91 protein-coding genes, 2 tRNA genes, 1 rRNA gene and 1 pseudogene are annotated in these 104,317 nt (G+C 69.0%); 80 read left to right on the forward strand and 15 right to left on the reverse strand.

The window, feature by feature from the left end; translation table 11 throughout:
• The 7 genes from rrf to mnhG all read left to right on the forward strand — a co-directional run.
• A 5S ribosomal RNA gene (gene rrf, locus AC0KXF_RS12915) occupies nt 1–70 on the forward strand; the annotation flags it as partial.
• A 154-nt stretch (nt 71–224) separates the two neighbouring features.
• Complete coding sequence (locus AC0KXF_RS12920; protein ID WP_473109569.1) at nt 225–3,119, forward strand: Na+/H+ antiporter subunit A; 2,895 nt, start codon at nt 225–227, stop codon at nt 3,117–3,119.
• Nucleotides 3,116–3,664 carry a Na(+)/H(+) antiporter subunit C gene (locus AC0KXF_RS12925; protein ID WP_473109570.1) on the forward strand — a complete coding sequence of 183 codons (549 nt, stop codon included), beginning with the start codon at nt 3,116–3,118 and terminating at the stop codon, nt 3,662–3,664. The genes AC0KXF_RS12920 and AC0KXF_RS12925 overlap by 4 nt, the downstream gene beginning before the upstream one ends.
• Nucleotides 3,661–5,319, forward strand: coding sequence for a Na+/H+ antiporter subunit D (locus tag AC0KXF_RS12930; protein ID WP_473109571.1), 1,659 nt, complete (start codon nt 3,661–3,663; stop codon nt 5,317–5,319). Before AC0KXF_RS12925 ends, AC0KXF_RS12930 begins: the two co-directional genes overlap by 4 nt.
• On the forward strand, nt 5,316–5,882 hold the full coding sequence (locus AC0KXF_RS12935) for a Na+/H+ antiporter subunit E (protein WP_223043684.1): 567 nt from the start codon (nt 5,316–5,318) through the stop codon (nt 5,880–5,882). The genes AC0KXF_RS12930 and AC0KXF_RS12935 overlap by 4 nt, the downstream gene beginning before the upstream one ends.
• Before the next feature lie 8 nt (nt 5,883–5,890).
• Nucleotides 5,891–6,193: an MrpF/PhaF family protein gene (locus AC0KXF_RS12940; protein ID WP_473109572.1), complete on the forward strand. Its 303-nt coding sequence runs from the start codon at nt 5,891–5,893 to the stop codon at nt 6,191–6,193.
• The gene (mnhG, locus tag AC0KXF_RS12945) at nt 6,186–6,572 is read left to right on the forward strand and encodes a monovalent cation/H(+) antiporter subunit G (RefSeq protein WP_473109573.1); all 387 of its coding nucleotides are present in this window, start codon (nt 6,186–6,188) and stop codon (nt 6,570–6,572) included. Before AC0KXF_RS12940 ends, mnhG begins: the two co-directional genes overlap by 8 nt.
• Nucleotides 6,573–6,598: 26 nt before the next feature.
• On the opposite strand, the gene aceB is transcribed toward mnhG, so the two are convergent.
• Nucleotides 6,599–8,251, reverse strand: a complete 1,653-nt coding sequence (gene aceB, locus AC0KXF_RS12950; RefSeq protein ID WP_473109574.1) for a malate synthase A — start codon at nt 8,249–8,251, stop codon at nt 6,599–6,601.
• A gap of 151 nt (nt 8,252–8,402) precedes the next feature.
• On the opposite strand from aceB, the gene AC0KXF_RS12955 reads away from it, so the two are divergent.
• The 4 genes from AC0KXF_RS12955 (at nt 8,403) to AC0KXF_RS12970 (ending at nt 11,935) form a co-directional block, all read left to right on the forward strand.
• Nucleotides 8,403–9,902, forward strand: coding sequence for a helix-turn-helix domain-containing protein (locus AC0KXF_RS12955; protein ID WP_473109575.1), 1,500 nt, complete (start codon nt 8,403–8,405; stop codon nt 9,900–9,902).
• 101 nt (nt 9,903–10,003) lie between these two features.
• The gene (locus AC0KXF_RS12960) at nt 10,004–10,468 is read left to right on the forward strand and encodes an FHA domain-containing protein (RefSeq protein WP_473109576.1); all 465 of its coding nucleotides are present in this window, start codon (nt 10,004–10,006) and stop codon (nt 10,466–10,468) included.
• A gap of 1 nt (nt 10,469) precedes the next feature.
• On the forward strand, nt 10,470–11,150 hold the full coding sequence (gene ftsR / locus AC0KXF_RS12965; RefSeq protein WP_473109577.1) for a transcriptional regulator FtsR: 681 nt from the start codon (nt 10,470–10,472) through the stop codon (nt 11,148–11,150).
• A 155-nt stretch (nt 11,151–11,305) separates the two neighbouring features.
• The gene (locus AC0KXF_RS12970) at nt 11,306–11,935 is read left to right on the forward strand and encodes a MerR family transcriptional regulator (RefSeq protein ID WP_473109578.1); all 630 of its coding nucleotides are present in this window, start codon (nt 11,306–11,308) and stop codon (nt 11,933–11,935) included.
• 93 nt (nt 11,936–12,028) lie between these two features.
• Here the strand turns inward: AC0KXF_RS12970 and AC0KXF_RS12975 are convergent, their stop codons facing one another.
• Nucleotides 12,029–12,874, reverse strand: a complete 846-nt coding sequence (locus AC0KXF_RS12975; protein WP_223043691.1) for a ParA family protein — start codon at nt 12,872–12,874, stop codon at nt 12,029–12,031.
• Between the two features lie 211 nt (nt 12,875–13,085).
• Here AC0KXF_RS12975 and AC0KXF_RS12980 point away from each other — a divergent pair, with 211 nt between their 5' ends.
• Entirely contained in the window at nt 13,086–16,484 is a 3,399-nt protein-coding gene (locus AC0KXF_RS12980; RefSeq protein ID WP_473109579.1) for a pyruvate carboxylase, read from the forward strand.
• A gap of 99 nt (nt 16,485–16,583) precedes the next feature.
• Nucleotides 16,584–17,075, forward strand: coding sequence for a peptide deformylase (gene def, locus AC0KXF_RS12985; protein ID WP_473109580.1), 492 nt, complete (start codon nt 16,584–16,586; stop codon nt 17,073–17,075).
• Between the two features lie 8 nt (nt 17,076–17,083).
• Here def and AC0KXF_RS12990 read toward each other — a convergent pair whose 3' ends face one another.
• Nucleotides 17,084–18,934, reverse strand: a complete 1,851-nt coding sequence (locus AC0KXF_RS12990) for an AMP-dependent synthetase/ligase (RefSeq protein WP_473109581.1) — start codon at nt 18,932–18,934, stop codon at nt 17,084–17,086.
• Nucleotides 18,935–19,050: 116 nt separating this feature from the next.
• Between AC0KXF_RS12990 and AC0KXF_RS12995 the strand changes: the two genes are divergently transcribed.
• Together AC0KXF_RS12995 and AC0KXF_RS13000 are read left to right on the forward strand one after the other, a co-directional pair.
• On the forward strand, nt 19,051–19,722 hold the full coding sequence (locus tag AC0KXF_RS12995; protein WP_473109582.1) for a lysophospholipid acyltransferase family protein: 672 nt from the start codon (nt 19,051–19,053) through the stop codon (nt 19,720–19,722).
• A 95-nt stretch (nt 19,723–19,817) separates the two neighbouring features.
• Entirely contained in the window at nt 19,818–21,179 is a 1,362-nt protein-coding gene (locus tag AC0KXF_RS13000; protein WP_473109583.1) for a class II 3-deoxy-7-phosphoheptulonate synthase, read from the forward strand.
• A gap of 55 nt (nt 21,180–21,234) precedes the next feature.
• On the opposite strand, the gene pknB is transcribed toward AC0KXF_RS13000, so the two are convergent.
• Nucleotides 21,235–23,142, reverse strand: coding sequence for a Stk1 family PASTA domain-containing Ser/Thr kinase (gene pknB / locus AC0KXF_RS13005; RefSeq protein ID WP_473109643.1), 1,908 nt, complete (start codon nt 23,140–23,142; stop codon nt 21,235–21,237).
• Between the two features lie 130 nt (nt 23,143–23,272).
• Here pknB and AC0KXF_RS13010 point away from each other — a divergent pair, with 130 nt between their 5' ends.
• On the forward strand, nt 23,273–23,620 hold the full coding sequence (locus AC0KXF_RS13010) for an Rv2175c family DNA-binding protein (RefSeq protein ID WP_473109584.1): 348 nt from the start codon (nt 23,273–23,275) through the stop codon (nt 23,618–23,620).
• A gap of 163 nt (nt 23,621–23,783) precedes the next feature.
• On the opposite strand, the gene AC0KXF_RS13015 is transcribed toward AC0KXF_RS13010, so the two are convergent.
• Nucleotides 23,784–24,884, reverse strand: a complete 1,101-nt coding sequence (locus tag AC0KXF_RS13015; RefSeq protein ID WP_473109585.1) for a polyprenyl synthetase family protein — start codon at nt 24,882–24,884, stop codon at nt 23,784–23,786.
• A gap of 72 nt (nt 24,885–24,956) precedes the next feature.
• Here AC0KXF_RS13015 and AC0KXF_RS13020 point away from each other — a divergent pair, with 72 nt between their 5' ends.
• The 21 genes from AC0KXF_RS13020 (at nt 24,957) to AC0KXF_RS13120 (ending at nt 47,782) form a co-directional block, all read left to right on the forward strand.
• Complete coding sequence (locus tag AC0KXF_RS13020; RefSeq protein WP_473109586.1) at nt 24,957–25,346, forward strand: DUF3040 domain-containing protein; 390 nt, start codon at nt 24,957–24,959, stop codon at nt 25,344–25,346.
• A 592-nt stretch (nt 25,347–25,938) separates the two neighbouring features.
• Nucleotides 25,939–26,370, forward strand: a complete 432-nt coding sequence (mraZ, locus tag AC0KXF_RS13025) for a division/cell wall cluster transcriptional repressor MraZ (protein WP_223043699.1) — start codon at nt 25,939–25,941, stop codon at nt 26,368–26,370.
• 12 nt (nt 26,371–26,382) lie between these two features.
• Nucleotides 26,383–27,378 carry a 16S rRNA (cytosine(1402)-N(4))-methyltransferase RsmH gene (gene rsmH / locus AC0KXF_RS13030; protein WP_473109587.1) on the forward strand — a complete coding sequence of 332 codons (996 nt, stop codon included), beginning with the start codon at nt 26,383–26,385 and terminating at the stop codon, nt 27,376–27,378.
• Complete coding sequence (gene ftsL, locus AC0KXF_RS13035) at nt 27,375–27,968, forward strand: cell division protein FtsL (RefSeq protein ID WP_473109588.1); 594 nt, start codon at nt 27,375–27,377, stop codon at nt 27,966–27,968. The genes rsmH and ftsL overlap by 4 nt, the downstream gene beginning before the upstream one ends.
• A 109-nt stretch (nt 27,969–28,077) precedes the next feature.
• Entirely contained in the window at nt 28,078–29,874 is a 1,797-nt protein-coding gene (locus tag AC0KXF_RS13040) for a peptidoglycan D,D-transpeptidase FtsI family protein (RefSeq protein ID WP_473109589.1), read from the forward strand.
• 24 nt (nt 29,875–29,898) lie between these two features.
• Nucleotides 29,899–31,476: a Mur ligase family protein gene (locus AC0KXF_RS13045; RefSeq protein WP_473109590.1), complete on the forward strand. Its 1,578-nt coding sequence runs from the start codon at nt 29,899–29,901 to the stop codon at nt 31,474–31,476.
• On the forward strand, nt 31,473–32,924 hold the full coding sequence (locus AC0KXF_RS13050) for a UDP-N-acetylmuramoyl-tripeptide--D-alanyl-D-alanine ligase (protein ID WP_473109591.1): 1,452 nt from the start codon (nt 31,473–31,475) through the stop codon (nt 32,922–32,924). Before AC0KXF_RS13045 ends, AC0KXF_RS13050 begins: the two co-directional genes overlap by 4 nt.
• Nucleotides 32,921–34,003 carry a phospho-N-acetylmuramoyl-pentapeptide-transferase gene (gene mraY / locus AC0KXF_RS13055; RefSeq protein ID WP_473109592.1) on the forward strand — a complete coding sequence of 361 codons (1,083 nt, stop codon included), beginning with the start codon at nt 32,921–32,923 and terminating at the stop codon, nt 34,001–34,003. Before AC0KXF_RS13050 ends, mraY begins: the two co-directional genes overlap by 4 nt.
• Nucleotides 34,004–34,014: 11 nt before the next feature.
• Nucleotides 34,015–35,565, forward strand: coding sequence for a UDP-N-acetylmuramoyl-L-alanine--D-glutamate ligase (gene murD / locus AC0KXF_RS13060; RefSeq protein ID WP_473109593.1), 1,551 nt, complete (start codon nt 34,015–34,017; stop codon nt 35,563–35,565).
• A gap of 5 nt (nt 35,566–35,570) precedes the next feature.
• Nucleotides 35,571–36,794 carry a putative lipid II flippase FtsW gene (gene ftsW / locus AC0KXF_RS13065; protein ID WP_473109594.1) on the forward strand — a complete coding sequence of 408 codons (1,224 nt, stop codon included), beginning with the start codon at nt 35,571–35,573 and terminating at the stop codon, nt 36,792–36,794.
• On the forward strand, nt 36,791–37,867 hold the full coding sequence (locus tag AC0KXF_RS13070; RefSeq protein WP_473109595.1) for a UDP-N-acetylglucosamine--N-acetylmuramyl-(pentapeptide) pyrophosphoryl-undecaprenol N-acetylglucosamine transferase: 1,077 nt from the start codon (nt 36,791–36,793) through the stop codon (nt 37,865–37,867). The genes ftsW and AC0KXF_RS13070 overlap by 4 nt, the downstream gene beginning before the upstream one ends.
• 504 nt (nt 37,868–38,371) lie before the next feature.
• Entirely contained in the window at nt 38,372–39,604 is a 1,233-nt protein-coding gene (locus AC0KXF_RS13075) for an MFS transporter (protein WP_473109596.1), read from the forward strand.
• 232 nt (nt 39,605–39,836) lie between these two features.
• A complete protein-coding gene (gene murC, locus AC0KXF_RS13080) occupies nt 39,837–41,288 on the forward strand; it encodes a UDP-N-acetylmuramate--L-alanine ligase (RefSeq protein ID WP_473109597.1) in 1,452 nt (483 codons plus the stop codon).
• A gap of 33 nt (nt 41,289–41,321) precedes the next feature.
• Nucleotides 41,322–42,515, forward strand: a complete 1,194-nt coding sequence (locus tag AC0KXF_RS13085; protein WP_473109598.1) for a cell division protein FtsQ/DivIB — start codon at nt 41,322–41,324, stop codon at nt 42,513–42,515.
• Nucleotides 42,516–42,702: 187 nt separating this feature from the next.
• A complete protein-coding gene (gene ftsZ, locus AC0KXF_RS13090) occupies nt 42,703–43,950 on the forward strand; it encodes a cell division protein FtsZ (protein ID WP_223043711.1) in 1,248 nt (415 codons plus the stop codon).
• 5 nt (nt 43,951–43,955) lie between these two features.
• Nucleotides 43,956–44,663 carry a YggS family pyridoxal phosphate-dependent enzyme gene (locus tag AC0KXF_RS13095; RefSeq protein ID WP_473109599.1) on the forward strand — a complete coding sequence of 236 codons (708 nt, stop codon included), beginning with the start codon at nt 43,956–43,958 and terminating at the stop codon, nt 44,661–44,663.
• A gap of 32 nt (nt 44,664–44,695) precedes the next feature.
• The gene (locus tag AC0KXF_RS13100; protein ID WP_223043713.1) at nt 44,696–45,208 is read left to right on the forward strand and encodes a cell division protein SepF; all 513 of its coding nucleotides are present in this window, start codon (nt 44,696–44,698) and stop codon (nt 45,206–45,208) included.
• Nucleotides 45,209–45,211: 3 nt separating this feature from the next.
• Nucleotides 45,212–45,505, forward strand: coding sequence for a YggT family protein (locus tag AC0KXF_RS13105; protein WP_223043714.1), 294 nt, complete (start codon nt 45,212–45,214; stop codon nt 45,503–45,505).
• 102 nt (nt 45,506–45,607) lie between these two features.
• Nucleotides 45,608–46,294 (forward strand): DivIVA domain-containing protein, encoded by a 687-nt coding sequence (locus AC0KXF_RS13110; protein ID WP_473109600.1) that lies wholly within the window; start codon nt 45,608–45,610, stop codon nt 46,292–46,294.
• 8 nt (nt 46,295–46,302) lie between these two features.
• Nucleotides 46,303–46,878 carry a signal peptidase II gene (gene lspA / locus AC0KXF_RS13115; protein WP_473109601.1) on the forward strand — a complete coding sequence of 192 codons (576 nt, stop codon included), beginning with the start codon at nt 46,303–46,305 and terminating at the stop codon, nt 46,876–46,878.
• A complete protein-coding gene (locus AC0KXF_RS13120; protein WP_473109602.1) occupies nt 46,865–47,782 on the forward strand; it encodes an RluA family pseudouridine synthase in 918 nt (305 codons plus the stop codon). The genes lspA and AC0KXF_RS13120 overlap by 14 nt, the downstream gene beginning before the upstream one ends.
• Before the next feature lie 17 nt (nt 47,783–47,799).
• Here AC0KXF_RS13120 and AC0KXF_RS13125 read toward each other — a convergent pair whose 3' ends face one another.
• Nucleotides 47,800–49,383, reverse strand: a complete 1,584-nt coding sequence (locus AC0KXF_RS13125; protein WP_473109603.1) for a glycosyltransferase family 2 protein — start codon at nt 49,381–49,383, stop codon at nt 47,800–47,802.
• A 208-nt stretch (nt 49,384–49,591) separates the two neighbouring features.
• On the opposite strand from AC0KXF_RS13125, the gene AC0KXF_RS13130 reads away from it, so the two are divergent.
• The 4 genes from AC0KXF_RS13130 (at nt 49,592) to msrA (ending at nt 55,669) form a co-directional block, all read left to right on the forward strand.
• A complete protein-coding gene (locus AC0KXF_RS13130; protein ID WP_473109604.1) occupies nt 49,592–50,641 on the forward strand; it encodes an acyltransferase in 1,050 nt (349 codons plus the stop codon).
• A gap of 115 nt (nt 50,642–50,756) precedes the next feature.
• Nucleotides 50,757–54,266: a DNA polymerase III subunit alpha gene (gene dnaE / locus AC0KXF_RS13135; protein WP_473109644.1), complete on the forward strand. Its 3,510-nt coding sequence runs from the start codon at nt 50,757–50,759 to the stop codon at nt 54,264–54,266.
• Nucleotides 54,267–54,296: 30 nt separating this feature from the next.
• Nucleotides 54,297–55,145, forward strand: coding sequence for an ammonia-dependent NAD(+) synthetase (gene nadE, locus AC0KXF_RS13140; RefSeq protein ID WP_473109605.1), 849 nt, complete (start codon nt 54,297–54,299; stop codon nt 55,143–55,145).
• Nucleotides 55,142–55,669 (forward strand): peptide-methionine (S)-S-oxide reductase MsrA, encoded by a 528-nt coding sequence (gene msrA / locus AC0KXF_RS13145; protein WP_223043721.1) that lies wholly within the window; start codon nt 55,142–55,144, stop codon nt 55,667–55,669. The genes nadE and msrA overlap by 4 nt, the downstream gene beginning before the upstream one ends.
• Before the next feature lie 69 nt (nt 55,670–55,738).
• Here msrA and ssb read toward each other — a convergent pair whose 3' ends face one another.
• Nucleotides 55,739–56,308, reverse strand: a complete 570-nt coding sequence (ssb, locus tag AC0KXF_RS13150) for a single-stranded DNA-binding protein (protein WP_223043722.1) — start codon at nt 56,306–56,308, stop codon at nt 55,739–55,741.
• A gap of 319 nt (nt 56,309–56,627) precedes the next feature.
• On the opposite strand from ssb, the gene AC0KXF_RS13155 reads away from it, so the two are divergent.
• The 3 genes from AC0KXF_RS13155 to AC0KXF_RS13165 all read left to right on the forward strand — a co-directional run bounded on the left by AC0KXF_RS13155 (nt 56,628) and on the right by AC0KXF_RS13165 (nt 59,507).
• Nucleotides 56,628–57,116 (forward strand): DUF6993 domain-containing protein, encoded by a 489-nt coding sequence (locus AC0KXF_RS13155; protein ID WP_473109606.1) that lies wholly within the window; start codon nt 56,628–56,630, stop codon nt 57,114–57,116.
• 156 nt (nt 57,117–57,272) lie between these two features.
• The gene (gene ettA, locus AC0KXF_RS13160; protein ID WP_473109607.1) at nt 57,273–58,952 is read left to right on the forward strand and encodes an energy-dependent translational throttle protein EttA; all 1,680 of its coding nucleotides are present in this window, start codon (nt 57,273–57,275) and stop codon (nt 58,950–58,952) included.
• A gap of 87 nt (nt 58,953–59,039) precedes the next feature.
• Nucleotides 59,040–59,507 carry an acyl-CoA thioesterase gene (locus AC0KXF_RS13165; RefSeq protein WP_473109608.1) on the forward strand — a complete coding sequence of 156 codons (468 nt, stop codon included), beginning with the start codon at nt 59,040–59,042 and terminating at the stop codon, nt 59,505–59,507.
• Between the two features lie 20 nt (nt 59,508–59,527).
• Here AC0KXF_RS13165 and AC0KXF_RS13170 read toward each other — a convergent pair whose 3' ends face one another.
• Nucleotides 59,528–60,397, reverse strand: a complete 870-nt coding sequence (locus AC0KXF_RS13170) for an acyl-CoA thioesterase (RefSeq protein WP_473109609.1) — start codon at nt 60,395–60,397, stop codon at nt 59,528–59,530.
• Between the two features lie 67 nt (nt 60,398–60,464).
• On the opposite strand from AC0KXF_RS13170, the gene AC0KXF_RS13175 reads away from it, so the two are divergent.
• From AC0KXF_RS13175 to AC0KXF_RS13205, 7 genes and pseudogenes are all read left to right on the forward strand, one after another.
• On the forward strand, nt 60,465–61,112 hold the full coding sequence (locus AC0KXF_RS13175; protein ID WP_473109610.1) for a DUF8185 domain-containing protein: 648 nt from the start codon (nt 60,465–60,467) through the stop codon (nt 61,110–61,112).
• An 88-nt stretch (nt 61,113–61,200) separates the two neighbouring features.
• Nucleotides 61,201–61,449: pseudogene (gene rpoZ, locus AC0KXF_RS13180) on the forward strand (DNA-directed RNA polymerase subunit omega); the annotation flags it as partial.
• A 274-nt stretch (nt 61,450–61,723) separates the two neighbouring features.
• On the forward strand, nt 61,724–62,923 hold the full coding sequence (gene metK, locus AC0KXF_RS13185) for a methionine adenosyltransferase (RefSeq protein WP_473109611.1): 1,200 nt from the start codon (nt 61,724–61,726) through the stop codon (nt 62,921–62,923).
• Nucleotides 62,924–62,929: 6 nt separating this feature from the next.
• Nucleotides 62,930–65,131, forward strand: a complete 2,202-nt coding sequence (locus AC0KXF_RS13190; RefSeq protein ID WP_473109612.1) for a primosomal protein N' family DNA-binding protein — start codon at nt 62,930–62,932, stop codon at nt 65,129–65,131.
• 230 nt (nt 65,132–65,361) lie between these two features.
• Nucleotides 65,362–66,276 carry a methionyl-tRNA formyltransferase gene (locus AC0KXF_RS13195; RefSeq protein WP_473109613.1) on the forward strand — a complete coding sequence of 305 codons (915 nt, stop codon included), beginning with the start codon at nt 65,362–65,364 and terminating at the stop codon, nt 66,274–66,276.
• Nucleotides 66,273–67,781, forward strand: coding sequence for an RsmB/NOP family class I SAM-dependent RNA methyltransferase (locus AC0KXF_RS13200; protein ID WP_473109614.1), 1,509 nt, complete (start codon nt 66,273–66,275; stop codon nt 67,779–67,781). Before AC0KXF_RS13195 ends, AC0KXF_RS13200 begins: the two co-directional genes overlap by 4 nt.
• A 69-nt stretch (nt 67,782–67,850) precedes the next feature.
• A complete protein-coding gene (locus AC0KXF_RS13205; RefSeq protein WP_473109615.1) occupies nt 67,851–69,257 on the forward strand; it encodes an MFS transporter in 1,407 nt (468 codons plus the stop codon).
• 77 nt (nt 69,258–69,334) lie between these two features.
• On the opposite strand, the gene AC0KXF_RS13210 is transcribed toward AC0KXF_RS13205, so the two are convergent.
• From AC0KXF_RS13210 to AC0KXF_RS13225, 4 genes are all read right to left on the reverse strand, one after another.
• The gene (locus AC0KXF_RS13210; RefSeq protein WP_473109616.1) at nt 69,335–70,213 is read right to left on the reverse strand and encodes a DNA-3-methyladenine glycosylase family protein; all 879 of its coding nucleotides are present in this window, start codon (nt 70,211–70,213) and stop codon (nt 69,335–69,337) included.
• Nucleotides 70,210–70,839 (reverse strand): DNA-3-methyladenine glycosylase I, encoded by a 630-nt coding sequence (locus tag AC0KXF_RS13215; protein ID WP_473109617.1) that lies wholly within the window; start codon nt 70,837–70,839, stop codon nt 70,210–70,212. Before AC0KXF_RS13215 ends, AC0KXF_RS13210 begins: the two co-directional genes overlap by 4 nt.
• Before the next feature lie 46 nt (nt 70,840–70,885).
• On the reverse strand, nt 70,886–71,557 hold the full coding sequence (locus AC0KXF_RS13220) for an alpha-ketoglutarate-dependent dioxygenase AlkB family protein (protein WP_473109618.1): 672 nt from the start codon (nt 71,555–71,557) through the stop codon (nt 70,886–70,888).
• Nucleotides 71,558–71,781: 224 nt separating this feature from the next.
• Nucleotides 71,782–73,431: a hypothetical protein gene (locus AC0KXF_RS13225; RefSeq protein ID WP_473109619.1), complete on the reverse strand. Its 1,650-nt coding sequence runs from the start codon at nt 73,429–73,431 to the stop codon at nt 71,782–71,784.
• A gap of 58 nt (nt 73,432–73,489) precedes the next feature.
• On the opposite strand from AC0KXF_RS13225, the gene rpe reads away from it, so the two are divergent.
• From rpe to AC0KXF_RS13300, 15 genes are all read left to right on the forward strand, one after another.
• The gene (gene rpe, locus AC0KXF_RS13230; RefSeq protein WP_473109620.1) at nt 73,490–74,152 is read left to right on the forward strand and encodes a ribulose-phosphate 3-epimerase; all 663 of its coding nucleotides are present in this window, start codon (nt 73,490–73,492) and stop codon (nt 74,150–74,152) included.
• Nucleotides 74,153–74,173: 21 nt separating this feature from the next.
• Nucleotides 74,174–74,437 carry a phosphoribosyl-ATP diphosphatase gene (locus AC0KXF_RS13235; protein WP_473109621.1) on the forward strand — a complete coding sequence of 88 codons (264 nt, stop codon included), beginning with the start codon at nt 74,174–74,176 and terminating at the stop codon, nt 74,435–74,437.
• Between the two features lie 94 nt (nt 74,438–74,531).
• A complete protein-coding gene (gene hisG, locus AC0KXF_RS13240; RefSeq protein ID WP_473109622.1) occupies nt 74,532–75,374 on the forward strand; it encodes an ATP phosphoribosyltransferase in 843 nt (280 codons plus the stop codon).
• 8 nt (nt 75,375–75,382) lie between these two features.
• Entirely contained in the window at nt 75,383–76,162 is a 780-nt protein-coding gene (gene hisF, locus AC0KXF_RS13245; protein WP_473109623.1) for an imidazole glycerol phosphate synthase subunit HisF, read from the forward strand.
• Nucleotides 76,159–76,539 (forward strand): phosphoribosyl-AMP cyclohydrolase, encoded by a 381-nt coding sequence (gene hisI, locus AC0KXF_RS13250; protein ID WP_223043742.1) that lies wholly within the window; start codon nt 76,159–76,161, stop codon nt 76,537–76,539. Before hisF ends, hisI begins: the two co-directional genes overlap by 4 nt.
• Nucleotides 76,536–78,140 carry an anthranilate synthase component I gene (locus AC0KXF_RS13255; RefSeq protein ID WP_473109624.1) on the forward strand — a complete coding sequence of 535 codons (1,605 nt, stop codon included), beginning with the start codon at nt 76,536–76,538 and terminating at the stop codon, nt 78,138–78,140. Before hisI ends, AC0KXF_RS13255 begins: the two co-directional genes overlap by 4 nt.
• Nucleotides 78,130–78,702: a Trp biosynthesis-associated membrane protein gene (locus tag AC0KXF_RS13260; protein ID WP_473109625.1), complete on the forward strand. Its 573-nt coding sequence runs from the start codon at nt 78,130–78,132 to the stop codon at nt 78,700–78,702. Before AC0KXF_RS13255 ends, AC0KXF_RS13260 begins: the two co-directional genes overlap by 11 nt.
• A gap of 444 nt (nt 78,703–79,146) precedes the next feature.
• The gene (locus tag AC0KXF_RS13265; RefSeq protein ID WP_223043745.1) at nt 79,147–79,380 is read left to right on the forward strand and encodes an HGxxPAAW family protein; all 234 of its coding nucleotides are present in this window, start codon (nt 79,147–79,149) and stop codon (nt 79,378–79,380) included.
• Between the two features lies 1 nt (nt 79,381).
• Entirely contained in the window at nt 79,382–80,152 is a 771-nt protein-coding gene (gene trpC / locus AC0KXF_RS13270; RefSeq protein WP_473109626.1) for an indole-3-glycerol phosphate synthase TrpC, read from the forward strand.
• A 71-nt stretch (nt 80,153–80,223) separates the two neighbouring features.
• Nucleotides 80,224–81,462 carry a tryptophan synthase subunit beta gene (gene trpB, locus AC0KXF_RS13275; protein ID WP_473109627.1) on the forward strand — a complete coding sequence of 413 codons (1,239 nt, stop codon included), beginning with the start codon at nt 80,224–80,226 and terminating at the stop codon, nt 81,460–81,462.
• A complete protein-coding gene (trpA, locus tag AC0KXF_RS13280; protein ID WP_473109628.1) occupies nt 81,459–82,253 on the forward strand; it encodes a tryptophan synthase subunit alpha in 795 nt (264 codons plus the stop codon). Before trpB ends, trpA begins: the two co-directional genes overlap by 4 nt.
• Nucleotides 82,254–82,325: 72 nt before the next feature.
• Nucleotides 82,326–83,321, forward strand: coding sequence for a prolipoprotein diacylglyceryl transferase (gene lgt, locus AC0KXF_RS13285; protein WP_473109629.1), 996 nt, complete (start codon nt 82,326–82,328; stop codon nt 83,319–83,321).
• Between the two features lie 32 nt (nt 83,322–83,353).
• Nucleotides 83,354–84,823: a pyruvate kinase gene (pyk, locus tag AC0KXF_RS13290; RefSeq protein ID WP_473109630.1), complete on the forward strand. Its 1,470-nt coding sequence runs from the start codon at nt 83,354–83,356 to the stop codon at nt 84,821–84,823.
• Between the two features lie 26 nt (nt 84,824–84,849).
• A tRNA-Leu gene (locus tag AC0KXF_RS13295) sits at nt 84,850–84,931 on the forward strand.
• A 79-nt stretch (nt 84,932–85,010) separates the two neighbouring features.
• Complete coding sequence (locus tag AC0KXF_RS13300) at nt 85,011–85,613, forward strand: ANTAR domain-containing response regulator (protein WP_024355737.1); 603 nt, start codon at nt 85,011–85,013, stop codon at nt 85,611–85,613.
• Between the two features lie 94 nt (nt 85,614–85,707).
• On the opposite strand, the gene AC0KXF_RS13305 is transcribed toward AC0KXF_RS13300, so the two are convergent.
• Complete coding sequence (locus AC0KXF_RS13305) at nt 85,708–86,148, reverse strand: hotdog fold thioesterase (RefSeq protein ID WP_473109631.1); 441 nt, start codon at nt 86,146–86,148, stop codon at nt 85,708–85,710.
• A gap of 71 nt (nt 86,149–86,219) precedes the next feature.
• On the opposite strand from AC0KXF_RS13305, the gene polA reads away from it, so the two are divergent.
• Together polA and rpsA are read left to right on the forward strand one after the other, a co-directional pair.
• Nucleotides 86,220–88,838: a DNA polymerase I gene (polA, locus tag AC0KXF_RS13310; protein ID WP_473109645.1), complete on the forward strand. Its 2,619-nt coding sequence runs from the start codon at nt 86,220–86,222 to the stop codon at nt 88,836–88,838.
• A gap of 1,466 nt (nt 88,839–90,304) precedes the next feature.
• On the forward strand, nt 90,305–91,753 hold the full coding sequence (gene rpsA / locus AC0KXF_RS13315) for a 30S ribosomal protein S1 (protein ID WP_473109632.1): 1,449 nt from the start codon (nt 90,305–90,307) through the stop codon (nt 91,751–91,753).
• A 173-nt stretch (nt 91,754–91,926) separates the two neighbouring features.
• Here rpsA and AC0KXF_RS13320 read toward each other — a convergent pair whose 3' ends face one another.
• On the reverse strand, nt 91,927–92,550 hold the full coding sequence (locus tag AC0KXF_RS13320; RefSeq protein WP_473109633.1) for a DUF4126 domain-containing protein: 624 nt from the start codon (nt 92,548–92,550) through the stop codon (nt 91,927–91,929).
• Between the two features lie 50 nt (nt 92,551–92,600).
• On the opposite strand from AC0KXF_RS13320, the gene coaE reads away from it, so the two are divergent.
• On the forward strand, nt 92,601–93,209 hold the full coding sequence (coaE, locus tag AC0KXF_RS13325) for a dephospho-CoA kinase (RefSeq protein WP_473109634.1): 609 nt from the start codon (nt 92,601–92,603) through the stop codon (nt 93,207–93,209).
• 91 nt (nt 93,210–93,300) lie between these two features.
• Here the strand turns inward: coaE and AC0KXF_RS13330 are convergent, their stop codons facing one another.
• Complete coding sequence (locus AC0KXF_RS13330; protein WP_473109635.1) at nt 93,301–93,912, reverse strand: vitamin K epoxide reductase family protein; 612 nt, start codon at nt 93,910–93,912, stop codon at nt 93,301–93,303.
• Nucleotides 93,913–94,194: 282 nt separating this feature from the next.
• Here AC0KXF_RS13330 and AC0KXF_RS13335 point away from each other — a divergent pair, with 282 nt between their 5' ends.
• The 11 genes from AC0KXF_RS13335 to AC0KXF_RS13385 all read left to right on the forward strand — a co-directional run bounded on the left by AC0KXF_RS13335 (nt 94,195) and on the right by AC0KXF_RS13385 (nt 104,246).
• The gene (locus AC0KXF_RS13335) at nt 94,195–96,621 is read left to right on the forward strand and encodes an Rne/Rng family ribonuclease (RefSeq protein WP_473109636.1); all 2,427 of its coding nucleotides are present in this window, start codon (nt 94,195–94,197) and stop codon (nt 96,619–96,621) included.
• Nucleotides 96,622–96,768: 147 nt separating this feature from the next.
• The gene (gene rplU, locus AC0KXF_RS13340; protein ID WP_473109637.1) at nt 96,769–97,077 is read left to right on the forward strand and encodes a 50S ribosomal protein L21; all 309 of its coding nucleotides are present in this window, start codon (nt 96,769–96,771) and stop codon (nt 97,075–97,077) included.
• Nucleotides 97,078–97,105: 28 nt separating this feature from the next.
• Nucleotides 97,106–97,360: a 50S ribosomal protein L27 gene (gene rpmA / locus AC0KXF_RS13345; protein WP_223043759.1), complete on the forward strand. Its 255-nt coding sequence runs from the start codon at nt 97,106–97,108 to the stop codon at nt 97,358–97,360.
• Nucleotides 97,361–97,429: 69 nt separating this feature from the next.
• Nucleotides 97,430–98,935, forward strand: coding sequence for a GTPase ObgE (obgE, locus tag AC0KXF_RS13350; protein ID WP_473109638.1), 1,506 nt, complete (start codon nt 97,430–97,432; stop codon nt 98,933–98,935).
• Nucleotides 98,917–99,738: a glutamate 5-kinase gene (gene proB / locus AC0KXF_RS13355; protein ID WP_473109639.1), complete on the forward strand. Its 822-nt coding sequence runs from the start codon at nt 98,917–98,919 to the stop codon at nt 99,736–99,738. The genes obgE and proB overlap by 19 nt, the downstream gene beginning before the upstream one ends.
• A 4-nt stretch (nt 99,739–99,742) precedes the next feature.
• Nucleotides 99,743–100,996 (forward strand): glutamate-5-semialdehyde dehydrogenase, encoded by a 1,254-nt coding sequence (locus AC0KXF_RS13360; protein ID WP_473109640.1) that lies wholly within the window; start codon nt 99,743–99,745, stop codon nt 100,994–100,996.
• Nucleotides 100,997–101,054: 58 nt separating this feature from the next.
• Nucleotides 101,055–101,267, forward strand: a complete 213-nt coding sequence (locus AC0KXF_RS13365; protein ID WP_223043762.1) for a hypothetical protein — start codon at nt 101,055–101,057, stop codon at nt 101,265–101,267.
• Nucleotides 101,268–101,279: 12 nt separating this feature from the next.
• Nucleotides 101,280–101,882: a nicotinate-nucleotide adenylyltransferase gene (nadD, locus tag AC0KXF_RS13370; protein WP_255572684.1), complete on the forward strand. Its 603-nt coding sequence runs from the start codon at nt 101,280–101,282 to the stop codon at nt 101,880–101,882.
• A complete protein-coding gene (locus AC0KXF_RS13375; protein WP_473109641.1) occupies nt 101,875–103,587 on the forward strand; it encodes a hypothetical protein in 1,713 nt (570 codons plus the stop codon). The genes nadD and AC0KXF_RS13375 overlap by 8 nt, the downstream gene beginning before the upstream one ends.
• Before the next feature lie 77 nt (nt 103,588–103,664).
• Nucleotides 103,665–104,072 carry a ribosome silencing factor gene (gene rsfS / locus AC0KXF_RS13380; protein ID WP_473109642.1) on the forward strand — a complete coding sequence of 136 codons (408 nt, stop codon included), beginning with the start codon at nt 103,665–103,667 and terminating at the stop codon, nt 104,070–104,072.
• A gap of 101 nt (nt 104,073–104,173) precedes the next feature.
• Nucleotides 104,174–104,246, forward strand: a tRNA-Ala gene (locus AC0KXF_RS13385).
• The last annotated feature ends 71 nt before the right edge of the window (nt 104,247–104,317 follow it).

Consider the following 104,317-nt stretch of genomic DNA (forward strand, 5'->3'; position numbering starts at 1 on the left):
GGAAGCTAAGACTGACAGCGCCAATGGTACTGCGAGGGGGACCTCGTGGGAGAGTAGGACACCGCCGGACACCCATTCAGGAAAGCCCTGATGCACCCGCCACCGCCGGCGCGCGCATCGGGGCTTTCCCCATACCCGCACTCGTGAGAAGTCCAGGTCGGCGGCACGGTTTCCGATAGGATTGAAGTCGAGGGACGACCGGACACAAGGGAAGCAGGCCGCCTATGGGAGCGATGACGGGCATACTGCTCATCCTCGCTCTCAGTGCAATCGTCGCCCACCCCGTGGTCCGGCGTTTCGGACGGCGCTCCTTCATCGCGCTCGCCGTGCTCGTCGCCGCCACATTCGTGGTTCTCCTGTCGATGGCGCAGCCGGTGTTCGCCGGCCCACCGCTCGTGGAGACGATCCAGTGGGTGCCTCAGCTCGACCTGAACGTCACCCTGCGCCTCGACTCAGTCTCAGCGCTCTTCGCGCTCCTCGTGACCGGCGCCGGCGCCCTGGTACTGCTCTACTGCGCGAACTACTTCGAGGATGGCGAGCAGGGGCTCGCAAGGTTCGCCGCCGTATTCATGGGTTTCGCCACGTCGATGCTGGGCCTCGTACTCGCCGACGACATCTACCTGCTCTTCATCTTCTGGGAGGGCACCACGGTGTTCTCCTTCCTGCTGATCGGTCACGCCACCAGACTGCGCACCGCCAACGCCGCATCGCTGCAGGCACTCATGGTCACGACTCTCGGCGGTCTCGCGATGCTCGTCGGCTTCGTACTGCTGGCTCAGCAGGCGGGCACGTCCCTGCTGTCCGAGATCGTCGCTGACCCGCCCAAGGGCCCGGTCGCGACCGTCGCTGTCTATCTGCTGCTCGTCGGGGCACTCTCGAAGTCGGCCATATTCCCGTTCCATTTCTGGCTTCCGGGTGCCATGGCAGCCCCCACTCCGGTGAGCGCCTACCTGCACGCCGCGGCGATGGTGAAAGCCGGTATCTACCTCATCGCCCGTATCGGGCCCGGTTTCAGCGAGGTGCCCGGATACCGGGAGACACTCGTGATCCTCGGTGCGATCACGATGTTGAACGGCGGCATCCGTGCTCTCAAGCAGTTCGACATCAAGCTGATCGTGGCCCACGGCACGGTCAGCCAGCTCGGCATGCTCGTCATGGTCTTTGGCGTCGGTGATCCCCGCGCCGCCTACGCGGGCTTCGCGCTGCTGTTCGCCCACGCGCTCTCGAAGGCGCCGCTGTTCCTGGCCGTGGGGATCATCGATCACTCGACGGGCACCCGAGACCTTCGCAAGCTCTGCGGGCTCGGACGACGGATGCCTCTGCTCACCGTGCTCACGGTTGCCGCAGCGGCGTCCATGGCCGGCGCGCCGCCGTTCATCGGATTCGTGGCGAAGGAGTCGGCGCTCACCGAGATGCTGCGCATCGGCGAGACCGAGCCCCTGGCCTATGTCGCGTTCACCGTGCTGGCCGTGGGCAGCGTGCTCACCGTCGCCTACATGGGGCGTTTCCTCTGGGGCGCATTCGCCGACAAGGCGAACACCAGCGAGTGCTCCATCGTGCACCGGCCCGCACGGATCCTCTTCGTCGCCCCCGGCGCTTTTGCGCTTCTGACGCTCATCGGCGGACTGCTCGCGTCTCAGATCGATCCGCTGCTGCAAGCGGCCGTACCGCACGCATCCGAGCATCCCGAGCACCTCGCTCTGTGGCACGGCTTCACGTTGCCGCTGGCGGTATCCGCCGCTGTGCTGCTGCTCGGTGTCGGACTCGCGCTGCTGCTCTCTCGCACCACGACCGTGATCCCGGCGCTGCCCGAGCGATTCTCCGCCTCGCACGCCTACTGGGTCGTCACGCATTGGCTCGACACCCTCGCCGTGCGCCTGACCGCGATCACGCAGCGAGGCTCGCTTCCCTTCTATCTCTCAGTGATCCTCATCGTGCTGGTCGGCGCCCTCGGCGGCACCCTGCTCGCCACGGGGCAGTGGCCGACCGAGCTCGAGTTCGCGAGCTCGCCCGTTCAGCTCCCGATCGCGATCATCATGATCGCGGCCGCGATCTTCTCGTTGCGCGCCCGCACCCGTTTCCAGTCCGTGGTGCTCGTGGGCGTCACCGGCTACGGCATGGCCGCGATCTTCGCGATGCACGGCGCACCGGATCTGGCGCTGACGCAGGCGCTCGTCGAGACCGTCACGCTCATCGCATTCGTACTGGTGATCCGTCGTCTTTCGCAGCGCATGGGTTCGGCGCCCAGCCGCATGGTGCGGTGGGTCCGCGTGGCCATCGGCCTCTCGGTCGGTCTCGTGTTCGGCGCGCTCGCGATCGTGGCGCTCGGATCCCGGATCGACGAGCCCATCTCCCTGGAGATTCCTGGACTCGCGGCTGCCGGCGGGCACGGCTACAACTCCGTGAACGTGATGCTCGTGGACATCCGCGGGTGGGACACGATGGGGGAGCTGTCGGTGATCCTCGCGGCAGCGACCGGAGTCGCCTCGCTCGTCTTCCTCCGTACGCGCGCCGACCTGCGCCCCAAGCTCACGCGCCGCGCTGCCCGCTCGCAGGCGCAGGCGCACCTCATGCACGTGGCCGATCCCGATCATCCGGCGCGCCGGATCGCCTGGCTGCTCGCGGGCCGCCACCTCGACCCGGCCCATCGCTCGATCCTGCTCGAGGTCGTGGTCAGGCTCGTCTTCCACGGCCTCATCATCCTCTCGATCTATCTACTGCTGGCGGGGCACAACGGCCCGGGCGGCGGGTTCGCCGGCGGGCTCGTCGCGGGCCTCGCACTGGTGGCACGGTATCTCGCGGGCGGCCGCTACGAACTCGGTGCGACGGTGCCGCTCGACGCGGGGCGGATCCTCGGAACGGGCCTCGCGCTCGCGGTCTCGATGGCGCTGCTGCCGATGTTCTTCGGCCAGTCGGCCCTCGCCTCGGCCTGGATCGATCTCGATCTGGGGCCGTTCGGCACCGTGCCGCTCGTGACCTCGACGCTCTTCGACATCGGCGTCTATCTGGTGGTGTTCGGCCTGATCCTCGATGTGCTCCGCAGTCTCGGAGCCGAGATCGACGAGCATGAGGAGGCCGATTCGGCAGCGTTCGAGGAAGAGGAGGTGAACTCGCGATGACCATGCCGCTCGTACTGGTCGCCGTGATGGTCGTGCTCTACGCCTGCGGCGTGTACCTCATGCTCGACCGCACGCTCACGCGTCTGCTGCTCGGGTTCCTGCTGGTGGGGAATGCCACCAACCTGCTCATCTTCCTGATGTCCGGATCCTTCGGCACCGCCCCTATCGGCGACGGACCCGCCGAGGAGATGAGCGATCCACTGCCTCAGGCCTTCATCCTCACCGCGATCGTGATCACCTTCGGTGTGAGCGCCTTCCTGCTCGCACTCATCTACCGGTCGTGGCGTCTGGCCCATGACATGGACGACCGCGTGCAGGACGACGAGGCCGATATCGAGCTCGCGACCACCGAGGCGCTCACCACCGAGGAGGTCACGGACGAGGATCTCGCCGAGACGCCCGAGTTCTCCGATGACGGAGACCAGGGCGATGACGGCGAAGAGGACGACGGCTCGTCGAGCGCCGACCGGGGGCCCGCGACCGGCGCCGCGTCGGCGACCGCGCCCGATCCCGCATCGAATAGGCAGAGGGAGGACCGACGATGACCGTGCTCGTCCCCCTCGTGGTGCTCGTACCGCTCGCCAGCGCGGCCTTCGCCCTCGCCGTCCCCGGCCACCGCAAGCTGCAGCAGGGCATCACGCTGCTCGCGCTGACAGCCGTGCTCGTGCTGAGCGGTACGCTCATGTGGCTCGTGGACGCGCACGGCGCTCTCGTCATGGAGGTGGGCGGCTGGGCCGCTCCATTCGGCATCGCGCTGGTCGTCGACCGGGTCTCGGCACTGATGCTCGTGGTGTCGGCGGTCGTGCTGCTCGGGGTGTTCGTGTTCTCGATCGGGCAGGGCCTCGCTGACGGCGACGAGGATACGCCGGTCTCGATCTACTATCCGACCTACCTCGTGCTGGGCGCCGGCGTGTTCAACGCATTCATCGCGGGCGACCTCTTCAACCTGTACGTGGGATTCGAGATCCTGCTGGTCGCGAGCTACGTGCTCATCACGCTCGGCGGCACGCAGCAGCGGATCCGCGCCGGCGTCACCTATGTGATCGTGTCGCTCGTGTCGTCGGTGCTGTTCCTCGCCGCGATCGCACTGATCTACGGAGCCACCGGCACCGTCAACATGGCGCAGCTCACGGTGCGCATCGCCGAACTGCCGAGCGAGATGCAGTTGCTGCTCAATCTCGCACTGCTCATCGCGTTCGGGATCAAGGCGGCCGTCTTCCCACTCTCCTTCTGGCTGCCCGACTCGTACCCGACGGCTCCCGCGCCTGTCACCGCGGTGTTCGCCGGCCTGCTCACCAAGGTCGGCGTGTACGCCATCATCCGGAGCCAGACCCTGCTCTTCCCGCAATCGAGCGTCGACACGGTGCTGATGGTGGTGGCGGGGCTCACGCTGCTCGTGGGCATCCTGGGCGCGATGTCGCAGCTCGACATCAAACGAACGCTCTCGTTCACGCTCATCAGCCACATCGGCTACATGATCTTCGGCATCGGCATGGCGAACGCAGCCGGGTTCGCCGCGACCATCTATTACATCGCGCACCACATCATCGTGCAGACGACACTGTTCCTCGCCGTCGGGTTGATCGAGCGGCAGGGCGGCACGACCTCGCTCGCCGGACTCGGCGGCATGCTGCGCGCCGCGCCGGTGATCGCCGTGCTGTTCTTCGTCCCCATGCTCAACCTGGGCGGTATCCCGCCCTTCTCGGGGTTCATCGGCAAGCTCGGCCTCTTCACCGTCGCGGCAGAGCTCGGCACGCCCGAGGCGTACTGGCTGATGGGGATCGGCGCGCTCGTCTCGCTCCTCACGCTCTACGCGCTGGCGCGCGCGTGGGTGCTGGCTTTCTGGCGCCCCAAGAAGCGCGCCGAGGCCGAGGCTCGAAGCATGAAGGCGCCGACGACCGAGGCGGTGCTGCTGCTCGAGCGCGAGGAGGCGCTGCTCGAGCGCCTGCAGGATGCGCCGGGCGCGACGCCGAATCAGGAGCGGAAGGACATCCCGCGACTCATGTTCGCCGCGACCGGCGGCATGGTCGCCGTGAGTATCGCGCTCACGGTCTTCGCCGGCCCGCTGTACGCCTACGCGGATCGAGCGGGGCGCGACATGGCGCTGCCCGGCGAGATGGTCGAGCTCGTGCTCGGCGACACCCCCGGCGCGCTCGGCGGCGGGAGCGGTGACACGCGACCCGACGGGGAGGGACGATGAGCGAGACCGGATTCTCGACTCCCCGGGCCGCGCGCCGCGCCGAGTGGGGCGTGCGGCTCCACGAGCTGCCCCTGCTGCTCGGGCTCGTGCTGCTGTGGATGATGCTCTGGCAGGAGGTCTCGCTGCTATCGGCGGTGAGCGGCGTGGTGGTCGCCATCGTCGTGATGCGCGTCTTCTACCTGCCGCCCGTCGAGCTCGCCGGCCGTTTCAACCTCTGGTACGCCCTGCGATACCTCGGGTACTTCCTGTGGCATCTGGCGCTCGCGTCCTGGCAGGTGGCCTGGCTCGCGGTGCGGCCGGGTCCGCCGCCGCCGTGCTCGATCATCGCGGTTCGCCTGCGCACGAGGTCCGACTTCATCCTGACGATGGTGGGACTGACGACGTCGCTGATCCCCGGCTCGCTGGTGGCGGAGGTCGATCGCTTCCGCTCGGTGCTCTATCTGCACGTGCTCAACACGCCCACCCAGAAGGAGATCGCCGCGATGCGCCGCGAGGCCCGTCGTATCGAGCGGCTGCTCGTGCTGACGCTCGGTTCCCGGGAAGAGATGGAGGCGATCAGATGAGTGCCACGATGTCCATCCTCATCCTCGCGGCAGGTGCCGGCCTCACCTTCACGGCCCTCGCGGCGATCATCCGCATCGTCCGGGGCCCCACGATCCTCGACCGCATGGTGGCCTCCGACGTGCTGCTGACCACACTCATGCTGGCGGTCGGCACCGACATGGTGGTGCGCGGTCACACCGATACGATTCCGCTCATGACCGTGATCGCGGCGACGGCGACCTTCGCCACCATCGTCGTGGCGCGGTACGTGAAGCGCAGGGCCGAGTCGTCGGACGGCCCGAAGTCGTCGAAGGGGGCGGGCCATGTCTGATCTCGAGCTGCTCGAGCGGATCATGGACATCGCGGCTGTGGTGTGCGTTCTGCTCTCAGCGGCGCTCACGGTCGCGGCCGGCATCGGCCTGCTGCGCTTCCCTGACGCGCTCAGCCGTCTGCACGCCGCGACCAAGCCGCAGATCTTCGGCCTGCTGCTCGTCATCGCGGCCATCGCGCTCGACCAGCGCTCCGTCGCCACGCTGCTGGCGCTGATCCCGGTCTTCGTGTTCCAGTCGCTCACGGCGCCGGTGGCTGCGCACATGGTCGGCCGAGCTGCCTACCGCACCGGTCAGCTCGACGACGAAACGCTCGTGATCGACGAGCTCGGCCCGGCCATCGATCAGGCGGCGAAACGCGAGGAGACCCCGGGCCGATAGCCCGGGGCCTCCTCGCGTCCGGTCGATCAGGCGTCGACGAGGAAGCGGCTGTAGGCCGGAACGGTGAGGAACGTGGGGAAGTCGTCGCCCAGCGCCACATCGGCGAACAGCCCCGCGGCGTCGTCGTAGCGGTCGCCCTCGAAGCGGTCGAAGCCCGCGACGGCCTCGCGCACGAGCTCGGCCACCCATTCCTTGGTGATGCGGGTGCCCTCAGCCGTCGACTGATCCTGGTGGATCCACTGCCAGATCTGCGAGCGGCTGATCTCGGCGGTCGCCGCGTCCTCCATGAGGTTGTCGATCGCGACGGCCCCGAGACCGCGCAGCCACGCTTCGATGTAGCGGATGCCGATCGAGACGTTGTCGCGCACGCCCGCCTCGGTGATGTCCCGGCCGATGTGCACGTCGAGCAGCTGCGCCGCGGTCACCTCCACGTCGTCGCGCAGGCGGTCGACCTGGTTGGGGCGGTCGCCGAGCACGGCGTCGAACTCGGCCTGTGCGACCGGGATCAGGTCGGGGTGGGCGACCCAGGTGCCGTCGAAGCCGTCGGTCGCCTCGCGGTGCTTGTCGGCGCGCACCTTCTCCTCGGCGCGACGGGTGACCTCGGGATCGCGACGGTTCGGGATGAACGCGCTCATGCCTCCGATCGCGTGGGCGCCGCGCTTGTGGCAGGTCTTCACGAGCAGCTCGGTGTAGGCGCGCATGAACGGGACGGTCATGGTGACCTCGCTGCGGTCCGGCAGCACGAAGCGGGCGCCGCGGCCGCGGTAGTTCTTGATGATCGAGAAGATGTAATCCCACCGCCCGGCGTTGAGCCCGGCGATGTGATCCCGCATCACGTACAGGATCTCCTCCATCTCGAAGGCCGCTGGCAGCGTCTCGATGAGCACGGTCGCGCGGATCGTGCCGTGATCGAGCCCGAGCGCCTGCTCGGTGTAGGCGAAGATGTCGTCCCAGAGCTTCGCCTCCTCGCTCGATTCGAGCTTCGCGATGTAGAAGTAGGGGCCGCGCCCACGGGCGACGAGCTCGCGAGCGTTGTGGAAGGCGTAGAGGCCGAAGTCGACGAGGCTGCCCGACGCCGCTCCCGACTGGCCCTGCGCATCCACGAATCGCATGTGCTTCTCGACGAGGTGCCAGCCGCGCGGGCGCATCACGATCGTGGGGGTGCGCTCGGCGGTGACGCGGTACTCCTTGCCCTCGGGGCTCGTGAACTCGAGCTGCCCCCGGATGGCGTCGTAGAGCGACAGCTGCCCGCCGATGACGTTCCTCCAGGTGGGGCTCGTGGCGTCCTCCTGATCTGCGAGCCAGACACGGGCTCCGGAGTTCATGGCGTTGATCGTCATCTTCGGGTCGGTGGGACCGGTGATCTCGACGCGGCGGTCCTCCAGTCCCGGGCCGGCTCCCGCGACGCTCCAGCTCGGGTCCTCGCGAATCGCTCGGGTGTCCTCGCGGAACTTCGGATCGCGGCCGTTGCCGATCTCGTAGCGGCGGCGCTGGCGGTCCGCGAGACGCTCATGACGGGTGCTCGCGAAGCGGTGATGCAGATCGGTGACGAACTGCAGCGCCTCCGCGGTGAGGATCTCGTCGCTGCGATCGAACGGCCGGCCGGTGACCTCGATGCGCGGGCCGGCTGCGGAGGGTGCGGTGGACTGCTGCTGAGGGGCCGTCTGCGTAGTGGTCATGATCGGATCCTTCACTGTTCGTCGGGTGCCTGAGAAATGCGGTGTAGTTCCATCTTGAGGGGCGGATCAGGAGGCGGATCGGTGATTCATGGTGTGAAGATCTCCGATTCTTCTGCTTGTCGGAAAAATATCCGTCTGGCACCATGGAGCCATGACGCTTCTCGACAGTGTTGCCTCGCTCCGCAGTGCGGGGACGCCCCGCGACCCCGCTGTGCCCGAATCCGACGAGGGCGGCGATGCCCTCACGCTGGGTCGCCGCATCCGTGAGCGCCGCATGCAACTCGGACTTACCCTTGAGCAGCTCGCCTCCGCGGTCGATCGGGCGCCCTCGCAGCTCTCGGCGATCGAGAACGGCAAGCGGGAGCCCCGCCTGCCGCTGCTGCGCGCGCTCGCCGCCGAACTCGGCTCGACGGTCGACGAGCTTCTCGTGGACGAGGCCCCGAGCGAACGAGCCGCGCTCGAGATCGCGGTCGAGCGGGCGCAGCGCGGTGCGGTCTTCCAGTCGCTCGGGCTGCAGCCGATCCGCGTCTCCAAGGCGACGAGCGACGAGACGCTGAAGGCGATCCTCGGCCTGCATCAGGAGGTGGAGCGGCTCAACCGCGAGCGAGCCGCGACTCCCGAGGAGGCCAGGCGGGCGAATACCGAGCTGCGCGCCCAGATGCGCGTCGCCGGCAATTACTTCCCCGACCTCGAGCGCGCGGCGAGACAACTGCTCGACAGCGTCGGGTACGGGGGAGGACCCGTGTCGCAGCAGACCATCTCCATCGTCGCGGAGAAACTCGGCTTCAGTCTCCACTACGTCTCGGATATGCCGCACTCGACGAGATCCGTGATCGATCGTCGCAACGGACGCATCTATCTGAGCAACAATCTTCCCTCGCGCGATGCTCGAGCCCCGATCCTGCGCGCCCTCGCCAGCCTCGTGTGCGGGCATGAGGAGCCCCGCAGCTACGGGGACTTCCTGCGTCAGCGGGTCGAGGCGAACTATCTCGCGGGCGCCGTGCTGCTGCCCGAGGAGGCGACCGTCGAGCTGCTCGCGGAGGCGAAGCGGCAGCGGCAGATCTCGATGGAGGATCTGCGCGACGCGTTCGGCGTCTCGTACGAGATGGCGGCGCACCGCTTCACCAATCTGGCGACCGAGCGGCTCGGCCTGCAGGTGCACTTCATGAAGGCGCACGAGTCGGGCACCCTCATCAAGGCGTACGAGAACGACGGGGTGCGGTTCCCCTCCGACGCGCTCGGCAACCTCGAAGGGGCGACGGTCTGCCGCAACTGGACCGCTCGTACGATCTTCGGGCAGCCCGACCGGTTCAACCCCTGGTATCAGTACACCGACATGGCCTCGGGTGGCACCTACTGGTGCACCTCGCGCGTGGAGAAGGCGAAGGAGGGCTGGTACTCGGTGAGCGTGGGGGTGCGGTTCGAGGACGTGAAGTGGTTCCGCGGGCGGGAGACCCAGCATCGTTCGCAGTCGTTCTGCCCGGATGAGCGATGCTGCAGGCGAGCCTCCAGCGAGCTCACCCGGAAGTGGGAGGCCGCCGCGTGGCCGGAGGCCGCGACGCCCACCAGCCTGCTCGCCGCGCTGCCCGTTGGCACCTTCCCGGGCGTCGACAACAACGAAGTGTACGAGTTTCTTGAGTCCCACGAGTGAATAGGGACGGCCGGGGTGCGCGGGCGCCCGGGGCTGCGATAGCGTAGTAGGAGCAGGTCGAACGACCAGGCGTCGTTACGAGAACAAGAAATGGGTGAGACATGACTACCGAGAATCATGCCCGTCGCGCCGACCACACCGAGGCGCGCGCCACCCAGCAGTTCCGCGAGGATCTGGGGGCGATGATCCGCGCTCGGGCGACCGACCTCACGATCGACGAGCGTGAGGCTGTCGAGGCGCTGCCGTCGGGCGCGGCCCTGCTCGTCGTGCGTCGCGGGCCGGATCTCGGCGCCCGCTTCCTGCTCGACCAGGACGTCACGGTCGCCGGTCGTCACCCCGCGGTCGATATCTTCCTCGACGATGTGACGGTGTCCCGTCGGCACGCGGAGTTCCGCCGCAACGGGACTCGCTTCTCGGTCGTGGACCTGGGCTCGCTGAACGGGACGTTCTGCGACGGCGTGCGCATCGACGGCGAGGTGCCGCTCGAGGACGGCGCAGAGGTGCAGGTCGGCAAGTTCCGCTTCACGTTCTTCGCCTCGCGCTTCGATTTGGGCGAGGGCGCCTGATATGGCGGCCGCCGCGTCGGTCCCATCGCAGGCGGGCAGCCTTCTCAGCATCGGGCAGGTGCTCGCGCGCCTGCAAGACGATTTCTCCGATCTCACACCCTCGAAGCTGCGCTTCCTCGAGGAGCAGGGGCTCGTGAGGCCCGAGCGCACGAAGTCGGGCTATCGCAAGTTCTCCCAGCAGCACATCGAGCGGCTGCGTCTGATCCTCACTCTGCAGCGCGATCACTACCTGCCGCTGAAGGTGATCGCCGAGGTGCTCGACGAGATCGACGCGGGCCGGGACCCGATCATTCCGGGGGCTTCCCCGCGGAGCGCCTCGATGATCCTGGCCCCCCAGCGGGTGCTCAGCAGCGAGGAGTTGCGTCGTGCCACCGGGGCGAGCGCCCGGTTCCTGGGCGAGGCGATCGCGGCGGGTCTGCTGCCGGCGGCCGAGGTGTTCCCGCACGACGCGGTCGCGCAGCTGTCGGCCCTGCTGAAACTGGCGGAGCGCGGGATCACCCCGCGGCATCTGCGTTCGCTGCGGGTGTCTGCCGAGCGCGAGGCGGAGCTGATCGCGCGCGCGGTGTCGACGCGCGGCGTGAAGAGCGGCACTCCGCTCGGTACCGAGGACTCGCTGGAACTGGCGGGGTACCTCGACACGGTGCGCTCCGGCGTGTTGCGCCGACGTTTCGGCAGCGCCTGAACGGCCCGAGATCGGCGTGATTTCAACCTTCAAGTTCTAGTAGAGGTCGACACTCCCAAATTGACCTGCGGCGGTCGTTGCACGCCGCCTGCCATCTGGGTACCGTTATGGGAGTTCGGTGCCCGCGCCGTTCGATCCGTGAAGAAAGGAAGACGATGGAGAACACTCAGCAGCCGTCTGGCGAGACGGCTTCTCCGTCGTCGGAGGCCGCGCCCGATGGAGCGGCTTCGACGCCCATCCGCGGTGCGGAACCCCTCACGATCGACCCCGAGCTCCTCTTCGACGACGGGCTGCCGAAGCCCAATCAGGAGGGCGGTTTCAAAGGCGCCACGGCGGCCCGCGCTGCGGGCATCACCTATCGTCAGCTCGACTACTGGGCACGCACGGGCCTCGTCGAGCCCACGGTCCGCGGTGCGAAGGGATCCGGATCGCAGCGCCTCTACGGCTTCCGCGACATCCTCGTGCTCAAGCTCGTGAAGCGACTGCTCGACACGGGCATCTCCCTGCAGCAGATCCGCACGGCCGTCGCGCAACTCCATGAGGCGGGGGTGCACGACCTTTCGCGTACCACGCTCATGAGCGATGGAGCCAGTGTCTACCTGTGCACCTCGAACGACGAGGTCATCGACCTCGTCAGCCGCGGACAGGGCGTCTTCGGCATCGCAGTCGGCAAGGTGCTGCGCGAGGTCGAGACCTCGCTCGTCGACATGGACGAGCACCGCGAGCAGGCCGAGAGCGTCGACGAACTCGCGGCGCGCCGCCAGGTTCGCAAGAAGATCTCCTAAGCGTCTGCGCCTCCCGCGCGGAAGCACGCAAAAAAGCCCGGCTCGTGAGCCGGGCTTTTCCTGTGTGCGAGAGTATCGGGGTGACGTGGGGACTCAGTCCTCGACGACGGTAGCGGTGCGCCCGGGCTTCGACCTCGTCTCGCGTGCCGCGTCCATGCCCGCAGAGCGGAGCACCCGATCCAGCACCAGATCGAAGTTGCCGGCCATCTCCTGCGAGGCCTCGCCCGGCCACATGTGCACGGGCTTCGCCGCGCCCTGCGCCTGCTGCAGCGAGGGGCGCTCGGGCAGCTGCGGATTGAGCACGAGGGGGCCGAACATCTCGCGCAGCTCGCGGATGCGGAACTGGTGCTCCATCGACTGTGGCTGTGTGCGATTGATCAGGATGCCGAGGGGCTGCAGGCGGGGGCTCACCCCGCGACGGATCTCCTCGATCGCGCGGAGCGCGCGGTCGGTTGCGGCGACGGCGAAGAGGCTGGGCTCGGCGACGACGAGCACCCGGTCGCTCGCGGCCCACGCGGTGCGCGTGAGGGCGTTCAGCGAGGGCGCGCAGTCGATGAGCACCAGATCGTACTCGGACTCGACGACCGCGAGGGCCTCCTCCAGCTTCCAGATGTCGCGCGTCGACGGGTGGGGGCCGTCGAAATTGATGGCCGACGGGCTGCCGACGAGCAGGTCGATCGACCCGCCCTCGTGGTACTCGTTCCAGCCGCTGTGGGCGATGGCCGAGCGCACCGTCTTCTCCTTCGGGCTCTCGAGCACATCGGCCACGGTCGCGTACCCGTCGGGGTTCACCGCGAGGCCCGTCGACACATCGGACTGGGGGTCGAAGTCGACGACGAGCGTGCGCAGGCCCCGGGAGAAAGCGGCCGAGGCGAGGCCGAGCGTCACGGTGGTCTTGCCGACGCCACCCTTGAGGGAACTCACACTCAATACATGCACGTGGCAAGTTTAGACGATCCCCCACTGTGATCGACCAGAGTATGCGTGAGGCGAACAGAAGATCGGGCCGTTTTTCACCCTCGAGTCGGAGTCGTCGGGCGACGCGAGCACGCGAGTAGGGCAGAGCGTGCGCGAGCGTGTATCTTGATATCGAACGATCCATCGGTCTGGGCAGCCGGCGAACGTACTGATACAGAGGAGTATTTTCTGCATGTTCAAAAAGGTTCTGGTTGCCAATCGTGGTGAGATCGCGATCCGCGCGTTCCGCGCCGCTCACGAGCTCGGCGCTTCCACGGTCGCAGTGTTTCCGTACGAGGATCGCAACTCGCTGCACCGTCTGAAGGCCGATGAGGCGTACCTGATCGGCGAGGTCGGACACCCGGTGCGCGCGTACCTCGACATCGACGAGATCGTGCGGGTGGCGCAGGAGTCGGGCGCCGACGCGATCTACCCGGGGTACGGGTTCCTGTCCGAGAACCCCGGGCTGGCGGCCGCGGCCGAGGCGGCGGGGATCCGATTCATCGGACCCGGCAGGCAGGCGCTGGAAATGGCGGGCAACAAGGTCGCGGCGAAGGAGCACGCCATCGCCGCGGGGGTGCCCGTGCTGCAGTCGACGCCCCCGTCCACGGACATCGAGGCGCTGATCGCGGGCGCTCGCGAGATCGGGTTCCCGGTGTTCGCGAAGGCCGTCGCGGGCGGCGGCGGACGCGGCATGCGGCGCGTGGAGCGCGAGGAGGATCTCCGTGACGCGCTCGAGTCGGCGATGCGAGAGGCCGAGAGCGCGTTCGGCGACCCGACCATGTTCATCGAGCAGGCCGTGCTGCGCCCGCGCCACATCGAGGTGCAGGTGCTGGCCGACAAGAACGGCGAGACGGTCCACCTGTACGAGCGCGACTGCTCGGTGCAGCGCCGCCACCAGAAGGTCGTCGAGATCGCCCCGGCTCCGAACCTGGATCCCGCGATCCGCGACGAGCTGACGCGCGACGCGATCGCGTTCGCGAAGTCGATCGGCTACGAGAACGCGGGCACGGTCGAGTTCCTGCTCGACACCGAGGGCGAGCGCGCCGGCAAGCACGTGTTCATCGAGATGAACCCGCGCATCCAGGTCGAGCACACCGTCACCGAGGAGGTGACCGACGTCGATCTCGTGCGCGCCCAGATGCGGATCGCGGCGGGTGAGACCCTCGCAGACCTCGACCTGCTCCAGGACGACATCCAGCTGCGCGGCGCGGCGCTGCAGTGCCGCATCACCACGGAGGATCCGGCCAACGGCTTCCGTCCCGATCTCGGCCGCATCACGGCGTACCGTTCCCCGGGCGGCGGCGGCGTGCGCCTCGACGGCGGCACCATCAACGCGGGCGCTCAGATCAGCCCCCACTTCGATTCCATGCTCGCCAAGCTCACCTGCCGCGGGCGCAGCTTCGAAGACGCGGTGGTACGCGCTCGCCGGGCACTCGCGGAGTTCCGGATCCGCGGCGTCGCGACGAACATCCCGTTCCTGCAGGCGGTGCTCGCCGATCCCGCCTTCCAGGCCGGCGACATCGCGACCTCGTTCATCGAGGAGCGCCCCGAGCTGCTCGACATGAACAAGCCCAAGGACCGCGCCACCCGCCTGCTGCAGCACGTCGCCAACGTGACCGTCAATCAGCCGAACGGGCCGCGTCCCGGCGCATTCGATCCCGCTTCGAAGCTCCCCGCGGCGGATCTCTCCGCCCCGGCCCCGGCCGGGTGCCGCCAGCGGCTGCTCGAGCTCGGCCCCGAGGGGTACGCGAAGAGTCTGCGCGAGCAGACCGCGCTGGCGGTCACGGAGACCACCTTCCGAGACGCCCATCAGTCGCTGCTGGCGACCCGTGTGCGCACCAGGGACCTCGCGCGGATCGCGCCGTACGTGGCACGGCTCACCCCGCAGCTGTGGTCGGTTGAGGCCTGGGGCGGCGCCACCTACGACGTGGCGCTTCGCTTCCTGGGCGAAGACCCGTGGGAGCGGCTTGCGGCCCTGCGCGAGGCGCTGCCGAACGTGCCGATCCAGATGCTGCTCCGCGGCCAGAACACCGTGGGCTACACTCCTTACCCGGCGCAGGTCGCGCAGGCGTTCGTGCGCGAGGCAGCCGAGACCGGGGTCGACGTGTTCCGCATCTTCGACGCCCTCAACGACGTGAATCAGATGCGCGTCGCGATCGACGCCGTGCGCGAGACCGGCAGCGCCGTCGCCGAGGTCTCGATGGCCTACACCGGCAATCTGCTGGATCCCGCCGAGAACAAGTACACCCTCGATTACTACCTGCGTCTGGCCGACGAGATCGTGGGAGCGGGTGCCCACGTGCTCGCCATCAAGGACATGGCGGGCCTGCTGCGGCCCGCGGCGGCGGCGAAGCTCGTCGCCGCGCTGCGGGAGCGCTTCGACCTGCCCGTGCACCTGCACACGCACGATACCCCGGGCGGCCAGCTCGCCACGCTGCTCGCGGCCTCGGAGGCGGGGGTCGACGCGGTCGATGCCGCTTCGGCGCCGATGTCGGGCACTACCAGCCAGCCGTCGCTCTCGGCCCTCGTCGCAGCCCTCGCGAACACGGAGCGCGACACGGGTCTCGACCCGGCGGCGGTGTTCGAGCTCGAGCCCTACTGGGATGCGGTGCGCAGCCTCTACAAACCGTTCGAGTCCGGCCTGCCCTCGCCCACCGGGCGCGTGTACACCCACGAGATCCCCGGCGGGCAGCTCTCGAACCTGCGCCAGCAGGCGATCGCCCTGGGGCTCGCCGAGAACTTCGAGAAGATCGAGGACATGTACGCGGCGGCAGACCGCATCCTCGGCCGTATCCCGAAGGTGACCCCGTCCTCCAAGGTGGTGGGCGATCTGGCGCTGCACCTGGCCGCCGTCGATGCCGACCCCCGCGACTTCGAGGAGAATCCGGGCAACTACGACGTGCCCGACTCCGTGGTGGGCTTCCTCGCCGGCGAGCTGGGGGAGATCCCCGGCGGCTGGCCCGAGCCGTTCCGCTCCAAGGTGCTCGCCGGTCGCCGCGTCGATATCGGGGCGGCGCCGATCACCGACGAGGACCAGGCGCTGCTCTCGGGTGCAAGCGACGAGCGCCGGTCGGCGCTCAACCGGCTGCTGTTCCCGGCGCCGACGCGTCAGTACGAGGCCGCGCGCGAGCAGTTCGGCGATCTGTCGGTGCTCGATACACCCGAGTACCTCTACGGTCTCGAAGCCGGGGAGGAGCGAGCGATCGACCTCGCTCGAGGAGTGCGTCTCTACGTCGGGCTCGAAGCGATCGGCGAGGCAGACGACAAGGGCGTCCGCACCGTCATGGTGCGCGTGAACGGACAACTGCGCCAGGTGTTCGTCAAGGACGAGAGCGTGGCCGTCGACGTCCCCGTGACGGAGAAGGCCGACCGCACCGTGCCCGGTCACGTCGCGGCCCCGTTCTCGGGCACCGTCACCGTCAAGGTCGCGCCGGGCGACACGGTCGAGGTCGGGCAGCCCGTCGCGACCATCGAGGCGATGAAGATGGAGGCGGCCATCACGGCCCCCGTCGCGGGAACCGTCGAGCGCATCGTCTTCAACGGCACCCGAGGTCTCGAAGCCGGCGACCTCATCGTCGTGATCGGCTAGCGCGGCGACCGATCGTCGGCCTGGAGTCCGCCCCGCGCGCCCGTCGAGCGGTGGGCGTGCTCCAGGCCGACGAAGGCGATTCCGCTAAGCTGAATCACTATGGCGATTCGAGAGATCCGACTGTTCGGCGACCCCGTGCTGCGCACCGTGTGCGATCCCATCACGGAGATCGACAGCGGGGTGAGGCAGCTCGTCGCTGATCTCTGCGAGACCGTCGACATGGACGGGCGCGCGGGCCTCGCCGCCACTCAGATCGGCCACACGCAGCGCGCGTTCAGTCTGAATATCGAGGGACGCATCAGCTACGTGCTCAACCCCGAGATCGTCGAACTCGACGGAGACCCGGTGCCGACGGGCGAGGGCTGCCTCTCGGTGCCCGATCTGTGGTTCGAGGTCATGCGGTACCCGCGGGCCACCGTCCGGGGCATGGACCTCGAGGGCCGCGAACTCGTCATCTCGGGGGAGGGGCTGCTCGCGCAGGCCCTGCAGCACGAGTGCGACCACCTCGACGGCAAGCTCTACATCAACCGTCTCGATCGCGAAGCGCGCGGCGAGGCGATGCGTCAGATCCGCCAGTCCGCCTGGTTCTAGGGCGGGCGCTACTTGCCGAGGCTGACCGCCTCGGTCTGCGGGTTGTCGCCGTAGAGCTTCGCGATCTCGCTCGCGAAGTCGCGCAGGATGTTGTCGCGCTTGATGCTCATCTTCGGGGTCAGGTGCCCGTTCGCCTCGACGAACTCGGTGGGCAGGATCACGAACTTGCGGATCGACTCGGCGCGCGAGACGTGCTGGTTGCCCTGATCGATGGCGCTCTGCACTTCGGCGAGCACCTTGGGGTGCCTGGCCGCCTCCTCCAGCGTCATGTTCGGGTCCTCGCCGTTGTTGTTCAGCCACGCGGGAAGCATCTCGGGGTCGAGGGTGACGAGTGCGGAGATGAACGGCTTCTGGTCGCCGACGACCACGACCTGACCGATGATGGTGTTCGAGCGGATCGGATCCTCGAGCGCCGCGGGCGCCACGTTCTTGCCGCCCGCGGTGACGATGATCTCCTTCTTGCGCCCGGTGATCGAGAGGTACCCGTCGGAGTCGAGCGAACCGAGATCGCCCGTGCGGAAGAAGCCGTCGTCCGTGAACGCCGCGCGGGTCGCCTCGGGGTTGTTCCAGTACTCCTTGAACACGTCGATGCCCTTGACCTCGATCTCGCCGTCGTCGGCGATGCGCACGGTGTGCCCGGGCAGTGCCGGGCCGACCGTGCCGATCTTGAACTTGTCGGGCAGATTGACGGTGACCGGGGCCGTGGTCTCGGTCAGGCCGTAGCCCTCGAGGATCTTGACCCCGAGGCTGCGGTAGAAGTGGCCGAGGTAGTGGCTGAGCGGCGCCGAGCCCGAGATCGCATAACTGACGCGACCGCCGAGCCGCTCGCGCAGCTTGGCGTAGACGAGCTTGTCGAACAGCTTGAACTTGAGTCCCAGCACGAAGGGGACCTTGCCCGCGTCGAGGGCTTCGGAGTGCTCGACCGCGACCTTGGCCGCGGCCCGGAAGATCTTGCCCTTGCCCTCCGCCTCGGTCTTCTGCTCGGCGGAGTTGTAGACCTTCTCGAAGACGCGCGGGACGGCGAGGAGGAAGGAGGGCTTGAACGAGCCGAGTGCCGGCAGCAGCTGGGTGGTATCGGCCTGGTGGCCCACCCTGACGCCCGCGTGCACGGCGAGCACCGAGATGAACCGGGCGAAGACGTGCGCGAGGGTGACGAAGAGCAGTGTCGAGGAGCCGGGCTGCTGCACGACCTCGGAGAGCGCGGCCGCCGAGTTGCGCGAGAGGTCCACGAAGTTCGAGTGGGTGAGAACGCAGCCCTTGGGGCGCCCGGTCGAGCCGGAGGTGTAGATCAGCGTCGCGATATCCGCGCCGACGGCGAGGTTGCGCCGACGCTCGATCTCGGCATCCTCGACCGAGAGCCCGCTCTTCCGGAGCGCCTCGAGCGCGCCCTCGTCGAAGCGCCAGTGCAGATCCACGCCCGGCGTCTCGCTCGCGATCTCCTCGAACCGCTCGGCGAGATCGGTAGTGGCGGTCATCATCGCGCGAGCCCCCGAATCCTCGAGGATCCAGTGGATCTGCAGCGGAGACGAGGTCTCGTAGATCGGCACCATGATCGCGCCGCAGTAGTGGATCGCGAAATCGACGAGCGACCACTCGTAGCTGGTCTTGCACATGAAGGCGATGCGGTCGCCGGGTTCGATGCCCGCGGCGACGAAGCCCTTCGCGAGGGCGACGACCTCGGCTCGGAACTCGCGAGCGGTGATGTCTCGCCAGCCCTCGCCCTGCGGTACGGCGAAGATCGCGCGGTCGGGCGTCGCGTCCACGCGCTGTTCGAGCAGATCGGTGATGTTGTCATCCGGAACCGGCGGGATGAGGATCGGTGTCTCGGACTGATTCACGGCAGCTCCCTTGATACTCATGCATCGGCCTCTGCGGTGCGGTCGTTCCGCACCTGCTTGCATTTCACCCTATATGCATACCCACGCGCGGCTCCGGCTCGGCTATTGTGTTCGAAGTCGAGAGAAAGCTGCGGGTAGTGCTGTATTGGATCTTTAAACACCTGATCATCGGGCCGTTCCTGAAAACTCTGTACCGTCCGTGGGTGGAGGGTGCCGAGAATATTCCGGCCTCCGGGCCCGTAATTATTGTGGGAAACCACCTCTCGGTGATCGATTCCTTCTTCATGCCGCTCATGATCGACCGGCGTGTGTACTTCCTCGCGAAGAGCGACTACTTCACGGGGAAGGGGATCAAAGGCTGGTTGGTGAAGAACTTCATGCTGGGCGTGGGGCAGCTCCCCATCGACCGCTCGGGCGGCAAGGCATCCGAGGCCTCGCTCAACACGGGGCTCGCGGTGCTGGATCGCGGAAACGTGCTCGGCATCTACCCGGAGGGCACTCGCAGCCCCGATGCGAGGCTGTACCGCGGACGCACGGGCGTGGCTCGCCTCGTGCTCGAATCGGGCGCTCTTGTGGTGCCCGCCGTGATGATCGACACCGAGAAGGCGATGCCGATCGGCGCCAAGTTCCCGAAGATCCGCCGCATCGGCACCGTGATCGGCAAGCCTCTCGACTTCAGCCGCTTCTCGGGCATGAGCGCCGACCGCTTCGTGCTGCGCAGCGTCACCGATGAGATCATGCTCGAGATTCAGCGACTCAGCGGCCAGCAGTACGTCGACGTGTACGCCTCCAGCGTACGCAACCGCTGAGAGGCGCGAACCACCGCTCGTCGCTAGTAAGCTGGGGTGGTTGCAGCGAGGTCGCTGCGGCGCCAGCATACCCAATTATCGACAAGGGACTGAAGATGACGAGCCAGAACACCGATACTGCTGCCCGCGCGTTCGCGGAGCTCGACGCGTATCGCGCGCTCGAGGCGAAGCAGCAGCCCACCTGGCCCGATCCCGCGGCCGTGCAGACGGCGTCAGCGGACCTCGCCTCCCAGCCCCCGCTCGTCTTCGCGGGCGAGGCCGACCAGCTGCGCGAGCGTCTCGCGTCGGCGGCGCGCGGCGAGGCCTTCCTGCTGCAGGGCGGCGATTGCGCCGAGACCTTCGCGGCGGCGACCGCCGATAAGATCCGAGATCGGGTCAAGACGCTGCTGCAGATGGCCGTCGTGCTCACCTACGGCGCCTCGATGCCGGTCATCAAGGTCGGTCGTATGGCCGGCCAGTTCGCGAAGCCGCGCTCGAGCGACACCGAGACCCGCGACGGTGTCACGCTGCCCGCCTTCCGCGGAGACCTCGTCAACGGCTACGATTTCACCCCCGAGTCGCGCACCGCAGACCCCTCGCGGCTCGTGCGGGGCTACCACGTCTCGGCCTCGACCCTCAACCTGATCCGCGCGTTCACGCAGGGCGGCTTCGCCGACCTGCGCCAGGTGCACGCCTGGAATCAGGGCTTCGTGTCGAACCCGGCCAACCAGCGCTACGAGTCGCTGGCCGCCGAGATCGACCGCGCCGTTCGCTTCATGGACGCCTGCGGCGTCGATCACAGCGAGCTCAAGCAGACCGAGTTCTACGTGAGCCATGAGGCGCTGCTGCTCGACTACGAGCGCCCCCTGACCCGTATCGACTCGCGCACGGGCGAGCTCTACGACACGTCGGGGCACATGCTCTGGATCGGCGAGCGCACCCGCGAGCTCGACGGTGCGCACGTCGAGTTCCTGTCGCACGTGAGAAACCCGATCGGCGTCAAGCTCGGCCCGACGGCGACGGTCGACGACGCGCTGCGGCTCATCGACAAGCTCGATCCCGAGCGCGAGCCCGGGCGCCTCACCTTCATCACCCGCATGGGAGCCGGAAAGATCCGCGACGTGCTGCCCGGACTGCTCGCGGGCGTGCGCGATGCGGGCGCGACCCCGCTCTGGGTCACCGACCCGATGCACGGCAACGGCATCACCTCGTCGACCGGTTACAAGACCCGCCGCTTCGACGATGTGATGGACGAGCTGCGCGGCTTCTTCGAGGCGCACCGCGAGATCGGAACGTTCCCCGGGGGTATCCACGTGGAGCTCACCGGTGATGACGTGACCGAGTGCCTCGGGGGCTCCGAGAACATCGACGAGGAGGCGCTGGCGACCCGCTACGAGTCGGTCTGCGATCCGCGCCTGAACCACATGCAGTCGCTCGAGCTGGCCTTCCAGGTGGCCGAGGAGCTGAAGCGGCTCTAGGCGGTCTGCTCCCGGTCATTCTGAGCGCAGAATGACCGGGAGGGAGGCCCTCCGCTCAGAGCGAGATCGTGCTCTTGACCCGGATCTCGGTTCCTGCCGGTACGCGCTCGCCCGCTGCGGGGTCGGTGCCCGTGGCCTTCGCGAAGCTGCGCAGGGCGTCGGGCACGAGCGTGGTGGGGGAGAACCCCGCTGCGGACAGCGTGTCCATGGCCTCCTGCAGTCCCATGTCGGCGACGCTGGGCACCTCGAACAGCTCCGGGCCGAGCGACACGTTCAGGCCCACCGCATCGCCGGGCCTCACCGGATCGGTCGAGAGCAGCAGGCCGATGACCTGGCCCTCCGGAACATCGGCGTTGTGCTCCTCGGTGCCGAGCGCGGCGTCGACGCGGAGATCGCTGGATTCCAGTGCGCGCGTGGCCTCGTCGACGGTGAGGCCGGCCACGTCCGGAACGGCGCCGGCGGACACGACGAGATCGATCCGCCCCTGCTCGGCATAGGTGTCGCCGAGAGGCTCCCCGTCCTGACCGAGCGCCGCGAGCACCGTGCCCGCCTCCGAATCGGCGAAGCGCCGCTCGAGCACCTCGCCGAAGGTGAACCCCTCTGACCGGATCTCGCGCTCGGCCTCCTGCTGCGACAGACCCACGATGGTCGGCACCGGCAGCTGCCTGGGGCCGCTCGACTGGCAGAGGCGCACGGTGCTGCCGCGGTCGAGGCGCGATCCGGACTCCGGATCGGTGCTCACGGCGAGACCCACCGGCACCTCGAGGCTCGGGCACGCGGCCACCTCGACGAGCAGTGAGCGATCCTCGAGGGATGCCTGCGCCGCGGCCATCTCCTGGCCCGCCACATCGGGCACCGTGACCCGGGATCCGGGCCCCTGTCCGAACCACCAGCCGGTACCGCCGGCGAGTGCGATGAGCAGCACGAGCAGCACCGCGGTCAGACGGCCCTTGCGACCGCGCTTTCTCGCGGCGGCGGCCGCGCGGTCGAGCGGCGACGCGGGGGTCGGATCGGGCCGAGGGCCGGCGTCCGCATCCCCGCCCTCCGCGAGGCTCGAGGCCAGCGCCTGCTGTTCCGTGCCGTCGAGCACGGTGGTCGACGACGTCGGCGATCCGCCCGCCATATCCCTGGGCAGCACCCGGGTGGATCCCGCCACCGCAAGGCCCGAGCTGAGGTCCCGGAGGAACTGCAGCGCTTCGCCGGCGTCGCGGGGGCGATCCTCGGGGTCGCGCTGCGTGGTCCAGCGCACCAGCTCGTCGAGCTCGGGCGTCGCCTCGGTCGACTTCAACGACGGCGCCGGCACCTCGGAGTGCGCGTGCTGGTATGCGATCTGCATGGGTTGCTCACCGGTGAACGGCTGCGTCCCGGCGAGCATCTCGTACATCATGATGCCGAACGCGTAGAGATCGCTGCGCGCATCGGCCACGCCGCGGGTCACCAGCTCGGGCGACAGATAGGCGATCGTTCCGAGCAGCGCCTGGCCGGTGGTCGTGTTGGCGCTGACAGCGCGGGCGAGACCGAAGTCGCCGAGCTTGATGCGGCCGTCGTCGGCGAGCAGCACGTTCTCGGGTTTGAGATCCCGGTGCACGATGCCCGCGTGATGCGCGGCGGCGAGCCCCGACAGCACCGCCTCTCCGATCTCCAACGCCTGCTCGGCGGTGAGGCGCTTCTGCTGCTTGAGCAGCTCGCGCAGCGTGATGCTCGGCAGATACTCCATGACCAGGTAGGTGCGACCGAGATCATGTCCCTGGTCGAAGACATTGACCAGGTTGGGATGCGAGAGCCTCGCCGCGCTGCGGGCCTCCTGCTCGAAGCGGCGGGTGAAGTTCTCGTCCTCGGCGAGGTGCTCGTGCATCACCTTGACGGCGACTCTGCGCTCGAGCCGCAGGTCGTTCGCGAGATACACCATCGCCATGCCGCCACGAGCGATGCGTGAGCGGATCACGTATCGCTCGTCGAGCATTTGCCCGATCAGCGGGTCGGCAGGCGCGGAGGTCACGTCGAGATTCTACGGAAGAAGGATGCGCGCTCGTCGGATGCGCGCCGAGCGGGCGCAGATTGCGATCCGCCGGGGACGCTGGCAGAGTTGAGGTGTGCCCCAGAACATCGCACCCGATACGCCGTTCCTCACCGTCCCGGAGCTCGTCGAGCTCTTCGGCCTCACCCCGGGCAAGATCCACAGGCTGATCGAGGATCACCACCTGGCCGCCGTGCGCGTCGACGGCGTGCTCCGCGTACCGGCCGAGTTCGTGCAGGACGACCACCCCCTGCCCCCGCTTCGCGGCACGATCCTCGTGCTGCTCGACGCCGGCTTCTCGAACGAGGAGGCGGTGGCGTGGCTGCTCGCTCCGAACGACGAGCTGGGGGAGCGGCCCATCGACTCGCTCCGCGCGGGCCGCAAGAGCTCGGTGCGCCGAGCGACGCAATCGCTCGCGTTCTGACGCGTCGAGCCGGGTGGGTCCCGTCGAGCCGGGTGAGTCCCGTCAAGCCGGGTGAGCCGGGTGGCTTCCATCGAGTCGGCCTATTTGTATCGAGCTGGCCTGGAAATCGCGCCAGTTAGAGGCGGCCTCGATACAAATAGGTCGACTCGATGACTCATCGCCGCTAGAAGGCTCGGCGTGCGGCCCGCTCGGAGAGCCCGATGAGCTGCTGCGCCGCGTCGGGGCGGATCTGCGCTCGCCGCAGCGCAGCGGTCGCCCGGTCGATGTTGCGGGTGATCATGTCCTCGACGCGCTCGACCGCCCCGCTCTCGCGAATGGTGCGCTGCAGCATGGCGACCTGCTCGCGGTCGAGTTCGGTGCCGAGCAGATCGTCGAAGATGCGTCGCTGTGTGGCGGGCAGGTTCTCGCGGGCGAGCGTGACGAGCACGGTGCGCTTGCCCTCGGCGAGGTCGTCGCCGATGGGCTTGCCGGTGACATCCTCGTCGCCGAAGACGCCGAGCAGGTCGTCGCGCAACTGGAAGGCGACGCCGACGGGCAGACCGAAGTCCGCGAGCGCCTGCTCCTGCTGCTCGTCGGCCCCCGCGAGCGCCGCGCCGATGAGCAGCGGAGCCTCGACACTGTACTTGGCGGATTTGTAGACCAGCACCCGAGTCGACCGCTCGAGCTGCTCCTCGTGCGAGGCGAAGTCGGCGTACTGCTCTTCGAGGACGTCGAGGTACTGACCCGCCGCGACCTCGCTGCGCATGCGGTTGAAGTGGTGGCGTGCGCGCTGCGCGGCCGAGCGGTCGGCGAGCGCGTCTCCTGCGGCCTGCATGAGCTCATCGGCCCACGACTGCAGCAGGTCGCCGAGCAGGATCGCGCCCGCCAAGCCGAAGTGATCCGCCGACCCGCGCCATCCGTGCTGCTGGTGCATCGCGGCGAACAGGCGGTGCGTCGAGGGCCGACCGCGGCGGGTGTCGGAGCGATCGATGACGTCGTCGTGGATCAGCGCGGCCGCGTGGAAGAGCTCGAGGGAGCAGGCGGCGTCGAGCACCGCGCCGAACTCGGCGTCGATCTCGGCGGCGAGGTCGAGCGGCCGCAGCGCGCGGTAGCCGAGCACGGCGAACTGGGCGCGGAATCGCTTGCCCCCGGAGAGGAACCCGAAGGCCTCGTCGAGCAGGGGCTTCGCATCGGGCCCGAGGGGCTCGAGTGCCCGACGATGCCGGGCCAGCGTGTCGTTGATCCGCTCCTGAATAAGGCCTGCGAGTCGCATCGTTTCTTGCACACGACTAGCCTAGCCGCGCGCGGGAGACAGTAGACTACTGGGTAAAGAACTCAATTGGCGGGAGGAGCGGTCATGGCGCTGTCAGAACACGAGCAGCGGCTGCTCGACGAGATGGAGCGCAGCTTCTATCAGAGTGAAGCCGACGTGATGCAGACCGTCCCCGGAGCCCGCCGCCGGGTGAGCTACCGCTCGCTGGTGCTCGGGATCGTGGTGGTGCTCGTCGGGCTGGGCGTGCTGGTCGCGGGAGTCGCGGCGCAGCAGCTCTGGCTGGGGCTCATCGGTTTCGCCGCGATGCTGGGCGGTGTCATGCTGATGTTCGCCCGGGGCTCCGACTCCGAGACCGCTGAGGGTGCGCTCGGCGAGCACTCCGACGCGCCCGGCGGGGCCGGCACGTCGGCTCGCGAGTCGTTCAGCGAACGCATGGAGCGTCGCTGGGATGAGCGCATGGGCGGCGACCGCTAGCAGCAGCCGTACAGCTTCCAGAAGGGCCGTGGTTTCGACCACGGCCCTTTTTCGTGCCCCGCGGAGGCGTCGCCCAGCGCGGCCGTTTGCCGGGTGGGTCCCTCGCCGGCGCAACTCCTCAGCTGCGTCATCGCACGCGTCCGTGACCCCGGCCCGAGTTCAGGGAGGGGATCGTCTCCCATTCGGAGGTCCTCACCGGGGATGCTCCGCTCGAGCCCGGATCTCCTCCCTGGGCAGCGGCCGGCTACCGCTTCGACTCGCACCACGCGCGCGTGGTGCGGGTCGGCGTATCGGGCGGAGCGACCGACGGCTCCTCCACTTTGCTCCACCTCGGGCTCTTTCGTGCTCGGAATCGAGGCGGATCCGGGCGGAATGGTCTGGATCAGGGGTGGATGCGGGCGTTTGGCCGCGCGTCGCCTCGTACGGTGCGGCGGCGTGCTCATTCGGCCCCGCCGCCGGATCCCCAGTGTTTTCAAGGCTTCCCGGCGAACCGGGATGTGAAGTGGGGAAGAAATGGAGAGATTGCTCGGTGAAGTGGAGGAAAGTGGAGTAGTGTGGGACACCTGAGTCGGGACGGCGAAAGGGGGCAACCGTGTTTCTCGGTACCTTCACGCCTCGACTCGATGAGAAAGGCCGGGTGATCCTGCCCGCCAAGTTTCGCGACGAACTCGCAGACGGCCTCGTCATCACCCGCGGCCAGGAGCGCTGCCTGTACGTCTTCAGCGAGCAGGAGTTCACCGAGATGCACGACCGCATTCGCCAGGCCCCGGTGACCTCGAAGCAGGCGCGCGACTATCTGCGCGTCTTCCTCTCCGGCGCGCACCCCGAGACCCCTGACAAGCAGAACCGCATCACCATCCCCCAGGGATTGCGCGAATACGCCGGGCTCGACCGCGAACTCGCGGTGATCGGGGCCGGCAGCCGCGCCGAGATCTGGGACGCCGAAGCGTGGCAGACCTACCTGGCCGAACAGGAATCGGCCTTCTCCGATATCGAGGAGGAGGTGATCCCGGGCATGTTCTAGCCCGGATCCGTCATGACACAGCCGGACTTCACTCCCCGGGACGAGCGCGACACCCGCGACGCGAGCGAGCTGCACGTACCCGTGCTGCTCGACCGCTGTCTCGAGCTGCTCGCGCCGGCGGCCTCGCGCTCCGGCGCGGTGGTCGTCGATGCGACCCTCGGCATGGGCGGCCACACCGAGGCCATGCTCGAGGCCCATCCCGAGCTCACCGTGATCGGCCTCGACCGCGACACGGAGGCGCTCGCGCTCGCGGGTCGTCGTCTGGAACGCTTCGGCGAGCGGAATATCCGCGTGCACGCCGTCTACGACGAGATCGAGCGGGCCGTGCACGACTCCGGTTTCGACCGCATCGACGGCGTGCTGTTCGATCTGGGCGTCTCCTCCCTGCAGCTCGACGAGGCCGACCGCGGCTTCGCCTACGCGCAGGATGCTCCGCTCGACATGCGCATGGATCAGAGTCGGGGCGAGACGGCCGCCGACGTCATCGCCGCCGCGCCCGAGGGGCGACTGCGAGCGATCTTCGAGCGATACGGCGAGGAGCCGCTCGCGGCCCGCTACGCCCGCGCCATCATCGCGGCGAGGACGGAGGCCCCGATCGAGCGCAGCGGCCAGCTGGTCGAGGTGCTGCAGCGGGCCACTCCCGCGGCGGTACGGGATCAGCGCCACCCCGCCAAGCGCGTCTTCCAGGCGCTGCGGATCGAGGTGAACGGCGAGCTCTCGGTGCTGGAGCGCGCGATTCCCGCAGCGCTCGACCTGCTGAACCTGGGAGGCCGGGCCGTCATCATGTCGTACCAGTCGCTCGAGGACCGCCTGGTGAAGCGCGAGCTCGCCAAGCGCAGCAAGTCGACGGCCCCGCCGGGGCTTCCCGTCGAGCTGCCCGAGCACCGGCCGGAGCTGCGCCTGCTCACCCGCGGCGCCGAACTCGCCGATGAATCTGAACGCGCCCGCAACCCGCGGGCGATCCCGGTGCGATTGCGCGCCGCGGAGCGAACGAGGGAGGTGCGATGAACAGCACGGTTCCGATCCGGTTCGACGCCGCGCCCGCCGGCGGCACCCCCTCGGCGGCTCCGCGGCCGGGGCCCGGCGAGCGGCACCTGCGCCTCGCCGAAGCCCCGAAGCCGGCGAAGCGGCGGATGCCGAGCCCCCTCCTCGGCGGACTGGTCGCCGTCGGCGTGGTACTCGTGATCCTGGCGACCCAGCTCGGTCTGAGCATCGCGATCTCGCAGGGGGCCTACGAGGCACGCGCACTCGAGGTCGAGCAGCGGGATCTGGCGCGCGTCGAGCGGGTGCTCGCCCAGAACGTGGACAAGCTCTCCTCGCCGCAGAATCTCGCCGAGAACGCGGCGGCGCTCGGCATGGTGCAGAACGCGAGGCCGGCGACGCTGCGTCTCAGCGACGGCGCAGTGCTCGGGGCGCTCGAGTCCCAGACCTCGGAAGTGCGCGGGAACCTGGTGCCGAACTCCACGCTGGAGTCGATGCCGGTCGTGGACGCCGAGGGCCTGCTCGTACCGCGAGGCGCGGTGGGAGGCGCACAGCAGCAGCCCACCGAACCGGCGGTACGTTGGAAGGGCAAGCTTCCCGCTCCGGACACCCGCTGATCGGGGTGCGGCGCGGGGCGAGCCGCTGAGCGGTAGCCCGCTGAGCGAATGCGGCCGGACCCGGCCGCCCCGGCTACGGCCGGACCCCGCACACGAGAGGAGAGGGAAGATGCGAGCACTCCGCGGCTCCGCCCTGCGGCGCACGCTGGCACTGATCATCATCATCGCCGCTGCCCTCCTCTTCCTGGTGCGCCTCATCGACGTGCAGATGGTCTCCGCCGCGGCACTGAACGAGGACGCGCGCGACAAGCGGGCGGTGCCGGTGAAGATCCCGAGCGTGCGCGGCGATATCGTCGACCGCAACGGCGAGGTGCTCGCGACCACCGACGAGCGCTACGACGTGCAGCTCTCGCCGAAGAACACGAAGCTGAACGGCGGCAAGTTCCCCCGGCCCGACCTCGAGCGCGGCGTCGGCACGGTGACGGTGACCGCGAAGGAGGCGTTCGCCGAGATCGGCGCGATCACGGGGCAGTCCGAGGAGGAGATCCAGAAGATCGTCGATGACGCTCTCGCGGACAATCCCAAATCCGACTTCGCCTACGTGAAGCGCGGCATCGACCTGCCGACGCTGAACAAGCTGAAGAAACTGCAGATCCCGTGGCTGACCTTCGACCAGCACCACACGCGCGACTACCCGAACGGCGCGGTCGCGGGCAACCTGATCGGCTTCAACGGGTTCGAGGGGGTGCCGCAGGCGGGCGTCGAGGTGTCGCAGGACGAGTGCCTGACCGGCGTGGACGGCCAGGAGACCTACGAGCGCGGGGCCGACGGCGTGGCGCTTCCGGGCAGCGTCGTCGTCACTGAGAAGGCGGTCGACGGAGGCACCGTCGACCTCACGATCGACCTCGACCTGCAGTGGGAGGCGCAGCAGGCGATCAACGCGCAGGTGCAGGACGTGGCAGCCGAGTGGGGGCTGCTCGTGATCATGGATGTGAAGACCGGCGAACTGGTCGCCGTCGCCGAGGACGGCTCGGTCGACCCGAACGACGTCGACGCGTCGGACCCCGAGAAGCGCGAGGCGCGATCCTTCACCTCTCCCTACGAGCCCGGATCGACCTTCAAGACCATCACCGCCGCGGCGCTCATCGACCAGGGCGTCGCAACGCCGTACACCCAGAACCTCACGCCCGACTACCTCGAGCCCGAGCCCGGGGTGCGCTTCGGCGACTCCTTCAGCCACCCCGACATGCCCTGGACGCTCACGGGCATCCTCACCCAGTCGTCGAACGTCGGAACCGCCACGCTGGGCACGATGCTCAGCCCCGAGACCCGCTACGACTACCTGCAGCGCTTCGGCATCGGCGTCGGCACCCAGGCCGGGCTGCCGGTCGAGGACTCCGGCATGCTCTTCCCGCCCGACCAGTGGGATCGGCAGACCTCCTACAACACGACGTTCGGCCAGGGCCTCTCCTCGACGATCGTGCAGACGGCGGGCGTCTACCAGACCATCGCCAACGGCGGCGTCCGCGTGCCGCCGAGCCTCGTGCACAGCTGCACCGACGGCAACGGGAAGCAGACGGTGATGGATCACGGTGATCCGGAGCGCGCCGTCTCCGAGGACACGGCGTCGCAGGTGATGCAGATGCTCGAGACCGTGGTCGCGGAGGGGTGGTACACCGACTTCGTATCGATCCCCGGCTACCGGATCGCAGGCAAGACGGGCACGGCCGAGCAGGTAGATCCGGCGACCGGGCTCTACCGCACCGACTACGTGAACTCCTTCGCGGGCATCTTCCCCGCAGACGACCCCCGCTACGTCGCTGTAGCATCGATAGCGTTCCCGAAGGACGGTGACGGCGGCGTCGCTGCGATCACGGCGTTCCGCGAGGCCGCCGAGGCGACGATCCGCACCTTCCGCATCCCTCCCTCCACAGGGACTTTCGAACCGCTCCCCACGGAGTACTGACCACCCTCGCAGGAGGCACACGCAGTGAGTACCGGAGATGCCCTGAGCATCCGACCGCAGCATCCCGCACCCGCCCGGCTCGACGAGCTGGCGGTGCGCTTCGCACTCGAACCCCGCGGCGAGACCGCGGACCTCGCCGTCACCGGGGTCACCCTCGACTCCCGCGACGTGCGCCCGGGGGATCTCTATGCGGCGCTCCCGGGCGCCCGCAGGCACGGCGCATCGTTCGCCCGGCAGGCGGAGGCCTCGGGCGCGGTCGCGATCCTCACCGACGACGAGGGCGAGCGCATCGCGCGCGAGGCGGGAGCCGCGCTGCCGATCCTTGTCTCCGAGCAGCACCCGCGCGAGATACTCGGCGAGGTCGCCGCGAAGATCTACGGCACCGATGCTCACGGAGTCGGGGACTTCGCCGCCAAGATCTTCGGGATCACCGGAACCAACGGCAAGACCAGCGTCGTGTACCTGCTCGCCGAGCTGCTGCGAGCAGCCGGCTTCACGCCGGGCCTGAGCTCGACCGCCGAGCGGCGGATCGGCGATGAGGTGATCGTCTCCGATCTCACGAGCCCGGAGGCGCCCGAGCTGCACGCGCTGCTCGCCAGGATGGGGGAGAAGGGCGTCGACGGTGTAGCGCTCGAGGTCTCCGCGCACGCGGTCGAGCGGCATCGCATCGACGGCGTGCGCTTCGACGTTGTCGCCTTCAACAACTTCTCGCAGGACCACCTCGACGACTTCGGCGACATGGAGAGCTACTTCGCCGCGAAGCTCGCGCTCTTCGCGCCCGAGCACGCCGAGCGCGGTGTGGTGGTGGTCGACTCGCCGTACGGGCAGCGGATCGCGCGCGAATCGCGGATCCCGGTCACCCGGCTCGCGACCGAGTACGGGCAGGACGCCGACTGGCACCTCGCGGTGACGCGGCAGACGATCGACGGGGTGTCGTTCGTGCTGCAGGGCCCCGGCGGCGCGCACTTCCGCGGCAGCGTTCCGATGTTCGGCCGGTTCATGGCAGAGAATGCGGCGCTCGCGCTCATCATGCTGCACGAGGCCGGCGTGCCGCTCGAGCGTGTCGAGGCCGGGCTCGAGCGCGGCCGGATCCCCGTCTACATCCCGGGCCGCCTCGAGGCGATGAACCCGGAGCTGCCACTCGATGCGGGCCCCCGCTTCTACGTCGACTACGGGCACACCCCCGGGGCCTTCGCCGCCATGCTCGACGCGCTCGGCGAGGTGGCTCCCGGCAGGATCATCTTCATGTTCGGCGCCGACGGCGATCGCGACACCACGAAGCGCGAGGAGATGGGGCGGATCGCGGCGGCGGGATCCGACGTCCTCATCGTCTGCGACTACCACCCGCGCTCAGAACCGCCGGAGGCGATCCGCGCGCAGCTCATCGCGGGAGCCCGCTCGGCGAACCACGCGGAGGTGATCGAGGAGGGTGATCCGCGCGCCGCGATCCGCCTTGCCATTTCGCTCGCCCGAGCCGGTGACGTTATCCTGTATGCCGGTCCCGGACACGAGGACTATCAAGAAGTCGCCGGTCAGCATCTGCCGTACTCGGCGCGTGATGAGGTACGCGGGGCGCTCCGCGAGGCAGGATTGCTTCCGTGATTGAACTGACGTTGGAAGAGGTCGCGCTCGCGACCGGCGGACGGCTGGCGCCGGGACCTGGCGACCCCCGAGCCACCGTGCGAGGCGAGGCGCAGACCGACTCGCGCGAGGTGCGGCCCGGGCAGATCTTCTTCGCCCGCCGCGGCGAGGAGACCGACGGCCATCTGTTCGCCGGCAAGGCCGTCGAGGCGGGGGCCGCGTTGCTCGTCGTCGAGCGGGAGCTCGACGAGCGTGAACTCCGTGTCGAGCGGGAGCTCGACGAGCGTGTGCCCCAGATCGTGGTCGCCGACAGCACCGACGCGCTCGGCGCCCTCGCGACCGAGGTGGTTCGTCGCGTGCGCGCCCGCGGAGAGCTGACGATCGTGGGGATCACGGGATCCAACGGCAAGACGACCACCAAGAACCTCGTGGCCGCGATGGCGGAGCGGATCGGGCCGACGGTCGCCTCCGCGAAGTCGTTCAACAACGAGGTGGGCGGTCCGCTCACCATGCTGCGCGTCGACGACGCGACCCGCACGCTCGTCGCCGAGATGGGGGCGAGCGCCGAAGGGGAGATCGCGAGGCTCACCGCGATGGCCCCGCCGCACATCGGCGTCGTGCTCTCGGTCGGCCTCGCGCACGCGGGCGAGTTCGGCGGCATCGAGACGACGTTCCGCACGAAGAGCGAGATGGTGCGCGATCTCCCCGAGAGCGCCGTGGCGGTGCTCAACCGCGACGACCCCCGCGTCTCGCAGATGGCCGAGCTCACCCGCGCCCGTGTGCTCTGGTTCGGGCTGCACCCCGAGGCGCAGGTTCGCGCGAGCGACGTCGACGCGTCGGCCGACGGTACCCGCTTCACGCTGCACGCCGCCCTGCCGGGCCGCGATGCCGAGTCGCTGCCCGTGCACTTCCGCGTACTCGGCGAGCACCACGTGATGAACGCCCTGGCAGCGGCGGCCATCGGCCTCGAGCTCGGGCTGCCGCTCCCGGCCATCGTCGAGGAGCTCGAGGCCGCCGCGCTCGCTGCTCCGGGCCGCATGCAGGTGCTCGGGGGTCGCGACGACATCACGATCATCAACGACGCCTACAACGCCAGCCCCGACTCGATGAGCGCCGCCCTGCGCACGCTCGCGCAGATCCGCAAGCCCGAGGGACGCACGGTGGCGGTGCTCGGCGCGATGAGCGAGCTCGGGGAGTACTCGATCGAGGAGCACATCCGGATCGGCCTGCAGGCCGTGCGCCTGCGCATCTCCGAGCTGGTCGTCGTCGGCAAGGAGGCGCGCCACCTGCACATCAGCGCCATCAACGAGGGGTCCTGGGACGGCGAGAGCGTGTTCTTCGAGTCCAAGGACGAGGCCTACGACTATCTGCTCCGCACGCTGCAGCCGCACGACACCGTGCTGGTGAAATCCTCGAACGCGGCGGGCCTGCAGTCCCTCGGCGACCGACTGGGGGAGGCCTACGCATGATCGCGCTCCTGATCGCCGGCGGCTTCTCGCTGCTGTACTCGCTGCTGCTCACACCGCTCTTCGTGCGGGGCTTCAACCGTCTGCGCTGGGGTCAGCCGATCCGCGTCGACGGGCCCAAGGAGCACGAGGTGAAGCGCGGCACGCCCACGATGGGCGGCCTCATCTTCCTCTCGGGCTCCGTCATCGCCTACTTCGTCGGCAAGCTGGTGATGCGCGAGACCCCCTCGCCCTCGGCGCTGCTCGTGATCCTCATGGCGGTGGGCGCGGGCCTCGTCGGGTTCATCGACGACTTCATGAAGGCCCGGCTGCAGAACTCGGCCGGACTGAACGGCTGGGCGAAGATCGTGGGCCAGGTCGTGATCGCCGTCGCCTTCGCGCTGCTCGGGCTGCGGTTCGCGAACGAGGCCGGGATCTCGCCGGTCTCGACGAGCGTCTCGCTCTTCCGCGATACGTCGTTCGACTTCATGGCGCTCGGCGCGGTCGCGGGCATCGTCCTGTTCATCATCTGGATCATGGTGATCGTCACGGCGACGACCAACGCGGTCAATGTGACGGACGGCCTCGACGGCCTCGCTGCGGGCGCCGCGATCTTCGCGTTCGGCGCCTACCTCGTGATCGGCTTCTGGCAGGGTGCGCAGAGCTGCGCGATCGCGCTGGAACCCGGCTGCTACGACGTGCGCGACCCGATGGACCTCGCGGTCATCGCAGCCGCCTTCCTCGGCGGGCTCGCGGGGTTCCTCTGGTGGAACACCAACCCGGCCAAGGTGTTCATGGGCGATACCGGTTCGATGGCGATCGGCGGCGCGATCGCCGCTCTCGCGATCCTCACCCGAACCGAGATCCTGCTCGTGCTCGTCGGCGGCCTCTTCATCATCGAGACCGGATCGGTGATCCTGCAGCGCCTCTACTTCAAGGTGACGAAGGGCAAGCGCATCTTCCTGATGAGCCCGATCCATCACCACTTCGAGCTCAAGGGCTGGGCCGAGGTCACGGTCGTGGTGCGGTTCTGGATCGTCGCCGGCCTATTCGCGATCGCGGGCGTCGGCGCGTTCTACGGCGAATGGCTGCTGCAGCAGTGACGGAGCGGGATATGACTGAGACTTCTGGGAGCGGCATGGACGAGGCGGATCGGAGCGCCGAGCGGGTGCTCGCGCTGTCGAGCTGGCACGACGACTGGTCGGGATTGCGCGTCGCGGTGCTCGGGCTCGGCGTGACCGGGTTCTCGGTGGCCGACACCCTCATGGAGCTCGGATCGCGCGTGCGGGTCATCTACGGGGCGCCGGACGAGGATCGCGAGCGCCTGCTCGACGTCATCGGCTCCGAGCGGTTCTGCGCCGACAGCAACCCCGAGCAGCTCGGCGACCTGGCCGCATTCGGCCCCGACCTCGTGATCGTGTCGCCCGGTTACCGACCGGACCACCCGCTCACGGCGTGGGCGGAGCAGCGCGGCATTCCCGTGTGGGGCGACATCGAGCTGGGATGGCGGTTGCGCGACAAGACGGATCGCGTCGCCGACTGGATCTGCATCACCGGCACCAACGGCAAGACGACCACCACGCAGCTCACTGCGCACATGCTCGTCGCGGGCGGATTGCGCGCCACGCCGGCAGGTAACATCGGCACACCCGTCCTCGACGCGCTGCGGGACCCGCAGGGCTACGACGCGATCGTGGTGGAGCTCTCGAGCTTCCAGCTGGAGCGCTTGCGCTCGGGCTCCGGGGCCGGCGTCGTCTCGCCGTACGCGAGCGCCTGCCTCAACTTCGCCGACGATCACCTCGACTGGCACGGCGGGGCCGAGGCCTACTGGGCGGCGAAAGCGAAGGTGTACGAGCACACGCAGGTCGCGTGCGTCTACAACCGGGCCGACGCCGAGACTGAGCGCATGGTCGAGGACGCCGATGTCGTCGAGGGGGCGCGCGCCATCAGCTTCGGCCTCGATTCTCCGCCGCCCAGCGGCTTCGGCGTGGTCGAGGGGATCCTCGTCGATCGCGGATTCCACGCCGAGCGTCGCAGCGAGGCCTACGAACTCGTGACCGTCGACGAACTCGCCGACCGCGGCATCGCGGCGCCCCACATGGTGCAGAACGTGCTCGCCGCGAGCGCGCTCGCCCGCGCCCGCGGGGTCGAACCCGCGGAGATCGCTCAGGCGATCCTGAATTTCACTCCCGACGCGCACCGCGCCCAGCAGCTCGGCGAGCACCGCGGCGCGCGCTGGATCGACGACTCGAAAGCCACGAACGCGCACGCCGCGGATGCGTCGCTGCGGGCTCTGCAGCGGGTCGTGTGGATCGTCGGGGGCCTGCTCAAGGGCGTGGACATCGGGGAGCTCGTCGCCGAGCACGCGCACCGGTTGCGCGGCGTCGTGGTGATCGGCGCCGAGCGGGCCGAGGTGCTGGCCGCTCTCGAGGCGCACGCCTCGGATGTGCCCCGGGTCGAGATCGTGCCCGATCACACGGGGCGCGAGGATGTGCCGGCGGGATCGGCGGGCGAGGTGATGACCCGCGCCGTGCAGGCGGCAGCGTCGCTCGCGACCGAGGGAGACACGGTGCTGCTCGCCCCGGCCGCCGCCTCCATGGACCAGTTCAAGGATTACCCCGATCGCGGCCGTCAGTTCCAGGCGGCCGTGAGCGAACTGGAGTGAGCGGGATGGCTCCCGAAACGCCGGAGCCGTCGGCGCGCATTCCCGGCCAGTCCCGCATCAGTCTCGGGTCCATGCTGCGCACGGGATCCGATCCCACGGTCGCCGCGCTCTACGCGATCACGGCGCTGCTCGTCGGTTTCGGGCTGATCATGGTGCTGTCGGCGTCGTCGGTGACGTCGTTCGTCAACGAGCAGGGGTCGTTCGGCGGCTTCTGGCGCCAGGCGACCTTCGCGATCATCGGGATCCCGCTCATGCTCATCGCCGCGGCGATGCCTGTGACGTTCTGGAAGCGGTGGGCATGGGTGCTGCTCGGTCTCGGCATCCTGCTGCAGCTGCTGGTGTTCACGCCGCTCGGCTACTCGCTCTACGGCAATCGCAACTGGATCCAGATCGGAGGCTTCACCGCGCAGCCCTCGGAAGCACTGAAGCTGGCCCTCGTCGTGTGGGTCGGGGCGGTGCTGCAGCGCAAGGAGCCCCTGCTCGGGCAGATGCGGCACGAGGTGATTCCGGTCATCGTGCCGGGCGCGCTGATCGCGCTGGGCGTCGTGCTGCTCGGGCGCGACCTGGGCACTGTGCTGATCATGGCCGCGATGGTGTTCGGCGCGATGTACTTCGGCGGAATCAGCTGGAAGACGCTCGGGGTGACGGCCCTTGGCGGTGCGCTCGCGGTCGTGCTCTTCGTCGTGACGAGCCCCAACCGCATGGCGCGTCTGCTCAGCCACGCGGGGCAGACCGACGACTACAGCGGCCTCGACTGGCAGTCGACGCACGGCATGTGGGCGCTCGCGAGCGGGGGCCTCTTCGGCGTCGGGCTCGGCAATTCGAAGGCGAAGTGGTCGTGGCTGCCCGCCGCAGACAACGACTACATCTTCGCGATCATCGGAGAGGAGCTCGGCCTCATCGGCGCGCTGCTCGTCATCGTGCTCTTCATCGTGCTCATGGTCGTCATGCTGCGCGTGATCACTCGCGCTCGCGATCGCTTCGGGCGCGCCGTTGTCGGCGGGATCATGGTGTGGATCGTCGGCCAGGCCTTCGTGAACATCGGCGTGGTGATCAAGGTGTTCCCCGTGCTGGGCGTGCCGCTGCCGCTCATCAGCGCGGGCGGCACGGCCCTCATCGCGTGTCTCGCGGCGATCGGCGTCGTCATCTCCATCGCGCGCGACGGCGCGCAGTACCAGGCGGAGCTCGATGCCGCCGCACCCGTAGGAAGGACCCGAGGTACCCGATGACCCGCTACCTGCTCGCCGGAGGCGGCACCGCCGGACACGTCAACCCGCTGCTCGCGCTCGCCGATCTCATCAGAGCCGAGGAACCTGACGCCGAGATCGTCGTGCTGGGTACCCGGGAGGGGCTCGAGGCACGGCTCGTGCCGGAGCGCGGGTACGAGCTCGTGCACATCGAGCGGCTGCCGTTCCCGCGTCGCCCGAACCTCGCCGCGCTGCGGTTCCCCGCTCGGTTCGCGCGCGCCGTGCGCCAGACCCGCGCGCTCATCCGCGAGCGCTCCATCGACGTGGTCGTCGGGTTCGGCGGATACGCCTCTGCGCCGGCCTATCGCGCGGGGGCCAAGGAGGGCGTGCCCGTCGTGATCCACGAGGCGAACGCGAAGCCCGGCATGGCGAATAAGCTGGGCGCACGCAGCACCCCGTACGTCGCGGTGACGTTCGAGGGTACCCCCATCGACGGCGCACGGGTGACCGGGATGCCGTTGCGCCCCGAGATCACCGGCCTCGATCGAGCGGGCCTGCGCGCCTCCGCGCGCGAGCACTTCGGCCTCGAGCCGGAGAAGCGCACGCTGCTCGTCACCGGCGGCTCGCTCGGCGCGCGCGCGATCAACCGCGGCATCTCGGGCTCGGCGGCCGAGATCGTCGCCGCGGGCGTGCAGGTGCTGCATATCTGGGGCGGGCTCACCGAGGTCGAGGATCCCGGGGTGCCCGGCTACACGGTGATCCCGTACTGCGACCGCATGGACCTCGCGCTCTCGGCGTGCGATCTGGCGGTGTCGCGCGCCGGCTCCACGACCGTGAGCGAGCTCGCCGGGCTCGGCATCCCCGCCGTCTTCGTGCCGTACAGCCATGGGAACGGCGAGCAGCGGTTCAACGCGGCGGGTGTGGTGTCGGCGGGGGGAGCGCTGATGGTCGAGGACGAAGAGCTCACGCCCGAGTGGGTGCGCGATACGCTGCTGCCGCTCGTCGGCGATGAGGCGCGCCTCGCCGCCATGTCGGAGCGCGCCCGCGGCGCCGGAACGCTCGACGGCACCGAGCGGTTGCTCGAGCTGGTGCGGGAGGCGCTCGCGGCCCGTTGAGCGCGGTGTCGGCCCGCTCCCTGAGCTGCGCGGCCCTGAGCCTGCCGAACGGGTCGAAGGTCGCCGACCCGCCGCAATGAACGGGGTCGCGTGTCGCACCAGGTCGCGCAGGCGCGGGGAGGGGAGCGTTTCGAGCGCCTGGATCGAGGTCGGGCCCTGGTTCAGCGCGGAGTGTACGATCGCGAGAGCGGTTTCGTAGGGCCGGCACTCGGCAACCAGCACGATGTCGCAACTGCGACCTTGGCTGTGAGCGACGTGCTGGCCGGGTATCGGCACGGAGGAGGGTCCCTTCGTTCGGACCCTGCCGCTCCTTCGGAGCTGAACGCCGGGGTTCCATCCGAAATACGGGTGAGATCCGAATGACGGGACAAGGCGGGGTAGGATCGACAGCATGTCACGGGTGCTGCTTCTTCGCCGCCGCGACGGGGCCTGAATCGACCGGCTCCCCGTCAGCGGCTGCGTCGTCGTGCCGGTCCACACTCGTCGAGACCGGAGAACCCGACCATGACAGACCCCGCCGCGCCCGCGCCCGCCGCCGGCACCGCCGTACGCGCACGCACGCCCATCCCCGCCCGCCTGTGGCTGATGCTCGCCGCGATGGTGATCGCCCAGGCCGCCACCACCGTCGTCGCGGCCGCGCCCGCGTTCCTGATCCCGCACCTGCTCGCAGAGCGGGGTATGAGCCTCGCCGAAGCGGGCCTGCTCGCGGGTGCCCCGAACCTCGGCCTCGTGCTGACGCTGGTGGCGTGGGGTGCCGCGACCGACCGCTTCGGGGAGCGGCGGGTGATCCTTGCGGGGCTGTCGCTCACGGTCGCGGCCGTGGCGGCCTCGATGGCCGCGCACGGCCTTGTGTTGCTCGGGATCGCGCTCGTCGCGAGCGGCGCGATGTCGGCCTGCACCAACAGCGCCAGCGGCCGCCTCATCGCCGGCTGGTTCCCGCCGGACCGGCGTGGCCTCGCCATGGGCATCCGCCAGACCTGTCAGCCCCTCGGTATGGCGGCTGCGGCGCTCGGGGTGCCGCCGCTCGCCGACGCCGGCGGGCCGGCCGCGGCGTTCGCGCTGGGCGGCGGGCTGTGCGCGCTGAGCCTGGTGCTGTGCGCGGTCGTGGTGCGGGATCCCGCGCGGGTCTCGCGCGCCCTGGCAGCGACCGGCAACCCGTACCGCTCGTCGTGGACGTTGGCGCGCATCCACGCCGTGTCGGTGCTGCTCGTCGTGCCGCAGTTCGCGCTCTCCACCTTCGGGCTGGTCTGGTTCACCGTCGGCCTCGGCTGGAGCGCGCTCGCCGCCGGCGGCCTCGTCGCGGCATCGCAGTTCGCGGGCGCCGCGTGCCGCATCCTCGTCGGGGCCTGGAGCGACCGCGCGATGTCCCGGCTCGGTCCGCTGCGGATCGTGGCGATCGCCGGAATCGCGGCACTGCTGCTCGCTGCGGCGTTCGGCTGGGCCGAGTGGAGCCTGCCCGCGGCGGCGGCCTACCTCGTGGCCAGCTGCGTCAGCGTCGCCGACAACGGCCTCGCCTTCACCTCGATCGCGGAGATCGCCGGGCCGGGCTGGGCGGGCCGCGCACTGGGGATCCAGAACACCGGCCAGTTCGTCGCCGCAGCCGCCGTCGGGCCGGCCGTCGGTGCGCTCATCGGGGCGCTCGGGATCCCGGCCGCACTGGCGATCCTGGCGCTCGCGCCGGCGGTTGCGGTGCCGCTCGTGCCGCGCCCCGAGGCGGAACGCGGACTGCGCGGGTAGCTCGCACCCCTTCGACAGGCTTTGGGGGCGACAGGGTCAGGGCGAGATACGGATTCCGCGCACGGATTCGCGATTCGGTGTGTGAGATCCGTATCTCGGCAGGGGTCTGGTCGTAGTCGTCACGCTGCGCGACCCACGCACTCGCGCGAGATGAGGAGTTCGAAATGGCCCCGGATCTCAGGGATCCGGGGCCCGGAGACGGTACGCTGGAGTGTCTATCTGAGGAGGCCAGATGATCTACCCAGATCTCGAGATGGAGATCCCCGACGAGCTCGGGCGCGTGCACTTCGTCGGCATCGGCGGCTCGGGCATGAGCGGCATCGCGCGCATGATGCATCAGGCGGGTGTGCCCGTGACTGGATCCGATCGCAGCGCCAACTACTCGACCGAGGCGCTGGAACAGCTCGGGATCCCGGTGAGCATCGGGCACGACGCGGCCAACGTGGGAAATGCCGAGACGCTCGTCGTCACCGGCGCGCTCTGGCAGGACAACCCGGAGTACCAGCTCGCGCTCGCGAAGGGGCTCCCCGTACTGCACCGCTCCCAGGCGCTCGCCTGGCTGGCGCGCGGCAAGCGCGTCGTGTCGGTGGCGGGGGCCCACGGCAAGACGACCTCGACCGGCATGATCGTCACCGGGCTGCTCGGGCTGGGCGCCGATCCCTCCTTCGTGAACGGCGGCATCATCGAGTCGCTCGGGGTGAGCTCGGGCCCCGGCTCCGACGACCTCTTCGTGATCGAGGCGGACGAGAGCGATAAGTCGTTCCTGCTCTACGACACCGCGGTCGCGCTCATCACGAACGTCGACCCCGAGCACCTCGATTTCTACGGTTCGCGCGAGGCGTTCATGCGCGCCTTCGTCGATTTCGCCAGCGGTGCGCGCGAGCAGGTCGTGATCTCGGCCGATGATCCGGGGGCGGTAGAGGTGCTCGACGCACTTCGCGCCGACGCCGATCACGCAGAGCTCGGACGAAGGATCACCACTTTCGGCGAGCACGCGGAGGCCGACGTCAGGATCGTGTCGATCGACGCCTCCGGTCCGGTGCGCTTCGAGGTCGAAATCGCGGGCGCCGATGGCGTCGCCGAGCGGCACGAGGCGCAGCTCTCGGTGTACGGGCGGCACAACGCGGTCAATGCGGTGGGCGCTCTGGCCGTGCTCGTCGGTCTCGGCTTCGAGGCCGGCCCCGCACTCGCCGCGATCGCCGAGTTCGGCGGCACCAAGCGCCGCTTCGAGTTCCACACCGAGGTCGGCGGGGTGCGCGTCTACGACGACTACGCCCATCATCACACCGAGGTCGCGGCCCTGCTCGACTCGGCGCGCGCCGTGGTCGGTGAAGCGGGGCGGCTGATCGCGATCCACCAGCCGCACCTCTACAGCCGCACCAAGCTGTTCCACCGCGAGTTCGCAGAGGTTCTCGAGGCGGGTGCCGACCACACGGTGGTCATCGCAGTCGACGGGGCTCGTGAGGATCCGGTCGAGGGAGTCACCGGCGCACTCGTCGCCGACGATTTCGTGGATCAGAGCCGCGTGGCCTACCGTCCCGACTGGCAGGATGCCGCGGATTACCTCGCGGAGATCGCGCGCCCCGGCGACGTGATGGTCACGATGAGCTGCGGCACGGTCTATCGGATCATCCCGCAGGTGGTCGAGGCGCTCCGCGAGCGCTTCGAGCCCGCGGGCGCGTAGGGAGACGGTCGCGGTGACGAGGCGGTTCGGGCGATGAAGCGGCCCAGCGGGTTCGACCGCGCTCCCGAGCGCGGGCACGAACCGGACCCCGGCGCATCCGACGACGGGGTCTTCCCGTCGTGGGGTCGGGCATCCGCGCCTGAGAAGGCGGCCGTCGCACCCGAGACCGCGCCAGGGGCAGATGCGCCAGAGACGTCAGATGCGCGCGACCGCCCGTCGCTGCTGCGGCGCCGTCTCGCGAGACGCGCCGCGACGGAGAGCGCGACGCCGGCGGACCACTCGACCACGGCGGATGACCCGACGAGGACGGCGGGCTCGGCAGCCGCCGATACGGCCGACGCCGCTGCGGCGCCGACGGTCGACCTGGGCGAGGTGCGGGAGGCTCGGGCGCTGGAGCTGTCGGACCGGTCATCGCGGTTCTCCCTCGCGCGACTGCGCTCCGAGCGGGACGCGGATCCGGTGCGCGTGGCGGAGCGCCGGCTGCGCGCCGCTGAGAAGCTGCGCCGAGCCCAGCTCCGCAACGAACGCCGGCGGTTCTCGGTCGGCAGTCGGCGGAAGCGCCGCAATTGGTGGATCGCGCTCGCCGCGGTCGCCGCTCTCGCACTCTTCGTCGTGGGCGGCGCGTTCACTCCCGTGATGGCGGTGCGCGACCTGCAGGTGGTCGGGGCGGTCAACGTCAATCAGGGGGACGTCGAGCAGGCGCTCTCGCGCTTCGACGGCCGTCCGCTCGCCCTGGTCGACGACGCCGAGGTGCATCAGGCGCTCGAGCCGTTCCCGATGATCCAGCGCTACGCCGTCGAGCGCGTGCCGCCGCACACGCTCGTGGTGCGCATCGAGGAGCGCGTGCCGGTGATCTCGGTGCAGGGCGATGCCGGATACGCGGTCTACGACGCGGCGGGCGTGCTGCTCGCCTCGGCAGAGCAGGCTCCCGCCGGCGCCCCCGTGGCCTCGGGCGCGGTCACGGATTTCTCTTCGCAAGCGTTCCGATCGGCCGGTCGGGCGCTGCGCGACATGCCGGCGGAGCTGCGCACCGGGATCGTCTCGGTGACGGCCTCGAGCGGGCAGGACGTCACGTTCACGCTCTCGAGTGGCGTCGAGGTGCTGTGGGGCGACGCGGATCGCACCCGGTACAAAGCCGAGGTGCTCGAGCGGATGATCGTGGCGCTCGCGGATCGCCCGGTCGAGCGCATCGACGTCTCGTCGGCCGAAGCCCCCGTGTTCCGGTGAGGGGCGGCGCCGCGCTCGGGTCGATCGCCTGCCCGGCGACTCGCGCATTCTCACCGAATTGCTCGGCGCCGCGCGGCGTGTCTTCAGCGCGGATACGGGGCCGCCCCATAGCGTTGTGCGCAGGAAATGTATACGGCAATACTAACTTTTAACTTCAGCTAGAGGTTGAAGGTTGGAGGGGATCCAGGTGTCAGGCAACCAGAACTACCTCGCAGTGATCAAGGTCGTCGGTGTCGGCGGTGGCGGCGTCAACGCTGTCAACCGCATGATCGAGCTCGGCCTGCGCGGCGTCGAGTTCATCGCGGTCAACACCGATGCGCAGGCGCTGCTGCTCAGCGACGCCGACGTCAAGCTCGACGTCGGCCGCGAACTCACGCGGGGCCTCGGCGCCGGCGCGGATCCCGAGGTCGGCCGCCGCGCCGCAGAGGATCACGCGGAGGAGATCGAGGAGGCGCTCTCGGGCGCGGACATGGTCTTCGTGACCGCCGGCGAGGGCGGCGGCACCGGCACGGGCGCGGCTCCCGTCGTGGCGCGGATCGCCAAGTCCATCGGCGCGCTGACCATCGGCGTGGTCACCCGCCCGTTCAGCTTCGAGGGCAAGCGCCGTGCGGCGCAGGCCGACGCCGGCGTGCACACGCTGCGCGAGGCCGTCGACACCCTGATCGTCGTGCCGAACGATCGCCTGCTCGACATCAGCGAGCCCGGCATCAGCATGATCGAGGCCTTCGCGGCCGCCGACCAGGTGCTGCTCGCCGGCGTCTCCGGCATCACCGACCTCATCACCACCCCCGGCCTCATCAACCTCGACTTCGCCGACGTCAAGTCGGTCATGCAGGGGGCCGGTGCGGCGCTCATGGGCATCGGATCCGCCCGCGGCGCCGATCGCGCGATCAAGGCCGCTGAGCTGGCCGTCGCGTCCCCGCTGCTCGAGGCCTCCGTCGAGGGCGCGCACGGCGTGCTCCTGTCCATCCAGGGCTCCTCGAACCTCGCCCTCAGCGAGATCTACGAGGCCTCGACTCTCGTGCAGGACGTCGTGCACCCCGAGGCGAACATCATCTTCGGCACCGTCATCGACGACACGCTCGGCGACGAGGTGCGGGTCACCGTGATCGCCGCCGGCTTCGACGACGATCCCTCACCCCAGGTGCAGTCGTCCGAGCAGCGCGGTCGCCGCGGCAGCCACGTCGAGAGCATCGACGATGTGCCCGCGCAGGCTTCCACGACCGCCTCCGCCGTCGCGAGCGGAGAGGCGACCGGCCTGGGCTTCAAGGGCTTCAACGCCAACCGCGGTGAGAGCGAGGCCCAGGGGCAGAACCCGCCCACCGGACAGTTCGGCGAGGTGCTCTCGAACCCGCCGGTCGAGGCGCAGCTGCCCGATCCCGCCTTCGACGGCGATGACGACGATGATCTCGACATCCCCGAGTTCCTGAGGTAGGCGACGTGACCGGAGTCGATCTCGCCGACTTCCCGGGCCTCGCCGATCGACTGGAAGCGGTGCGCGGCGGTATCGCCGACGCCTGCCGGGTCGCGGAGCGCGACCCGGCGGATGTCACCCTCATCGTCGTGACCAAGTTCCATCCCGCGGCCCTGGTGGCGGCGCTCGCCGGACTTGGCGTGCGCGATGTGGGTGAGAACCGGCATCAGGAGGCCCAGTCGAAGGCCGAAGAGCTCGCCGGCCTCGGTCTCGACTGGCACTTCATCGGGCAGCTGCAGACGAAGAAGGCGAGGCAGGCCGCGAGATACGCGAGCGCGATCCACTCGATCGATCGAGAACGCCTCGTCGACGCCCTCGCCACTGCAGAGGTCGAGAAACCCATCGACGCGTTCGTGCAGGTCAACCTCACCGACGACCCGGCTCGCGGTGGCGCCGCGCCGGACGAGGTCGAGCGGATCGCCGAGCGCGTGCTCCAGACCCCCACGCTGCGGCTGAGAGGTCTGATGGCGGTCGCGCCGCTTCCCGAGGAGGAGGATCCGGCATCCGCCTTCGCGCGGCTGCGGGGCTCCTCGGAACGCGTGCGCACCCTCGCTCCGGAGGCCACCGCCATATCCGCCGGCATGACCCATGACTACGCCGAAGCGATCGCAGCGGGAGCGACACACCTGCGAATCGGCAGCGCAATCACCGGAAAACGCCCGGACCCCAGATAGCCTCGAAACACCGCACCGCGTTGGGAGAAATGATGAGCAACCCGCTGAAGAAGACCATGGTGTTCCTGGGCCTCGCCGAGGAGGACCTCGAGGAGCAGAACGCCGAGTCGCAGCAGCCCGCGGCTCCCCGATCGACCGCGAAGGAGACCCCCGCTCCGGCGGCGGCCCCGAAGCCCGAGGCTGCCCGACCCGCCCCCCAGCGCGCGTCGGTCACCCCCCTGCGACGGGTCACCCCCACCAAGCCGGCGGCGCAGCAGCCTATGAACGAGATCCTCACCGTACACCCCACCGAGTACAAGGATGCGAAGGTCATCGCCGAGAATTTCCGCGAGGGACTCCCGGTGATCATCAACCTCTCGCGCATGAACGAGGCCGACGCCAAGCGCCTCATCGACTTCACGAGCGGCCTCACCATGGGTCTGCACGGGCGCATCGAGCGCGTGACGAGCAAGGTGTTCCTGCTCTCGCCCGAGCACATCGAGGTCGGTAGCGACGGCTCGCGTCAGCAGGACAGCGGCTCGTTCTTCGTGGCACCCTCGGCGTAAGCCGTGGAGGTCGTATTCGCGATCGGAACCGTGCTGCGGGTCGTCCTCCGGATCTACATCTTCGTGCTCTGGGGCAGATTCGTGCTCGACTGGATCCTGGTGCTCAACCGCAACTTCCGCCCGCGCGGTGTGCTCGCGGTGCTGGTGGAGCTCGTGTACACGGTCACGGATCCGCCCATCAAGATGTTCCGCAGGCTGCTGCCGCCGATCCGCCTCGGGCAGATCGCCCTGGATCTCGGCTGGATGCTCACGCTCCTCGCGTGCTGGATCCTCCTCGCGATCATCCCCGGTTGGTGATAGAAAGGCTCTATTTCCGGGCATTCTGCGCGAACCGGACAATATTTGCTAGCGTTGTTCCATGACCACGCGAGTGGTCCCGAACCGAAAGAGACGTAAACGATGGCCCTGACTCCTGAAGATGTCGTGAACCAGAAGTTCACGATCACCAAGTTCCGCGACGGCTACGATCTCGATCAGGTCGACGACTTCCTCGACACGATCGTGGAGGAGCTGCGCCAGCATGAGCAGGAGAAGGCCGAGCTGCGCGCCCAGATCGAGGAGCTCACCGAGAAGCTGGCCGCCTGCGAAGCCGGCAAGTCCGAGGGCGGCGCTGACTCCGGTGAAGCCTCCGAGCAGACCATCGTGGTCGATGCCCCGAAGGCTCCCGCTGCTCCCGCCCCGGCGGCCGAGACCTCCAGCGCCGTCGCCGAGGCCGCTGCGCTTCCGCAGCCCGACGCCGTCAAGTCGAGCGCCATGCTGCAGCTCGCGCTCGAGCTGCACGACAAGCACGTGCACGAGGGCGAGACGACGCGCGATCGCCTCATCAGCGAGGCTGAGCAGAAGCGTCAGCAGATGATCGAGGACGCCGAGCGTACCGCGAAGCAGCTCGTCGAGGAGGCGCAGAAGCAGCGCGCCGAAGAGCTGCGCGTGCTCGGCGACGAGCGCGGCGATCTCCAGTTCAAGATCAAGGAGCTGCGTCAGTTCGAGTCGGAGTACCGTTCGACGCTGCGCTCGTACATCCAGTCGCAGCTGCGCGGCCTCGACGGCTCGCCCGAGCCCGCCGGCGCTCCCGACGGTCTGCAGTAGCAGGGAGCGTGAGCGACGCTCCCGACGTGGTGGCCGTTTCCGCCACCTCCTCGTCATCGCGACGCCGGCTGGTGCCTCTGCTCCTGCTCGGCGTCGCGATCGTCGTGTTCGCCATCGACCAGCTCTCCAAGAACTGGGTGGTATCGAATCTCACGGAGGGCCGTACCGAGCCCGTGCTCGGCGAGTTCCTCCAGTGGCACTTCGTGCGCAATCCCGGCGCGGCGTTCTCCATGGCGAGCGGCGCGACCTGGATTTTCACCGTGCTCGCCACGGTGGTCGTGGTCGTGATCCTCTGGCAGCTGCGGCGCCTGCGCTCGATCCCTTGGGGAGTGTTCCTCGGCCTGCTGCTCGGCGGCGTGCTCGGCAATCTCACGGACCGCCTCACACGCGAACCCGGCTTCCCCGAGGGGCACGTCATCGACTTCATCCTCACGCCGTGGATGTGGCTCGGGTTCAACCCGGCCATCTACAACGTCGCCGACATCGCGATCGTGAGCGGCATGGTGCTGTTCATCCTGATCAGCGTGCTCGGCCTGCCGATCGACGGTTCGCCCAGAAGGAGCCACTCCGATGGAGCAGCGTAGCCTTCCGGTGCCCGACGGCCTCGCGGGCGAGCGGGTCGACGCCGCCCTGGCCAAGCTGCTCGGCTTCTCACGTAGCTTCGCCGCGGAGGTCGCGCAGGCGGGCGGGGTCGCCCTCGACGGGCGTACGCTCGGCAAGTCCGATCGCTTGGCGGCGGGTGGCTGGCTCGAGGTCTCCTGGGAAGAGAAGCGCGGCCCGGAGGTGGTTCCCGTGCACCTGCCCGAGCTCGGCATCGTGCACGACGACGACGACATCGTGGTGATCGACAAGCCGGCGGGAGCCGCGGCGCACCCCTCACTCGGATGGGAGGGGCCCACCGTGCTCGGCGCGCTCGCCGGGGCGGGGTACCGGATCGCGACCTCGGGCGCGCCCGAACGCCAGGGCATCGTGCACCGTCTCGATGCCGGCACGAGCGGGTTGATGGTCGTCGCGAAGAGCGAGCGAGCCTACAGCGAGCTCAAACGCGCCTTCAAGGAGCGGGAGGTCTCGAAGATCTACCACGCTGTGGTGCAGGGGCATCCCGACCCCTTCTCGGGCACGATCGAGGGGCCGATCGGCAGGCATCCGGGGCACGAGTGGAAGTTCGCCGTGACACGCGACGGCAAGCCCTCGGTGACGCACTACGAGACGCTCGAGGCGTTCCCCTATGCGAGCCTGCTCGAGATCGAGCTCGAGACCGGGCGCACCCACCAGATCCGCGTGCACATGGCGGCGCAGCGGCACCCGTGCGTGGGTGATGGCATGTACGGCGCCGACCCGACGCTCTCGGAGCGCCTCGGCCTGACCCGGCAGTGGTTGCATGCCATGCGGCTCGGCTTCAGGCACCCGGGCACGGGCGAGCCCGTGCATTTCGAGAGCCGCTACCCTGCCGACCTGCAGCACGCGCTCGACGTGCTCTCGGCGTAGCCCGGAACTGCGTCAGGCTATCGGGCGAGACGCAGACTCGCGTTGCCCTGGTCGGTCGCGTAGAGTTCGACGTTCATGCCGCTGCGCCCGTCCCCGCCCCCGCGCTTCGACACCTGATCCGCGCCGACGCGGACCGCGCCTCCGCTCAGCCCGCGCACCTCGGCGACGGTCCACATGTCCACCCGGTCGCCTCGGAAGCGCCGCAGCAGCTCGTCGGGCAGGATGAAGCGGTAGCGCAGCGCGCCCGAGGCGTCCGGGCGCCCGGCCCGACCGGGCACCGCCACGCGTCGGGCCGAGCGCCTGCCCGAGAGCAGCAGGTGCACGCGGGGCGCACCGATCGAAACGGCATCGGTGAGACGCCGGCTGAGGCCGCGGCCGAGATGGGATCCCAGCACCGGGCGCAGCGCGCGGTGCAGGCGGTCCGCGATCCTCAGCCGCCGACCCGACGCTCGTCCCGACCGGATCAGCGATCCTGAGCCGGATCCATCCGCGCCCGCCCCGCTGCTCATGCCCTCGACTGCGCCCGCCGCGGCATCGGCACCCGGCTCGGCGCCGGCCATCGTGATCGTGAGCTCGATCCCCTCGGGAACGCGGACGACCGCGGTGGTGCGGGAGCGATGATCCAGCCTCGCGGCGGCCGAGATCAGCCGGTCGAGGCCCTCCACGTCACCTGAGCGTATGAGACCCGCCTTGCGACGATCGGTGGGGTTCGGAGCGCGTTCATCCAGTTCGGGCGGGACCAGGTCTCGGAGGAACGTCCGATGCAGCGAGACCCACTCGCGCTTCCGGTCGGCGTCCATCGCCAGCCAGCGCCGGGGCGCGTAGAACCGCAGCCCCTTCCGCGTGAAGAACTGCCACACGAGCCTGGCGGCGCGCTCGGGATCGGGCACGCCCTCGAGCAGTGTCTGCGCGATGCGGCGGCAGGAGGAGACGTAGTTCTCGGGGTCGATGCTGCGGGCGGAGATGTTCTGCCCGTCATCGCGCAGCGCGATGAAGTAGAGGGGATCCTGCCCGCAGAAGAGGATCTTGCGCGCGAGCACATAGGCGCGGGTGACGAAGATCCCGTCTTCGAGGCGCACGTGCTCCTCCGGGAAGCGAAGCCCGTCGCGCTCGAGCGGCTCGCGGCGGAAGAGCTTCTGCGGAGACAGCGTCTCCATGGCGCGGGAGAGGCCGATGTCGCCCTGCGGGTACCGCTGGAAGAGGCTCTGGACTCCGCGCCCCGCAACACCCTGCATGCGCGGGATCACCACGTCCGCTCCGCGCTCCTCTGCCATCGCAGCCATGGTCCTCAGCGCGTGAGGCGCGATCGTGTCGTCGGAGTCCATGAAGAAGACGAAGTCGCCGCGGGACCGCTCCAGACCGCGATTGCGAGGCGCACCGGGCCAGCCGCTGTTCTCCTGGTGGATCACCGTGAGTCGCTCGTCGAGCTCGTCGAAGCGATCAAGCTCCTCGCCCGAACCGTCGGTCGAGCCGTCGTCGACGGCGATCACCTCGAGAGACTCGATGTCCTGAGCGAGTACGGACTCCAGTGTGGCGGTGAGGTACGGCATGGAGTTGTACACCGGAATCACGACGCTCACCAGCGGGGCGGAAACAGTCACAGCGGTTCTCCTCCTCGACGCCCGCCTCCTCCCCAGAGGCGCCGTCGACGTCACTGTATCGCGTGGGAGTCGCCGGATGCTGGGGAATCTCAGAGCCTTGACAGCGTGCTTTCCGGTGGGTCGGGCCTGACGTGCCAGCGCCGCCGCCTCAGTGCGCCGCAGCGGGGCGCTGAGAAGACGCTGATCCGGTCTGGTTAGCATGAGGTGGATGAGGAGCGCGAACGATCGATCCGGACGCATCCGCTATCTCGAGTGGCTGCGGGCCATCGCCATCGTGGCGGTGGTGGTGATCCACGCCTCCATCACCGAGTGGCACCAGTTGCCCCCGGAGGGCCCTCGGTGGGAGGCGCTGAACTGGATCAACAGCCTGCTCCGCTTCTGCGTGCCGGTCTTCTTCATGATCTCGGGAGCCCTGTTCCTCGCACCCGAGCGCGAGTTGAGCCTTCGCGCCCTCTGGCGCAAGAACATTCCCCGGCTGGTCGTCGCGTTCGCCTGCTGGTCGCTGTTCTTCGCCCTGATCGAGGTCTACGGGCCGAACGGCATCCGGGATCCGGGCGAGCTCGCCCGGCGCTTCTTCACCGGGCACTTCCATCTCTGGTTCCTATTGGCTCTCATCGGGCTCTACATGTTGCTGCCGTTACTGAGAGCGATCACGAGGGATCGCGTCATCGCCTGGTACTTCGTCGCCCTGGCGGGAGCCTTCGCCTTCCTCTTCCCGTTCCTCGAACTCGTGCCGGGCGCCGGCGAGGTGCTGAGCGAGGTGCTCGGCACCATGCGCGTGCAGCTGGTGCTCGGGTACTCCTCCTACTTCGTGCTGGGCTACCTGCTGAGCACCGTCGAACCGAGGCGAGCGCGGCTCCGGTGGATCGCCGCGGCGGGCGCCGTCGGAGCGCTCGGCATCGGGGTCGGCACATCGCTCGTCTCGCGGGCCGAGGGGACCTCCGACGAGCTGTTCTTCGACTTCCTCACGCCCGGCGTCGCGCTCGTGTCAGTGGCGGTCTTCTGTCTCGCGCGGGCGTGCTGGGGCGACTCGCGGGGGCGCTTGCCGCGGGTCGCCGGAGCGCTCGCCGCGAACTCGATGGGGATCTATCTGGTGCACCCCTTCTTCCAGTGGGTCTACAAGCAGTTCGGCCTCACCACGGAGATCGCGCCCGTGCTCGTGTCGGTACCTCTGCTGGCGACGCTCGTGATGATCCCGAGCCTCGCGGTCGCGGCGCTGCTGCGACGGGTGCCTGTCGCGGGGCGGTTCCTGGCGTAGGGCGTGGTGCTCGCCGTCAGTGGTGCGCGGTACCCTGGAGGGGTCGGCGAAAGGGGCTCATCCGGTGTCTGAGAAAGACGGTTTCGTACACCTGCACGTGCACAGCGAGTACTCGATGCTCGACGGTGCGGCGCGAGTGGGGCCGCTCATGGACGCAGCGGTGGCGCAGGGGATGCCCGCTATCGCGGTCACCGACCACGGCAACACCTTCGGCGCCTTCGATTTCTGGAAGCAGGCGCGGGATCGCGGCCTCAACCCGATCATCGGCATCGAGGCCTATCTGACTCCGGGCACGCACCGCTCGGACCGCACGCGCGTGCGGTGGGGCGACGGCGCGGGCGACGACGTGTCCGGCGCAGGGGCGTACACCCACATGACCATGCTCTCCGAGAACACTCAGGGCATGCACAACCTCTTCCGGCTCTCGAGCTACTCCTCGATGGAGGGGTACTACTTCAAGCCCCGCATGGACCGTGAGCTGCTGCAGACCTACGGCAAGGGCATCATCGCCACGACGGGGTGCCCCTCGGGCGAGATCCAGACCCGTCTGCGGCTCGGTCAGTACGACGAGGCGGTGAAGGCCGCCGCCGAGTTCCAGGACATCTTCGGCAAGGAGAACTTCTACTGCGAGCTGATGGATCACGGCCTCGACATCGAGCGCCAGGTGCAGTCAGACCTCATCAAGATCGCGCGCGACCTGAATATCCCGCTCGTCGCCACGAACGACCTGCACTACGTGCACGAGGCCGATGCGGAGGCCCACTCGGCGCTGCTCTGCGTGCAGTCGGGTTCGCGGCTCGACGATCCGAACCGGTTCCAGTTCAACGGCTCGGGCTACTACCTCAAGAGCGCCGCCGAGATGCGGCACATCTTCCGCGACTACCCCGATGCGTGCGACCACACCCTCGAGATCGCCGAGCGCTGCAGCGTCGAGTTCAACACCTCCGCCAACTACATGCCCCGCTACCCGGTGCCCGAGGGCGAGACCGAGGACAGCTGGTTCGTGAAGGAGGTCGAGAAGGGCCTGCACTACCGCTACCCGAACGGTATCCCCGACGAGGTGCGCAAGCAGGCCGAGTACGAGATCGGCGTGATCACCCAGATGGGGTTCCCGGGGTACTTCCTCGTGGTCGCCGACTTCATCAACTGGTCGAAGGACAACGGGATCCGCGTGGGCCCGGGCCGCGGCTCCGGCGCGGGCTCGATGGTCGCGTACGCGATGAGGATCACCGATCTCGATCCGCTGCAGCACGGACTCATCTTCGAGCGCTTCCTCAACCCGGATCGCGTCTCGATGCCCGACTTCGACGTCGACTTCGATGATCGTCGCCGCGGCGAGGTCATCAAGTACGTGACCGAGAAGTACGGCGACGAGCGCGTCGCCCAGATCGTCACCTACGGCACGATCAAGTCGAAGCAGGCGCTCAAGGACGCGTCGCGCGTGCTGGGCTTCCCCTTCGGCATGGGGGAGAAGCTCACGAAGGCGATGCCGCCGGCGGTGATGGCGAAGGACATCCCGCTCTCGGGCATCACCGACCCCGACCATCCGCGGTACAAGGAGGCGGCCGAGTTCCGCGCCGTGCTGCAGGAGGACCCGGACGCGAAGAAGGTGTACGACACCGCGCTCGGCCTCGAGGGACTGAAGCGCCAGTGGGGCGTGCACGCGGCCGGCGTGATCATGTCGAGCGATCCGCTCATCGACATCATCCCGCTGCAGAAGCGCGAGCAGGACGGCCAGATCGTCACGCAGTTCGACTACCCGACCTGCGAGGGCCTCGGGCTCATCAAGATGGACTTCCTGGGGCTGCGCAACCTCACGATCATCTCCGACGCCCTCGAGAACATCCGGCTGAACCGCGGCGAGGAGCTCGATCTCGAGCGGCTGCCGCTCGACGACGCCGCCTCATACGAGTTGCTTGCCAGGGGTGACACGCTGGGCGTGTTCCAGCTCGACGGCGGCCCGATGCGCGGTCTGCTGCGCCTCATGAAGCCCGATAACTTCGAAGACATCTCGGCCGTGCTGGCGCTGTACCGGCCGGGTCCGATGGGCGCCGACTCGCACACCAATTACGCGCTGCGCAAGAACGGCCTGCAGGAGATCACGCCGATCCACCCCGAGCTCGAGGAACCCCTGAAGGAGATCCTCAGCACCACCTACGGCCTCATCATCTACCAGGAGCAGGTGATGTCGATCGCGCAGAAGGTGGCCGGGTTCTCGCTCGGCCAGGCAGATATTCTGCGCCGCGCCATGGGCAAGAAGAAGAAGGCGGAGCTGGACAAGCAGTACGAGGGCTTCTCCGGCGGCATGAGGGAGCGCGGCTACTCCGATGCTGCGATCAAGGCGCTGTGGGACATCCTGCTGCCGTTCTCCGACTACGCGTTCAACAAAGCGCACTCCGCGGCCTACGGCGTGGTCAGCTATTGGACCGCCTACCTCAAGGAGCACTACCCGGCGGAGTACATGGCGGCTCTGCTCACGAGCGTGGGCGACTCGAAGGACAAGCTGGCGCTCTACCTCAACGAGTGCCGACGCATGGGCATCAAGGTGCTGCCTCCGGCCGTCAACGAGTCGTTCGCCAACTTCTCGGCCGTGGGGGACGACATCCGCTTCGGCCTCGGCGCCATCCGCAACGTGGGCGGTCACGTGGTCGACGCGATCAGGGAGGCGCGAGAGACGAAGGGAGCCTTCGAGAGCTTCCACGATTTCCTCAAGAAGGTCGCGATCGCCGCTCTCAACAAGCGCACCATCGAGTCGCTCATCAAGGCGGGCGCCTTCGACGGCCTCGGAGGCACGCGCCGCGCGCTCGTGGAGATCCACGAGCAGGCCATCGAGAGCGCTGTGAAGGAGAAGCGCGCCGAGGAGAAGGGCGACGTCGGCTTCGATTTCGACAGTCTTTTCGCCGAGGCCGCCGAGGATGCGGGGGAGCCGGTCGACACGGTCTCGCAGGTGCCGGATCGCCCGGAGTGGACGAAGAAGGACAAGCTGTCGTTCGAGCGCGAGATGCTCGGCCTCTACGTCTCGGATCATCCGCTGCGCGGGCTCGACGTGGCCCTCGCGAAGGAGGCGAGCGTGACCGTGCAGCAGATCACGAACCCCGAGAACAGCGCGACCTACGACGGAGAGATCGTGACCGTCGCGGGGCTGCTCACGAGCGTGCAGCACCGCACCGCGAAGTCGGGCAACCTCTACGGCATGGTGACGATCGAGGACTTCACGGGTGAGGTGCAGGCCCTGTTCATGGGCAAGTCCTACCAGGAGTTCGGCAGCCTGCTGCAGCCCGACAGCATCGTGGCGATTCGAGGCAAGCTGAACTCGCGCGACGACGGCATGTCGATGCACGCCTACGGAGTGAAGCCGATCGATGCCGGTGTGCAGGATGACGCGACCTCTCTTGCGCTGACGCTCTCGGAGGCGCGCGCGACGGAGCCGCTGATGCACGAGCTGAAGTCGACGCTGCGGCGCCATCCCGGCGACAGCGAGGTGCGGCTCAGCCTGATCACGCCCCACGCAGTGAGAATCTTCGAGCTCCGCGAGCAGGTGCGCATCACCTCCGATCTTTTCGGCGAGCTGAAGGGTCTGCTCGGTCCGCGCTGCCTCGTGCCATTCGAGGAACTCGTCATGTAGCCGTCACACTCGCGGAGTATGGTGGGGAGCATGGGCGATACGCAGCAGCAGATCATTCGTGAGCTCGGGGCGGTGCCGGAGATCGATCCGGCGGCGGAGGTGGAGCGCCGGGTGGCGTTCCTCGTCGACTACGCTCGGTCGGTGCCGGGCTCTCGAGGCTTCGTGCTCGGCATCTCGGGCGGACAGGATTCGACGCTGGCGGGAAAACTGGCGCAGTCGGCGGTCGAGCGTCTGCGTGCGGAAGGCCGCGACGCCGAGTTCATCGCGGTGCGACTGCCCTACGGCGTGCAGCAGGACGAGGACGACGCGCAGCTGGCCCTGCGTTTCATTCAGCCGGATCGTGCGGTGACGGTCGACGTCGCACCCGCGGTCGACGCTCTGTCGTCGGCGGTGTCGACCGGTGCGGGGGAGCCCGTCAGCGACTTCAACAAGGGAAACGTGAAGGCCCGCATGCGCATGGTCGCGCAGTACGCGATCGCCGGCGACCGCCGGCTGCTCGTCATCGGAACCGATCACGCTGCGGAGGCCATCACCGGTTTCTTCACGAAGTTCGGCGACGGTGCGGCCGACGTGGTGCCGCTGTCCGGACTCACGAAGGGACAGGGCGCCGAGATGCTGCGGCAGTTGGACGCGCCGGAGCGCCTCTGGAAGAAGATTCCGACCGCCGATCTGCTCGACAGCGAACCCGGTCAGTCCGACGAGTCGAGCCTCGGGGTGACCTACTCCGAGATCGACGCCTATCTGCGCGGCGAGGCGGTGCCGACGCGGGTAGCGGAGAACCTCGAGGGCCGGTACCGCGGCACGGAGCACAAGCGTCGCTTGCCGGTCGGCCCGCAGGACACCTGGTGGAGCGAGTCGGATGGAGGGAACGCATCATGAGTACCACGACCTTCGTGCTCGCCGGCGGCTGCTTCTGGTGCCTCGACGCGGCCTACCGCGCCCTGCGGGGAGTCACCGAGGTGGTCTCCTGCTACACGGGTGGCACCGTTTCCGATCCGAGCTATGAGCAGGTCTGCACCGGCACCACCGGTCATGCCGAGGCCGTGGCCGTGACCTTCGACGAGAGCGTCATACCGGCGGACGTGATCCTCGACGCGTTCTTCACGATGCACGATCCGACGCAGCTGAATCGGCAGGGTGCGGACGTCGGTACGCAGTACCGATCTGCGATGTTCCCGGCGGACGAGGCTCAGCGCCGACTCTTCGAGGCGGCGAGGCAGCGGGCCTCGGAGATCTGGCCCGGCGAGGTGGTGACCACGATCGAACCGCTCGGCGAGGTCTATCCCGCCGAAGAGCATCACCAGGATTTCTTCGCGAAGAATCCCACGCAGGGATACTGCCTCGCCGTCGCGGCCCCGAAGGTCAACAAGGTGCGCGCGGCGTTCTCGGAATACCTGCGCTGACCCGGAGTGCCGGCGTTTTCTCGGGGTGCCCGAGCTGACGGCGCCGGCACCCCGGGCACACGATGGCTGTCACGCGGCCAGCGGTAGGAACCCGTCCTCGCCGAACCTCTGAGAGGCGTCGTTCCCACCGGTCTCCGCTGTCGCATCCGGATCGCCCGAGGACCCACCCCGCGATCCCTCCGCATCTGTCCGAAGGGGGTTCTCATCCGAGTCGCCGGCCGAAGCGGATAGGGTCGGCTCTTCCCGATCGGGGGAGTTCTCGACCGAGGCACCGGCGCTCGAGCGCGGCTGCTTCTCGAACTTGGAAACGCCCCAGCGGAGATCGTGGCCGAGCGCGTCGGCATCGATCTCGACCGACGTTCCCGATTTCTCCTCGGTCGCCCACTGACGCACGCGCATGCGGCCGTTGACGACGACGCGATCTCCCTTCTCGAACGAGCGCTCGGCATTCTCCGCGAGCGAGCGGAAGGCGTTGACGGTGAACCAGTTCGTCTCGCCGTCGATCCACTGGTTCTTCTCGCGGTCGTATCTGCGCTCCGTGCTCGCAACCCGGAAAGTGCAGAACGCGGCTTTCGCGGGGGACTTGGTGAGGCGGGGGTCGGTCGCGATGGTGCCGACGACGCTGACGGGAGTGGACATGATGTGCTCCGTTCGTGAGGCCCGATTCGGGCGAGTGCGTGGACGAGTCGGTGAATCGGACCGGTGCAGCGATCTGATCCGCCTCTCGGCATCCAGCCTGGGGCATGGCTGGGGCGCAGGGAGGCCGTTCGGGCAATTTGTGGAGAAGTGCTCGCGATTCGCTGAGAACACGCGAATGTGAGCGAAGCACTCGGGCCAAGTCGGCCGCTCGATCGCTCGGCTGCTCGGCCACTCGGCTGCTCGCCTGCTCGCCTGCTCGCCTGCTCGGACGTCCGTTCGACTCGGCGAGTGCGCAGGGAGCGCTGCATAAACTGAGGGAGTGCCTTTTCCCTTGCCATCCTCCGGCCGCCTCGCCGCGGTGCTCGGCGCGATCGCACTCAGCTCGGTAGTGCTGACGGGCTGCTCGCTGCTCGAGGGGCCGACCCCTGAAACCCCGAAACGGGAGGCGCCGGAGCCGCCTCCCTCGGCCCCGGAACTCGTGCCCGACGGCAGCGCGGCAGACAACCTTCCCTACTTCACCGAGGTGCTCCGCGCCTTCTCCACGGGAGACCAGCCCGTGCAGGGCGTGCCGGTCGTGGACGCGGTGGTCGACGCGGGTTTCGACAAGAGCCTCATGCAGGTCAGTTTCGACGAGTCGAAGACCGGTCTGGCGGCCGACAGCATCTTCGTGTCGGTGCGCATCGGCGCCGATTGCCTCATCGGGCAGGTGGTCGCGGAGGACCGCAGCTTCGTCGCGGAGGCGAAGCCGGCCGTCGGCCCCGCCCAGGATATCTGCCTGATCGGGAACACGCGCCCCATCGACTGGTGATCGCGCGTCGAGGCAGTCGAGGCAGCGGAGCACGTCTCAGTGCTCTACCGCAACGCCGGGTCGCCCGCGTGTCGGAGGCGGGCGATAGAGTAGTGGCGATCCGTTTCATCCTCAGGACGCAAGGAGTTCGGGGCGCTCTCGCGCCCGAGAAAGCATATGGCTGAGTACATTTACCAGATGGTTCGCGCCCGCAAGGCGGTGGGCGAGAAGCTCATTCTCGACGACGTGACGATGGCGTTCCTGCCCGGCGCCAAGATCGGCATGGTCGGCCCGAACGGTGCGGGCAAGTCGACCATCCTGAAGATCATGGCCGGTCTCGACACCCCGTCGAACGGCGACGCCGCGCTCGCCCCCGGCTACAGCGTCGGCATCCTGATGCAGGAGCCGGAGCTCGACGAGTCGAAGACCGTGCTCGAGAACATCCAGGAGGGCATCGCCATCAAGGCGAAGGTCGACCGCTTCAACGAGATCTCGGCGCTCATGGCCGAGCCCGACGCCGACTTCGACGCGCTGCTCGGCGAGATGGGCGTGCTGCAGGAGGAGATCGACGCGGCCGACGGCTGGGATCTCGACAACCAGCTCGAGCAGGCGATGGACGCGCTGCGCACGCCCCCGGGCGACGCCGAGGTGAAGCATCTCTCGGGCGGTGAGAAGCGCCGCGTCGCGCTGTGCCGCCTGCTGCTGCAGAAGCCCGACCTCCTCCTGCTCGACGAGCCCACCAACCACCTCGACGCCGAGAGCGTGCTGTGGCTCGAGCAGCACCTGCAGAAGTACCCGGGCGCCGTGATCGCGATCACGCACGACCGGTACTTCCTCGACAACGTGGCCGAGTGGATCGCCGAGGTCGACCGTGGCCGCCTCATCGGCTACGAGGGCAACTACTCGACCTACCTGGAGCAGAAGGCCGCGCGACTCGAGGTCCAGGGCAAGAAGGACCAGAAACTGCAGAAGCGCCTCAAGGAGGAGCTCGAGTGGGTGCGCTCGAACGCGAAGGGTCGCCAGGCCAAGTCGAAGGCGCGTCTGGCACGCTACGAGGAGATGGCGGCCGAGGCCGAGCGCACGCGCAAACTCGACTTCGAGGAGATCCAGATCCCGGCGGGTCCGCGCCTCGGCAACGTGGTCATCGAGGCGAAGAACCTCGAGAAGGGCTTCGGCGATCGCAAGCTCATCGACGGCCTCTCGTTCTCGCTGCCGCCGAACGGCATCGTGGGTGTGATCGGCCCGAACGGCGTCGGCAAGACCACGCTGTTCAAGACGATCGTCGGCCTTGAACCGCTCGACGGCGGCGAGCTGAAGATCGGCGAGACCGTGCAGATCAGCTACGTCGACCAGAACCGCGCCAATATCGACCCCGAGAAGAACCTCTGGGAGGTGGTGAGCGACGGGCTCGACTTCATCACGGTCGGCAAGACCGAGATCCCCTCGCGCGCCTACGTCTCGAAGTTCGGCTTCAAGGGTCCGGATCAGCAGAAGAAGGCCGGAGTGCTGTCGGGCGGTGAGCGCAACCGCCTCAACCTCGCGCTGACGCTGAAGCAGGGCGGCAATCTGCTGCTGCTCGACGAGCCGACCAACGACCTCGACGTCGAGACCCTGCAGTCGCTCGAGAACGCGCTGCTCGAGTTCCCCGGCTGCGCCGTGGTCATCACGCACGACCGGTGGTTCCTCGACCGCATCGCGACGCACATCCTCGCCTATGAGGGAACCGAGGAGAATCCGGCGAACTGGCACTGGTTCGAGGGCAACTTCGAGGCGTACGAGGCGAACAAGATCGAGCGTCTCGGCGCCGAGGCCGCCAAGCCCTCGCGCGTCACCTACCGCAAGCTGACGCGCGACTAGCATCTGCCTCGAGAGGCGGATTTCCCCCGTCCGATCTCCGGATGTGCGGCGAAGTCCGCCTCTCGGCCCCTATCGAGAGGAACGACCATGGCACGCGTGCACGTTGACATGGAGCTGCGCTGGGGCGACCAGGACGCTTACGGTCACATCAACAACGTGACCTACGCCCGGTACCTCGAGGAGGCGCGCGTGCGCACCTTCGAGCTCGGTTCGGCGCGCGAGCGCACGGGCATGGAGCATCAGTTCCGCGGAGAGGGGCCTCAGCCCCTGAAGACGCTGGTCGCGAACCAGCAGATCGAGTTCCTGCGGGTTCTGGAGTATGCTGCGCAGCCCATCACGGTCGAGCTGTGGGTGGGGAAGCTCGGGGGGTCGAGTCTGGAGATCCACTACGAGGTCATCGACGGCTCGCACGCGGAGCGTACCGTGGCGGCGCGTGCGATCACCACGCTCGTGGTCGTCGACGGGAGTACTCTGAAGCCCGTGCGCCTGAGCGACGAGGGGCGCGCCTCGGTGGAGCCCTGGACCGACGAGCCGCTGCGGATGCGGCGGGGCTGAACCGCGGAGCCCGTGCTCTCCTACGTCGTCTCGGGGAGCCGGATCATGCTCTCCTGCGAAACGCTCGCCACCAGCTCGCCGTCGCGGTTGTAGAACCGGCCGTGGGTGAGCCCTCGCCCGCCCTGAGAAGTGGGTGACTCGAGTTCGTAGAGCAGCCACTCGTCGACGCGGAACGGCCGGTGGAACCACATGGCGTGGTCGAGACTGGCGGCCCGCATCCCCGGCGTGGCCCACGGGATACCGTGCCGCCGCGCGATCGGCTCGAGCAGCAGGTAGTCGCTCGCGAACGCGAGCGCCGCGCTCTGCAGCAGGGCGGGCGCGTCGAAGGTGTCGCGGCTGCGCATCCACACCCGCTGGCGGCTGACCCGCTCGGCGACGTCGAGCACGATGTCCGACTCGACGTATCGGAAGTCGAAGGGCCGGTTCAGCATCCACGAGGCTCGCCCGCCGCTACCCAGGTGGCCGTACTTCTCCCAGATGCTCGGCAGTGACTCCGGCTCGGGCAGCCCGGAGAGGTCGGCGGGCTCCTGGTGGTCGAGACCCGGCGCGTCCTCCTGGAAGGAGGAGATCATCGACATCAGCACCTCGCCGTTCTGATACGCCTGCACGCGGCGCGTGGAGAAGGAGCGGCCGTCGTGGAGGCGGGCGACCTCGAAGGTCATACGCTCCTCGCTCTCCCCGGGTCGCAGGAAGTAGCCGTGCATGGAGTGCAGCAGCCGATCCTCGGGGGCCGTCGCGCCGGCCGCGGCGATCGCCTGGCCGAGCACCTGGCCACCGAAGGAGCGGCCGTGCGGCGTGGGGAAGGCGGGGCCCGTGAGAATGTCCTCCCGGGTGCGCGCCCCGGAGTCGAGAACCGAGAGCATGTTGAGCAGGTCTGGGAAGGCAGTCATGGTTCCTCCTGTCGGCAGCTCAGCTGCGGGTCTGTTCCACCTTATCGGCCCCGCTAGGCTGGGGTGAATGGCTGCCATGCTTTCCCTCGCCGACCACGCGACTCGCGACGACCTGCGCATCTTCCTGGAGCGCCTGCTGCGTGCGGGGGAGGCGGAGGTGCGGATCGCCTCGCGGGGGAGCGCGCTCGCCGTTTACGGGTGCACGCAGGCGCCGAGGGGGATCACCGATCCGGTTCCCGTCGTGCTCGTGATGCGAGCATTCGCGCTGGCAGAGGAGCCGGACGCCGCCGTCGAAGCCACGGTTCAGGCGAGGGCGCTGCTCGACCGCATCGCGAGGCTCGGGATCACGGGCCTCGCGCTCGAAGTGCCCGATGTCACTGCCATGGCTGCCTGGGCGGGCGTGCTGCCGCCGGTCGCCGGATGGAAGCCCACGGCCGCGCTCGACGCGGGATCGCTCGCGAGGGTGGCCGAGGAGGGGATCGCGCGAGTGAGCGCGGCGCTGCCGCAGAACCCGGGGGAGGCCGTCGTGCAGCGCGTGCGGACCTCGGTATGGGGCTCGGAGATCGCGCCCGGTCTTCCGGCGGCCGCGGCGTTCGCAGCCGAAGTCATGGGGTTTCTGCGAGACGAGGATCGCGTTTTGATGTCGCGTTCGCTCACCTGGACGAGGCTCACGTCGGGTAGGGGGCACGTGCTCGTCCGATCGCTGCTCGGTTGAGCCCGCAGCGGTTCGGACCCCCCCCGTCCTCTCAGCGAAAATCACGTTCCTCGGCTAAGATGATCAGGTCAACTAGAGGAGTGTGTACATGGCCAACCCCAACGGCATCATCGATCCGCCCATCGACGATCTGCTCGAGAAGGTGGATTCGAAGTATGCTCTGGTGATCTTCGCCTCGCAGCGCGCCCGCCAGATCAACGATTACTACACGGATCTGCACGACGGCAATCTGTTCGACAATGTGGGGCCGCTCGTCGACTCGTCGGTCGACGACAAGCCGCTGTCGATCGCGCTGCACGAGATCGTCGAGGGCAAGATCGTCATGAACGAGCGCTCGGAGAGCGCCGTCGAGATGCTCGACGAGGCCTCGGCCGATGCTGCCGCCACGGTCGAGCAGGCACTCGAGACGATCGACCCGGCGGACTCCCCGGCGGAGTAGAGCACGACGCGGCGGGTGCGACCGCGAGACCCCGTCCGTTTCTTAACCGGGCGACATCCCCGCATCAATGTCAGTGGCGTCGGATAGCCTCAGCGCAGCAGCCTGAGCATCCGACGCCACTGGCATGTTCGGCGATCCCCGCCCACACCATCCCACGAGAAGGAGGCCCACCGTGAGCCTGCGCCAGTTCACCTCCGAGTCCGTCACCGAGGGGCACCCCGACAAGATCTGCGACCGCATCTCCGATTCGATCCTCGACGCCATGCTCGAGCAGGATCGCGGGGCCAGGGTGGCCGTGGAGACCCTCGTGACCACGGGACTCGTGCACGTGGCGGGCGAGGTCTCGACCTCGGGCTACGTCGAGATCCCCCAGATCGTGCGCGACACCGTGCGCGAGATCGGCTACACGAGCTCGGAGATGGGGTTCGACGCCGCTTCGTGCGGGGTGTCGGTGTCCATCGGCCAGCAGTCCCCTGATATCGCGGGCGGGGTCGACTCCTCGCTCGAGGTGCGCAGTGGCGAGGTCGCCGGTGACGGCGACGACCTGAGCCGCCAGGGTGCCGGCGATCAGGGCATCATGTTCGGCTTCGCGACCGACGAGACGCCCGAGCTGCATCCGCTGCCGAGCTGGATCGCGCACCGCATGGCCGAGCGCCTCACCGAGGTGCGCAAGAGCGGCGCGCTGCCCGAACTGCGCCCCGACGGCAAGACGCAGGTGACGATCGGCTACGAGGGCGAGCGCGCGGTCAGCGTCGAGGCCGTGGTCGTGTCGACCCAGCATCACGCCGACATCTCGCAGCGGGCGCTGCAGGACGCGGTCGAGCGTCTTGTGGTTCGCCCCGTGCTCGAGCGCGTGGAGCTCGCGAGCGATGCCGCGAATCTGTTCATCAATCCCGCCGGCCCCTTCGTGGTCGGCGGCCCGATGGGCGATGCCGGGCTCACCGGCCGCAAGATCATCATCGACACCTACGGCGGCGCGAGCCGTCACGGCGGCGGTGCGTTCAGCGGGAAGGATCCGTCGAAGGTCGACCGCTCGGCCGCCTACGCGATGCGCTGGGTCGCGAAGCACGTCGTGCGCGCCGGCCTCGCGAAGCGCGCCGAGTTGCAGGTCGCATACGCCATCGGCCGGGCCCACCCGGTCGGTCTGTACGTCGAGACCTTCGGCACCGAGACGGTGCCCCGCGAGCGCATCGAGTCCGCGGTGCGCGAGGTGTTCGACCTGCGCCCGCTCGCGATCATCCGCGACCTCGCGCTGCTGCGCCCCGTCTACGCGAAGACCAGCGCCTACGGGCACTTCGGGCGGGAGCTGCCCGAGTTCACCTGGGAGGCGACGCCGCGGGTGGCCGAACTGCGGGCCGCTGCCGGGGTGTAGGCCGTCGTGAGCGCGGCAGATGCGGGCGAGGAAGCCGCCGCACCCGCCGAGCGGGGTGCGGCGTTCGAGCGTGCCGAGGCGGCGAACGGCCGCCCGGTCGCCAGGGTGCTGCTCGACTCGGCGCTGCCGCAGCTCGATCACCTCTTCGATTACGCCGTGCCGCCGGAGCTGGCCGACGAACTGCGTGTCGGCCAGCGTGTGCGGGTGCCCTTCCGGTCGAAGGACCGCCGCAGCTTCGGCTACGTCATCGAGTTCGCCGAGCGCAGTGATTTCGGCGGTGAGCTGTCGGCGATCGCCGACATCGTCACGCCGGTTCCGCAGCTGACGCCGGAGGTGTGGCGGCTCGCGAGGGCCGTCGCGGATCGCGCGGGCGGCTCGGCTGGTGACATCCTGCGCCTCGCGATCCCGACGCGCCAGGTGCGGGTCGAGAAGAAGCACCTGGCTCGAACTGCGCCGGCCGAGCCCGTCGAAGCCGCGTCTGTCGACGCCGCGGTGGTACCGACCCCCGCAGAACCCGCCCCCGCAGAACCCGCCCCCGCAGAACCGACCCCCGCAGAATCCGCCCCCGCAGAAGCTGCGCCCGTCGAAGCCGTCGCGGCGCCGACCCACGCTGATCCGGCAGTGGAGCCGACCCAGCCCGCGCCGGAAGATGGGATCGCAGCGGCTCTGATCGACGGCGCCAGGCTCGCGCTCACCTCGTCTCACGGTCCCGAGCGCCTGCACACGGGTGAGTGGGTGGGGGGCTGGGCCGCCCAGCTGGCGCGGCTCGCGATCGCGGTGCACGCTCGCGGGCGCAGCGCGATCCTCGTCGTACCCGACTATCGGGATCTCGATCAGCTGCGAGACGCACTGGCGGCGCTCGGGCACAGCGATGCGGTGCGGGTCGACTCGCGACAATCGAATGCTGAGCGCTACGCCGGATTCCTCAGGGCGCTCGACCCCGAGCCTCGCATCGTGCTCGGCAACCGGTCGGCCGTCTACGCGCCCGCGCACCGGCTCGGCGCCATCATCCTGTGGGACGACGGCGATCCGGTGCTCGCCGAACCGCTCGCCCCCTACGTGCACGCCCGTGACGCCGCCCTCGTGCGCGCCGGGCAGTCGGGCGCGGGGCTCTTCTTCGCGTCTCACGCTCGCAGCTCCGAGGTGCAGCGGCTCGTCGACATCGGCTACGTGCGCGCCCAGCAGAACCCGCCGCGGCGCACCCGCATCGTGCACGCCGACGCATCGATGACCCCCGACGCTTTCGCGGGGCGCGTGCCCGAGTTCGCGGCTCGCACGATCAGGGAGGGGCTGCGCCACGGCCCGGTGCTCGTGCAGGTGGCGACCCCGGGATACGCCCCGGTCGCGGTGTGCACCGAGTGCGGCGACCTCGCCCGCTGCAACGCGTGCGGCGGTCCCATCGGGTTCCGCGTGGTCGGCCGGGCGTCGTGCCGCTGGTGCGGCGAGCACGCCGAGGGGTGGCGCTGCACGACCTGCGACGGCCGTCGTCTCGAGGAGCGCGGCATGGGATCCGGTCGAACGGTCGAGCAGTTCGAGCGCCAGTTCGAGGGTGCGCGTGTGATCCTCAGCGACGGTGAGCACCCGAGAGAGCTCGTCGACGCGCGGCCCGCCCTCGTGGTCGCGACCCGAGGCGCCGAGCCGCTCGCGGCGGGCGGATACCGGGCCGTCGTGCTGCTCGACGCGGAACGGCTGCTGAGCCTCGAGACGCTGCGGGCCGGCGAGGACTGCCTGCGCTGGTGGGAGAACGCGGCCGCGCTCGCAGGCCCCGACGGCATCTGTCTTATGGCTTCAGGAGGCGGGCCCGTCGTGCGCGCGTTCGTCACGGGACGCGCCGAGGAATGGCTGCGGACCGAACTGCGGGATCGCCACGCCCTCCGGTACCCGCCCGCCGTGCGCGTGGCCAGCGTCAGCGGCGGCCCCGATGAGGTCGAGCGCGCGCTGCGGCAGATCGCAGATCTGCCGGGCGTGGATCACCTCGGCCCGACCCCGATCCCTCCGGGCGGCGCGGCGAAGACGCCTCCGGGCCTCGTGCGCGCGATCGTGCGTTTCGATTATGCGCAGGGCGCGGAGGTCGCGAGCCGATTGCGGGGCGCCCTCGTGGCCGACGCCGCGGGATCCTCGTCGCGCACCCGCGGGCGGGCGCCGGGCAGGGCCCGGCCCGAGGCCTTGAGACTCCGCTTCGATGACCGCGGCGTGTTCGACGGGTAGGGATGGCCCGGCTCCGTCATTCAGGGAGGAGATCGCGATCTGTGCGGGTGATGTCCGGCGGAAACGCCCGCGTGGACGAGGAACTCCTACTTGGACGGCGCTGGGTGCTGAGCGGTACAGGGTGCTGCGCGGTACAGGATGCTGAGCGGTACAGGGCGCTAAGCGGTAGAGGGGGGTGAGCGGAGCACTCCGAGTGTTGGAGGATGCCGCCGGGATGAGAGAATGGACGGATGCGGATCGTCTTTGCCGGAACCCCGGAGTTCGCCGTACCCAGCCTGCACGCTCTCGCTGAAGCGGGGCACGAGGTCGCCGGCGTCATCACGCGCGAGGATGCGCCCCTCGGGCGCAAGCGGGTGCTCACCCCCTCGCCGGTCGGGGTCGCCGCGGCCGAGCTCGGGATCCCGATCCTCAAGGCGAACCGCCTCGACGAGACAGCGACCGAGTGGGTGCGGCGCCTCGCCCCGGAACTGGGGGTGATCGTCGCCTACGGCGGTCTGGTGCGGGAGCCGCTGCTGAGCCTGCCCGAGCACGGCTGGATCAATCTGCACTTCTCGGAGTTGCCGAGGTGGCGCGGAGCGGCGCCGGTGCAGCGAGCGCTGCAGGCCGGTGAGCAGCGGCTGGGAGTGACGGTCTTCCGGCTGGTCGCGGCTCTCGACGCCGGCGATGTGCTCAGTCGCGACTCCCGTGAGTTCGAGCCGGGCACGCCCGCGGGCGACGCGCTCACGTCGCTCGCCGAGTTCGGCACGGACGCGCTGCTCGCGGGGATCGACGCGCTCTCGGCGGATCCGGGCGCGGGCGAACGCCAGACGGGCGAAGCGACCTACGCGCACAAACTGGTGCGCGACGACGGTCGGCTCGACCTCGCGCGCCCCGCGCGCGAGGTGCTCGCGCAGTGGGCGGGGGTGACACCCGAACCGGGGGCCTTCGTGATGCACGACGGCCTGCCCCTGAAGCTCCGCGAGATCGCTTGGGCGGCCGCTGAACCGCCGATGCCCGTCGGATCGGTCAGCCTCATCGACGGGCGCGCGATCCTGCGCCTGACCGGCGGGTCGCTCGTGCTCGATCGCGTGCAGCCCGCGGGCAAACCGGCGATGGAGGGCGCAGCTTGGCTGCGCGGTCGCGGAGGAAAGGCGGAATTGGCATGAACGCGAACGGAACGCAGGGCCCGCGACGCGGGCCCCGACCCGGCTCCCGCGATCACCACCGGCGGGGGCAGCAGAGGCACACGCCGCCGAGCCGGGTCAGCCCGGCCCGCATGGTCGCCTACGACGTGCTGCGCGACGTCGACGACCGCGACGCATACGCGAACCTCGCGCTCTCCGCGAGGATCCGCGAGGCCCGTCTCGACAGCCGCGACGCCGCGCTCGCCACCGAACTCGCCTCGGGTGCGCTCCGGTGGCGCGGGCGCTACGACCGCATCATCGAGCTCGCGGCCGACCGTGACGCCGAGCGCATCGACTCCCGTACGCTGAACGTGCTGCGCCTGGGAGCGCACCAGCTGCTCTCGATGCGCACCGCGGATCACGCGGCCGTCAACGAGAGCGTCGAGCTGCAGCGCCGCGTGGGAAACCGAGCAGCCGACGGTTTCGTGAACGGGGTGCTGCGGGCGATCGGCCGGGCCTCGAACACCGAGTGGGACGAGCGGATCACCGCGGCCTCCCGGAGCGAGGACGACGCGCTCGCCGCGACGACCTCGCACCCGGCCTGGGTGCTGCGCGCACTGCGCGACGCACTGCGTGCAGAAGGGCGGCAGCACGAGCTCGCCGATCTGCTCGCCGCCGACAACGTGTCCCCGCGCGTGAGCCTCGCGCTGCTGCCGGGGGCCGACATCGACGCCGAGACCGCCGAAGCGCTCAGCATCGATACACGCAGGGAGGAGGCAGCGCTCACCGCGAGCGGGCCGTCTCCGCTCGGGCTCGAGCTGACCGGAGGCGATCCCGCGCGCGCCATCGACGCCCTCGAGCTCCCGGCCGGGGCGGTGCGGGTGCAGGACCAGGGATCGCAGCTGGCCGCGCTCGCGCTCAGCCGCGCGCGCGAGCCCCGGGTGGGGGAGCGGTGGCTGGACCTCTGCGCGGGCCCCGGTGGCAAGACGGCGGTGCTCGCGGCCGAGGCCGCACTCTCGGGAGCCGTACTGCGGGCCAACGAGGTCTCCGAGCACCGAGCGGCGCTCGTGCGGCGCTCGGTCGAGGCGCACGCCGACGCAGTGGAGATCGTCTCTCACGACGGACGCGACGACGCGGCGTACGGCGGCTCGGACGCCCGCTTCGACCGGATCCTCGTGGACGCGCCCTGCTCCGGCCTCGGCGCGCTGCGCCGCAGACCCGAGGCGCGCTGGCGCAAGCGCCCCTCCGATCTCCCCGAGCTCACCTCTCTGCAGGCCGAGCTGCTCGACACGGCCGTCGCGCACCTTGCCGAGGGCGGCCTGCTGGCGTACGTGACCTGCTCGCCGCACCTCGCGGAGACGCGGGTGGTGGTGGATCGGCTGCTGCGCCGCCACTCCGAACTCCGCGAGATCGACGCCGGAGCGGTGCTCGACCGCGTCGTACGCGCGCCGCTCGACCTGGCGGGCGACAGGCCCAGCGCGCAGCTCTGGCCTCATCGGCACGGCACCGATGCGATGTTCGTCTCGCTCTTCGAGCGCGCGTCCTGATCCTCCCGGATTCCGTCTGCCTCCTCCGGGGGCTCGCAGAATGTCGGCGGGTCCCCGTACCCTGATTCCATGACCGACGCGCCCCCTTCACCCGCACCGACCGGCCCGGCCGGGCACCCCTTCGTGCCAGCCGGCGGTATGCGGGTGTTCCTGCACCTGCTGGTGAACACCGCCGTCGCGAACCTCACCACCAACTTCCTGTGGTTCGCGCTCGTGTTCTGGGTGTACATCGAGACCCGCAGTATCCTCGCCACGGGGGTCCTGGGCGGCGCGTACATGCTCATCATCGCGTTGAGCTCGATGTACTTCGGCAGTCTCGTGGATCGCTTCCGCAAACTGCGCGTCATGCGGCTGTCCGCGTGGATCTCGCTGCTCGCCTTCCTCCTCGCGGGCGGCATCTTCCTCGTGCTCGGAGAGCCCGCGCTGCTCGATCTCGCCACGCCCTGGTTCTGGCTGTTCGCCGTCGTAGTGCTGGTCGGCTGCGTCGTGGAGCTGTTGCGCAACCTCGCACTCTCGACCACGGTGACGCTGCTGGTGCCGACGGAGCGCCACGCCAATGCCAACGGTCTCGTCGGCACCGTGCAGGGGCTCGCGTTCATCGCCACGAGTGTCTTCAGCGGCCTGTCGGTGGGGTTGCTGGGCATGGGGCCGACGATGCTCATCGCGGCGGTCTGCACCGCCGTGCCGCTCGTGCACCTGCACCTGATCCGCGTGTCAGAGCCCGAGATCGTGCATGACCCCGATCGCAAGGCGGTCGACTTCCGCGGAGGCTTCCTGGCGGTGCTGGCCGTGCCGGGGCTGCTCGCCCTCATCGTATTCACCACCTTCAACAACCTCACGGGCGGCGTGTTCATGGCGCTGCTCGATCCCTACGGGCTGACGCTCTTCCCGGTCGAGATGTGGGGGATCTGGTTCGGCGTCGCCTCGACGGGTTTCGTGGTCGGCGGAGCGGTCGTGGCGAAGTGGGGGCTGGGCAGGAACCCGATCCGCACGATGCTCATCCTCGTCGCTCTCACCGGGGTGATCGGCGGGTTCTTCACGTTGCGGGAGTGGGGTTGGCTGTTCGTCGTCGGCATCTGGCTGTTCATGATCCTGATGCCCGCGGTCGAGGCGGCCGAGCAGACCGTGATCCAGCGCGTCGTGCCATACGAGAAGCAGGGCCGCGTGTTCGGGTTCGCCATGACCTTCGAGGCCGCCACGGCGCCCATCACCTCGTTCCTCATCGCTCCCATCGCGGAGTTCTGGATCGTGCCCTACATGGAACGCCCCGCGGGGCAGGACCGATGGGGGTGGCTCCTCGGCGAGGGAGACGCGCGGGGTATCGCCCTCATCTTCCTCTTCGCGGGGCTGCTCTCGATCGCGCTCGCCGTCGGAGCGGCGCTGACGCGCTCGTATCGGATGCTGTCGCGCAGTTATGCCGAGCAGCCGGCGGGGGCGTCGGAACTGCCGGGCGCATCGAGCGCCGCGTCTTCCTGACCCCGGGGCTCCTTCCGGCGGGATCCGGATCCCACCAGGCAGACGCCCCCCGGTACGAGCGAATGCGGGATCCGGGATCAGAGGGACCGCGCCCAGAGCCGAGAGGCTGCGTAACTGCGGTACGGACTCCACGATTCGACGCGCGCAGCGTCGGCACCCGGGCCGGATGCGGCCAGGGTGCGGCGCAGCACGGCGTCCGTCACGGGGAACGCGTCCGGGTCCGCGCCCGCGCGGATCGCGAGATAGTCCAGGGTCCACGGCCCGATACCGCGGACCCTCTGCAGATCGGCACGTGCCGGCAGCGCTGCGCTGTCATCCGCCTCGGAGAAGAGCACGGCCACCTCGTGCACCGTGCGTGCTCTGGCCCCGGTGAGCCCGACCGCCGCACGCAACTCTTCTATGGGCGTGGCGGCGAGGATTCCCAGCGAGGGGAAGCACCGGAGCCCCGAGTTCTGGTTGCCCGCGGTCGGGTGGAAGCCGTAGGCGGCGACGAGCCGGGTCGCGAAGCGTCGCCCGGCGGCGAGGGTGACCTGCTGGCCGAGCACGGTGAGGATGACCGCTTCGAACGGGGCGTGGAATCGGGTGATCCTGATGCCCGGCCGCGACGCGACCTGCTCGGTGAACACCGAGTCCGCGCCGAGGTGGACGTTGACGGGCGCGAGATCGATGTCGAGATCGAACCAGTGCCGCACCAGTGAGACGATCTCGGCGTTGACGCCCGCGTCATGGGTCGCTGTCGCTATGGTCGCGCCGCCCGCGTCGAGGCGCACGACGACCTTGTGCGTGTCGCCGTGGACGTCGATCCAGCGGGCCAGCCGCGCCGCGCCGAGGTCGACCCGGTGCAGGCCGTCGACGGCGTGCGCGGCGAGGGTGCCGAGCGCGGCGTGATGGTCGAAGGGGCCGTTGGCGTCGATCCTGATCTGCGAGACGGCTCTCGTGCGGGCCCCGCCGCTCATGCGGGCCAGACGCCGGAGGAGCCGCGGCGGTGCGAGCCGACGAGGTGGGTGTCGATGATCCCGATCGCCTCCATCAGCGCGTACATCGTCGTGGGGCCGACGAACGCGAACCCTTCCTTGCGCAGCGCCCTGGACAGCGCCACGGACTCGGGCGATTTCGTAGGGATCTCCGCGAACGTGCGCGGTGCAGGCGTCTCGGCGGGTTGGAACGACCAGACGAACTCGGCCAGCCCGCCCTTTTCGCGCAGCCGGATCGTCGCGTTCGCGTTCGCGATCGCGGCGAGGATCTTCGCCCGGTTCCGCACGATCCCCGGGTCGGCCATGAGTCGTTCGATGTCAGTCTCCCCGTAGCGTGCGACCCGCTCGGGGTCGAACTCGTCGAACGCGGCGCGGAATGCGGGCCGCTTGCGCAGGATCGTCGCCCACGACAGGCCCGCCTGGAACGCTTCGAGGCTGACGCGCTCGTACACCCCCTGCTCATCGCGGACGGGCATGCCCCACTCGGTGTCGTAGTAGTCGCGCAGCATCGGGTCGACGCTCGCCCAGACAGGGCGCGCGAGCCCGTCCTCGCCGATGACGATGCCGGTATCGTCGGTGGATGCGTCGGGGGGAGTCGCAGGGGTCACACCTGAAGCCCTTCGTTCGGTGCAGTCGCGGCGGCGGGGCGAGCTGTCAGCCATCGAGTCCGGTGACGCGCATGGTGATGTTGATCCTCCCGGACTCCAGCCCGCAGCCCTCGGGCGCGGTGCCGGAGTAGACCTTCGGGATCCCGTGATAGGCGAGCCGGGAGGGGCCGCCGAACACGAACAGGTCGCCGGAGGCGAGGTCGATGTCCTGGTAGGGCTTGTTCCGGGTTTCGGTGTTGCCGAAGCGGAACCGGCAGGTGTCTCCGATCGACAGCGACACCACCGGGGCCGGCGACCGTTCGTCCTTGTCCTGGTGCATCCCCATCCGCGCCGTGTCGTCGTAGAAGTTGACCAGAGCCGTGTCGGGTGTGTAGTCGTCGCCCGCGTGAGGGTCTCCGGTCGCCGCGACGAGCGCCTTGCGGCTCAAGCGCACCATCCAGTCGGGGAGGTCGAGCACCCGGTTGCCGTTCACGTCGACGGCCTCGCGGGTGTACTCGTAGGGCCTCCAGTGCCAACCGAGACAGACCGTGCGCACGCTCATCTCGTGCCCTCGCACTTTCGCCGCGCGAATCGGTACGGGCCCGTTCGTCCACTCGTGGAAGCGGGCGACGATCCAGCGCTGCTGCTCCGGGGTCAGCCAGCCCGGCACGTAGTGCGCGCCCTCGGGCAGCTCCGGCGCGGGCCGGTCGATCATGTCGTCTCCGAACAGGGTGCTCAACGGATGCTCCTCCACGTCTCGCTCGCGCGTTCATACTGCCTTCTCCAGTGCCAGAAGCGTCTCACACGGTAGACGCACCGGCACAGCGAAACGTGAGATCCAGTTTTCCAGAACAGCCGCGGGTTCCCCATAACCCGTGCTCCGCCCACATGGGACCGCCCGCAGCCGCGATCACACCTCCGGCAGGTACCAGTGGTCCGGACCCGCGGGGGAAACGACGAGGATCACTCCCAGGTGACGCGGGGCTCCTCCTCTGAGAAGTCGACGTACGGTTGCAGCAGGTCTCCGCTCGAATACAGGGTGCCGCTGATGAGCTCGCCCCCGCGGTCGGCCTCGATACGGGTCGAGATGTAGATGTAGTCGTAGGTCGTGACGCGGGCGGGATCGGCGTAGTCGGGCGCGGGGGCCAGCTCGTCGAGTGCGCGTTCGCCCTCGGCAGCGAGTGCGCGCTGCGCGCTGCCCTCGATCGGGATCGCTCCGTCGTCGAGCGGCGCCGAGACGTCGAGGCCGCAGGGGGTGCTCAGCGCGGGCATCGCGAGGCATTCCTCGAGCGAGGCGCGCACCAGCCGCCTGAACTCCTCGGTGCGCGCCTCCGTGAGCGCGGGCTCCGCCGTGTGCAGCGGGGCCGCGTCCTCCGACGTGGCGACAGAGAGCACGTCGAGCGGCTCGCCCTCGACGGCGAGGTCGAAGGAATCGACGCCGAGCTCGATCTCGTAGGCGCCTGGGAAGACGAGCGGCTGATCACTGCTCGAGGGCACTCCGTTCACCGAGGGGTCGAGCTCGTCGAACGCCGAGAGCGGGAGCGCGACGAGCGCGTCGGAGAGGATCCACTCGTCGTCGGTGCGCCACACGGTGAAATCTCGGTTCACCGAGCGGTCGCCGAGCCCGAAGGTCGCATTCACCACGGCCCGCGTCGGCTCGTCGGGTGTGACGGTCTCGACCGCCGTCACGGTGATCGGAGCGAGACTCCGCGAGCGAGCGAGCACCTCATCGGTGAGCAGCGGGTCGCTCGCATCGGCCCCGGTGAGGCGAACGGCCGTGTCGGCATCGCCGTCGGCGAGGGCGGTCAGGAACAGCTCCACCGCCTCCTCCGCAGTGGCGGTCCGCGCGGAGTCGGTCGGCGGCTCGGCGTCCGAGCCGTCTCCCGCGAGCGATGGCGCCACGAAGACGAGCACGAACAGCACCACGGCCAGCACGCCGGCGCCCACGATGCCGATGATCGCGCCTCGCGAGAGACCGGATCCCTTCGATGGCGGGGCACCGCTCGCCGTCGGAGGGGAGGCGGGCGGCGCCTGCGGAGGATGCTGGGCCGATTGCGGTTGCGGCCGTGCCTGCCGGCGCGGTTCCGGGGACTGCTCGGGAGGCTGCGCCCGGGCCTGCTGTGTCTGCGCCTGCTGTGCCTGGGCCGGCTGCGCCTGTACCTGGGCCGGCTGCGCCTGGGCCTGCTGCGCTGCTTGAGCCTGCTGCGCCTGAGCCTGCTGTGCCTGGGCCTGCTGCGCCTGAGCCTGCTGCTGCGCTTGCGCCTCGCGCTGCTCCTGCTGCGTCGCCTGGGCCTGGACGGACGGCGTCTCGAAGACCGACGTGAATCCGCCCTCGTGCGGAGCCGCGAAGGAGCCGTCCGTCGGCTGCGTCGCACGCAGCGGATCCTGCCCCGATGCGAACCCCGGCGGGAGGGTGATCTCGGGCGGCCGGATGCCGGGCGACGGCGGAAGCCCGGCGGGAAGCGAGAGTCCCGGGGGAGCGTCGGAGAACAGCCTCGGCTCCTCGGGCGAGGGCGGAGACGCCGATCCACCCGGCTCGGTGCTCGGGGCTTCGGGGCTCACCGGCTCCGCGCCGCCCGCATCTCCGCCCGCATCCCCGCTCGCTTCGCTCATGACTCCACCATAACGAGGTGGAGGAGGATGTCGGCGCTCGCCCTCTAGACTGGGAGCCGTGACCGCGCAGCGCATCAACCCGAGCATCCTGTCCGCCGACTTCGTCAATCTGCAGGCCGAACTCGAGGCGATCGCCTCGGCGGATCTCGTGCACGTCGACGTCATGGACAACCATTTCGTGCCCAACCTCACCATGGGGCCGCCGATCGTCGAGCGCATTCAGGCGGTGTCGCCGATCCCCCTCGACGTGCACCTCATGATCTCGGACGCCGACCGCTGGGCCCCCGGGTACGCCGAGCTCGGCGCCTACTCCGTCACCTTCCACGCGGAGGCCGCGGAGGATCCGGTCGGGCTCGCCCGCCGCCTTCGCGATATCGGCGCCCGCGCCGGCATCGCGCTGAAGCCGGGCACCGACCCCGAGCCCTATCTCGAACTGCTGCCCGAGTTCGACCAGGTGCTGGTCATGACCGTCGAGCCCGGCTTCGGCGGCCAGTCGTTCATGCCCGACATGATGCCCAAGCTGCGCCGCTTCGCCGAGGCGAAGGCCGCATCGGGCCTCGACGTCTGGTTGCAGGTCGACGGCGGTATCTCGAAGGACACGATCGGGATCGCCGCGGAGGCCGGAGCCGACACCTTCGTGGCGGGTTCGGCCGTCTACGGCGGTGTGCCGGAGGAGCGGATCGCGGAGCTCAGGCTCGCCGCAGCGGCTCATCGGCACTGAGCGGCACTGTAGTGTAGTCGTGTGAAATCGTTCGAGGACCTGTTCGCCGAGTTGAGTGAGAAGGCCGCGGCGCGGCCGGCGGGAAGCGGCACCGTGCAGCAGCTCGATGCCGGCGTGCACGCGATCGGCAAGAAGGTGGTCGAGGAAGCCGCCGAGGTGTGGATGTCGGCCGAGTACGAGAGCGACACGGCCTGCGCCGAGGAGATCAGCCAGCTGCTCTACCATCTGCAGGTGCTGATGCTCGCCAAGGGCCTGAAGCTCGAGGACGTCTACAAGTATCTGTGAGCGACCTCGCCGACCCGACCGGGTCGGCAGGGGGCTCCCCAGCACACTCAGCGATCGGTTCCCCGACCGGTCGCGCGACACACGAAGGAACCCCATGCTGCGCATCGCCGTTCCCAATAAGGGATCGCTCTCCGAGATCGCCGCCGAGATGCTCGCCGAGGCGGGGTACTCGGGGCGTCGGGACAGCCGGAAGCTCGTGCATACCGATGCCCGCAACGACGTCGAGTTCTTCTATCTGCGCCCCCGCGATATCGCCACCTACGTGGGATCGGGCGCGCTGCACGTCGGGATCACGGGGCGGGACCTGCTGCTCGATTCGGGTTCGGCCGCGTCGGAGATCGAGGCGCTCGACTTCGCCGATTCGACGTTCCGGTTCGCCTCGCCGTCGGGCGGCGGGATCACCGAGCTCGAGCACCTCGACGGCAAGCGGGTCGCGACGAGCTACCCGAAGCTCGTCGACGACTTCCTGCGCGCCCGGGGCATCGTGTCCGAGCTGGTGAAGCTCGACGGCGCCGTGGAGTCGGCCGTGCAGCTCGGCGTCGCGGACGCGGTGGCCGACGTGGTGTCGACCGGGGCCACGCTGCGCGCGGCGGGCCTCGAGATCTTCGGGCCTGTGATCCTCGACTCCACGGCGGTGCTCATCGGCGGCCCCACCGAGCACGCCGACGTCGAGCGCCTGCTGCGCCGCCTGCGCGGCGTGCTGGTGGCGCGCAAGTACGTGATCATGGACTACGATCTGCCGGTCGATCAGCTCGAGGCCGCGACCCGGGTGGCGGGCGGCATCGAATCGCCCACGGTCTCGCCCTTGAAGGACGAGCGCTGGGTCGCGGTGCGCGTGATGGTCCCCTCCGACGAGGCGAACCAGATCATGGACCGCCTCTACGACCTCGGCGCGCGCGCCATTCTGGTGACGGCGATCCACGCCGCACGGCTGTAGGGGGCGCCATGAGCATCGCAACACGCGTGATCCCCTGCCTCGACGTGGCCGCGGGCCGCGTGGTGAAGGGCGTGAACTTCCTCAACCTGCGCGACGCGGGCGACCCGGTCGAGCTGGCCGCGAAGTATGCCGAGCAGGGGGCCGATGAGATCACCTTCCTCGACGTGACGGCGACGGTCGACGATCGGTCGACCACTTACGAGGTCGTGCAGCGCACGGCGGAGCAGGTGTTCATCCCGCTCACCGTCGGCGGCGGCGTGCGCGGCGTCGAGGATGTGGCGCGGCTGCTCGGCGTCGGGGCCGACAAGGTCGGCATCAACAGCGGAGCCATCGCGAGGCCGGAGGTGATCGGGGAGATCGCGGATCGCTTCGGGTCGCAGGTGCTCGTGCTGTCCCTCGACGTGAAGCGCTCCCCGCGCACGCCGAGCGGCTTCGTCGTGACCACGCACGGCGGCAAGCGCGAGACCGATCTCGACGCGCTGGAGTGGTGCAGGGAGGCGCTCGACCGCGGAGCCGGCGAGCTGCTCGTCAACTCGATGGACGCCGACGGCACGCTCGCCGGGTTCGATCTCGAGCTCACCCGCAGGGTGCGCGAGCTCTCGGAGGTGCCCGTCATCGCGTCGGGCGGTGCCGGTGCGCTGGAGCACTTCGCGCCCGCGGTCGAGGCCGGTGCCGACGCGGTGCTCGCGGCCTCGGTCTTCCACGACGGCACGTTCACGGTCGGCGAGGTGAAGCGTGCGCTCCGCGACGCCGGGGTCACCGTTCGGTTGCAGGGAGTCGCCGCATGACGCATATCGATCCGGTGCCCGCCGATCTGAAGTTCGACGACGCCGGCCTGCTTCCCGCGATCATCCAGGACGACGAGTCGGGCGAGGTGCTGATGCTCGCGTGGATGGATCGCGAGGCGATCCGGCGCACCCTCACGAGCGGCCGCGTGACCTTCTGGTCGCGGTCGCGGCAGGAGTACTGGCGCAAGGGAGACACCTCGGGCCATCGGCAGTACGTGCGCTCGGTCGCGATGGACTGCGACGGCGACACGCTGCTCGTGCGCGTGATCCAGCTCGGCGCGGCCTGCCACACGGGCACACGCAGCTGCTTCACCGGACGCGATGTTCCGGCGCTCGTCGGAGATCCCGGCGAGAGCAGCGGTAGTCTGGAGCGGTGACACTGACGACCACGCGCGCCGCCTTCGACGCCGCGCGCGCCTCCCACGCCGTGATCCCCGTCTGCCGCGAGGTCTTCGCCGATGCAGACACGCCGGTCGGCATCTACCGCAAGGTCGCCGCCTCTCGCCCGGGCACGTTCCTGCTCGAATCCGCCGAGCAGGGCGGCGTCTGGACGCGCTTCAGCTTCGTCGGGGCCGGAAGCTTCGGGGTGCTGGGGGAGCGCGAAGGGCGTGCTCACTGGGCCCCGGGCGCGGGGAGCGACGGGGACATCTGCGGGATCGACGAGCAGCGCCTGCTGCCTGGAGGAGTGAGCGGGCTCGCCCCGGTCGAGGCGCTGCGCGCCGTCTACGAGCGCTGGCGCGCCCCACAGGTCGAGGGCCTTCCGCCGCTCGCGAGCGGGTTCGTCGGCTACCTCGGCTGGGAGACGGTGCGGCAGTTCGAGCGCCTCGAGCACGGCCCGAGCGAGGGGCCCGGGCTGCCCACGCAGGGGCTCAGCTTCGTCTCGGAGCTCGTGGTCGTCGACCACCGCGAGGGCAGCGTGGTGCTGCTCGCGAACGTGCTGAACGACGGCGCGCTCGGTGATCCCGAGTCTGCGACCGCGACCGCCGACGAGCAGTGGGCCGATGCGCAGGCGCGACTCGACCGGCTGCAGCGCGCGCTCGCGACCCCCGTCGCCTCGCCGCTCGGCGAGCTCGATCGGGGCGCGATGCCCGAGCCCCGCCGGATCTGGGGCATCGACGGTTACAAGGCCGCGGTCGAGCGGGCGAAGCAGTACATCGTCGACGGCGACATCTTCCAGGTCGTGCCCTCCCAGCGCTTCGACCAGGAGTGCGCCGCCGACCCTCTCGACGTCTACCGCGTGCTGCGGCACCTCAACCCGAGCCCCTACCTCTACCTGCTGCAGTGCGAGGACGCCGCGGGGCGCCCGTTCGCCGTCGTCGGCTCGAGCCCCGAGGCGCTCGTGACGGTGCAGGAGAGCGGTCACGTGATGACGCACCCCATCGCGGGCTCGCGGCCGCGCGGCGCGACGGTGGACGAGGATCAGCAGCACGAGCGCGAGCTGCTCGCCGACGACAAGGAGCGCGCCGAGCACCTCATGCTCGTCGACCTCGCGCGCAACGACCTGCTGCGCGTGTGCGACCCCTCGAGCGTCGGCGTGACGGAGTTCATGCGCGTCGAGCGCTTCAGCCACATCATGCACATCGTCTCGACCGTGGAGGGCGTGCTGCGCGACGGGCAGAACCCCGTCGACGCCCTGCGCGCGACCTTCCCGGCGGGCACCCTGAGCGGGGCGCCGAAGCCGCGGGCGCTGCAGATCATCGACGAGTTCGAGCCGGTGCAGCGGGGCGTCTACGGCGGCGTGGTGGGCTACTTCGGCCTGGGCGGCGCGGCCGATCTCGCGATCGCGATCCGCACCGCCACGATCCGCGACGGCATCGCGATGGTGCAGGCGGGAGGCGGGATCGTGGCCGACTCGGTACCCGAGCTCGAGGAGCAGGAGTCGCGCAACAAGGCCGCCGCTCCGCTTCGCGCGATCGCGATCGCGAACACGCTGCGCGAGCTCGCGCCCGCCGCGACGGGCGGATCCGATGCGCGCTAAGCCCCTCTCCCTCGGCGGGATCGCTCTCTCGGGAGCCCTCGCGCTGCTCGCCGGATCGCAGACCTGGGTCTCATTCATGCTCGACGGCACGCACTCCGTCGAGACGGTGACCGGTCACGAGATCAATGCGGCACTGTCGCCCGTCTCGATCGCGATCATCGCGGCCGCGCTCGCGCTCACCATCGCCGGCGCCGTCTTCCGGCGCGTGCTCGGCGGGCTCGTCGCGCTGCTCGGCGCGGGACTCGTCGCGCTCACCGCGACTGCCGTGGTCTCGCCCGCCGCCGCGATCTCCGGTCGTGTGACCGAGCTCACCGGCATCGCCGGCGACGACGGGGCGGGAGTGATCTGGAGCAGCCTCTCGGGGTGGGCCTGGGCGGGCGCCGCAGCGGGGGTCCTCGCGGCGGTGCTCGGGATCGCGGTCATCGTCACCGGCGGTCGCTGGGGCGTCGCCGGCCGCAAGTACGACTCCGCGGCGAAGCCGAGGCGGGCTGAGGGAGCGCCCGACCGCATCTCGGACTGGGACTCGCTCTCCGAAGGCGGTGACCCGACTTCGTCGGATTGAGTCATCCTGGACCGCGAGCGGGGGCGCTCGCGGCGGCGTGGCCGCGATACGCTTCGCGTTTCCCCGAGCGGCCGGCCGGGCGGTGACCCGACTTCGTCGGATTGAGTCATCCTGGACCGCGAGCGGGGGCGCTCGCGGCGGCGTGGCCGCGATACGCTTCGCGTTTCCCCGAGCGGCCGGCCGGGCGGTGACCCGACTTCGTCGGATTGAGTCATCCTGGACCGCGAGCGGGGGCGCTCGCGGCGGCGTGGCCGCCCGGCCGCAACTTCGGAACTCACCGGTATTTCGGACCGAACCCTAGTGATCTGCTCCGAAATACGGGCGAGCTCCGAAATACGGGATGGGGATCCCCCTTCGGCAGACGCAGGGGTGGCGAAGCCACGCCCGAAGCACGCGGAGATATCCGGTAGGCTGGGACCGTTCAAGTCTGTTCAGAGGAGATTCATGAGTACCCAGCACGGAGACCCTGGTCACGGTGATTCGCCGGCCGCATGGACGGCGGTCGTGGTGATGCTGATCGGCATCGCAGCCGGCACCGTCTTCTTCTTCCTGCACAATGCGACCATGGTGTGGGTGTGCGCCGGTGTGGTCGTCGTCGGCTGGATCCTCGGCTGGATCCTCTCCAAGGCCGGCTTCGGCGTGAACGGCCCGCGGTTCAGCCCCAAGTCGCACGACTGAGGTGCTCGAGAACCTGCTCGCGGGCTCGCTCGAAGACGCGAAGGCCCGCAGAGAACTCCGCTCCTATGCCCAGCTCGAAGCGGAAGCGCTCGAACGCGCTGCGGCTCTCGACGCACTGGAGGCGCTCGCTCCCGCTGAGCACATGAAGGTGATCGCCGAGGTCAAGCGCGCGAGCCCGTCTCGCGGTCACCTCGCAGAGATCGCCGAACCGCACGCTCTCGCCGCGCAGTACGAGGCGGGCGGAGCGAGCGCGGTCAGCGTGCTGACCGAGGAACGCAAATTCAAGGGGTCGCTCGCCGACCTCGAGGCCGTGCGGAAGGCCGTGAGCATCCCGGTGCTGCGCAAGGACTTCATCGGCGACGAGTACCAGGTGCTCGAGGCCCGCGCGGCAGGCGCCGACATGGTGCTGCTGATCGTCGCGGCCCTGCCCCAGGACCGCCTCGAGCGCCTGCATGACATGATCCGCGAGCTCGGCATGACGCCGCTCGTCGAGGCGCACTCGGCCGACGAGGTCGCACGCGCGGTCGATCTCGGCTCGCAGCTCATCGGCGTCAACGCCCGCGACCTGCGCACCTTCGAACTCGACCGCGAGCTGTTCGGCCGCGTCGCCGACCAGATCCCGGCGGGTGTCGTGCGCGTCGCGGAGTCGGCGGTGCTCGATGTCTCGGACGTGGAGCGCTATCGGGAGGCGGGCGCCGACGCCGTGCTCGTGGGCGAGGCGCTCGTCACAGGCGATCCCGTCGCGACGCTGCAGGCCTACCTCAGCGTCTGACCGGTCGCGCGATCCCCACCCCATCCGATCCCATGCTCGGCAGACCGAGCATCCGAACCGAGTAGGTCGATATGACAGAGCAAACGGGCGGGATTACCAGTCTCCGCGACCAGCACGGGCCGTTCTTCGGCGACTACGGCGGGCGATACATGCCGGAGTCGCTCATCGCGGCGATCGACGAGCTCACCGAGGCGTACGAGGAGGCCAAGAACGACCCCTCGTTCCAGGCGGAGCTGCTCGAACTGCTCGCCTCGTACGCCGGGCGCCCCTCGCCGATCACCGAGGTGCCACGTTTCGCCGAGCACGCGGGCGGGGCTCGCATCTTCCTGAAGCGCGAGGATCTGAACCACACCGGCTCGCACAAGATCAACAACGTGCTCGGCCAGGCCCTGCTCACCAGGCGTCTCGGCAAGACCCGCGTCATCGCAGAGACGGGCGCCGGCCAGCACGGCGTCGCCACCGCCACCGCGGCCGCTCTCTTCGGGCTCGAGTGCACCATCTACATGGGCGAGGTGGATACCGAGCGGCAGGCGCTCAACGTCGCGCGCATGCGGCTGCTCGGCGCAGAGGTGGTGCCGGTCAAGGCGGGCTCCCGTACCCTCAAGGACGCGATCAACGAGGCCTATCGCGACTGGGTCGCGAGCGTCGACCGCACGAACTACATCTTCGGCACGGCGGCCGGCCCGCACCCATTCCCGGCGATGGTCCGCGACTTTCAGAAGATCATCTCCGAAGAGGCCCGCGCGCAGTTGCTCGAACGCACCGGGCGCCTGCCCGACGCCGTCGTCGCGTGCGTCGGCGGCGGTTCGAACGCGATCGGCATGTTCGACGCGTTCCTCGACGACGAGGGCGTGAAGATCTACGGCGTCGAAGCGGCGGGCGAGGGCGTGGAGACCGAGCGGCAGGCGGCATCCATCGAGCGCGGACGCCCGGGCGTGCTGCACGGTGCGAAGACCTATGTACTGCAGGACGAGGACGGGCAGACGATCGAGTCGCACTCGATCTCGGCGGGCCTCGACTATCCCGGGGTCGGACCCGAGCACTCCTGGCTCGCCGACATCGGCCGCGTCGACTACATCCCCGCGACCGACGACGAGGCGATGCAGGCGCTGCGCCTGCTCAGCCGCACCGAGGGCATCATCCCCGCGATCGAGTCGGCCCACGCGCTCGCCGGCGCGATCCGCATCGGCCGCGAGCTCGGCCCCGACGCGATCATCGCGGTGAGCCTCTCCGGCCGCGGCGACAAGGACATGGCGACCGCAGGCCGATACTTCGGCCTGCTCGACGGCGAAACGGAGCTCGAGGGATGAGCGCGCACGAATCACAGGTCGCGGGGGCGATCCGCGCTGCGAAGCAGGAGCGTCGCGGTGCGCTGATCGGGTATCTGCCGGTCGGCTTCCCCGACCTCGACACCAGCGTCGACGCGGCCATCGCGATGGCGCGCAGCGGTGCCGACGTGCTCGAGTTCGGACTGCCGTACTCCGACCCCGTCATGGACGGCGCGGTGATCCAGGAGGCGACCCAGACCGCACTCGCGGGCGGGTTCCGCGTCGCGGACGTCTTCGAAGCCGTGCGTCGCGTGCGCGAGGCGGTCGACATCCCCGTTCTCGTGATGACCTACTGGAATCCGGTGCTGCAGCACGGCGTCGAGCGCTTCGCGACGGCGCTGGCCGAGGCAGGCGGCGCGGGGCTCATCACACCCGACATCACCCCCGATGCGGCGGGGGACTGGATCGAGATGAGCGATCGAATCGGGCTCGACCGCGTGTTCCTCGCGGCGCCCAGCTCGAGCGATGAGCGCCTTCGGCTCGTCGTCGAGGCGTCGCGCGGCTTCGTCTACACCGTCTCGACCATGGGCATCACGGGCGAGCGCGCGCAGCTCGACGCCGCGGCTCGATCCCTCACCGCGCGCCTGCGCGAGCAGGGCGTCGACCTGGCGTGCGTCGGCATCGGTCTGTCGACCGCCGAGCAGGTCGCTTCGGCCCTCGACTACGCCGACGGCGCCATCGTCGGCACGGCCTTCGTGCGCGCGCTGCGCGACGGCGGCGTGGAGCGGCTCGCCGAGGTGGTGCGGGAGATCGCCGCGGGCACGCGGCGGTAAGAGAAGCAACGACGATAGACTGAGGCTCATCGTGTGCCCGCGGGCACTGTATGAGTTGCGAGAAAGCAGAGCATGATCCATCCGTTGAGTATCCCGAGTCCCGAGATGCAGTTCTTCCAGATCGGGCCGCTGCGCATCTACATCTATGCGCTGTGCATCATCGTCGGCATCATTCTCGCCGCGATCTGGACGGGCCGACGCCTGTCGCAGCGCGGAGGCGAGAAGGGCGCGGTGCTCGACTTCATGGTGTGGTCGCTGGTGCTCGGCATCCTGGGTGCGCGCCTCTATCACGTGGTCACCCACTGGGGGGACTACTTCGGGGCCGGCAAGAACCCGCTCGAGATCTTCGCGTTCTGGAACGGCGGGATCGCGATCTTCGGCGCCCTGCTCGGCGGAGCGATCGGTGTGCTGGTCGCCTCCCGCATCACCGGGATCCGCTTCTGGTCCTTCGCCGATGCCCTCGTCCCCGGTCTGCTCATCGCGCAGGCCGTCGGCCGCCTCGGCAACTGGTTCAATCACGAGCTCTTCGGAGGGCCGACGACCCTGCCGTGGGGTCTCGAGATCGAGTCGAGCAACCCGGCGTTCCCCATCGGCCTGCCCGAGGGCACGCTCTTCCACCCGACGTTCCTCTACGAGGCGGTCTGGAATCTGCTGGGCATCATCGTGCTGCTCGCGATCGAGCGCAAGTGGCGCCCTCGCTGGGGGAAGTTCTTCGCGCTCTACCTGATCTGGTACGGCATCGGCCGAACCTTCACCGAATCGCTGCGCGTCGATCCGAGCCTCCTCTTCCTCGGCATCCGCACCAATGTGCTCGCGGCGTTCCTCGCGGTCGTGCTGGGCGTGCTGATCCTGCTGGTGCAGCGCAAGCGCCACATCGGTCTCGAGCGCTCGGTCTACCTGCCGGGCCGCCGCAATCCCGCGGACTCGGTGCTCGCAGACACCGCCGACCCCGATGAGTTCTTCCACGTTCTCCCGCACGGGGAGGCCCCGGCCGTTCCCTTCGACGCGGCATCATCGACGTCGCGGGAGTCGGCTGAGAACCCCGCGCAGCCGATCCGCACCGCCTGACCCGACGAACTTCCCATCAGCAAGGAGCCGACATGCGCCACGCCAAGATCGTCGCAACCTGGGGCCCCGCGGTCTCAAGCTATGACCACACGCTCGAACTGATCCGGGCCGGCGTCAACGTCGCTCGACTCAACATGTCGCACGGCACCTACAACGTGCACGAGGGCATCTACCGCAACATCCGCCGCGCCGAGACCGAGGTCGGGCGCCCGATCGCGGTGCTCGCCGACCTGCAGGGTCCCAAGATCCGCCTCGGCAAGTTCGAGGGCGGCCCGTACCCCCTCGAGGTCGGCGACGAGTTCGCGATCACCACTCGCGACATCGTCGGTGATCGCACCATCAGCAGCACCACCCATAAGGGGCTGCCCGGCGATGTGAGCCCGGGTGATCCGCTGCTCATCGACGACGGCAAGGTGGCGCTGCGCGCCGTGCGCGTGACCGAGGACACGGTCTACACGACCGTCGAGATCCCGGGATCGGTCTCGAACAACAAGGGCATCAATCTCCCGGGTGTCGCGGTCAACGTCCCCGCGCTGTCCGACAAGGACGAGGAGGACCTGCGCTGGGCCCTGCAGCTCGGCGTCGACTACATCGCGCTCTCCTTCGTGCGCGATGCGGCCGACATCACTCGCGTGCACGAGATCATGGAGGAGGAGGGGATCCGCCTTCCGGTCATCGCGAAGATCGAGAAGCCGCAGGCCGTGGAGCACCTCGAGGAGATCGTCAACGCGTTCGACGGGATCATGGTCGCGCGCGGCGACCTCGGCGTCGAACTGCCGCTCGAGCGCGTACCGCTCGTGCAGACCGAGGCGATCGCCCTCGCACGCCGCAATGCGAAGCCGGTGATCGTGGCGACGCAGGTGCTCGAATCGATGATCGAGAGTCCCCGCCCCACTCGCGCGGAGGCGTCGGACTGCGCGAACGCGATCCTCGACGGGGCGGATGCAGTGATGCTCTCGGGCGAGACCAGCGTCGGCGCGTACCCCGTGCAGGCCGTCGAGACCATGGCGCGCATCATCACCGCGACCGAGGATCACGCGCTCGACCGCATCGAGCCCCTCGGCAGCGCCCCTCGCACGCAGGGCGGTGCCCTCACGCTCGCGGCCTCGGAAGTCGCCGACTTCGTGGGCGCCCGGTACATCTGCGTGTTCACGGAGTCGGGCGACACGGTGCGCCGCATGTCGCGACTGCGCCGGCCGATCCCGATCATCGGTTTCACGCCGGAGGCCGGAACCCGGCGGCGCATGGAGCTCACCTGGGGCGCCCGCAGCTACGAGGTGCCGCGCGTCGGCAGCACGGACGAGATGTTCGAGCAGGTCGACCACGTGCTCCTCGAGCACTCGCGCGCGCAGATCGGCGACAAGGTCGTCATCATCGCGGGATCGCCTCCTGGGGTCGTCGGCACCACGAACACGCTCCGCATCCATCGGATCGGCGAGGCCACCGGCCAGCTGCCCGAGGCCGGCCCGCGCAAGCACGCGCGCGGCGGAGCGCCGGAGTGATCCGGTAGACTAGGCTGCTGGCCTAGGCCGGATTGGTGGAATTGGCAGACACGGCGCACTCAAAATGCGCTGCCGAGAGGTGTGCGGGTTCGAGTCCCGCATCCGGCACCGACACCCCTGATCCCTCAGGGGTGCTCCAGGCAAGAACCCCGCTATCTCCCTAGAACGCAGGAGTAAACTACTCAGCATGACTGAACAGAGCACCGCACCCGCACGACGCGTCGTGGTGGCGGAAGACGAGTCCCTGATCCGCCTCGACATCGTCGAGACGCTTCGCGACAACGGCTACGACGTCGTCGGCGAGGCCGGTGACGGCGAGGAGGCGGTTCGCCTCGTCGAGGAGCTGCGCCCCGACCTGGTGGTCATGGACGTCAAGATGCCCAAGCTCGACGGCATCTCTGCGGCGGAGCAGATCAACAAGGACCACATCGCGCCCGTGGTGCTGCTCACGGCGTTCAGCCAGCGCGAGCTCGTGGAGCGCGCGACCGAGGCCGGCGCCCTGGCCTACGTGGTGAAGCCGTTCACGCCCGCCGATCTGATCCCCGCGATCGAGATCGCGCTCTCGCGCTTCCAGCAGATCGTCGCGCTCGAGAGCGAGGTCGCCGATCTCGCCGAGCGCTTCGAGACGCGCAAGCTGGTCGACCGCGCGAAGGGGATCCTCAACGACAAGATGGGGCTGAGCGAGCCCGAGGCGTTCCGCTGGATCCAGAAGGCCTCGATGGATCGCCGCCTCACGATGCAGGACGTCGCGAAGACGATCATCGATCAGCTCGGACCGAAGAAGGACTGAGTCCGTTCCGAGTCAGCTCTCATGCGAACGCCCCGGCCTCACGGTCGGGGCGTTCGCATGTGCGGGGGTGAGGCTCGACCAGGAGCTCGGCCGCTCAGCCGAACGGCTTGTAGAAGTTGGTGATGCGCACCGTCGAGCACCGCCGCCCGCGCTCGTCGTTCACCACGATCTCGTGCACGGTGAGCGTGCGGCCGAGCTTGATCGGGGTGCAGATGCCGGTGACGAGGCCGGAGACGGCCGAGCCGGTGTGGGTCGCATTGATGTCGACGCCTACGGCGACGTACCCCTCGGGCGCGAGGAAGTTGGCGTGCATCGAGCCGAGGGTCTCGCCGAGCACCACGTATGCGCCTCCGTGCAGCAGCATGATGGGCTGCGTGTTGCCCTCGACGGGCATGGTCGCCACGGCGCGCTCGCGCTCGAACTCGACGATCTCGATGCCCATCCGGTCGGCGAGGGCGCCGAGGCCCCGCTCGCGGATGTAGTCGAGGCCGGGGGCGGGCGCATGCTGAGCTGCGGCTCCGGTGGAATCGGTCATGGTGCGGCTGGTTCCTTGTCGGTGGCGGCTTGTAGGCTGGACGCGTGTCGAATACGCCTCAGCCTACCCTCATGATCATCGACGGCCACTCGCTGGCCTTCAGGGCGTTCTACGCCCTCCCCGTCGACAGTTTCCAGACCCAGACGGGGCAGCACACCAACGCCATTCACGGCTTCATCTCGATGCTCATCAACCTGCTGGGCAACGAGAACCCCGACGCGCTGGCGATCGCCTTCGATATCTCGCGCCACTCGTTCCGCACGGAGGAATACCCCGAGTACAAGGGCACTCGCGGCGAGACGCCGCCGGAGTTCAAGGGGCAGGTGCCGCTGCTGCAGGAGGCGCTGCACGCGATGGGCATCCGCACCCTCGAGAAGGAGAACTACGAGGCCGACGACATCCTCGCGACCCTCGCCACGCGCGGCGCAGAGGCGGGGTACCGCGTGCTCGTGGTCAGCGGAGACCGCGACACGATCCAGCTCGTCGACGACCGCATCACGCTGCTCTACCCGTCGAAGCAGGGGGTGAGCGAGCTCACCCGCTACGATACCGAGAAGGTGCTCGAGCGCTACGGGGTGCGTCCCGAGCAGTATCCCGAGATCGCGGCGCTCGTGGGCGAGACGAGCGACAATCTCCCCGGGGTTCCCCGCGTCGGCGAGAAGACGGCCGTCAAGTGGATCAACCAGTTCGGCTCGCTCGAGGAGATCCTCCGACGACAGGACGAGATCGGTGGCAAGGTGGGCGAGAGCCTGCGTGAGAACGCGCATCTCGCCGAGCGCAACCGCCGGCTCAACCGCCTGGTGCGCGACGTCGAGCTCGAGGTGACGCTCGACGAGCTGAAGCGGGGTGAGATCGACATGGCCGCCGTGCAGCAGGTGTTCTCGAAGCTCGAGTTCCGCACGCTGCTGCAGCGCGTGGGTAAGCTCGCAGGCGCCGAGGTGTCGACGGGGGGAGCGACGACGGTGTCGCTCGTGCCCGAGCAGCCCGAGGCGAAGAACCTCATCGACGAGGAGCTGGCCGACTGGCTCGCGAAGGCGGATCGGCCCGCAGTGCGGATCAGCGAGAGCGTCGCGGGTCTCGAGGTCGGCGTCGCGACGCCCGAGTCGTCGGTGCTGTTCCACTGGTTGCCGGGCGGGCGCGACTACGCGCTCTTCGAGCAGTGGCTCGCCTCCGACGCGCCCAAGGTGCTCTTCGACGCGAAGCAGCAGATCGCGGTCGCCGCGCGTGCGGGAGCGACGATCGGCGGTATCGACGGCGACCTCCTGCTGGCCTCCTGGCTGTTGCGCCCCCAGACCCCGGACAAGTCGATCGAGGAGGCGGTGTTCCGCTTCCTCGGCGAGCAGGTGCCCGAGGGGGATCCCAACCAGCTCGTGCCCGACGAGGGCAGCGTCGCGGATGCGGCTGCACTGGCCTGGTACATCGTGCGAGCGCACGAGGCGGCCGTCGGGCGCTTCGAGTCGCGCACGATCGAGATCTACCGCGAGATCGAGCTGCCGCTCGTTCCGGTCCTCGCGGCTCTCGAGCAGCGCGGCGTGCAGATCGACCTGCCGCTGCTCGAAGCCCACGACGCCGAGCTGAAGGAGCGGGTGGGCGATCTGCAGCAGCGGGCCTTCGACGCGATCGGGCGCGAGGTCAACCTGTCGTCGCCGAAGCAGCTGCAGGAGGTGCTGTTTGAGCAGCTCGACATGCCGAAGACGCGTAAGACCAAGAGCGGGTACACCACCGACGCGGCCGCGCTCGTCGACCTGCAGGCGAAGAGCCCGCACCCCTTCCTCGACGCGCTTCTCGCGCACCGCGACGCGAACAAGCTGCGGCAGATGGTCGAGACGCTCATCAAGGCGGTGGAGGACGACGGCCGGATCCGCACCACGTTCGTGCAGATCGGCTCGAGCACGGGCCGGCTCGCGTCGACCGACCCCAACCTGCAGAACATCCCGGTGCGCTCCGAGGAGGGGCGGCGGATCCGCGAGGGGTTCATCCACGCCGCGCAGTACGAGACGCTGATGACCGCCGACTACTCCCAGATCGAGATGCGGATCATGGCGCATCTCTCGGGCGACGAGGGGCTCATCCAGGCCTTCAACGAGGGGGAGGATCTGCACCGATTCGTCGGTTCGCGGATCTTCGGCGTGCCCCCGGAGGAGGTCACGAGCGAGATGCGGTCGAAGGTGAAGGCCATGTCGTACGGCCTCGCATACGGGCTTTCGGCGTTCGGTCTCTCGAAGCAGCTCGGCATCTCGGCGGCGGAGGCGAAGCAGCTCATGTCCGACTACTTCGAGCGGTTCGGCGGAGTGCGCGATTACCTGCGTTCCGTGGTGGACCAGGCGAAGCGCGACACCTTCACCGAGACGATCTTCGGCCGCCGTCGGCCCTTCCCGGATCTGGCGAGCCCCAACCGCATCCTGCGCGAGAACGCGGAGCGGGCCGCACTCAACGCGCCCATCCAAGGCTCTGCGGCGGACATCATCAAGCGCGCCATGATCAAGGTCGAGGCGCGCATGGCCGAGGCCGGTCTCGCGTCGCGCATGCTGCTGCAGATCCACGACGAGCTCATGTTCGAGGTCGCCGAGGGGGAGTGGGACGCCCTGGAAACCATCGTGCGAGAGGAGATGGCGGGCGCGGCCGAGCTGTCGGTGCCTCTCGAGGTGCAGGTCGGCCGCGGCGCGAACTGGAACGCAGCCGCGCACTAGCAGCGCGGCTGCGGCGCTGGCGCGTGCTGCCGCGCACTGGTGTGCCGTGCACTGGAGATGCCACGTCTTGTTGCCGCGGCCGTGTTCAGGGAGGAGATCATCCTTCACGCGGGTTCTTTCCGCGTCCGAGGCCCGTTTGGAAGACGATCTCCTCCCTGGACGACGGCCCTGGGAGAGGAGCCGCATGATCGCATCCTGCACATCGGGCCAGCACTCGAGCACCTGGCGGTATCCGGCGCGGATGCGACCGAGTCCGTTGATCGACAGCTCCCAGTCCTGCGCATTGTCGAGATCGCGCTGCCTTCCGGTGTGCGTCGCCCCGTCGATCTCCAGGATCAGCCACCCCTCGATCAGGAAATCGCGTCGATGCTCATGCAGATACGCTTGAACGACGAAGCGCAGCCCGAGCGCCCGGAGACGTGTACCGACGTAGCTCTCGAGCCCTGAATCGGAGAACGGGGTGACGGTCTGCAGGATTTCCTTCGCTCTCCCGACATACGGATAGCGTCGCAGCGCGGCAAGGGTGACGAGCCGCTTGTTGAGCGCGGACTCCCAGATGGCGATGGCTTCCTCCGGAGGCTGGCAGTACGCGATGTAGTTCAGCGCGTTCTCGAGCGGGTCGAGCAGAGTCTGGGGCTCGCGGCGCCGAACCGGAGCTCGCCAGTGCACCTTGGCGGTGGTCTGCGGGTGGGCGTGCGGCGAACGCGCTGCGAAGTGCGGCTCGGACTGATCGAGAAGCCACAGGCCGAGTCGACGGGTGACGGAGACGCAGCTCAGGATCGTCCCCGCGGAGGCCGCCTGCAGGAGCTCCGGATCGCTCCCGGGCAGGGCGATCCAACCGCGTTGCGGTCTGATCACCGCGCCCGATGAGAGCGCGGTGGCGATCCGGTGCGACGTGAATCCCGCTGCCCGGAGCCGGCGGACGTGCAGGATCCCTCCGGAGTCCCGCAGCAGTTGAGTCAGGTGCATGATTCGATGGTGAGGCCGATCCCTCTCCGCGATGCGCGATCCGCGTCAAAATGGGGATAACTCGAGGCGGAATCGGCAATCGGTGGATTGTGAGCGAAGCACGGCTGGGGATGCGCGGTGCCGGAGGAGGAGATCCTTCCCTGAGCGGGACGCTGCCGGCGGATCGGCCCGCGTGGATGCGGATCTCCTACTTGGAGGGGATGGGGTGCTGCTTGGAGGGATGGGGTGCTGCTTGGAGGGGCCGGGGTGCTGCTTGGCGGGACGGGGTGCTGCTTGGCGGGACGGGGTGCTGCTTGGCGGGGTGCAGAGCGCACCCTGACGGGGCCGGGGCGCTGTGCACTTGATCCCGGGCGTGTCCTCGCGGTAAGATCGAGTGTCACTTTTCTGTGGCGACTCAACCATGTCCACACGTGGGTGCGCCTCGCGAGTCCGTCGGATCCGGCTGATCTTTCAGCGCGTGCCCGCCTGAATCCCTGTCCATTCTGGAGACCATTTACATGACGAACGCAACGACCGAAAGCAAGCAGGTCGCGATCAACGACATCGGATCCGCCGATGACTTCCTTGCAGCGGTCGAACTGACCATCAAGTCCTTCAACGACGGCGACCTCATCGAGGGCACTGTCGTGAAGATCGACCGCGACGAGGTGCTCCTCGACGTCGGGTTCAAGACCGAGGGCGTCATCCCCTCGCGCGAGCTGTCCATCAAGCACGACGTGAACCCCGATGAGGTCGTTCAGGTCGGCGATCCCGTCGAGGCGCTCGTGCTCCAGAAGGAGGACAAGGAAGGTCGCCTCATCCTGTCCAAGAAGCGTGCTCAGTACGAGCGCGCCTGGGGCGATGTGGAGAAGATCAAGGAGACCGAGGGCGTCGTCACCGGCACCGTCATCGAGGTCGTCAAGGGCGGCCTGATCGTCGACATCGGACTCCGCGGCTTCCTCCCCGCCTCGCTCATCGAGCTGCGCCGCGTGCGCGACCTGACCCCTTACCTGGGCCAGGAGATCGAGGCCAAGATCCTCGAACTCGATAAGAACCGCAACAACGTGGTGCTCTCGCGTCGCGCCCTCCTCGAGGAGACGCAGTCGGCCACCCGTTCGTCGTTCCTCGCCGAGCTCAAGCCTGGCCAGGTGCGCAAGGGCGTCATCTCGTCGATCGTCAACTTCGGCGCGTTCGTCGACCTGGGCGGCGTCGACGGTCTCGTGCACGTCTCCGAGCTCTCGTGGAAGCACATCGAGCACGCGTCCGACGTTGTCGAGGTCGGCCAGGAGGTCACCGTCGAGGTGCTCTCCGTTGAGCTCGATCGCGAGCGCGTCTCGCTGTCGCTCAAGGCGACCCAGGAGGACCCGTGGCAGGTCTTCGCCCGCACCCACGCGATCGGCCAGATCGCCCCGGGCGTCGTCACGAAGCTCGTGCCCTTCGGCGCATTCGTGCGTGTTGCGGACGGCATCGAGGGCCTCGTGCACATCTCCGAGCTGTCGGGTCAGCACGTCGAGCTCGCCGAGCAGGTCGTGTCGGCCGGCCAGGAGGTCTTCGTCAAGATCATCGACATCGATCTCGATCGTCGCCGCATCTCGCTCAGCCTCAAGCAGGCCAACGAGGGCGTGGATCCCGAGGGCACCGAGTTCGATCCGGCTCTGTACGGCATGACCACGGAGTACGACGAGAACGGCGAGTACAAGTACCCCGAGGGCTTCGATCCCGAGACTCAGGAGTGGAAGGAAGGCTTCGAGGCTCAGCGCGAGAAGTGGGAGCAGGAGTACGCTGCTGCCCAGGAGCGCTGGGAGGCTCACAAGAAGCAGGTCGCCGCTTCGCTCAACGAGGTCGCTCCCGCCCCGGCCGCGGACAACAACGCCTCCTCGAGCTTCTCGAGCGATTCGTCCTCGACCGGTGCGCTGGCCGACGACGCCGCGCTCGCCGCGCTGAAGGCTCAGCTCGAGGGCAACTGACATTCACAGAGCCCGGTGAATGCACGAAGGCCCGGTCCCCGTTTCGGGGGCCGGGCCTTCGGCGTATCGGGGTGCGGGCGACAGCATCTCACGAGGGATGGAAAACGGCTCGGACCAGACTTCAGGAGAGCCGATCTCTCGCCGAAGCGGCCCGGCTTCGGGTCGGTCCTGGATCAGGCCGGGGGTGCCGCCACGCCCGCGGCCTCCGCACGCTGCTCGCGGCGACGCAGCCGGGCGCGCCTGAGGCGTCGGATGAGCAGCACGATGATGGCGACCAGCAGCACGATCGCGAGAATGGGCACGATCACGGCGAGAAGCGTGAGCACGAGTGCGCCGAGATCCTCGAGGAAGCTCGTCGCCGCGGCGCCGGCCCCACCGGTGAGCGCGTTGATCACGGGTCGCGCGACGGCCTTCAGCAGGTGCGGCACGAGAGCGATGGCGATGCCGAGCACGAAGGGCCAGAACTGCGCCGACGCCACGAACCCGGCGGGGTCGGAGATCGCGACGGTCTCGCTCGACGACCCCGCCGCGAAGACCATGCCCCCTGAGGCCGGGCGCACCACGGTCTGGAGTACGTCGTTGACGGTATCGAGCACCGGGAACTTGTCGACGAGCACCTCGACGGCGAGCAGCACGCCGATGATGCCGAGACTCCACCCGTTCTCGAGCCAGACCCACGCGTCGGGCAGCTGCACGAGCCCCGTGAATCGCGACAGTAGCCCGAGGCCCAGCAGAGGGATGTATGCGTTCAGGCCGGCCGAGGCCGCGAGCGTGATCCCGGTGATGAGTTCGAGCATGGGGCCAGCATAACCGCACGCACCGTCTTCCTGCCGGTAATGTGAGGAGCATGAAGCTCATCGCGCTGACGGGTGGTATCGCATCGGGCAAATCGACGATCGGGCGGCGTCTCGCTGCGCTGGGGGCGGTGCGGATCGACGCGGATCAGCTGGCTCGAGACGCGGTGGCACCCGGATCACAGGGCCTGGCGAGGGTGGTCGAACGCTTCGGGTCGGGGATTCTGGATCGCGAGGGCGGGCTGGATCGCGCTGCGCTCGGTCGGATCGTGTTCGGGGATGCCGACGCCCTTGCCGAGCTGAACGCCATCGTGCACCCCGAGGTGCGCCGGATCTTCACGGCTCGAGTCGCCGAGGCCGAGGCGGCGGACCCGGAGGCCGTGATGATCTACGAGGTGCCTCTGCTCGTGGAAGGAGGGGCCGCCGCTCGCGAGGGTGTGGACCTCGTGGTGGTAGCGGACGCGCCGGTCGAGCAGCGGGTCGCGCGCTTGGTGGAGCTGCGGGGCATGAGCGAGGAGGATGCCCGTGCGCGCATCGCTAACCAGGCGAGCGACGAGGATCGGCGAGCGATCGCGGATCGGATCATCGATACGTCGGGCAGTGAGGACGAGACAATCGCTCAGGTGGATCGGCTCTGGGTCGATCTGCACGGCGCGGGCTGAGAGTCGAAGCTCCGGGTCCGGAGTGCGGGTCTCAGTCTCAGCGCTCATCAGAGGGTCAGAGAGTGAGGACCGTCCGCCGTGGTCCGAGCGGTCAGGCGCGGGCGAACTCCGCGAGCCAGTCGAGCTGCAGCTGCGCGATGAATGCGATCAGCACGTAGCAGAGCAGTATGATCACCCAGCTCCAGGAGTAGAGGTGCTGGAAGAGATCCCTGCTCTTCCGGCTCAGCGGCACGTCGCCTGAGGCGTAGGGCCGGAACGCGGTGATCCACCACAGCGGGATCATCACGGTCCAGACCACCATGCACCAGGGGCAGAGGGTGCCGAGCACGAACACGCTCTGAGAGAACAGCCAGAGGACGAACACGAAGCCCGCGAGCAGCCCCAGCTGGTAGAGCCGCCAGAACCAGGGGGCGAAGCGCGCCCCCGCGAGCAGCGCGATGCCCACCGCGATGGGCGCCACGAACGCCGAGACGCCGATAATCGTATTGCTGAAACCGAGCAGCGATCCCTGCCACGAACCCATGTTGGGGCCGCAGGTGACGAGCACGCTCACTGCGCAGTTCGGCACGTAGTCGGGGTTCGCGAGGGTCTTCATGTACTCGGTGAGCAACTCGAACGAGGCGAACCAGCCGATAGCGCCGGCGATGATGGAGAAGACTGCGAAGGCGACCGGACGCGACGCGACGCGGGACTCGGAACTCATGGGGCGATCCTATCCCGCGCTACCTGCGAGGACGCGCGCAGAGGGCGATGAGCCGAGAGACACGTCCTCAGCCGACTCCGTGACATAATGGAGTCCGTTGCGAAACACCGAGAAGGCGTATTGCACGAACAGTCTTTTGGCAGCCGAGAGGCCGTCACCGGTCGAAGACCGACCGAGCGCGAGTGCGCGGCATTCGCGGAGAATAGGATCTGCGGATCACACCGCACCAATTAGGGTTTCCGGCGAGAACGAGTTTCTCCCCGGGTAGAGGAGACACCAGCAATGGTGAAGAACACAACAGAAGACCACCACGAAGATGCAGTAGACGAGGAGAACGCCGGCCTCGACGAACAGGCATCGGCCGAACCGGCGCCGGCCGAACCGGAGGCGAATGCGGACGAGCCCGAGACGGCCGGCGACAAGAGCGCCTCGGAGGCTCCGAACCTGCTGCTCCCGCTCGCTGATATGTCGCCCGAGGAGCGTTTCCGCGCTACCACTCGCCTCATATTCCTCGCACCCGACGTGCCTCCGGTGCAGCCCCGTCCGCGCCGCATCGAGTGGCGGCGGAGCGAGCCCCTCCAGCGACAGGGGGAGCGGCACCAGGGCGAGCTGAGCCAGCTCGACGACCTGCTCGATCAGCAGTTCCAGCGCGACGACGAGCCGGAGCGCGACGGCGGGTCCCGGCGCACGCGCCGCCGGTCGGGTGAGCGGGAGAACGGCTCGGACGACGAGTCGAGTCGTCGCCGCGAGCGCCAGGCCCCGGTCGTCACCGAGCCGCAGAAAGTCAAGGGATCCACTCGCCTGGAGGCGAAGAAGCAGCGGCGGCGCGATGGACGCGATGCCGGCCGCAGGCGCATGGTCATCACGGAGTCCGAGTTCCTCGCACGTCGGGAGTCCGTGGATCGCGAGATGATCGTGCGCACCACCGCGGATCGCGTGCAGATCGGCGTGCTGGAGGACAAGGTGCTCGTCGAGCACTACGTTGCACGCTCGAGCGAGTCCTCGCTCATCGGCAACGTCTACCTCGGTCGCGTGCAGAACGTGCTGCCCAGCATGGAGGCCGCGTTCGTCGACATCGGGCGCGGCCGCAATGCGGTGCTCTACTCGGGCGAGGTGGACTGGTCGGAGTTCGAGGGCGGCAACACCGCGCGCCGCATCGAGAACGCATTGAAGCCCGGCGATCAGGTGCTGGTGCAGGTCACGAAGGATCCGGTCGGTCACAAGGGCGCGCGACTCACGAGCCAGATCTCGCTTCCCGGGCGCTTCCTGGTCTACGTGCCGGGTGGCGCGATGAACGGGATCTCCCGCAAGCTCCCCGATACCGAGCGAGCGCGTCTCAAGAAGATCCTCAAGGAGGTGCTGCCGAGCGGCGCCGGCGTGATCGTGCGCACAGCCGCGGAGGGGGCCAGCGAGGACCAGCTGACCCACGACGTCCAGAGGCTGACCCGGCAGTGGGAGTCGATCCGCAGCCGCGTCGAGAAGGGCGGAGGGCCGGTGCTGCTGCATTCCGAGCCCGACATGCTCATCAAGATCGTGCGCGATGTCTTCAACGAGGATTTCCACCGTCTGCGCATAGCGGGTGACGACACCTACGCGACCATCGAGAACTACCTCTCGCAGGTCGCCCCCGATCTGCTGCAGCGCGTCGAGCGCTACGAGGGCGAGCGCGATATCTTCGACGAGTTCCGGGTCACCGAGCAGATCGCCAAGGCGCTCGACCGCAAGGTGTGGTTGCCATCGGGCGGCTCGCTCGTGATCGACCGCACCGAGGCCATGACCGTCGTCGACGTGAACACCGGCAAGTTCGTGGGTTCGGGCGGCAACCTCGAGGAGACCGTCACGAAGAACAACCTCGAGGCCGCTGAGGAGATCGTGCGTCAGCTGCGTCTGCGCGACATCGGCGGGATCATCGTGGTCGACTTCATCGACATGGTGCTCGAGTCGAACCGCGATCTGGTGCTGCGGCGCCTCGTGGAGTGCTTGAGCCGGGACCGTACGAAGCACCAGGTCGCGGAGGTCACCTCGCTCGGCCTCGTGCAGATGACCCGCAAGAAGCTGGGCCTCGGCCTGCTCGAATCGTTCAGCGAGCCCTGCGAGGTCTGCGCCGGGCGCGGCGTGATCGTGCACCACGAACCCGTCGCGAAGCACCGCAGCGAGGGGGCTCCCCGCGGCTCCAAGCGGAGCAAGGGCGCGCAGTCTCACTCGCACCAGCACGACGCCAAGCATCAGACGCACGCGATCACCGACGGTGCGAAGAACATGCTCGCCCAGGTGGCTGCGTCCACGATTCAGGGTTCGAAGGCCGCAGATCGCGCCGAGAACGGCGGTGAGGGCGAGGCCGTCGAGGCTGCCGCTCCGCCGCGATCCATGAGAGACGGGCGTGAGCGCCGGACCTCGCGGGAATCCTCGGACCTCACGGGACGGGTGTCGTCGCGGGGGGCCCGTGAGCAGGCCGGGAGGCAATCGGTGGATTCCGGGGCCTCGGCCGCCGGCGGCACCCTGCTCGATTCCGTGCTCGACGCCCTGCCCGAGGCTCCGAGCGCCGGCACCGGCCGTGCTCGGAATCGTCGCGTCTCGACGGCTCCGCTGCGCGGAGGAGTCGAGAAGCCCGTCGCGTCGAAGGACGACGACGCGGTGAAGTCGGCTCAGCAGGTGCTCGCGGAGGCGCTCGACGCCACTGCGCGCCGGAAGGGCGCGGAGCAGGAGTGACACGCTGCACGGCCTATTTGACCGAGCAGGGTAGTTCAAGATATTATTGAGCGTTGGTGTCACCCGAAGGGTGACGACACCTCAGACTTCGAAGGCGGCGCGGCTGCGCTTCGACACGGAAGAAAATCCTCAAGAAAAGGGTGACAAGTGGTTTACGCAGTAGTGCGCGCAAGCGGCCGTCAGGAGAAGGTCGAGGTTGGCTCGATCATCACTGTGAATCGTGTGGTGGGCGACGCCGAGGGCAAGCTCGAGCTGCCCGCAGTGCTCCTCGTTGATGGCGACAAGGTGACGACCGATGCCTCGGCTCTCGCCAAGGTGAAGGTGACCGCAGAGGTGCTCAACGACCTTCGCGGCCCGAAGATCGTCATCCAGCGTTACAAGAACAAGACCGGTTACAAGAGCCGCCAGGGCCACCGTCAGGACCTGACCCGCCTCAAGGTCACCGGCATCAAGTAACCGCGTATCACTGAAGGAGTAGAGACTCATGGCACATAAGAAGGGCGCAAGCTCGACCCGCAACGGTCGCGATTCGAACCCCCAGTACCTCGGTGTGAAGCGCTTCGGCGGCCAGCAGGTCGGCGCGGGCGAGATCATCGTCCGTCAGCGCGGCACCAAGTTCCACCCCGGTGCGAACGTCGGTCGCGGCGGCGACGACACCCTGTTCGCACTGGCGGCCGGCGCGGTCGAGTTCGGTGTGAAGGGCGGCCGCAAGGTCGTCAACATTGTGGCTGCTGCCTAAGTTTCAGGCACACAACGGCGAGGCGGGCTTCGGCTCGCCTTTTGCCGTATCTAGCGAGGGAATTCGAGTATGGTGACGTTCGTCGATCGGGTGCAGGTGCACCTTCAGGCCGGGCGCGGCGGCAACGGCTGCGTGTCGGTTCGACGGGAGAAGTTCAAGCCGCTCGCGGGGCCTGACGGCGGCGCAGGCGGGCACGGCGGCGACATCGTGATCGTCGCCGACCCCCAGGTGACCACCCTGCTCGAGTACCATCGCCGCCCGCACCGCACCGCTGAGAACGGTGGCTACGGCGCAGGCGGGTACCGCGAGGGCACGCACGGCGCCGAACTGGTGCTGCCGGTGCCCGTCGGCACGGTGGTGAAGGATGAAGCGGGGGAGACCCTCGTCGACCTCACCGAGCCCGGCACCCGCTTCATCGCGGCCAAGGGCGGCATCGGGGGCCTCGGCAACAACCAGCTCGCGAGCGCCAAGCGCAAGGCACCCGGCTTCGCACTGCTCGGCACCGAGGGCAAGAGCTGCACCGTCACCCTCGAGCTGAAGACCATCGCCGACGTGGCACTCGTCGGATACCCCTCCGCCGGGAAATCAAGCCTCATCGCCGCGATGAGCGCGGCGCGGCCGAAGATCGCCGACTATCCCTTCACCACCCTGCACCCGAATCTGGGCGTCGTGCAGGTCGCCGACCATCGGTTCACCGTGGCCGATGTGCCCGGCCTCATCGAGGGCGCGAGTGAGGGCAGAGGGCTCGGGCTCGACTTCCTCCGCCACGTCGAGCGTTGCAGCGCACTGCTGCACGTGCTCGACTGCGCCACGCTCGAGCCGGGCCGCGATCCGCTCTCCGATCTCGAGGTGATCCGGGCGGAGCTCGCCGCGTACTCCGTGCCCGAGGGCCAGGTTCCGCTGCTCGAGCGGCCCCAGCTCGTCGCGCTCAACAAGATCGACGTGCCCGAGGCCAGGGAGCTGGCCGACTTCGTGCGACCCGAGCTCGAGGCTCAGGGCTATCGCGTGTTCGAGATCTCGACCGTGTCGCACGAGGGCCTGCGCGAGTTGAGCTTCGCGCTCGCCGAGCTGGTCGAGGCCGCGCGCGACCGCGAGCTCGCCGAGGCCGAGCAGCACCCCCGCATCGTGCTGCAGCCGAAGGCGGTCGACGACGGCGGTTTCCGCGTGGTGACCGAGGGCGGCAGCTACGGGACCATCTACCGCATCCTCGGCGTCAAGCCCGAGCGCTGGGTCGAGCAGACCGACTTCACGAACGACGAGGCCGTCGGCTACCTGGCCGATCGGCTGCAGAAGCTCGGCATCGAGGACGCGCTGGTGAAGGCGGGCGCGACCGCGGGTTCGACCGTGGTGATCGGACCCGGTTCCGGCGTGGTCTTCGACTGGGAGCCGACCGTCACGAGCGCGGCCGAGGTGCAGATGGGGTCGCGCGGCACCGATCTGCGCGTCGATCAGAACGAACGTCGCACCAACAAGCAGCGCCGGGTCGAGTACCACGGCCTCATGGACGCGAAGGCCGAGGCGCGCGCGGAGCTGCAGCGCGAGCGCGAGGCGGGGATGTGGGAGAGCGAGTCGTGACCTCCGAGGTGCTCACGACCGGCGACGGGCTGCTCAGCGCGCGCCGCGTCGTGGTGAAGGTGGGATCCTCGTCCGTCAGCGGCGACAACGCGACGCAGATCCCGCATCTGGTCTCGTGCCTCGCCAGGCTCTACAAGGCCGGGGCGCAGGTGATCCTCGTCTCCAGCGGCGCGATCGCGACCGGTGTGCCCTTCCTGCGCCTCGAGGAGCGGCCCGAGGATCTCGCGACCCAGCAGGCGGCCGCGGCGGTCGGCCAGAACATCCTCGTGAACCGCTATCAGCGGGCGCTGACGGCGCACGAGATCATCGCGGGCCAGGTGCTGCTCACCGCGCACGACATGGAGAATCCCACGCACCGGGGCAACGCCCGGCGCTCGATCGAGCGGTTGCTGCAGCTCGGGATCCTCCCCATCATCAACGAGAACGACACCGTGGCGACCCACGAGATCCGCTTCGGCGACAACGATCGGCTCGCGGCTCTCGTGGCGCGGCTCGTGGGCGCGGATCGGCTCGTGCTGCTCTCCGACGTGGATGCCCTGTACACGGCGCCGCCGATGATGGCGGGCGCCGAGCGCATCGAGTACGTGCCCTACGGCGATCCGCTCGAGGGGATCGAGATCGGCGAATCGCAGTCGGGCTGGGGCACCGGTGGCGCCGCCACGAAGGTGCAGGCCGCCCGCCTCGCAGCGGACGCGGGCACGGCGGTGCTGCTCACCGAGACGAAGCTGCTCTCGGCGGTGCTCGACGGTGAACGGTACGGCACTCATTTCGGGGCGAAGGACCTCGGCGAATCGGTAGGCTAGGGGCATGTCCCAGGCTGATCCCCTTATGCACAAGCTCGAGCTCGCCCGCGCCGCCTCGAAACGGCTCGCGACCGTCACCACGACCCAGAAGAACGCGGCGCTCGAGGCCATCGCCGTCGAGCTCGAGAACGGCGTCGACGAGGTCGTCACCGCGAACGCGAAGGACCTGGAGCGCGGTGTCGAGAACGGCATCGGGGAGGGGCTGCTGGATCGCCTTCGGCTCGACGAGGAGCGTCTGCGCGGCCTCGCCGCCGCCGTGCGCGAGGTGATCGCGCTGCCCGATCCCGTCGGCCAGGTGGTGCGGGGGAGCACCCTCGCGAACGGCATCGCGATCAGCCAGGTGCGCGTGCCCTTCGGCGTCGTCGGCGCCATCTACGAGGCCCGGCCGAACGTCACGGTCGATATCGCGGCCCTCGCCCTCAAGAGCGGCAACGGTGCGGTGCTGCGCGGCGGAAGCGCCGCCGAGTACTCGAACCGCGTGCTCGTCTCGCTGATCCAGCGCGCCGTCAGCCGGGCCGGGCTCGACGGCGACGCGGTGCAGACCATCGACGAGTTCGGCCGCGAGGGCGCCTCGCGCTTGATGCGGGCTCGCGGATACATCGACGTGCTGATCCCGCGCGGCAGCGCCGGCCTGATCTCGACCGTGGTCAACGAATCGACCGTGCCCGTCATCGAGACGGGTTCGGGGATCGTGCACGTGTACGTCGATGCGAGCGCCGACGAGGAGATGGCCGTGTCGGTCGTCAAGAACGCGAAGACGCACCGTCCCAGTGTGTGCAATGCCGCCGAAACGCTGCTCGTGCATCGCGATGCGGCCGAGCGCCTACTGCCGAGGCTTGCGGGCGAGCTCATCGGCGCGGGTGTCGAGCTGAGCGGCGATGAGGCCGCGCGTTCCGCAGTCGCGGGCGTGCTCGCCGCCGACGAGGAGACCTGGGCGACGGAGCACCACGCGCTCGAGATGGGCGTGAAGGTGGTCGATTCGCTCGAAGAGGCGCTCGCGCACATCGAACGGTACTCGACCCGCCACACGGAAGCGATCGTCACGCAGGACTACGCGAACGCCGAGCGCTTCCTCGCCGAGGTCGATTCGGCCGTGGTGATGGTGAACGCCTCGACCCGATTCACCGACGGGGGCGAGTTCGGTTTCGGTGCCGAGGTCGGCATCTCGACCCAGAAGCTGCACGCACGAGGACCCATGGGGCTGCCCGAGCTCACGAGCACGAAGTGGCTCGTGCGGGGCGCCGGTCAGATTCGCTGATCAAACCCGATACACTGGGTGTCAACTTCAGTTATCCGCTATGAATGCAGGGGTCTCAATGTCACTTCTCGCCACGATCGCCGTCGCCGCCGAAGAGGGGCATCACGTCGTCAATGAGCTGCCGATGCCGGGAATCCTCTACGGTGTCATCGCCTTCGCGGTGTTCACCGCCCTGGCTCTGGTGACCTTCTCGTTCCGCGACGTCGCGAACCGTCACGCCGAGAAGGCCGAGGCTTACGCGCGCGAGCACGGCGCAGCTCAGCATCACTAGGACCCGACCTCGGTGACAGCACGACGCCGCATCGGAGTGATGGGCGGCACCTTCGATCCGATTCATCACGGCCACCTGGTCGCGGCGAGTGAGGTTGCGCAGAGCTTCAGCCTCGACGAGGTCATCTTCGTGCCGACGGGAAGACCCTGGCAGAAGCAGAACGTCTCGCCCAGCGAGCATCGATATCTGATGACGGTCATCGCGACCGCCTCGAATCCTCGGTTCACCGTGAGTCGCGTCGACGTGGATCGCGCCGGCCCTACGTACACCGTCGACACGCTCCGCGATCTTCGCGCCCAGTACCCCGATGACGATCTCTTCTTCATCTCCGGCGCAGACGCGGTCGAGCAGATCATCGGTTGGAAAGACATCGATCAGCTGTGGGATCTGGCCCATTTCATCGCGGTCTCGCGCCCCGGGCACGAGCTGTCGCTTTCAGGTTTGTCGGGGGAGCACGTAAGCTTATTGGAAGTCCCCGCGTTGGCTATTTCTTCTACGGACTGCCGCGCACGGGTGGCAAGGGGATATCCGGTGTGGTACCTCGTGCCGGACGGTGTAGTGCAATACATCGCGAAGCACGGTTTATACACCGAGGAAGCGACAGAGAATGAGTGAGCAGGACGACGAACAGCGACCGCTGACCCGCCGCGAGCGGCGGCTGCGGGAGATGGCCGAAACCGGCGCGCTGGATCTCTCGGAGATCGGGAACATCGAGGCGGCGCCGAAGCCGGCGACCCCCGAAGCCGAGACCCCCGAAGCTGAGATCGAGATCTCGCCGTTCCACGAGGACGGCACTCCGCGAAGCCGTCGAGAGATGCGTGAGCTGCGAGAGCGCGCGCTCGCTGAGCGTGCCGCGCTGCGCGAAGCGAACGCAGAGGGTGCCGGGCCTGCTGAGGATACCGACGTTACTGCTGACTCTGATTCGAAGGGCGGCGAGGCGAAGGAGCCCGCCGCACCCGAGGCGGAGGCGGCAGCCGCTGCGGATCAGCCGAGCGGGTCTGAGGTATCCGCCGAAGACCAGTCGGAGCCTGCTGAGGAGGCGGCAGCCGTCGAGGAGCCTGCGTCCGCCGAAGAGCCGTCTGTCGATGCCGACCCAGAGCCTATCGCCGCTCCGATTCCCGCGGTGCGTCCGACGCAGGCCGAGCCCGCGCAGAGCGAGGCTGGGGATGAGGAGCAGGCTGCTGAGGAGAGCAAGCCCGCTGCGGACGAGGAGCCCGCTGCCGATGCCTCCGCCGAAGAGCCGGCGTCGGATGAGGCGGCCGATGCGCCGGATTTCGACACGCTGATCGCGCCGCCGACCGAGCCCTTCACCGTCGCTGAGCTTCGGGAGGCGGAGACGCCGTCCGGTGAGCCGGAGACCGTTTCCGCTGAGGAGCCCGCGGAAGCCGAGCCTGACGCGGAGGATCCTGCGCCCGCGGAGGAGCCCGCGCCAGCCGCGGAGAAGCCCAAACGGAGGTTCCCGTGGCAGCGGAAGGCCGCGGGAAACGCTGCTGCGGAGGGTGCCAGGGAGGAGCAGGCCGCTGCTTCCGAGGATCCGGCGACCGCTGAGCCGGAGGTTCCGGCTGCGGGGGAAGAACCGGCGCCGGCCGAAGCCGATCAGGCGATGGCCGAGACCGCGGAGGCGGCTGGTGAAGCTGCCGCGCAGAAGCCCGTCTTCGCGCCCGAACCGGTCGCCGACGAGGAGGCGGCCGCGATCGCGGAGATCGCGGACCCTGTTGCAGGCGAGGCTGCAGCTGAGCCGGCCGAGGAGAACCCCTCGCAGAAGGCGACTTACTCGTTCCCCGATATCGCCCCTCCGGAGGAGTGGCGCTCGGTGTTCGACGATCCCTCGTCCCGAAAGGTGCCGGATCAGGGTGGCCAGGGCGGCGATTTCGACGACCTCATCTCTCGCGCGGTCGCCCAGGAGGGCACGTCGACGACGGCCGGCACCTCGGCGCTGATCCTGCCCGCCATGCCGGAAGACACCGGCGGGCTTGCCGGGCCGATCGGCACCACGGGCGAACTGTACGTCACGGGTTCGCTGAAGCTGCCGAAGTCGCTCGGCGAGACGGGCGGGCACTCGGCGCTGCACGACTCGATCGAGATGGACCCCATCACGGGTGAGGAGACGGGCGATCCCGGAATGGCCTCGGAGGGGCCGGCGCCGGTGTCGGCACGCCACGCCGTGAGCGCGCGAGCCGCGTCGGGTGTGCCGGTGGTCGCGAAGCCCGCGCGTGAGCGCAGCAAGCTGCCGCTCGTGCTCTCGCTCACGGGTGGAGGGCTGCTCGTCGCGGTCGTCGCTCTCGGAGTCTGGGGCGCGAGCAACGGGATGTTCGGCTAGGCCCCGAGCGATTCCCGATCGATTTCTCGATTGCGGGCGTGAGCTCGCCGAACGAAGGAAGCACACTGAAGACTGAAGTGAACCAGACCCGCGACGTGCTGTCGGATCTGCGCATCGCGGTTCGCGCCGCCGACGAGAAGGGCGCGACCGCTCCCGTGGCGCTCGAGGTGACGGAGCAGTTCGGCCTCGCCGACGTGTTCCTGATCGTGACCGGTAGCGTTGAGCGCAACGTCCAGGCGATCTCGGATGCCATCGAGGACGCGCTGAACGCGGTCGGCGTGCGCACGGTGCGGCGCGAGGGTCGCGAGAGCGGACGATGGGTGCTGCTCGATTTCGGAGACCTCATCGCGCATGTCTTCCATCAGGAGGAGCGCGACTTCTATCAGCTCGAGCGCCTCTGGCAGGACTGCCCGGTGATCGAAGTCGGGCCGATGCTCGAGGCTGCCGATGAAGCGGCGCGGGTCGACGCGGAGGGCGGCGAGTGAATCGGGGTGCGCGACGCGCCCGGGATTGGGCGATTTGCACACCGCACCCCGTGTCGGTGTAAAGTAGAAGAGTTGTCGGGGGAGCACTTCTCCGACTCCAAGGGTCTGTGGCGCAGCTGGTAGCGCACCTGCATGGCATGCAGGGGGTCAGGGGTTCGAGTCCCCTCAGATCCACGTAAAGTTGAACGTTCGAGCCTTGCCCCACATGATCGCGGGGCAAGGTTCTTTCGTTGTGTGCCTGGGAC

This window comes from Leucobacter holotrichiae (assembly GCF_055791005.1).

What these genes read in the sequence shown, in the direction of transcription:
- AC0KXF_RS13375 (WP_473109641.1), top strand. Translation starts at nt 101,875, where the DNA reads ATGAGTGAGCAGGACGACGAACAGCGACCGCTGACCCGCCGCGAGCGG.
- AC0KXF_RS13175 (WP_473109610.1), top strand. Translation starts at nt 60,465, where the DNA reads ATGGCTGCCATGCTTTCCCTCGCCGACCACGCGACTCGCGACGACCTG.
- trpA (WP_473109628.1), top strand. Translation starts at nt 81,459, where the DNA reads ATGAGCGCGCACGAATCACAGGTCGCGGGGGCGATCCGCGCTGCGAAG.
- lgt (WP_473109629.1), top strand. Translation starts at nt 82,326, where the DNA reads ATGATCCATCCGTTGAGTATCCCGAGTCCCGAGATGCAGTTCTTCCAG.
- AC0KXF_RS13040 (WP_473109589.1), top strand. Translation starts at nt 28,078, where the DNA reads ATGCGAGCACTCCGCGGCTCCGCCCTGCGGCGCACGCTGGCACTGATC.
- pknB (WP_473109643.1), bottom strand. Translation starts at nt 23,142, where the DNA reads ATGCTCGACGAGCGATACGTGATCCGCTCACGCATCGCTCGTGGCGGC.
- AC0KXF_RS13365 (WP_223043762.1), top strand. Translation starts at nt 101,055, where the DNA reads ATGTCACTTCTCGCCACGATCGCCGTCGCCGCCGAAGAGGGGCATCAC.
- AC0KXF_RS12980 (WP_473109579.1), top strand. Translation starts at nt 13,086, where the DNA reads ATGTTCAAAAAGGTTCTGGTTGCCAATCGTGGTGAGATCGCGATCCGC.
- AC0KXF_RS13165 (WP_473109608.1), top strand. Translation starts at nt 59,040, where the DNA reads ATGGCACGCGTGCACGTTGACATGGAGCTGCGCTGGGGCGACCAGGAC.
- dnaE (WP_473109644.1), top strand. Translation starts at nt 50,757, where the DNA reads ATGCTCGACGGTGCGGCGCGAGTGGGGCCGCTCATGGACGCAGCGGTG.
- AC0KXF_RS12990 (WP_473109581.1), bottom strand. Translation starts at nt 18,934, where the DNA reads ATGAGTATCAAGGGAGCTGCCGTGAATCAGTCCGAGACACCGATCCTC.
- AC0KXF_RS13170 (WP_473109609.1), bottom strand. Translation starts at nt 60,397, where the DNA reads ATGACTGCCTTCCCAGACCTGCTCAACATGCTCTCGGTTCTCGACTCC.
- AC0KXF_RS13120 (WP_473109602.1), top strand. Translation starts at nt 46,865, where the DNA reads ATGGAGCAGCGTAGCCTTCCGGTGCCCGACGGCCTCGCGGGCGAGCGG.
- AC0KXF_RS13070 (WP_473109595.1), top strand. Translation starts at nt 36,791, where the DNA reads ATGACCCGCTACCTGCTCGCCGGAGGCGGCACCGCCGGACACGTCAAC.
- rpmA (WP_223043759.1), top strand. Translation starts at nt 97,106, where the DNA reads ATGGCACATAAGAAGGGCGCAAGCTCGACCCGCAACGGTCGCGATTCG.
- polA (WP_473109645.1), top strand. Translation starts at nt 86,220, where the DNA reads ATGATCATCGACGGCCACTCGCTGGCCTTCAGGGCGTTCTACGCCCTC.
- rpsA (WP_473109632.1), top strand. Translation starts at nt 90,305, where the DNA reads ATGACGAACGCAACGACCGAAAGCAAGCAGGTCGCGATCAACGACATC.
- AC0KXF_RS13205 (WP_473109615.1), top strand. Translation starts at nt 67,851, where the DNA reads ATGACCGACGCGCCCCCTTCACCCGCACCGACCGGCCCGGCCGGGCAC.
- rsmH (WP_473109587.1), top strand. Translation starts at nt 26,383, where the DNA reads ATGACACAGCCGGACTTCACTCCCCGGGACGAGCGCGACACCCGCGAC.
- aceB (WP_473109574.1), bottom strand. Translation starts at nt 8,251, where the DNA reads ATGACCACTACGCAGACGGCCCCTCAGCAGCAGTCCACCGCACCCTCC.
- AC0KXF_RS13305 (WP_473109631.1), bottom strand. Translation starts at nt 86,148, where the DNA reads ATGACCGATTCCACCGGAGCCGCAGCTCAGCATGCGCCCGCCCCCGGC.
- trpB (WP_473109627.1), top strand. Translation starts at nt 80,224, where the DNA reads ATGACAGAGCAAACGGGCGGGATTACCAGTCTCCGCGACCAGCACGGG.
- AC0KXF_RS13225 (WP_473109619.1), bottom strand. Translation starts at nt 73,431, where the DNA reads ATGAGCGAAGCGAGCGGGGATGCGGGCGGAGATGCGGGCGGCGCGGAG.
- AC0KXF_RS13100 (WP_223043713.1), top strand. Translation starts at nt 44,696, where the DNA reads ATGAGCAACCCGCTGAAGAAGACCATGGTGTTCCTGGGCCTCGCCGAG.
- AC0KXF_RS13020 (WP_473109586.1), top strand. Translation starts at nt 24,957, where the DNA reads ATGGCGCTGTCAGAACACGAGCAGCGGCTGCTCGACGAGATGGAGCGC.
- murC (WP_473109597.1), top strand. Translation starts at nt 39,837, where the DNA reads ATGATCTACCCAGATCTCGAGATGGAGATCCCCGACGAGCTCGGGCGC.
- AC0KXF_RS12925 (WP_473109570.1), top strand. Translation starts at nt 3,116, where the DNA reads ATGACCATGCCGCTCGTACTGGTCGCCGTGATGGTCGTGCTCTACGCC.
- AC0KXF_RS13300 (WP_024355737.1), top strand. Translation starts at nt 85,011, where the DNA reads ATGACTGAACAGAGCACCGCACCCGCACGACGCGTCGTGGTGGCGGAA.
- AC0KXF_RS12970 (WP_473109578.1), top strand. Translation starts at nt 11,306, where the DNA reads ATGGAGAACACTCAGCAGCCGTCTGGCGAGACGGCTTCTCCGTCGTCG.
- AC0KXF_RS13110 (WP_473109600.1), top strand. Translation starts at nt 45,608, where the DNA reads ATGGCCCTGACTCCTGAAGATGTCGTGAACCAGAAGTTCACGATCACC.
- AC0KXF_RS13265 (WP_223043745.1), top strand. Translation starts at nt 79,147, where the DNA reads ATGAGTACCCAGCACGGAGACCCTGGTCACGGTGATTCGCCGGCCGCA.
- AC0KXF_RS13360 (WP_473109640.1), top strand. Translation starts at nt 99,743, where the DNA reads ATGTCCCAGGCTGATCCCCTTATGCACAAGCTCGAGCTCGCCCGCGCC.
- AC0KXF_RS13330 (WP_473109635.1), bottom strand. Translation starts at nt 93,912, where the DNA reads ATGAGTTCCGAGTCCCGCGTCGCGTCGCGTCCGGTCGCCTTCGCAGTC.
- AC0KXF_RS13085 (WP_473109598.1), top strand. Translation starts at nt 41,322, where the DNA reads ATGAAGCGGCCCAGCGGGTTCGACCGCGCTCCCGAGCGCGGGCACGAA.
- AC0KXF_RS12960 (WP_473109576.1), top strand. Translation starts at nt 10,004, where the DNA reads ATGACTACCGAGAATCATGCCCGTCGCGCCGACCACACCGAGGCGCGC.
- AC0KXF_RS13320 (WP_473109633.1), bottom strand. Translation starts at nt 92,550, where the DNA reads ATGCTCGAACTCATCACCGGGATCACGCTCGCGGCCTCGGCCGGCCTG.
- AC0KXF_RS13260 (WP_473109625.1), top strand. Translation starts at nt 78,130, where the DNA reads ATGCGCGCTAAGCCCCTCTCCCTCGGCGGGATCGCTCTCTCGGGAGCC.
- hisG (WP_473109622.1), top strand. Translation starts at nt 74,532, where the DNA reads ATGCTGCGCATCGCCGTTCCCAATAAGGGATCGCTCTCCGAGATCGCC.
- AC0KXF_RS12935 (WP_223043684.1), top strand. Translation starts at nt 5,316, where the DNA reads ATGAGCGAGACCGGATTCTCGACTCCCCGGGCCGCGCGCCGCGCCGAG.
- AC0KXF_RS12930 (WP_473109571.1), top strand. Translation starts at nt 3,661, where the DNA reads ATGACCGTGCTCGTCCCCCTCGTGGTGCTCGTACCGCTCGCCAGCGCG.
- murD (WP_473109593.1), top strand. Translation starts at nt 34,015, where the DNA reads ATGACTGAGACTTCTGGGAGCGGCATGGACGAGGCGGATCGGAGCGCC.
- ftsR (WP_473109577.1), top strand. Translation starts at nt 10,470, where the DNA reads ATGGCGGCCGCCGCGTCGGTCCCATCGCAGGCGGGCAGCCTTCTCAGC.
- AC0KXF_RS12920 (WP_473109569.1), top strand. Translation starts at nt 225, where the DNA reads ATGGGAGCGATGACGGGCATACTGCTCATCCTCGCTCTCAGTGCAATC.
- ftsL (WP_473109588.1), top strand. Translation starts at nt 27,375, where the DNA reads ATGAACAGCACGGTTCCGATCCGGTTCGACGCCGCGCCCGCCGGCGGC.
- ssb (WP_223043722.1), bottom strand. Translation starts at nt 56,308, where the DNA reads ATGTCCACTCCCGTCAGCGTCGTCGGCACCATCGCGACCGACCCCCGC.
- coaE (WP_473109634.1), top strand. Translation starts at nt 92,601, where the DNA reads ATGAAGCTCATCGCGCTGACGGGTGGTATCGCATCGGGCAAATCGACG.
- mnhG (WP_473109573.1), top strand. Translation starts at nt 6,186, where the DNA reads ATGTCTGATCTCGAGCTGCTCGAGCGGATCATGGACATCGCGGCTGTG.
- AC0KXF_RS12940 (WP_473109572.1), top strand. Translation starts at nt 5,891, where the DNA reads ATGTCCATCCTCATCCTCGCGGCAGGTGCCGGCCTCACCTTCACGGCC.
- AC0KXF_RS13130 (WP_473109604.1), top strand. Translation starts at nt 49,592, where the DNA reads ATGAGGAGCGCGAACGATCGATCCGGACGCATCCGCTATCTCGAGTGG.
- AC0KXF_RS12955 (WP_473109575.1), top strand. Translation starts at nt 8,403, where the DNA reads ATGACGCTTCTCGACAGTGTTGCCTCGCTCCGCAGTGCGGGGACGCCC.
- AC0KXF_RS13200 (WP_473109614.1), top strand. Translation starts at nt 66,273, where the DNA reads ATGAACGCGAACGGAACGCAGGGCCCGCGACGCGGGCCCCGACCCGGC.
- nadE (WP_473109605.1), top strand. Translation starts at nt 54,297, where the DNA reads ATGGGCGATACGCAGCAGCAGATCATTCGTGAGCTCGGGGCGGTGCCG.
- obgE (WP_473109638.1), top strand. Translation starts at nt 97,430, where the DNA reads ATGGTGACGTTCGTCGATCGGGTGCAGGTGCACCTTCAGGCCGGGCGC.
- mraY (WP_473109592.1), top strand. Translation starts at nt 32,921, where the DNA reads ATGATCGCGCTCCTGATCGCCGGCGGCTTCTCGCTGCTGTACTCGCTG.
- AC0KXF_RS13210 (WP_473109616.1), bottom strand. Translation starts at nt 70,213, where the DNA reads ATGAGCGGCGGGGCCCGCACGAGAGCCGTCTCGCAGATCAGGATCGAC.
- def (WP_473109580.1), top strand. Translation starts at nt 16,584, where the DNA reads ATGGCGATTCGAGAGATCCGACTGTTCGGCGACCCCGTGCTGCGCACC.
- ettA (WP_473109607.1), top strand. Translation starts at nt 57,273, where the DNA reads ATGGCTGAGTACATTTACCAGATGGTTCGCGCCCGCAAGGCGGTGGGC.
- AC0KXF_RS13335 (WP_473109636.1), top strand. Translation starts at nt 94,195, where the DNA reads ATGGTGAAGAACACAACAGAAGACCACCACGAAGATGCAGTAGACGAG.
- hisI (WP_223043742.1), top strand. Translation starts at nt 76,159, where the DNA reads ATGACGCATATCGATCCGGTGCCCGCCGATCTGAAGTTCGACGACGCC.
- AC0KXF_RS13000 (WP_473109583.1), top strand. Translation starts at nt 19,818, where the DNA reads ATGACGAGCCAGAACACCGATACTGCTGCCCGCGCGTTCGCGGAGCTC.
- AC0KXF_RS13075 (WP_473109596.1), top strand. Translation starts at nt 38,372, where the DNA reads ATGACAGACCCCGCCGCGCCCGCGCCCGCCGCCGGCACCGCCGTACGC.
- ftsW (WP_473109594.1), top strand. Translation starts at nt 35,571, where the DNA reads ATGGCTCCCGAAACGCCGGAGCCGTCGGCGCGCATTCCCGGCCAGTCC.
- pyk (WP_473109630.1), top strand. Translation starts at nt 83,354, where the DNA reads ATGCGCCACGCCAAGATCGTCGCAACCTGGGGCCCCGCGGTCTCAAGC.
- AC0KXF_RS13195 (WP_473109613.1), top strand. Translation starts at nt 65,362, where the DNA reads ATGCGGATCGTCTTTGCCGGAACCCCGGAGTTCGCCGTACCCAGCCTG.
- hisF (WP_473109623.1), top strand. Translation starts at nt 75,383, where the DNA reads ATGAGCATCGCAACACGCGTGATCCCCTGCCTCGACGTGGCCGCGGGC.
- msrA (WP_223043721.1), top strand. Translation starts at nt 55,142, where the DNA reads ATGAGTACCACGACCTTCGTGCTCGCCGGCGGCTGCTTCTGGTGCCTC.